Source organism: Flavobacterium sp. ZB4R12, assembly GCF_048276375.1.
Taxonomy (GTDB): Bacteria; Bacteroidota; Bacteroidia; order Flavobacteriales; family Flavobacteriaceae; genus Flavobacterium; species Flavobacterium gawalongense.
Map to the genome: position 1 here is coordinate 230,686 of NZ_JBLNKS010000001.1, position 115,343 is coordinate 346,028.

At 34.4% G+C, this 115,343-nt stretch carries 99 protein-coding genes, 1 tRNA gene and 1 pseudogene (2 of these 101 only partly in view); 53 read left to right on the plus strand and 48 right to left on the minus strand.

Annotated elements, in window-relative coordinates; all coding sequences use genetic code 11:
- Nucleotides 1-263 carry the 5' end (the start) of a PKD domain-containing protein gene (locus ACNO7W_RS00935; protein WP_417936669.1) on the minus strand. The gene continues 1,687 nt to the left of window position 1, outside the view, so the window shows 263 of its 1,950 coding nt (coding positions 1-263); its start codon is at nucleotides 261-263; its stop codon lies beyond the left edge, outside the window.
- Between the two features lie 209 nt (nucleotides 264-472).
- A complete protein-coding gene (locus ACNO7W_RS00940; RefSeq protein ID WP_143387453.1) occupies nucleotides 473-1,453 on the minus strand; it encodes a hypothetical protein in 981 nt (326 codons plus the stop codon).
- Nucleotides 1,454-1,800: 347 nt separating this feature from the next.
- Here ACNO7W_RS00940 and ACNO7W_RS00945 point away from each other — a divergent pair, with 347 nt between their 5' ends.
- The 6 genes from ACNO7W_RS00945 to ACNO7W_RS00970 all read left to right on the plus strand — a co-directional run bounded on the left by ACNO7W_RS00945 (nucleotide 1,801) and on the right by ACNO7W_RS00970 (nucleotide 6,404).
- Nucleotides 1,801-2,385 (plus strand): RNA polymerase sigma factor, encoded by a 585-nt coding sequence (locus tag ACNO7W_RS00945; protein ID WP_417936670.1) that lies wholly within the window; start codon nucleotides 1,801-1,803, stop codon nucleotides 2,383-2,385.
- Between the two features lie 2 nt (nucleotides 2,386-2,387).
- On the plus strand, nucleotides 2,388-3,107 hold the full coding sequence (locus tag ACNO7W_RS00950) for a tetratricopeptide repeat protein (RefSeq protein WP_417936671.1): 720 nt from the start codon (nucleotides 2,388-2,390) through the stop codon (nucleotides 3,105-3,107).
- Nucleotides 3,108-3,257: 150 nt separating this feature from the next.
- Nucleotides 3,258-4,037 (plus strand): TatD family hydrolase, encoded by a 780-nt coding sequence (locus ACNO7W_RS00955; RefSeq protein WP_143387456.1) that lies wholly within the window; start codon nucleotides 3,258-3,260, stop codon nucleotides 4,035-4,037.
- A gap of 65 nt (nucleotides 4,038-4,102) precedes the next feature.
- Nucleotides 4,103-5,239 (plus strand): 1-acyl-sn-glycerol-3-phosphate acyltransferase, encoded by a 1,137-nt coding sequence (locus tag ACNO7W_RS00960; RefSeq protein ID WP_417936672.1) that lies wholly within the window; start codon nucleotides 4,103-4,105, stop codon nucleotides 5,237-5,239.
- On the plus strand, nucleotides 5,229-6,257 hold the full coding sequence (locus ACNO7W_RS00965) for an asparaginase (RefSeq protein WP_417936673.1): 1,029 nt from the start codon (nucleotides 5,229-5,231) through the stop codon (nucleotides 6,255-6,257). The genes ACNO7W_RS00960 and ACNO7W_RS00965 overlap by 11 nt, the downstream gene beginning before the upstream one ends.
- Nucleotides 6,258-6,319: 62 nt before the next feature.
- Nucleotides 6,320-6,404, plus strand: a tRNA-Ser gene (locus tag ACNO7W_RS00970).
- 236 nt (nucleotides 6,405-6,640) lie between these two features.
- Here ACNO7W_RS00970 and ACNO7W_RS00975 read toward each other — a convergent pair.
- The 3 genes from ACNO7W_RS00975 to gnd all read right to left on the minus strand — a co-directional run bounded on the left by ACNO7W_RS00975 (nucleotide 6,641) and on the right by gnd (nucleotide 10,945).
- On the minus strand, nucleotides 6,641-8,059 hold the full coding sequence (locus tag ACNO7W_RS00975; RefSeq protein ID WP_417936674.1) for a gluconokinase: 1,419 nt from the start codon (nucleotides 8,057-8,059) through the stop codon (nucleotides 6,641-6,643).
- A 314-nt stretch (nucleotides 8,060-8,373) separates the two neighbouring features.
- Entirely contained in the window at nucleotides 8,374-9,693 is a 1,320-nt protein-coding gene (locus tag ACNO7W_RS00980; protein ID WP_417936675.1) for a gluconate:H+ symporter, read from the minus strand.
- Between the two features lie 352 nt (nucleotides 9,694-10,045).
- Nucleotides 10,046-10,945: a phosphogluconate dehydrogenase (NAD(+)-dependent, decarboxylating) gene (gene gnd, locus ACNO7W_RS00985; RefSeq protein ID WP_417936676.1), complete on the minus strand. Its 900-nt coding sequence runs from the start codon at nucleotides 10,943-10,945 to the stop codon at nucleotides 10,046-10,048.
- Nucleotides 10,946-12,511: 1,566 nt separating this feature from the next.
- Between gnd and ACNO7W_RS00990 the strand changes: the two genes are divergently transcribed.
- Nucleotides 12,512-13,213, plus strand: a complete 702-nt coding sequence (locus ACNO7W_RS00990; protein ID WP_417936677.1) for a porin family protein — start codon at nucleotides 12,512-12,514, stop codon at nucleotides 13,211-13,213.
- On the opposite strand, the gene ACNO7W_RS00995 is transcribed toward ACNO7W_RS00990, so the two are convergent.
- The gene (locus ACNO7W_RS00995; RefSeq protein ID WP_417936678.1) at nucleotides 13,208-13,813 is read right to left on the minus strand and encodes a hypothetical protein; all 606 of its coding nucleotides are present in this window, start codon (nucleotides 13,811-13,813) and stop codon (nucleotides 13,208-13,210) included. The two genes, ACNO7W_RS00990 and ACNO7W_RS00995, sit on opposite strands and share 6 nt — an antisense overlap.
- A 302-nt stretch (nucleotides 13,814-14,115) precedes the next feature.
- Here ACNO7W_RS00995 and ACNO7W_RS01000 point away from each other — a divergent pair, with 302 nt between their 5' ends.
- The 6 genes from ACNO7W_RS01000 to ACNO7W_RS01025 all read left to right on the plus strand — a co-directional run bounded on the left by ACNO7W_RS01000 (nucleotide 14,116) and on the right by ACNO7W_RS01025 (nucleotide 23,697).
- The gene (locus ACNO7W_RS01000) at nucleotides 14,116-16,563 is read left to right on the plus strand and encodes a bifunctional UDP-N-acetylmuramoyl-tripeptide:D-alanyl-D-alanine ligase/alanine racemase (protein WP_417936679.1); all 2,448 of its coding nucleotides are present in this window, start codon (nucleotides 14,116-14,118) and stop codon (nucleotides 16,561-16,563) included.
- Nucleotides 16,564-16,652: 89 nt separating this feature from the next.
- On the plus strand, nucleotides 16,653-17,069 hold the full coding sequence (gene mscL / locus ACNO7W_RS01005; RefSeq protein WP_143387594.1) for a large conductance mechanosensitive channel protein MscL: 417 nt from the start codon (nucleotides 16,653-16,655) through the stop codon (nucleotides 17,067-17,069).
- A gap of 294 nt (nucleotides 17,070-17,363) precedes the next feature.
- Nucleotides 17,364-18,353, plus strand: coding sequence for an aspartate-semialdehyde dehydrogenase (locus ACNO7W_RS01010; protein WP_417936680.1), 990 nt, complete (start codon nucleotides 17,364-17,366; stop codon nucleotides 18,351-18,353).
- A gap of 135 nt (nucleotides 18,354-18,488) precedes the next feature.
- The gene (locus ACNO7W_RS01015; RefSeq protein ID WP_314896232.1) at nucleotides 18,489-18,836 is read left to right on the plus strand and encodes a hypothetical protein; all 348 of its coding nucleotides are present in this window, start codon (nucleotides 18,489-18,491) and stop codon (nucleotides 18,834-18,836) included.
- Nucleotides 18,837-18,979: 143 nt separating this feature from the next.
- On the plus strand, nucleotides 18,980-21,187 hold the full coding sequence (locus tag ACNO7W_RS01020; protein WP_417936681.1) for a TonB-dependent receptor: 2,208 nt from the start codon (nucleotides 18,980-18,982) through the stop codon (nucleotides 21,185-21,187).
- 389 nt (nucleotides 21,188-21,576) lie between these two features.
- Entirely contained in the window at nucleotides 21,577-23,697 is a 2,121-nt protein-coding gene (locus ACNO7W_RS01025; protein WP_417936682.1) for a prolyl oligopeptidase family serine peptidase, read from the plus strand.
- 610 nt (nucleotides 23,698-24,307) lie between these two features.
- Here ACNO7W_RS01025 and ACNO7W_RS01030 read toward each other — a convergent pair.
- Complete coding sequence (locus tag ACNO7W_RS01030; protein WP_417936683.1) at nucleotides 24,308-26,722, minus strand: efflux RND transporter permease subunit; 2,415 nt, start codon at nucleotides 26,720-26,722, stop codon at nucleotides 24,308-24,310.
- 198 nt (nucleotides 26,723-26,920) lie between these two features.
- On the opposite strand from ACNO7W_RS01030, the gene ACNO7W_RS01035 reads away from it, so the two are divergent.
- From ACNO7W_RS01035 to ACNO7W_RS01055, 5 genes are all read left to right on the plus strand, one after another.
- Nucleotides 26,921-29,191 (plus strand): cation:proton antiporter, encoded by a 2,271-nt coding sequence (locus tag ACNO7W_RS01035; protein ID WP_417936684.1) that lies wholly within the window; start codon nucleotides 26,921-26,923, stop codon nucleotides 29,189-29,191.
- A 1-nt stretch (nucleotide 29,192) separates the two neighbouring features.
- Nucleotides 29,193-29,522 carry a DMT family transporter gene (locus ACNO7W_RS01040; protein ID WP_417936685.1) on the plus strand — a complete coding sequence of 110 codons (330 nt, stop codon included), beginning with the start codon at nucleotides 29,193-29,195 and terminating at the stop codon, nucleotides 29,520-29,522.
- Nucleotides 29,523-29,563: 41 nt separating this feature from the next.
- Nucleotides 29,564-30,334, plus strand: a complete 771-nt coding sequence (locus tag ACNO7W_RS01045) for a sensor histidine kinase (RefSeq protein WP_417936686.1) — start codon at nucleotides 29,564-29,566, stop codon at nucleotides 30,332-30,334.
- Nucleotides 30,297-31,016, plus strand: a complete 720-nt coding sequence (locus tag ACNO7W_RS01050) for a LytR/AlgR family response regulator transcription factor (RefSeq protein ID WP_143387586.1) — start codon at nucleotides 30,297-30,299, stop codon at nucleotides 31,014-31,016. Before ACNO7W_RS01045 ends, ACNO7W_RS01050 begins: the two co-directional genes overlap by 38 nt.
- A 123-nt stretch (nucleotides 31,017-31,139) precedes the next feature.
- The gene (locus ACNO7W_RS01055) at nucleotides 31,140-33,410 is read left to right on the plus strand and encodes a cation:proton antiporter (RefSeq protein ID WP_417936687.1); all 2,271 of its coding nucleotides are present in this window, start codon (nucleotides 31,140-31,142) and stop codon (nucleotides 33,408-33,410) included.
- A gap of 66 nt (nucleotides 33,411-33,476) precedes the next feature.
- Here the strand turns inward: ACNO7W_RS01055 and ACNO7W_RS01060 are convergent, their stop codons facing one another.
- The 4 genes from ACNO7W_RS01060 to ACNO7W_RS01075 form a co-directional block, all read right to left on the minus strand.
- Nucleotides 33,477-35,975 carry a DUF5686 family protein gene (locus tag ACNO7W_RS01060; RefSeq protein ID WP_417936688.1) on the minus strand — a complete coding sequence of 833 codons (2,499 nt, stop codon included), beginning with the start codon at nucleotides 35,973-35,975 and terminating at the stop codon, nucleotides 33,477-33,479.
- Between the two features lie 111 nt (nucleotides 35,976-36,086).
- Nucleotides 36,087-36,650 carry a ribosome recycling factor gene (frr, locus tag ACNO7W_RS01065; RefSeq protein ID WP_143387583.1) on the minus strand — a complete coding sequence of 188 codons (564 nt, stop codon included), beginning with the start codon at nucleotides 36,648-36,650 and terminating at the stop codon, nucleotides 36,087-36,089.
- A gap of 63 nt (nucleotides 36,651-36,713) precedes the next feature.
- Entirely contained in the window at nucleotides 36,714-37,421 is a 708-nt protein-coding gene (gene pyrH / locus ACNO7W_RS01070) for a UMP kinase (RefSeq protein ID WP_143387582.1), read from the minus strand.
- Nucleotides 37,422-37,489: 68 nt separating this feature from the next.
- Nucleotides 37,490-38,269 (minus strand): patatin-like phospholipase family protein, encoded by a 780-nt coding sequence (locus ACNO7W_RS01075; RefSeq protein WP_143387581.1) that lies wholly within the window; start codon nucleotides 38,267-38,269, stop codon nucleotides 37,490-37,492.
- A gap of 105 nt (nucleotides 38,270-38,374) precedes the next feature.
- On the opposite strand from ACNO7W_RS01075, the gene ACNO7W_RS01080 reads away from it, so the two are divergent.
- Nucleotides 38,375-38,977: a thioredoxin family protein gene (locus ACNO7W_RS01080; RefSeq protein WP_417936689.1), complete on the plus strand. Its 603-nt coding sequence runs from the start codon at nucleotides 38,375-38,377 to the stop codon at nucleotides 38,975-38,977.
- 368 nt (nucleotides 38,978-39,345) lie between these two features.
- Here ACNO7W_RS01080 and truB read toward each other — a convergent pair whose 3' ends face one another.
- From truB to modA, 10 genes are all read right to left on the minus strand, one after another.
- Complete coding sequence (gene truB / locus ACNO7W_RS01085; RefSeq protein WP_417936690.1) at nucleotides 39,346-40,044, minus strand: tRNA pseudouridine(55) synthase TruB; 699 nt, start codon at nucleotides 40,042-40,044, stop codon at nucleotides 39,346-39,348.
- 6 nt (nucleotides 40,045-40,050) lie between these two features.
- On the minus strand, nucleotides 40,051-40,872 hold the full coding sequence (locus tag ACNO7W_RS01090; RefSeq protein ID WP_143387578.1) for an undecaprenyl-diphosphate phosphatase: 822 nt from the start codon (nucleotides 40,870-40,872) through the stop codon (nucleotides 40,051-40,053).
- Entirely contained in the window at nucleotides 40,873-41,115 is a 243-nt protein-coding gene (locus tag ACNO7W_RS01095; RefSeq protein ID WP_417936691.1) for a DUF3098 domain-containing protein, read from the minus strand. It abuts the gene before it with no gap.
- Between the two features lie 91 nt (nucleotides 41,116-41,206).
- A complete protein-coding gene (locus tag ACNO7W_RS01100) occupies nucleotides 41,207-42,082 on the minus strand; it encodes a cell division protein FtsX (protein ID WP_143387576.1) in 876 nt (291 codons plus the stop codon).
- A 130-nt stretch (nucleotides 42,083-42,212) separates the two neighbouring features.
- Nucleotides 42,213-44,780 carry a TonB-dependent receptor gene (locus tag ACNO7W_RS01105; protein ID WP_417936692.1) on the minus strand — a complete coding sequence of 856 codons (2,568 nt, stop codon included), beginning with the start codon at nucleotides 44,778-44,780 and terminating at the stop codon, nucleotides 42,213-42,215.
- A gap of 133 nt (nucleotides 44,781-44,913) precedes the next feature.
- Complete coding sequence (locus ACNO7W_RS01110; protein ID WP_417936693.1) at nucleotides 44,914-45,261, minus strand: winged helix-turn-helix domain-containing protein; 348 nt, start codon at nucleotides 45,259-45,261, stop codon at nucleotides 44,914-44,916.
- A 226-nt stretch (nucleotides 45,262-45,487) separates the two neighbouring features.
- Nucleotides 45,488-46,363, minus strand: coding sequence for an ABC transporter ATP-binding protein (locus ACNO7W_RS01115; protein ID WP_143387573.1), 876 nt, complete (start codon nucleotides 46,361-46,363; stop codon nucleotides 45,488-45,490).
- Nucleotides 46,356-47,036, minus strand: coding sequence for a molybdate ABC transporter permease subunit (gene modB / locus ACNO7W_RS01120; RefSeq protein WP_185963438.1), 681 nt, complete (start codon nucleotides 47,034-47,036; stop codon nucleotides 46,356-46,358). Before modB ends, ACNO7W_RS01115 begins: the two co-directional genes overlap by 8 nt.
- On the minus strand, nucleotides 47,029-47,433 hold the full coding sequence (locus ACNO7W_RS01125; protein ID WP_143387572.1) for a TOBE domain-containing protein: 405 nt from the start codon (nucleotides 47,431-47,433) through the stop codon (nucleotides 47,029-47,031). The genes modB and ACNO7W_RS01125 overlap by 8 nt, the downstream gene beginning before the upstream one ends.
- Nucleotides 47,430-48,203 carry a molybdate ABC transporter substrate-binding protein gene (gene modA / locus ACNO7W_RS01130; protein ID WP_417936694.1) on the minus strand — a complete coding sequence of 258 codons (774 nt, stop codon included), beginning with the start codon at nucleotides 48,201-48,203 and terminating at the stop codon, nucleotides 47,430-47,432. Before modA ends, ACNO7W_RS01125 begins: the two co-directional genes overlap by 4 nt.
- Before the next feature lie 258 nt (nucleotides 48,204-48,461).
- Here modA and ACNO7W_RS01135 point away from each other — a divergent pair, with 258 nt between their 5' ends.
- Nucleotides 48,462-51,443 carry a leucine--tRNA ligase gene (locus tag ACNO7W_RS01135; RefSeq protein WP_417936695.1) on the plus strand — a complete coding sequence of 994 codons (2,982 nt, stop codon included), beginning with the start codon at nucleotides 48,462-48,464 and terminating at the stop codon, nucleotides 51,441-51,443.
- Nucleotides 51,444-51,644: 201 nt separating this feature from the next.
- On the plus strand, nucleotides 51,645-52,334 hold the full coding sequence (locus ACNO7W_RS01140) for a zinc metallopeptidase (protein WP_417936696.1): 690 nt from the start codon (nucleotides 51,645-51,647) through the stop codon (nucleotides 52,332-52,334).
- A gap of 96 nt (nucleotides 52,335-52,430) precedes the next feature.
- On the opposite strand, the gene ACNO7W_RS01145 is transcribed toward ACNO7W_RS01140, so the two are convergent.
- The 3 genes from ACNO7W_RS01145 to ACNO7W_RS01155 all read right to left on the minus strand — a co-directional run bounded on the left by ACNO7W_RS01145 (nucleotide 52,431) and on the right by ACNO7W_RS01155 (nucleotide 54,506).
- Nucleotides 52,431-52,901, minus strand: a complete 471-nt coding sequence (locus tag ACNO7W_RS01145) for an Lrp/AsnC ligand binding domain-containing protein (RefSeq protein WP_143387568.1) — start codon at nucleotides 52,899-52,901, stop codon at nucleotides 52,431-52,433.
- A gap of 170 nt (nucleotides 52,902-53,071) precedes the next feature.
- Nucleotides 53,072-53,821 (minus strand): uroporphyrinogen-III synthase, encoded by a 750-nt coding sequence (locus ACNO7W_RS01150; RefSeq protein ID WP_143387567.1) that lies wholly within the window; start codon nucleotides 53,819-53,821, stop codon nucleotides 53,072-53,074.
- 13 nt (nucleotides 53,822-53,834) lie between these two features.
- The gene (locus ACNO7W_RS01155) at nucleotides 53,835-54,506 is read right to left on the minus strand and encodes a DUF4271 domain-containing protein (RefSeq protein ID WP_417936697.1); all 672 of its coding nucleotides are present in this window, start codon (nucleotides 54,504-54,506) and stop codon (nucleotides 53,835-53,837) included.
- A 105-nt stretch (nucleotides 54,507-54,611) separates the two neighbouring features.
- Here ACNO7W_RS01155 and ACNO7W_RS01160 point away from each other — a divergent pair, with 105 nt between their 5' ends.
- Genes ACNO7W_RS01160 through ACNO7W_RS01170 form a run of 3 tightly spaced genes read left to right on the plus strand, consistent with a single transcriptional unit; the run spans nucleotide 54,612 to nucleotide 57,150 of the window.
- Nucleotides 54,612-55,337, plus strand: coding sequence for a polyprenol monophosphomannose synthase (locus ACNO7W_RS01160; protein WP_417936698.1), 726 nt, complete (start codon nucleotides 54,612-54,614; stop codon nucleotides 55,335-55,337).
- A gap of 12 nt (nucleotides 55,338-55,349) precedes the next feature.
- Nucleotides 55,350-56,690, plus strand: a complete 1,341-nt coding sequence (locus tag ACNO7W_RS01165; RefSeq protein ID WP_144064824.1) for a dihydroorotase — start codon at nucleotides 55,350-55,352, stop codon at nucleotides 56,688-56,690.
- A gap of 10 nt (nucleotides 56,691-56,700) precedes the next feature.
- Nucleotides 56,701-57,150, plus strand: a complete 450-nt coding sequence (locus ACNO7W_RS01170; RefSeq protein WP_144064823.1) for a DUF4296 domain-containing protein — start codon at nucleotides 56,701-56,703, stop codon at nucleotides 57,148-57,150.
- Here ACNO7W_RS01170 and ACNO7W_RS01175 read toward each other — a convergent pair whose 3' ends face one another.
- On the minus strand, nucleotides 57,151-58,140 hold the full coding sequence (locus ACNO7W_RS01175; protein ID WP_417936699.1) for an NAD-dependent epimerase/dehydratase family protein: 990 nt from the start codon (nucleotides 58,138-58,140) through the stop codon (nucleotides 57,151-57,153). It abuts the gene before it with no gap.
- 95 nt (nucleotides 58,141-58,235) lie between these two features.
- On the opposite strand from ACNO7W_RS01175, the gene tyrS reads away from it, so the two are divergent.
- Nucleotides 58,236-59,528, plus strand: a complete 1,293-nt coding sequence (gene tyrS, locus ACNO7W_RS01180; RefSeq protein ID WP_417936700.1) for a tyrosine--tRNA ligase — start codon at nucleotides 58,236-58,238, stop codon at nucleotides 59,526-59,528.
- A gap of 280 nt (nucleotides 59,529-59,808) precedes the next feature.
- On the opposite strand, the gene ACNO7W_RS01185 is transcribed toward tyrS, so the two are convergent.
- The 4 genes from ACNO7W_RS01185 to ACNO7W_RS01200 form a co-directional block, all read right to left on the minus strand.
- A complete protein-coding gene (locus tag ACNO7W_RS01185; protein ID WP_417936701.1) occupies nucleotides 59,809-60,873 on the minus strand; it encodes an acyl transferase in 1,065 nt (354 codons plus the stop codon).
- Between the two features lie 155 nt (nucleotides 60,874-61,028).
- The gene (locus ACNO7W_RS01190; protein ID WP_144064819.1) at nucleotides 61,029-61,367 is read right to left on the minus strand and encodes a T9SS type A sorting domain-containing protein; all 339 of its coding nucleotides are present in this window, start codon (nucleotides 61,365-61,367) and stop codon (nucleotides 61,029-61,031) included.
- A gap of 117 nt (nucleotides 61,368-61,484) precedes the next feature.
- Nucleotides 61,485-62,675, minus strand: a complete 1,191-nt coding sequence (locus ACNO7W_RS01195; protein ID WP_417936702.1) for a hypothetical protein — start codon at nucleotides 62,673-62,675, stop codon at nucleotides 61,485-61,487.
- Between the two features lie 195 nt (nucleotides 62,676-62,870).
- Nucleotides 62,871-65,672 (minus strand): TonB-dependent receptor domain-containing protein, encoded by a 2,802-nt coding sequence (locus ACNO7W_RS01200; protein WP_417936703.1) that lies wholly within the window; start codon nucleotides 65,670-65,672, stop codon nucleotides 62,871-62,873.
- A 176-nt stretch (nucleotides 65,673-65,848) separates the two neighbouring features.
- Here ACNO7W_RS01200 and ACNO7W_RS01205 point away from each other — a divergent pair, with 176 nt between their 5' ends.
- From ACNO7W_RS01205 to phoU, 8 genes are all read left to right on the plus strand, one after another.
- Nucleotides 65,849-66,532, plus strand: coding sequence for a response regulator transcription factor (locus ACNO7W_RS01205; protein ID WP_143387556.1), 684 nt, complete (start codon nucleotides 65,849-65,851; stop codon nucleotides 66,530-66,532).
- A 56-nt stretch (nucleotides 66,533-66,588) separates the two neighbouring features.
- Nucleotides 66,589-67,659 carry a sensor histidine kinase gene (locus ACNO7W_RS01210; protein ID WP_417936704.1) on the plus strand — a complete coding sequence of 357 codons (1,071 nt, stop codon included), beginning with the start codon at nucleotides 66,589-66,591 and terminating at the stop codon, nucleotides 67,657-67,659.
- A gap of 299 nt (nucleotides 67,660-67,958) precedes the next feature.
- Nucleotides 67,959-69,251 (plus strand): porin, encoded by a 1,293-nt coding sequence (locus tag ACNO7W_RS01215; protein WP_417936705.1) that lies wholly within the window; start codon nucleotides 67,959-67,961, stop codon nucleotides 69,249-69,251.
- 40 nt (nucleotides 69,252-69,291) lie between these two features.
- A complete protein-coding gene (locus tag ACNO7W_RS01220; RefSeq protein ID WP_417936706.1) occupies nucleotides 69,292-70,125 on the plus strand; it encodes a phosphate ABC transporter substrate-binding protein in 834 nt (277 codons plus the stop codon).
- 74 nt (nucleotides 70,126-70,199) lie between these two features.
- Nucleotides 70,200-71,411 carry a phosphate ABC transporter permease subunit PstC gene (gene pstC / locus ACNO7W_RS01225; RefSeq protein WP_417936707.1) on the plus strand — a complete coding sequence of 404 codons (1,212 nt, stop codon included), beginning with the start codon at nucleotides 70,200-70,202 and terminating at the stop codon, nucleotides 71,409-71,411.
- Nucleotides 71,412-71,413: 2 nt separating this feature from the next.
- Entirely contained in the window at nucleotides 71,414-72,358 is a 945-nt protein-coding gene (gene pstA, locus ACNO7W_RS01230) for a phosphate ABC transporter permease PstA (protein WP_417936708.1), read from the plus strand.
- Between the two features lie 42 nt (nucleotides 72,359-72,400).
- The gene (gene pstB, locus ACNO7W_RS01235; protein WP_143387550.1) at nucleotides 72,401-73,159 is read left to right on the plus strand and encodes a phosphate ABC transporter ATP-binding protein PstB; all 759 of its coding nucleotides are present in this window, start codon (nucleotides 72,401-72,403) and stop codon (nucleotides 73,157-73,159) included.
- A 78-nt stretch (nucleotides 73,160-73,237) separates the two neighbouring features.
- Entirely contained in the window at nucleotides 73,238-73,915 is a 678-nt protein-coding gene (gene phoU, locus ACNO7W_RS01240) for a phosphate signaling complex protein PhoU (RefSeq protein WP_417936709.1), read from the plus strand.
- 146 nt (nucleotides 73,916-74,061) lie between these two features.
- Here phoU and ACNO7W_RS01245 read toward each other — a convergent pair whose 3' ends face one another.
- The 4 genes and pseudogenes from ACNO7W_RS01245 to ACNO7W_RS01260 all read right to left on the minus strand — a co-directional run bounded on the left by ACNO7W_RS01245 (nucleotide 74,062) and on the right by ACNO7W_RS01260 (nucleotide 80,585).
- On the minus strand, nucleotides 74,062-75,132 hold the full coding sequence (locus ACNO7W_RS01245; RefSeq protein WP_143387548.1) for a glycosyltransferase: 1,071 nt from the start codon (nucleotides 75,130-75,132) through the stop codon (nucleotides 74,062-74,064).
- 174 nt (nucleotides 75,133-75,306) lie between these two features.
- Nucleotides 75,307-78,736, minus strand: a pseudogene (locus tag ACNO7W_RS01250) (hypothetical protein).
- A gap of 84 nt (nucleotides 78,737-78,820) precedes the next feature.
- Nucleotides 78,821-80,077 (minus strand): aspartate kinase, encoded by a 1,257-nt coding sequence (locus tag ACNO7W_RS01255; protein WP_143387546.1) that lies wholly within the window; start codon nucleotides 80,075-80,077, stop codon nucleotides 78,821-78,823.
- Between the two features lie 28 nt (nucleotides 80,078-80,105).
- Nucleotides 80,106-80,585 carry a GNAT family N-acetyltransferase gene (locus tag ACNO7W_RS01260; RefSeq protein WP_417936710.1) on the minus strand — a complete coding sequence of 160 codons (480 nt, stop codon included), beginning with the start codon at nucleotides 80,583-80,585 and terminating at the stop codon, nucleotides 80,106-80,108.
- A gap of 256 nt (nucleotides 80,586-80,841) precedes the next feature.
- Here ACNO7W_RS01260 and fbp point away from each other — a divergent pair, with 256 nt between their 5' ends.
- Nucleotides 80,842-81,861, plus strand: a complete 1,020-nt coding sequence (gene fbp / locus ACNO7W_RS01265) for a class 1 fructose-bisphosphatase (RefSeq protein WP_143387544.1) — start codon at nucleotides 80,842-80,844, stop codon at nucleotides 81,859-81,861.
- Between the two features lie 50 nt (nucleotides 81,862-81,911).
- On the opposite strand, the gene ACNO7W_RS01270 is transcribed toward fbp, so the two are convergent.
- Nucleotides 81,912-82,343 (minus strand): TerB family tellurite resistance protein, encoded by a 432-nt coding sequence (locus ACNO7W_RS01270; RefSeq protein WP_143387543.1) that lies wholly within the window; start codon nucleotides 82,341-82,343, stop codon nucleotides 81,912-81,914.
- Between the two features lie 186 nt (nucleotides 82,344-82,529).
- Here ACNO7W_RS01270 and ACNO7W_RS01275 point away from each other — a divergent pair, with 186 nt between their 5' ends.
- The 3 genes from ACNO7W_RS01275 to ACNO7W_RS01285 all read left to right on the plus strand — a co-directional run bounded on the left by ACNO7W_RS01275 (nucleotide 82,530) and on the right by ACNO7W_RS01285 (nucleotide 85,340).
- A complete protein-coding gene (locus tag ACNO7W_RS01275) occupies nucleotides 82,530-83,123 on the plus strand; it encodes a HupE/UreJ family protein (protein WP_417936711.1) in 594 nt (197 codons plus the stop codon).
- 4 nt (nucleotides 83,124-83,127) lie between these two features.
- On the plus strand, nucleotides 83,128-83,559 hold the full coding sequence (locus ACNO7W_RS01280) for a deoxycytidylate deaminase (RefSeq protein WP_143387541.1): 432 nt from the start codon (nucleotides 83,128-83,130) through the stop codon (nucleotides 83,557-83,559).
- A 209-nt stretch (nucleotides 83,560-83,768) separates the two neighbouring features.
- Complete coding sequence (locus ACNO7W_RS01285; RefSeq protein ID WP_417936712.1) at nucleotides 83,769-85,340, plus strand: S41 family peptidase; 1,572 nt, start codon at nucleotides 83,769-83,771, stop codon at nucleotides 85,338-85,340.
- 36 nt (nucleotides 85,341-85,376) lie between these two features.
- On the opposite strand, the gene ACNO7W_RS01290 is transcribed toward ACNO7W_RS01285, so the two are convergent.
- From ACNO7W_RS01290 to ACNO7W_RS01305, 4 genes are all read right to left on the minus strand, one after another.
- On the minus strand, nucleotides 85,377-86,126 hold the full coding sequence (locus tag ACNO7W_RS01290) for a lysophospholipid acyltransferase family protein (RefSeq protein WP_417936713.1): 750 nt from the start codon (nucleotides 86,124-86,126) through the stop codon (nucleotides 85,377-85,379).
- 68 nt (nucleotides 86,127-86,194) lie between these two features.
- A complete protein-coding gene (locus ACNO7W_RS01295) occupies nucleotides 86,195-86,800 on the minus strand; it encodes an FAD-dependent oxidoreductase (protein ID WP_417936732.1) in 606 nt (201 codons plus the stop codon).
- A 1-nt stretch (nucleotide 86,801) separates the two neighbouring features.
- Nucleotides 86,802-87,005: a hypothetical protein gene (locus ACNO7W_RS01300; RefSeq protein ID WP_143387538.1), complete on the minus strand. Its 204-nt coding sequence runs from the start codon at nucleotides 87,003-87,005 to the stop codon at nucleotides 86,802-86,804.
- A gap of 124 nt (nucleotides 87,006-87,129) precedes the next feature.
- Complete coding sequence (locus ACNO7W_RS01305) at nucleotides 87,130-87,708, minus strand: MarC family protein (protein ID WP_143387537.1); 579 nt, start codon at nucleotides 87,706-87,708, stop codon at nucleotides 87,130-87,132.
- A 270-nt stretch (nucleotides 87,709-87,978) separates the two neighbouring features.
- Between ACNO7W_RS01305 and ACNO7W_RS01310 the strand changes: the two genes are divergently transcribed.
- The 6 genes from ACNO7W_RS01310 to ACNO7W_RS01335 all read left to right on the plus strand — a co-directional run bounded on the left by ACNO7W_RS01310 (nucleotide 87,979) and on the right by ACNO7W_RS01335 (nucleotide 93,966).
- The gene (locus tag ACNO7W_RS01310) at nucleotides 87,979-88,545 is read left to right on the plus strand and encodes a DUF3109 family protein (protein ID WP_143387536.1); all 567 of its coding nucleotides are present in this window, start codon (nucleotides 87,979-87,981) and stop codon (nucleotides 88,543-88,545) included.
- Between the two features lie 264 nt (nucleotides 88,546-88,809).
- The gene (locus ACNO7W_RS01315; RefSeq protein WP_143387535.1) at nucleotides 88,810-89,787 is read left to right on the plus strand and encodes a ribonucleotide-diphosphate reductase subunit beta; all 978 of its coding nucleotides are present in this window, start codon (nucleotides 88,810-88,812) and stop codon (nucleotides 89,785-89,787) included.
- A gap of 198 nt (nucleotides 89,788-89,985) precedes the next feature.
- Nucleotides 89,986-92,397, plus strand: coding sequence for a ribonucleoside-diphosphate reductase subunit alpha (locus ACNO7W_RS01320; RefSeq protein ID WP_417936714.1), 2,412 nt, complete (start codon nucleotides 89,986-89,988; stop codon nucleotides 92,395-92,397).
- 327 nt (nucleotides 92,398-92,724) lie between these two features.
- Nucleotides 92,725-93,219, plus strand: a complete 495-nt coding sequence (locus ACNO7W_RS01325; protein ID WP_417936715.1) for an RDD family protein — start codon at nucleotides 92,725-92,727, stop codon at nucleotides 93,217-93,219.
- Nucleotides 93,220-93,270: 51 nt separating this feature from the next.
- Nucleotides 93,271-93,738, plus strand: a complete 468-nt coding sequence (locus ACNO7W_RS01330; protein ID WP_417936716.1) for a type 1 glutamine amidotransferase — start codon at nucleotides 93,271-93,273, stop codon at nucleotides 93,736-93,738.
- A gap of 84 nt (nucleotides 93,739-93,822) precedes the next feature.
- Complete coding sequence (locus tag ACNO7W_RS01335; protein ID WP_417936717.1) at nucleotides 93,823-93,966, plus strand: hypothetical protein; 144 nt, start codon at nucleotides 93,823-93,825, stop codon at nucleotides 93,964-93,966.
- 235 nt (nucleotides 93,967-94,201) lie between these two features.
- Here the strand turns inward: ACNO7W_RS01335 and metE are convergent, their stop codons facing one another.
- Nucleotides 94,202-96,526 (minus strand): 5-methyltetrahydropteroyltriglutamate--homocysteine S-methyltransferase, encoded by a 2,325-nt coding sequence (gene metE, locus ACNO7W_RS01340; protein WP_417936718.1) that lies wholly within the window; start codon nucleotides 96,524-96,526, stop codon nucleotides 94,202-94,204.
- A 155-nt stretch (nucleotides 96,527-96,681) separates the two neighbouring features.
- On the opposite strand from metE, the gene ACNO7W_RS01345 reads away from it, so the two are divergent.
- Together ACNO7W_RS01345 and dgt are read left to right on the plus strand one after the other, a co-directional pair.
- The gene (locus ACNO7W_RS01345) at nucleotides 96,682-97,143 is read left to right on the plus strand and encodes an Lrp/AsnC family transcriptional regulator (protein WP_143387530.1); all 462 of its coding nucleotides are present in this window, start codon (nucleotides 96,682-96,684) and stop codon (nucleotides 97,141-97,143) included.
- A gap of 325 nt (nucleotides 97,144-97,468) precedes the next feature.
- The gene (gene dgt / locus ACNO7W_RS01350) at nucleotides 97,469-98,815 is read left to right on the plus strand and encodes a dGTP triphosphohydrolase (protein ID WP_417936719.1); all 1,347 of its coding nucleotides are present in this window, start codon (nucleotides 97,469-97,471) and stop codon (nucleotides 98,813-98,815) included.
- 4 nt (nucleotides 98,816-98,819) lie between these two features.
- Here dgt and ACNO7W_RS01355 read toward each other — a convergent pair whose 3' ends face one another.
- Both ACNO7W_RS01355 and ACNO7W_RS01360 read right to left on the minus strand, forming a co-directional pair.
- Nucleotides 98,820-99,860: a DUF3078 domain-containing protein gene (locus ACNO7W_RS01355; protein ID WP_417936720.1), complete on the minus strand. Its 1,041-nt coding sequence runs from the start codon at nucleotides 99,858-99,860 to the stop codon at nucleotides 98,820-98,822.
- A gap of 37 nt (nucleotides 99,861-99,897) precedes the next feature.
- Nucleotides 99,898-101,679 (minus strand): 1-deoxy-D-xylulose-5-phosphate synthase, encoded by a 1,782-nt coding sequence (locus ACNO7W_RS01360; RefSeq protein WP_417936721.1) that lies wholly within the window; start codon nucleotides 101,677-101,679, stop codon nucleotides 99,898-99,900.
- Nucleotides 101,680-101,717: 38 nt separating this feature from the next.
- Here ACNO7W_RS01360 and ACNO7W_RS01365 point away from each other — a divergent pair, with 38 nt between their 5' ends.
- Nucleotides 101,718-102,161: a nucleoside deaminase gene (locus ACNO7W_RS01365; protein ID WP_417936722.1), complete on the plus strand. Its 444-nt coding sequence runs from the start codon at nucleotides 101,718-101,720 to the stop codon at nucleotides 102,159-102,161.
- Nucleotides 102,162-102,403: 242 nt separating this feature from the next.
- Here the strand turns inward: ACNO7W_RS01365 and ACNO7W_RS01370 are convergent, their stop codons facing one another.
- The 4 genes from ACNO7W_RS01370 to ACNO7W_RS01385 form a co-directional block, all read right to left on the minus strand.
- Nucleotides 102,404-103,627 (minus strand): type II toxin-antitoxin system HipA family toxin, encoded by a 1,224-nt coding sequence (locus ACNO7W_RS01370; RefSeq protein ID WP_417936723.1) that lies wholly within the window; start codon nucleotides 103,625-103,627, stop codon nucleotides 102,404-102,406.
- A 2-nt stretch (nucleotides 103,628-103,629) separates the two neighbouring features.
- Complete coding sequence (locus ACNO7W_RS01375) at nucleotides 103,630-103,908, minus strand: helix-turn-helix domain-containing protein (RefSeq protein ID WP_143387521.1); 279 nt, start codon at nucleotides 103,906-103,908, stop codon at nucleotides 103,630-103,632.
- 283 nt (nucleotides 103,909-104,191) lie between these two features.
- Nucleotides 104,192-105,736: an Rne/Rng family ribonuclease gene (locus ACNO7W_RS01380; protein ID WP_417936724.1), complete on the minus strand. Its 1,545-nt coding sequence runs from the start codon at nucleotides 105,734-105,736 to the stop codon at nucleotides 104,192-104,194.
- A 314-nt stretch (nucleotides 105,737-106,050) separates the two neighbouring features.
- A complete protein-coding gene (locus ACNO7W_RS01385) occupies nucleotides 106,051-106,341 on the minus strand; it encodes an HU family DNA-binding protein (RefSeq protein ID WP_016989051.1) in 291 nt (96 codons plus the stop codon).
- A 133-nt stretch (nucleotides 106,342-106,474) separates the two neighbouring features.
- On the opposite strand from ACNO7W_RS01385, the gene mutY reads away from it, so the two are divergent.
- From mutY to gldD, 4 genes are all read left to right on the plus strand, one after another.
- On the plus strand, nucleotides 106,475-107,512 hold the full coding sequence (gene mutY, locus ACNO7W_RS01390) for an A/G-specific adenine glycosylase (RefSeq protein ID WP_417936725.1): 1,038 nt from the start codon (nucleotides 106,475-106,477) through the stop codon (nucleotides 107,510-107,512).
- 48 nt (nucleotides 107,513-107,560) lie between these two features.
- Nucleotides 107,561-108,001 carry a single-stranded DNA-binding protein gene (locus tag ACNO7W_RS01395; RefSeq protein WP_143386061.1) on the plus strand — a complete coding sequence of 147 codons (441 nt, stop codon included), beginning with the start codon at nucleotides 107,561-107,563 and terminating at the stop codon, nucleotides 107,999-108,001.
- Between the two features lie 23 nt (nucleotides 108,002-108,024).
- Nucleotides 108,025-109,320 (plus strand): gliding motility-associated protein GldE, encoded by a 1,296-nt coding sequence (locus ACNO7W_RS01400; RefSeq protein ID WP_417936726.1) that lies wholly within the window; start codon nucleotides 108,025-108,027, stop codon nucleotides 109,318-109,320.
- Nucleotides 109,321-109,411: 91 nt separating this feature from the next.
- Entirely contained in the window at nucleotides 109,412-109,975 is a 564-nt protein-coding gene (gene gldD / locus ACNO7W_RS01405) for a gliding motility lipoprotein GldD (protein WP_143385902.1), read from the plus strand.
- 64 nt (nucleotides 109,976-110,039) lie between these two features.
- Here gldD and ACNO7W_RS01410 read toward each other — a convergent pair whose 3' ends face one another.
- Nucleotides 110,040-110,423 (minus strand): heavy-metal-associated domain-containing protein, encoded by a 384-nt coding sequence (locus ACNO7W_RS01410; protein WP_143385903.1) that lies wholly within the window; start codon nucleotides 110,421-110,423, stop codon nucleotides 110,040-110,042.
- 105 nt (nucleotides 110,424-110,528) lie between these two features.
- Here ACNO7W_RS01410 and ACNO7W_RS01415 point away from each other — a divergent pair, with 105 nt between their 5' ends.
- On the plus strand, nucleotides 110,529-111,395 hold the full coding sequence (locus tag ACNO7W_RS01415) for a DMT family transporter (protein WP_143385904.1): 867 nt from the start codon (nucleotides 110,529-110,531) through the stop codon (nucleotides 111,393-111,395).
- Between the two features lie 229 nt (nucleotides 111,396-111,624).
- Here the strand turns inward: ACNO7W_RS01415 and ACNO7W_RS01420 are convergent, their stop codons facing one another.
- Nucleotides 111,625-113,040, minus strand: coding sequence for a M16 family metallopeptidase (locus ACNO7W_RS01420; protein ID WP_417936727.1), 1,416 nt, complete (start codon nucleotides 113,038-113,040; stop codon nucleotides 111,625-111,627).
- Between the two features lie 13 nt (nucleotides 113,041-113,053).
- Nucleotides 113,054-114,379, minus strand: a complete 1,326-nt coding sequence (locus ACNO7W_RS01425) for a M16 family metallopeptidase (RefSeq protein WP_417936728.1) — start codon at nucleotides 114,377-114,379, stop codon at nucleotides 113,054-113,056.
- Nucleotides 114,380-114,644: 265 nt separating this feature from the next.
- Between ACNO7W_RS01425 and rplU the strand changes: the two genes are divergently transcribed.
- Nucleotides 114,645-115,067 (plus strand): 50S ribosomal protein L21, encoded by a 423-nt coding sequence (gene rplU / locus ACNO7W_RS01430; RefSeq protein ID WP_417936729.1) that lies wholly within the window; start codon nucleotides 114,645-114,647, stop codon nucleotides 115,065-115,067.
- 23 nt (nucleotides 115,068-115,090) lie between these two features.
- Nucleotides 115,091-115,343, plus strand: partial view of a 50S ribosomal protein L27 gene (rpmA, locus tag ACNO7W_RS01435; RefSeq protein WP_026709571.1) — the 5' portion only. 14 nt of this gene lie beyond the right edge of the window; 253 of the gene's 267 nt are visible here — the first part of the coding sequence; its start codon is at nucleotides 115,091-115,093; the stop codon falls past the right edge of the window.

Genomic DNA, 115,343 nt, shown 5'->3' on the forward strand with positions numbered 1-115,343 from the left:
TAGGTGCCTTTGGTTTTGTAAACGTGTTTAGGTTCGACTTGTTTGCTGTAATGACCATCGCCCATTTCCCATAAGTAGGAATAACTGGGTTTTGGTGCGCCGGCGATTGGAATGAGTGGGGGCGTTTCTGGCTTGAAGGTGACTAGATTTCCTTTTTGATCGTATCCAATATTAGCTCTTCGGGTGATGGTGTCTTTTACTTTGGTTTGGGAATAAAGTAGAAAAGAAGTTAGAAATAAGAGGAAAAATAAAGTTGGTTTCATAATCGGGGACGGTTTTAGCCCTGATAGCAGAGTAAATCCTTTTTGTTCGCTTTTTTGGCGGGCAAAAAGATTGCAACGGATAGCAGGATTAGCTCCAAATTACTAACTCGTTTGTTCTCAAAATGACTCAGGATAAATTGAAATTATTTTTTAAAAGTAAAAAAAAGTGGTGAGCAAATCACCACTTTTTTAAAAATTTATTTTGGAAGTTATTGTATTGCATTGATTGCGGCTACTAATTGGGCTTCGGTACCTAAAGTTGTTTCGGCTAAAGTGAAAGTGTACACATCGTTTGCCTGAACGGTAACGGCTTTGATGGCGTATCTCCATTGTCCGTTATCTTCGGTTGCAAAAATCACGTGACATGCTAAACCTATTGGAATTTGACCGTAGTGTTCGCTGAATAATCCGGCTGCCGTGTAGGTGTCTAATTTTGCAAGTGCATTTTGTCCTTCGCCATCGTAAGATAAATAAATCGCGCTATTGTTGTTATCGTAACCGTCAGGAGCGTCAGCAAGAATGGTGGTTCTAGGCCTTGGGTCGCTGTAAAATTTATCAACATTTGTCCAGCCAAAATTTCCAAAGGACACATAATAGTTATTTCCTTCTGCTTGTACACCGCCTTTACCGCCATTTGTTCCAGCTGCATCTCTGGCATCTTTCCAGGCTAAGTCTCCATTAGCATCTATAATTCCAGTCCAGAATGTCATTGCAGCATCTACACCGTCTGTCAAACTTGCGGGAACCATTAGATTGATGTTACAGGTAGTTGCAAGTGCAACACCACCTTGTGTTGCCTTGATAAAGAATTCTCCGCCGGAAATCAATAAATTTCTATTTCCATCTGCCATTATACCCATAGTTGGTTTATTAGTTACCAGCATATTTCCTTTGTCGAATAGTTCAACGAATTCTACGTCAACGGTTCCTGTTACTGGGTTTCCTGCTTTGGTCAAACAGTCACCGTTTATGTTTATTTTCACTCCTTTTGCGGAGGTTAAAGTGATTACTCCAGTTCCTGCAGTCATCGTAAATTTTTGGGTTTGTGCTTCTAGAGCTTCTTTTCTGACGGCTGCAAATTCTGCGGCCGATGGAGGTAAAATAGTTGCGTCGTCGTCATCGTTGTTACAGCTAACTAAAGCGATTGTTGCTAAGAATAATAATCCGATGTTTTTTAAATTTGATTTCATGGTTTCTAATTTTTTAAATTGTTGTTTAATAGTTTTTAGTAATAGATGCTTTTGGTTTTGTAATTGTTACCCCAGTTTTCAAAATATTTTTTTGTTGTTTACTTGGGTTTCATTGTTATATCAACTTCCGGTTTAAATTGTTACCCTTTATTTTTGAATTTTTTATTATCGAGTAATTAATGCCCAAAGTTTATTAATGAAGAGGCGTCCGATTTTTTTTAAGTGTCTTTTCATATATTGATTCTTATTGTTTTATATGGTTATATCAAATTGGTTTTATAATTGTTACCCCTTTAATCTGAATTTATTTCAGATTCTTTTTTACATTAGCTAATAAAAAGTTTTTTATGGCTAACAATGCGATTCATCCCGATCAAATTTATATAGAGGGTCTTGCTAATAATAACTCGGCAATCATCCAATCGATTTATAAGAAGTTTGTTCCCAAAGTGGTTTCTTATATAAGGAATAATTCAGGCGATGAAGATCAGGCCCAAGATGTGGTTCAGGAAATCATGATTTTGCTTTTTAATCAGGCTAAAGCCAATAAATTGCAACTTACTTGCCCGTTTGATGCGTACTTTTTTTTGTTATGCAAAAGAAAATGGTTGAATGAATTGAAAAAGTCTTCGAATAAAGGGGTAACAATTGACGAGGATTTCGCATCTAATAATGAACCCACTGAGGAAATGGTCACGCAAACCGAAGCATTCGAGGAGAAACAACAGCTTTTTGATGCGATGTTTCAAAAACTGGGAGACAAATGTCAAGAGTTGTTGAAATTGAGTTTTACCATTAAATCTATGGAGGAGGTGGCGGAGAAACTAAATGTGACTTACGGTTATGTCCGCAAGAAAAAATCATTGTGTACAGGGCAGTTAACCCAGTGGATTCAGGAAAACAATCGTTTTAAATCTTTAAAAATAACTTAGCCATGAACGAGGAACGCTACATCGTATTCGATCAATATCTTCAAGACGAATTGTCCGCCGAAGAAAAAGTAAAGTTCGAGAACCAATTGTCTGAAGACCCGGAACTGGCTTCAGCATTTGACACTTTCAAGGAATTGAATCTTCACTTGGAAAATAAATTTGGTAATGCCGATGAGTTTGACAGTTTCAAAGAAAATTTAAAATCGATTTCTGATGCGCATTTTAAAGCTTCGAAACCAAAAGTAATCGGATTCAAGCCTTGGATTTATTTAGTTGCCGCATCAGTTGCTGTTTTGATTGGCTTATTTCTTTTTAATCCAAATCCAAATTTTGAAGATTTTAATCAATATGAGAATGCTTATTTTACCGAAAGAGGGGATGTTGATAAAAATTTGAAACAAGCAGGAGAAACTTTCAATGCAAAAAATTATAAAGCAGCCATTCCGTTTTTTGAAGCGGTTTTGAAAGAGAAAAAAACACCTGAAATTCAATATTTTTATGGAATTTCATTGTTGGAAGTCAATCAAATTCAAGAAGCTGAAGCTGTTTTTAATGAACTGAAAGCAGGAACTTCCATTTATAAAAATAAAGCGATTTGGAGTCTTGCCTTGTCTAAACTAAAACAGAAAGACTATAAATCATGTAAGGAAATCCTGTTGACGATTCCTTCGGATTACGAGGATTATGATCAAGTCCAGGAATTATTAAAGGAATTGGATTAGATTTTTTTAACACAAAAGTCACAAAAGAAGCACTTTTATTAGTACAACAAAAAGATACAAAAGAATTTTCTTGAGTATCTTTTTTTCTTTTGTGACTTTTGTGGTTAAATTTTAAAAAACTTCGCAACTTTGTAACCTTAAACTTTAGACTTGGAAACAAAAACAATAATCACCGATACGCATACTCATTTATATTCTGAGGAATTCAATCAAGACCGAAACGAAATGATTCAAAGAGCCATCGATGCCGGAGTTTCCCGTTTTTTCATTCCTGCAATCGATTCTACTTGCACGGATTCAATGTACGAATTGGAAAAAAAATATCCTGATAATGTGTTCTTGATGATGGGTTTGCATCCTACTTATGTAAAAGACAATTATCTGGAAGAGTTGCAACATGTGGAAGAGGAATTGGCGAAAAGAAAATTCTATGCCGTTGGCGAAATTGGAATTGATTTGTATTGGGATAAAACGCATTTGCCACAGCAACAAATTGCTTTCAGAAGACAAATTCAACTGGCAAAACAATATAAGTTGCCTATCGTGATTCATTGCCGCGAAGCTTTTGACGCCATATTCGAAATTCTGGAAGCCGAAAAATCAGCTGACTTATTCGGAATTTTTCATTGTTTCTCTGGAACTTATGAGCAAGCATTACAGGCAATTTCGTATAATATGAAGCTTGGAATAGGTGGTGTAGTTACTTTCAAAAACGGAAAAATTGATCAATTTTTGAATCAAATAGATTTGAAACACATCGTTTTAGAAACGGATTCCCCTTATTTAGCGCCCATTCCTTATAGAGGAAAAAGAAATGAAAGCAGCTATCTTGTAAATGTTGTAAACAAGTTATCCGAAATTTATGGTCTAACGCCAAATGAAATTGCGGCAATAACAACGGAGAATTCTAAAGCAATTTTTGGGATTTAAAACAAATTTACTTTATTTTAACTTTTTTTTTGTTCATTTGTCCACACAAACATAGAAAACTAACAATGCAGAAATTTGACGCTATTCGGCCATTTTATGACTCCGAAATAAACGAGGCTCTTCAAGATGTGATTCATCATCCGATGATGAAGGCATTAATGAATTTTTCTTTTCCAGATGTTGCTGACGAAGTTTGGAAAGAACAACTCAGAAAAACGCATTCTATTCGTGATTTTCAATGCAATTTTATCTATCAATCAGTTCAAAAGGTACTGGAAAAAAGTTCCGAAGGATTGACAACTTCAGGCTTCGAAAATTTAGAACCGAATACCTCTTATTTATTTATTTCGAACCATCGTGACATTCTTTTAGATACCACTTTATTGAATGCTGCTTTATTTGAGCACGGATTAGTGATGACGGCTTCGGCAATTGGAGATAATTTAGTAAAAAAATCTTTTTTAAAGATATTGGCAAAACTGAACCGTAATTTTCTTGTTCAACGGGGCTTAACGCCAAGGGATATGTTACAAAGTTCAAAGCTCTTGTCAGAATATATTGGTCATTTGTTGCTTCATGAAAACCGTTCGGTTTGGATTGCACAACGTGAAGGAAGGACTAAAGATGGGAATGATGCTACAAATCCAGGTGTTTTGAAAATGCTGGGTATGGCTTCTGATGAAAAGAATTTGATGGATTATTTCAAGAAAATCAAAATTGTGCCCGTTTCTATTTCGTATGAATATGATCCGACTGATGCTTTGAAAATGCCTCAATTAATGGCTGAAGCCAATAATGAAGTTTACATTAAAGAAAAAAATGAAGATTTCATGACAATTCTTAGTGGTGCTTTGGGACAGAAGAAAAGAATTCATATTCACGTAGGGAAAGTTTTAGATACAGAAATAGATGCAATTATTGCTGAAAATGACAATTCGAACAAGCAGATAGTAGCATTAGCACAAGTTATTGATGATGCGATATTAAGCAATTATAAGTTGTGGCCAACGAATTATATCGCGTATGATATCGTTAATAAAACCAATACCTATTCGCATTTATACACAGAAAACGAAAAATCACTTTTTGGGCGTAGGTTAGAAATGCGTATTGACCATGATAATCCAGTAGCTTTGGAAGGGTTTCTTGCGATGTATGCCAATCCTGTAGTGAATAAATTAAAATACCACAATGTTATCTAAAGCCAAAATACTTCTAATCTATACTGGTGGAACCATTGGTATGAGGAAAGATTTTGAAACGGGTGCGCTCAAGGCTTTTAATTTTAGTAAATTATTGCAGAGAATTCCCGAATTGAAACAATTGGACTGCGAGATAGAGACTATTTCTTTTGAAAACCCCATCGATTCCTCGAATATGAATCCTCAAGAGTGGGCTAAAATTGCTTCGATTATCGAAGACAATTATGCTGAATTTGATGGATTTGTAGTGCTCCACGGTTCGGATACGATGTCGTATTCGGCATCGGCGTTGAGTTTTATGCTCGAAAATTTATCAAAACCAGTCATTTTTACCGGATCACAATTGCCTATTGGGGATTTACGTACGGATGCCAAAGAGAATCTGATTACTGCAATTCAAATTGCTTCTTTACGTGAAAATGGAAAACCGGTTATAAGAGAAGTTTGTCTTTATTTTGAATACAAATTATATCGTGGTAACAGAACGACAAAAATAAATGCAGAACATTTCAAAGCATTTACATCCCCGAATTACCCTTCTTTGGTAGAATCTGGCGTACATCTAAATATGAATCCCGAATTATTTTTACCAATACCAAGGGTTAGAAAATTAAAGGTTCATAAAATTTTAGACAATCATGTGGCCATTATAAAAATGTTTCCCGGAATAAGTGAAACTGTTTTATCAGCTATTTTTAATATTCAAAATCTTAAAGGAATTATTTTAGAAACCTATGGAGCCGGAAATGCTCCTACTGAAGATTGGTTTATAGGCCTTTTAAGAAAAGCGATTGAGAAAGGATTATACATCATCAATGTTACCCAATGTTCTGGAGGAAGCGTTAGTATGGGACATTATGAAACTAGTACTGGAATGAAAAAAATAGGAGTGATTTCAGGTAAAGACATCACTACCGAAGCGGCAATCACAAAATTAATGTATTTATTGAGCCAAAAAATTGCTCCAAAAGACTTCAAAACTATCTTTGAAACAGCTTTACGAGGCGAAATGGTATAATATTCAGTTTTTACTTTTCTAAGTCAGTTTTTTTTGTGTTCTTTGCAACCTTAAATAAAAATAGAGAGGTGGCCGAGTGGCTGAAGGCGCACGCTTGGAAAGCGTGTTTATGGTAACATAACGTGGGTTCGAATCCCATTCTCTCTGCAAAGAAATAATGCTTCCTGAAAGGGGAGCATTTTTTGTTTTATAGCGTGACAAACTTTTTTGTTTGTCTAAGCGTATAAAAGAAAAAAGGATCAGGCATGAAATGCCAAGCATTGATTTCTTTGTGAGACGCCCCTCTTGGGATCAACGAAGTTAATCCCTAATTGAAAAGGTTTATAGCGTGACAAATTTTTTTGTTATAGCAGACATTTAGGATTAATTTAAAAGGTTCGTTTTTAAATATCTTTCAACAAAGGATAAACCCGTTTAAATTTCTCAAAATTCTGTTCGTAGATTTCTTTATACTCTTTATTTGGCAAAAAGGTTTTTCCAATTCTGTTATGATTTGGAATAGTAATGCCGGTAGCTTTAAACCCAATTAAAACAGCTCCCCAAGCAGAAGCTTCAATTGTTTCGGCCACGATTACTTTCATTTGAAAAATATCAGCGACCATTTGCAACCAAAGTTCACTTTTTCCAAAACCACCGCTAGCCATTATTGTCGTTTCGTGTCTTTTTTCGAAATCAGGAAGTAAGATTTCAGTAATGCTCAACAATCCAAATAAAATGCCTTCCAATGTGGCTCGAATCAAATGGGCTTTGGTATGGATAATTAGGATGCCCAAAAGTGTTCCCTGAGCGGAAGCATCCCAAATAGGAGCTCTTTCGCCTAATAAATAAGGAACAAAAAGTAAACCTTCGGATCCCGCAGGAATTGTTTTAGCTTGTTCAAAAAGTTCTTCAAAAGATTCGTCCGTTTTTAAGATAGATTCTTTTAGCCATTGTAAAACAATCGCACCATTATTAACCGCTCCTAATTTCAAGTATTGATTGTCCATCAAATGATAACATTGCGTTCGCATTTGGGAATCAATAAAAGGTTTGTCAATTGGTAAACGCACTGCACCGCTGGTTCCAATGGATAAAGCCATACGCCCTGTTTCCATTGCTCCGGTTCCTAAATTTGCCAATACCCCATCGCCGCCACCAAGAATGTAATTAAAGCTATCTGAAAGCCCTTTGCTTTGATGCGTTGAACTAATAATAGTGGAAAGTTGAGATTCTTCTATTTTTAAATAATCCAAAATATTCGATTCCCATTGTAGCTTATGAATGTTCATCAAGCCAGTACCCGATGCCATGGAGGAATCAATTACATATTCGCCAGTAAGATGATGCCAAATGTATTCTTTGATACTGATAAATTTGAAAGCTTTTGAAAAATTTATTGCATCATGCTCTTTTAGCCAAGCAATTTTGGTCATTGGTGAAAAAGTGTGAATTGGGATTCCTGTTTTTTGATAAAAACTTTTCCCTTGCTCTGATTCTTTTAGTGCTTCGGCTAATGAATGCGCCCTATTGTCGGCCCACAGAATCGCATCGGTAAGAGGATTTCCAGTATTGTCTATAGCCATGATGCTTTGCATAGCCGAACTAAAACTGATGAATTGAGGTTGAATATCTTTTGTAATTTCCTGAATGCATTCTAAAACAGCCGTTAAAATTCCATTCGGTTTTTGTATGCTCCAATCTGGTTTTGGATGATACATAGAGTAGGACTGGGTAAATTGACGAATCACTTTCCCTGTCTTGTCAAAACACACCGCTTTAGTTGCCGTGGTGCCAATGTCTATTCCTATGTAAAACTGCTCCATTTTTATTTTAGATAAATTTAATTATTTATAGACATCTTAAAACGTATAAGTAACAGGAACGATATATTGTCGTATTTTATAGGGTCAAACCCTCAATGACTATGTAGTTTGCCTCTAAAAACATATACGACATTATTTTAATCAAATTACTTATTTTCTTAAACAACAGGCTAAATTTTTCAAACATATAAAAAAATAAGGGTATGTAAGGTAAAAAAATAGAGATAAATATTGTGGAATCAAGGAATTGTCTTGTGTCCAAAACAGAACGTAATTTATATGTTCTTATATTTCTTATATGGTTTAATTATTTTTTATCCCACAAATAAATTCAGTAACAGTACGCCTGCTAATCCCATAACTCCAATGATGGTTTCCATGACGGTCCATGTTTTGAAAGTATCCGAAATACTGATTCCAAAATACTCTTTAAACATCCAGAAGCCCGTGTCATTCACATGCGAACACATTAAACTTCCTGCTCCTATAGACAATACCATCAATTCCGGACTTATTCCGGAACTAACGACCAAAGGCTGAACAATTCCTGCTGCAGTTAATCCAGCTACGGTTGCTGAACCCAACGCAATGCGAATAATAGTTGCGATTAACCAACCTAAAAGTAAAGGAGAAAGTGTCGATTGTTTGAAAAAAACAGCTAAATCAGTACCAATGCCGCTGTCAATTAATAATTGTTTGAAAGCACCACCGGCTGCAATAATCATAATAATCATTGTGGCGGAACTCAGCGCCGAACTGGATTTATCCATAATGTCCTGCATTTTTCTACCCCGATTGATGCCTAAAAAAATAATTGCAAACAATACCGCAATAAGCATTGAAGTTGTTGGATTTCCAATGAATCCAAGTATATGACGCAAAGAAGATGTTTCAGCTAAGGTTAATTCGCTTATTGTGGCTAATCCCATTAAGATTACAGGAGTTAAAGCGGCTAGAAAACTGATGCCGGATGTGGGCATTTCGTTTTCAGTGAATGTCTTGCTTTCAAATAATCCTTTAGGTGGATTGGAGACGATTTTTTTAATGAATTCCGGAAAAATAATTCCGGAAATCAGTAAAGTAGGAATCGCGATTACCAATCCGTATAATAAAGTTTGACCAATGTCAGCTTTAAAAATAACGGCAATGGCCGTTGGTCCTGGATGAGGCGGCAAAAAACCGTGTGTCACCGAAAGTGCTGAAGCCATGGCAATTCCAAGATAAATTATAGGCTGTTTAGTACTTTTTGCGACAGCGAAAACCATTGGAATCAAAATTACAAATCCGGCATTGTAGAACATCGAAATTCCTACCGCAAAGCCAGTAAGCAACATCGCCCATTTAATATGTTTGATTCCAAAAGCATCAATCATTGCCGAGCTTATTCGTTGTGCCGCACCACTGTCCGAAAGGATATTTCCCAATATAACTCCTAAAGCAATAATCAAAACCAAAGAACCTAATGTACTCCCAATCCCTTGTTGTAGTGAGTTAATAATGTCAGGAAAGAGCATGCCTTTGGTAATTCCCACAAAAAAAGAAGCAATTATCAATGAAATAAAAGCATTGAGTTTTACTGCGGATATCAAAACAAGTAATAAAAGGATACTTACAATTAAGATCAATATGGACATAGACTGGAATGTGATAAATTAGAAATCATATAATGGCTGTCAAATCGAGGTTTAATTTTTTACAAAAAAAGCAATATAAAATGACGTATTATACCTATCGTCTGGACATAAGTCTAAAAATAAACACGTCCCGACGCTTCGGGATCACGAATTGCCACGAATTCATTCGTGAAATTAATTACACGAACTGTATTAGCCGCATAGATTTGTGAAAATTAGTGGAATTCGTGTTCAAATTTAACCTTTACTATTTGTGTCCATACGATAGGTTTTATATTAGTTTTGAAAAAACGTCAATGGTAGCGCAGTCGAGATTGTTTTTTAAACGTTAAATAAAGTAAAAAGATTTCTATCATTCGTTTTTCTCGACTGCATGACCGCCAAATTCATTTCGAAGTGCAGCAACAACTTTTCCGGAGAAGGTATCCTGCATTTGGGAACGGTAGCGCATCATGATCGAAAGAGCAATAACTGGAGTAGGAACGCCTAAATCCAATGCGGTTTCAAGTGTCCATTTTCCTTCACCAGACGAATGCATGATTCCTTTAATACTGTCTAAATGTGGGTCTTTCGAAAAGGCATTTTCTGTTAATTCCATTAACCAACTGCGAACCACGGAACCATGATTGAATAGTTTGGCCGTTTTTTCGAAATCAATATCAAATTCGGAATGTTCAAAAACCTCAAAACCTTCAGCGATGGATTGCATCATACCATATTCGATACCGTTATGAACCATTTTGGTAAAATGACCACTTCCCGCTGCACCAGTATATAAATGTCCATTTTCAACAGAAATATCCTTGAAAACTTGTGCTACATATTCAAATACTGCTGCGTCTCCGCCAATCATCGTACAAGCACCATTCAAAGCACCCGAAGTTCCTCCCGAAGTTCCACAGTCCAAAAAGTCAATGCCAAGTTCCTTCAGTTGGGAATAGCGATGTTTGGAATCTTTATAGTTTGAATTTCCACCGTCAATGATAATGTCCTTTTTTTCTAAAAAAGGAATCAGGGAAGTGATAACTGCATCCACAATTTCGCCGGCGGGTACCATCAGCCAAATGACTTTTCGATCGTTCAGTTTTTGACATAATTCCTGTACCGAATGTGCGGTGCTAATTCCTTCCTGACCTATTTTCACTACGAAGTCTGTATTGACATCTTGAGCTACTACTTCGTAACCATTTCGTTGTAAGTTAAGGGCAAGGTTGAAGCCCATTTTTCCTAATCCTATAATTCCAATTTGCATTGTTTTTAGTTTTAAATGTAATTTGAAGATGTTTTTGAGTAATCGATCAAAATCTTTTTCAAGTAAAAATATTGGTTTTAATTTTTTAACAAGCGATTTTTTATAAAAATATTTAATCTTTGAAAATACTGTGACTTTATAATGTCAAATCGAGCCCTTCGTCAAAAGCTCAGGACAGGCTATAGTCGAGATTTTTTTTGATATTTTATAGTATAAATAGGGTTTCGACTATAGCCTGTCCTGAGCGAAGTCGAATGGGCTCAACCTGACAATAATCAACAACAAATTTATTCCAGTAAATTAATAGATAAAATGGTATTATACAAATCAATATGTTAATTTAAATTTGTTTCACACATTTATCTATAGTTGAACTTTACCATTAACCAAATATTCTCGATTGTTTGAATCTCCTTTTTTTTAAGTTCTCCCATTATTGAGTGCATTAAGAGTGTTTTCTTATCGAAAGCATAAAGAAATTCCTGTTTTTTGGTTTTGAAACATTGAAAATCAATCTGTTTCAATTTTTGTCATGTACTTGGATTAATTTTTTAATTTAAAGAATTCCATATTCTAGGGAAAATCATCTTTAAAAGATAAATATTTAAAACATAAAAGTAAGAAAAATATTATATATATAATTTTATCATGTATTTAGTCGATGATATTTGTAGTTTAAGATAAAAAAATGTAATTTAGAGTAACGAATTAAAACTCATAACGCTCTTAAATAAATTTTCAGAAATTACTTTAAACGCTTGGTTGAAAAAGTTGAGGGCACAAAAAATATTTAGGGTATTTAATGCGTAGTTAAAAGAAACAGTTAAAAAAAGTGTATTAAAAAAATAATTAAAAGATGGAAATAGACAATAAGCAAAACGATGTATTCTTGTTCATAGGTGGATTTTTTGTTGCTGCTGCGAGTTTATCGGTGGCTATTTTAATGTTAATTTTTTTTTGCGAAATTTATGATTTTTCATAATAAGTCGCAAAGAATAAATAAAAACTAATAAACGATACCAACAGGGACTATACATATAGCTGCTTTAAATATTATTTGTAGATCAAAAAATACTTAAATTCAGATTTTGAGATTTTAAAGTAAAATAAATTTAAAATCAGAAGGGGAATATTATAATTACCTTCTCTGTTTTTAAAGAAGAAGTTATTTTGCCTTATTACATGACTAAAAAAGTTTATACACACGAGAACAGATAGTCGAATAATAACAATTATTAATGATTATAAATCCCATGTTGTACGTTCCCACAAAGTATAATATACATTTTCAATCTTTGCCAGCACATAAGAAATTAATTTTAGTACTATAAATAAACGCTCTTTCGGTTCGAGTTCAGAAAGTAAGGTTTGAATATGCAAATAAAACCCCCGCTAAATCTTTTTTAGTGGGGGTTTTTTTGTCCTGTTTGTGAATTGAAGTTGTTTTTTGAAAGTAATACGTATCAGGAACCTTCCAAAAATCCTATATTTGTATAGCTAGAATAACTGAATCGAAGAATGTATTTAAGACGAACTATGAAGCAACCATTAAACAAAAATAACAATATGCGATTATTTCTTAGTTGTTTTCTTTTCTTATCCGTTTTCAATATTTTTTCACAAGAAAAAGTGACTCCTGAAAATGCACCAAAAGTAAAAATTGATTCACTATATAGAGAAGATCAGTTTTATTTTGGATTAACTTTTAACACATTGCAAAACAAACCTGCGGGTTTATCTCAGAGTAAATTATCAACTGGTTTTTCGGCTGGTTTTCTTAGGGATATGCCTATAAATAAAAATAGAACCATTGCAATAGCATCCGGAATTGGTTTTACTTATAATAATTACAATCAAAATCTTTCGATTTATAAAACGGATCAAACGCCGGTTTATTCGATTATTGATGCCAATACAAGTTTTAGTAAAAACAAATTTTCACAACTATTAGTAGATGTGCCTATTGAGTTCAGATGGAGATCATCAACCTATGAGAGTTATAAGTTTTGGAGAATTTACGGAGGAGTTAAATTGAGTTATTTAATCTATGACAGATCTATTTTCAATGACGCTCAAGGTAAAATAGTTGTTTCGAGCAATAAGGATTTTAATAAATTGCTATACGGTGTTTATATTTCATCAGGTTATAATACAATAAATGTATATGCCTATTATGGTTTGAATTCCCTATTCAAATCCGCAAAAATTGATGGACAGCCCATCGATATGAAATCATTGAATATTGGAATTATTTTCTACATTTTATAGCCATAAATACAACAAAAGCAGCTGCGGCACACTTCCTAAAAGAAAACCAAGAATCAATTCAGAAGGGGTATGGGCTTTCATTTCTAAACGGGATGAAGCCACAAAACCATTCATTAGTATTAGAAGCGTAATCATAAAGCTATTCTGGATTTGATAATGTATACTTAATCCCATAACAAAAACGGTTAAGGAACTTATGCCCATCATATGAAGACTGGCTTTTGTCTTAAAAAACGACAATACTAATGCTTGTAAAGTGCTCATCAATGCTCCCAAAAAGAAAAAATGCAATTCGGGATATCGATCCAAAGTGATGCTTTTTCGAACCAATAGAATAAGGAGAAAACAGTGAATTATCAGTGGGATTTTACGTTGTGAGACTTCGGTAACCATGATAGAATCAATTTTTCCCGTTGCACGTAATAGTAAAAAAAGCAGAATGGGAATGATTACTGTAACAATTAAGATTTGGAATAATACGAAAAGTTTTTCCTGATTCACAAAAAAAGAAATGTTGAAAAAAAGGTAAACCAAGGTCGCCATTACCGGTATGAATATCGGATGAAAAATATAAGAGAATATCGGCAGGATTTTTTTCAAGATTTCTAGTGTTGTTTGGACTAACAAATATAACGATTCTGATAAAATAGTTAGCGTAAGTTTATGGTGTTTTTAACTTTTACAATGCTTTAGAATGAGATTTCGTTCGAGTTTTAATAAACAGAAATAGCTATAAATTGTAACGTTTAGAAGTCTTCATTTTGAAAAGAAGTGTTATTTTTGAAGAAGTTTTAGAAAGAGACCAATTAATTGCTGCGCTTACGCAAAAGTGACGCTTCTTTCTTTTCGATTTAAAAATTCGTGTCAATCAGTAAAATCGCCGTCATTCGCGTTGCAAACCAATGAGTCTAAAAATCCAAAATATTATTCCTCAAATTCAGGCTGAATTTGTAGGCAACAACAGTACCATTTCAATTGATACTATTTCTATCGACAGTCGCTCATTGCAAAATGGTTCGCAAACCTTGTTTTTTGCATTGGTTGGAAGTAATAATGATGCGCACGTTTACATTAAAGATTTAATTGAAAAAGGCGTTCAAAACTTCGTAGTTACCCATATTCCTGAAGGCTGTGAAGCCAAAGCCAATTTTCTGGTTGTCAGAAATACATTGGAAGCCTTGCAGGAATTCGCAGCGTATTATCGCAGTCTTTTTCATTTTCCTATTATCGGATTGACTGGAAGTAACGGTAAAACGATAGTAAAGGAATGGTTGAACTTTCTCCTGAGTCCGGATTATAATATTATTCGAAGTCCAAAGAGTTATAACTCACAGGTTGGAGTTCCTTTATCAGTGCTGGGAATTAATGAGCAACACAATCTTGGGATTTTTGAAGCAGGGATTTCTACCGGTTCAGAAATGGAAAAACTGAAACCCATTATCAAACCAACGATTGGGATTTTAACGAATATTGGTTCCGCACACGATGAAGGTTTTACGAGTTTAGAAGAAAAAATAAAAGAGAAAATGCTGCTTTTTGAAGATTCAGAAGTGATCATTTATCAAAAAAATGATAGTGTTGATTCCTTTATTTCTAAAAAAGCAAAAGCATTTACATGGAGTTTTGATTCTAAAGATGCGGATGTTTTTGTTTTTAATGTGGCAATTAAAAACGAGAGCACAACCATTCAGTACCGATACAAAGGAGATTCATTCGAATTGACAATTCCGTTTCAGGATAAAGCTTCCATTGAAAATGCAATTTCGTGTTTGATGGTTTTGTTGTATTTTAAATATGAAGGGAAGACGATTCAAAACCGAATGGAATTGTTGTATCCCGTTGAAATGCGCCTGAAAGTTAAAAACGGAATCAATAATTGCAGTATTATTGATGATAGTTACAGTTCCGATTTTCAATCGCTGAAAATCGCCTTGGATTTTCTGGAAAGTCAAAATAAACGTCAAAAGAAGACGCTAATATTATCGGATATTTTTCAAAGCGGTTTGTCCAATGGAGAATTGTATTCCAAAGTTTCCCAATTGATTGTATCGAACAAAATTACCAGAGTTATCGGGATTGGTGAAACCATTTCGTCATTCGAAAATAAATTTACCAACTGTGTTACTTTCAAAAACACGGAAGCATTTATTTCTAGTTTCGACGATTTGAATTTTAGTAATGAAACGATTTTGATTAAAGGAGCACGTACCTTTCATTTTGAAGAAATCGTAGCTTTATTAGAAGAGAAAACACATGAAACCGTTCTTGAAATTAACCTGAATGCCATCAGTCATAACTTAAATTTCTTCAAATCAAAGCTGAAACCTAAAACTAAAATAATGGTGATGGTAAAGGCTTTTGGTTATGGAAGCGGTGGTCTTGAAATAGCCAAGTTGCTGGAACATCACAAAGTGGATTATTTGGGCGTGGCTTTCGCCGATGAAGGAATCTCGTTAAAAAATAGCGGAATTCATTTACCAATTATGGTATTGAATCCGGAAACAACCAGTTTTGCTGCGATAATTCAACATCAATTAGAGCCTGAAATTTATAGCTTGAAAGGATTGCGTGCGTTTCTGAAAATCGCAGAGCAAAAAAAACTGAAGCATTTTCCTATTCATATTAAGTTCGACACCGGAATGCATCGTTTGGGTTTTGAGAACAATACGATTGATGATCTGATTGCTACTTTAAAAGGAAATCAAACGGTTCAAGTAAAAAGTATTTTGTCTCACATGGCCACGAGCGACGATTTAGAACACAAAGATTTTGCACATTCACAAATTGATTTGTTTGAGAATTTATCTTTAAAATTAATGACCGAATTGCAAATAAAACCCATTCGGCATATTTTAAATACTTCGGGAATCAGTAATTATCCGGATTCACAATACGATATGGTTCGCCTAGGAATTGGTCTTTACGGGGTTTCAAATGATCATGAGGAACAGAAATACTTAGAAAACGTTGGGACACTTAAATCCGTGATTTCTCAAATCAGAACCATTCCTGCTGGTGAAAGCGTGGGGTATGGCAGACGGTTTATGGCGGAGAAACCCACAAAAATTGCCACAATTCCTATAGGTTATGCAGATGGTATTTCGAGAGGGTGGGGAAATGGAGTCGGATTTGTAACCATTAAAAATGAAAAAGCAACTATCCTTGGTAGTATTTGCATGGATATGTTAATGGTAGATGTCACTGGAATTGATTGCAAGGAAGGTGATGCGGCAATTATTTTTGGCGAAAGCCCATCGGTGAATTATATTGCCCAAAAGTTAAACACGATACCGTATGAAATTCTTACGAGTATATCGCAACGAGTGAAACGGGTGTTTTATAGAGAGTAATTGATTTTGGATAAACGACTGTTGATTGTATTAAAATTTTGATTAAATTCGTTTAACAAAAATATATTTTTAACCTAAAAAAATTAATTATGGGATTTTTCGGTGATTTTAAAGCCTCTTTAATGAAAGGTGATGTGTTGAGTTTGGCAACTGCAGTAGTTATTGGTGCTGCGTTTGGTAAAATTGTTGGCTCTGCTGTAGATGACGTTATAATGCCAATTGTAGGTTTGCTTACAGGTGGAATTGATTTTACACAAAAATTCATCACGTTAGATGGGAATAGTTATGAAACTTTAGCTGCTGCAAAAGCTGCCGGAGCTGCAGTAATTACTTATGGAAATTTAGTTCAAGCGATTATCAATTTCGTTATTATTGCCTTCTTTATTTTTGTTATTTTAAGAGCTGCTGAAAAAGCCAGAAAGAAAGAAGAAGTTGCACCTGCTGCTCCAGCTGGACCTACACAGGAAGAATTGCTTACTCAAATTAGAGATTTATTAAAAAAATAATACCGCTATACTATAATATTCTAATTTATCCTGAATTAATTTCAGGACTAAACCGTTTCTTAATTGAGGCGGTTTTTCTTTTTGTTTAAAATAAACAGAACAATGGATTATATAGTTTAAATAAATTAAGCGCAGATTCAAATATTTTAAAATTAATTTGATTGCTTGAAAGCTTTTAATAATTCGTTTGTTAAATTTATAACATTTTGTTATTTTTTGTGAACACGCTTGTTTTGATTTGAATATTACTTACTTTTGCCATTCAAATTTAGTACTCAATAATAAAAATATACTATGAGAATAGCAGTTGTAGGCGCTACTGGAATGGTTGGCGAAGTAATGTTAAAAGTATTGGCAGAAAGAAATTTCCCTGTAACAGAATTAATCCCGGTTGCTTCTGAAAGATCAGTGGGAAAAGAAATAGAATATAAAGGTAAAAAATATAAAGTGGTTGGTATGCAAACTGCTGTGGACATGAAAGCGGATATAGCTTTGTTTTCTGCAGGAGGAGATACTTCACTGGAATGGGCTCCAAAATTTGCAGCAGCAGGAACAACGGTTATCGATAATTCATCGGCTTGGAGAATGGATCCAACCAAAAAATTAATCGTTCCTGAAATCAATGCTGAGGAATTGACCGCAGCAGATAAAATTATTGCAAATCCAAACTGTTCTACCATTCAAATGGTATTGGTTTTGGCACCATTGCATAGAAAATACAACATCAAACGTGTTATTGTTTCTACTTACCAATCGATTACCGGAACAGGTGTAAAAGCAGTTCAGCAATTAGAAAATGAATACGCAGGAGTTCAAGGTGAAATGGCTTACAAATATCCAATTCACAGAAATGCGATTCCACAATGCGATTCTTTTGAAGATAATGGCTATACCAAAGAAGAAATGAAATTGGTTCGTGAAACCAAAAAAATATTAAGTGATAATTCTATTGCAGTTACGGCTACTGCTGTTCGTGTGCCAATTGTTGGCGGACATAGCGAAGCGGTGAATGTGGAATTCACCAATGATTTTGATTTAAGTGAAGTACGAAATATTTTGCGTCATACCGATGGTGTGGTGGTTCAGGATAATAACGACACTTATACATACCCAATGCCAATGTATGCGCAAGGAAAAGATGATGTTTTTGTAGGTAGAATTCGTCGTGACGAAAGCCAGGAAAATACATTGAATATGTGGATTGTTGCTGATAATCTTAGAAAAGGAGCAGCGACAAACACGATACAAATTGCCGAATATTTGATTGCAGCTAAATTGGTGTAACCTAAAATTAGATTTTGATGTAGAAAGGCACTGCAGTGCCTCTCTACCTATTTATAAAAAACTACAACGCTAAAAGTTGTAGTTTTTTGTTTTAAATAGGGGTTACATTTTTATGTTTTCTTACCTTTGTGGCGAATGAAAAAGAAACAGCTCATAATTAATCTTTTCTTTGCGATTGCACTGTTGTTCTCCATAGTGTTTCAATCGTTTCACGGGTATGAGCATCTGGAAAAGAAACTTTCAGAAAAGGTCTGTTATCACAAACACGATTCTAATAAGGCAGAATTAACCCATCAACATAGAGGTTTTGACCATTGTTTGCTTTGTGAATTCACTTCCAGCAGTTACATTTCTCCAAAAAATTTCTCGTATCAATTATACTCCAGTCACAAAGAAATTCCTTATTTTCTTACTGACAAGGAAACGATTATTTCGTTTTCAGGAAGTTTATATTCTCATCGCGGACCACCGGTAAATAGTTAGGTTGAATTTATTTCAGCACTTATCATTTCTATTTTATTTACTAAATAATTCCAGTCTCGACTCCCTCTCCTTCTTACTCCCCTCCTTCGGAGGTGCGGGGGGAGGAAAGAGGGTTCAGGTGAGGAACAATACAATCATTTTCAATGAAAAAATTTATTATAGCCCTATTTTTGGGATTTTCGGCGATGCTTCATGCGCAAAATTCAATATCGGGAACCGTAACCGATATGAAAAGTCAGCCTATAAAAGGCGTTTCGGTATATGCATCAGAATTGCATAAAGGAACAACAACGGATGAGAACGGAAAATATGCATTGACCAATCTCCCTAATGGAAAACTAAAACTCACCTTTACATTCATAGGATTTGGAACACAGAATAAAACCATAACCAGTTTACAAAAAGAAAATACACTAGATGTAATCCTCGAAGAAACAATATTTGAGATGGATGAAGTGATTGTTTCTACCGCTTTCAATAAAATACAATCGCAAAATGTGATGAAAGTAGAACACGAAAGCATCAAAAATATGCAACGAAAAGGAACCGCAACTTTGATAGAAGGACTGGCCACCATCCCAGGTGTTTCGCAGGTTTCTACAGGAACTTCCATTGGGAAACCAGTAATTCGTGGACTGAGCGGGAATCGTGTTTTGGTGTATTCACAAGGTGTTCGCATAGAAAATCAGCAGTTTGGAGACGAACACGGTTTGGGATTAAATGACTCGGGAATAGAAAGTGTTGAGGTGATTAAAGGACCGGCTTCTTTGTTGTATGGTTCGGATGCTTTGGGTGGCGTTTTGTATTTTAATCCCGAAAAATTTGCTGACGCCAGTACATTCAAAACTAATTTCAGCCAAAAATATTTCTCGAATACGCTGGGAAGTAATTCCTCTTTGGGATTGAAAACATCTACTGATAACTGGAAATTTCTCGCTCGTGGAAGTTACAATATCCATTCCGATTATAAAATTGCCGATGGCGAACGAGTAACCAATACGCGTTACAATGAAACTGATTTCAAAACTGGAATTGGGTACAGCAATGCCAAATTTTCAAGTGTATTGCGTTACAATTACAATGACTTGGATTTAGGAATTCCGGAAGATGGCGTTGCGGAACAAACCACTAGTAAGAAAACAGGATTTCCAAAACAAGGCGTTTTTAATCATCTGTTGAGTTTGAACAACGTTTTCTTTTTCCAGAAATCAAAACTGGATGTCGATTTGGGTTATGTTGCCAATGATCGAAGTGAATTTGAAGATAGTGATGTTGCGGTTTTGCACATGAAACTAAAAACATTCAATTATGATGCAAAATACCATTTGCCAATAATAGGGGAAGTGGAAACTATTTTTGGAATTCAGGGAATGCACCAAACCAACACCAACTCAGGTGAAGAATATTTAATTCCGGATGCGACTACAAATGATTTTGGTTTTTTTGGAACCGCTAATTACGAGTGGAAAACGAATGTACTCCAAGCCGGTTTGCGTTTTGATAATAGAAAAATCACTACTGAAGCCTATGGTATTCCCGGTGAAGAAGGTTCGTTTGAAGCTATCGACAAATCATATGACAGTTTTAATGCTTCGTTAGGATACAAAACGAATCTGGCCGATGATTTGACTTTGCGACTGAATCTCGCTTCCGGTTTTAGAGCGCCAAACCTGGCCGAATTAACGTCCAATGGTGTTCACGAAGGAACAAATCGCTATGAAGTAGGAAACAGTGATTTGGAAACCGAGCAAAACGTACAAACTGATTTGAATTTAGAATACAGAACTGATCATTTTGAGTTTTTTGTCAATGGATTTTACAATCACGTCAACAATTATATTTATACATCGCCAACGGGTATTGTGATTGATGAAAATGCTGTGTTTGATTACATTCAGAACGATGCCAAATTGTACGGGGGCGAAATAGGACTGCATTTACATCCACATCCTTTGGATTGGTTGCATTATGAAACCAGTTTTGAAAACGTAACCGGTAAGAAACAAAACGGAGATTATTTGCCGTTAATTCCGGCTAACAATTGGAATAACACCATTAGAACGGAGTTCAAAATCAAAAATTGGCTTGAAGATGGTTTTGCCACTTTGAATGTTTCCACGACTTTCAATCAGAATAATGTGAGTGGTTTTGAAACGGAATCCAATGGGTATTCGTTAGTGAATCTGGGTTTTGGAGGAAAGGTAAAACTGGGGAAAATCGCTTTTGATGTCAACCTGAACGGGAATAATGTTTTAGACAAAAGATACATCGCGCACCTTTCTCGCTTGAAAACTGATAGAATTCCTAACATAGGAAGAAACGTGGTTTTGGGTGTGAATTTTAATTTGTAATTCATTTGCTTCAGCAAAAAAACAAAAAGGCTATTCGAAAAGAGTAGCGTTTTTTGGATTTAACTTAAATGGACTTATATTTCTTACATGGTTTGTGTTTCTCAACATATAAGAGATATAAGTCCATTTAAGGATTGATTTTATTATTTGAATTATGTCTACAATGCGGACATAATTGGCTTTTACTTAGATGAACTTATATTTCTTACATGGTTTGTGTTTTTCAACATATAAGGGATATAAGTCCATTTAAGAATTGATTTTTAATTTGCGACATTCACAGAACTGTAATAAAAAAGGCATTCGTGCGACTAACTCTTTTTAAGAATTCCTTTCATAAGGAAAACTAACTATTTGTCTATTTTTGTAACAACCTAAATCAGAATTTAATGAAAAAAACCTTTTTAATAATGGCAGTTTCAACTACAATAGCATCTTTTGGTCAAAACCAAAATCCCATAAAATATCCAACTACGAATAAAGGAGAAACAGTTGATGTGTATTTCGATACTAAACTTGCCGATCCGTACCGCTGGCTCGAAGACGACAAATCTGCTGAAACCGGTGCTTGGGTAAAAGCCCAAAACAAAGTGACCTATGATTATTTATCCCAAATTCCGTTTCGTGATGTGTTAAAAGCAAGAATGGAAAAACTGTGGAATTATGAGAAAATAGGTGCGCCTTTCAAAGAAGGAAATTATACGTATTACTACAAAAATAATGGATTGCAAAACCAATCCGTGTTGTACAGAAAAGACGTGAAAGGAACAGAAACTGTTTTCTTGGATCCCAATACTTTTTCTAAAGACGGAACTACTTCCCTTGGCGGATTGGATTTCTCTAAAGACGGTTCTACAGTGGCCTATGCCATTTCAGAAGGCGGCAGCGACTGGAGAAAAGTCATTATCATGGATGCCATCACCCAAAAAATTATAGAAGGCACCCTTGTTGATGTGAAATTCAGCGGTGTATCTTGGAGAGGAAACGAAGGATTCTATTATTCCAGTTATGACAAACCAAAAGGAAGCGAATTATCGGCAAAGACAGACCAACATAAATTGTATTATCACACGTTAGGAACCCCACAAAAGCAAGATAAAATTATCTTTGGCGCAGACCAAAAACGGCGCTATGTAGGCGGACATGTTACTGAGGACAATCATTATTTGGTCATTACAGCATCGACTTCTACTTATGGAAATGAATTGTACATCAAAGATTTGACAAAATCCAACAGTCCTATTGTGACCATTGTAGATAATTTCAAGAGTGATAGCAATATTATTGATAACGAAGGCGGAAAATTATTCATAGAAACCGACTTAAATGCGCCCAACAAACGCATCGTTACTGTGGACGTCAACAATCCGAAACCGGAAAACTGGAAAGATTTTATTCCCGAAACTGAGAATGTTTTGTCTCCATCCACAGGCGGCGGATATTTCTTTGCGAATTACATGAAAGATGCCGTTTCGGTGGTGAAACAATACGATTATTCTGGAAAATTGGTTCGTGAAATTCAATTGCCGGGTGTAGGAACTGCAGGCGGTTTTAGCGGAAAGAAAAAAGAAAAAATACTCTATTATTCGTTCACTAATTACATCACTCCGGGTTCTATCTACTCGTTTGAACCAAAATCGGGAACTTCAGCCGTATATGAAAAACCAAAAGTAGATTTCAACAGCGAAGAATATGAGTCGAAACAAGTGTTTTACACTTCCAAAGACGGAACCAAAATCCCAATGATTATCACCCATAAAAAAGGATTAAAACTCGACGGTACAAACCCAACGATGCTCTATGGTTATGGTGGATTTAATGTGAGTTTGACACCAAGTTTCAGTATTGCCAATGCCGTTTGGATGGAAAACGGAGGCGTTTTTGCCGTGCCCAACTTACGTGGCGGTGGCGAATACGGGAAAAAATGGCACGATGCGGGAACCAAAATGCAAAAACAAAATGTATTTGATGATTTCATCGCAGCGGCAGAATATCTGATTGCTCAAAAATATACTTCCTCTGAATTTCTTGCCATCCGTGGCGGGTCAAACGGTGGATTGTTGGTGGGTGCCACTATGAACCAACGTCCGGAGTTGATGAAAGTTGCTCTGCCGGCCGTAGGCGTGATGGACATGTTGCGCTACCATACTTTTACCTCAGGTGCAGGTTGGGCGTATGATTACGGAACGGCACAAGACAGTAAGGAAATGTTTGACTATATTAAAGGCTATTCTCCTGTACACAACATAAAAAAAGGAATACAATATCCGGCTACGATGATTACCACTGGCGATCACGACGATAGAGTAGTGCCGGCGCATAGTTTCAAATTTGCTGCCGAATTGCAAGAAAAACAAACTGGAATAAACCCAACCCTAATCCGAATTGACATCAATGCAGGTCACGGTGCAGGAAAATCCGTGGCGGCAACCATTCAGGAAAATGTAGATATCCAAGCATTTACTTTGTACAATATGGGTGTAAACGTATTGCAAAAGTTAAATAATTAAGACCTATTCTAATTTTTTTTTAGGAGCTATTCCCGCTTTCCGGCTTTATCTTTTTTGAGGCGAAGAAAAATCGCCTCAAAAAAGGATATCGCCTGTAATCGGGGCTAACCCAATGGAAAGATTTGGTGTTTTCTGAAAAATTTTGACGTTTGTCCAGCAATAGTTTTTTTAAACCTCTAGGATAAAAAAATTATATGACTATCCGTAATGCGGACTAAAATCATTTCGAATACAATTTTCGTCGTTTGTACATTTATAAAGCATAAATATTAGCCCACAGATTGTACAGATTATGCCGATTTACACGGATTTTTTTACTTGGTGAATCAAACTGTTATTTAAATCTGTGCAAAATCCGTTCAATCCGTGTTATCTGTGTGTCCTATTTTATCCTTTGGAACATATTGCGGACTGTCATATTATTTTTTAGCCACGAATTTCACGAATTTGCGGCTAAATTTTTCTTTAGTATTATTTACGGATAGTCATAAAAAATTAAATAATTTATCTAATTCCTTAGCCCTGATAGTAGTGAAAATCCTTTATGTTTTTTCTTTAAAAACATAAAGATTGTAACGGATAGCGGGAAATGGCTCCAAAAAACAAAATGCTATTTTTTCTTCAAAGCATCAATCTCCTCATCGGTATGTTCGATAATATCAATTTTTGGTTCGATGAATTCCTGTTCGTTCGCCAATGTTTTATTTAAGGTTAAAACCAAAGCTGGCAATAACATTAAATTCGACAGCATTCCGAACAATAAAGTCAATGAAATTAGTCCGCCAAGCGCTATTGTTCCGCCAAAACTGGACAGCATAAACACCGAAAATCCGAAGAATAACACGATGGAAGTGTAGAACATGCTCAAACCGGCATCCGTAAATGTAGCGTAAACAGATTTGCGTATTTTCCAGTTGTTTTTCTTTAATTCCTCGCGGTATTGTGCTAAAAACCGAATCGTATCATCCACCGAAAGTCCAAATGCAATTCCGAAAACCAATATCGTTGACGGTTTCAAAGGAATGTCCAGATAACCCATAATTCCTGCAGTTAGCAATAACGGCAATAAATTTGGGATGATGGAAACTAATACCATTTTGAACGAGCGAAACATAAACGCCACCAAAAGCGAGGTCAGGAAAAAGGCAAAAACCAAAGACGAAAGTAAATTGTCCAGAAGATAACCAGTTCCTTTTTGGAAAACTAATGCTTTTCCGGTAATCGTAACATGATAGCGGTCTGGCGGGAAAAGGGTATTGGCTTTTTTACGAATTTCTGCTTCAATCTTCGCTATGTTATCGCCGTTTTCATCACGCATAAAAGTCGTGATTCGGGCAAATTGCCCTGTTGAATCGACATAGCTTTTCATCAAATTGTCTTTGGAATTTTTAGTGGCATTTTTGGCATACGACAAAATAAACGACTGTTCCTGTGAGGTTGGCAATTCGTAATAATCCGGATTTCCGTTATAATAGGCTTGCTTGGAATATTTAACCAAATTGACAATTGAAATGGGTTTTGACAGTTCCGGAATTTCGTCAATGGTTTCCTCGAGTTCTTCCATTCGCTTCAGTGTAGACAATTTCATGACCCCTTTTTTGTGTTTGGTGTCAATCATGATTTCCAGTGGCATAACGCCGTCAAATTCTTTTTCGAAGAAAACAATATCTTCAAAAAAGGCTTCTTTTTTGGGCATGTCTTCAATTAAACTACCTGAAATACGCATTTTGTAAATTCCTATAATGCTAATTACCAATAGAATAACGGCAACCACGTAAATTGAAAAACGATTGTATTTTACGTTTCTCAGAATCCAGTCCATAAAAACCTTAACATAATTTCGATCTAAATGCTCAATATGTCTGTCTTTTGGCGGTGGAATATAACTGTGAAAAATAGGGATGACAATAATGCACAAAAAGAAAAGCGCCATAATATTAATGGAAGTCACTACTCCAAATTCTAATAGCAATTGATTATTGGAGGCAACAAACGTGGCAAAACCAATCGCTGTAGTAAGATTTGTCATTAGCGTTGCCATTCCCACTTTGGTGGTGACACGTTGTAAAGCTTTGACTTTATTTCTATGAACTTTGTATTCCTGATGGTACTTATTGGTCAGGAAAATACAATTTGGAATCCCGATAACAATAATCAAAGAAGGAACCAAAGCAGTTAAAACCGTGATTTCGTAATTTAATAATCCTAAAAAGCCAAACGACCACATCACACCAATGATTACAATAATCATTGAAATTAAGGTGGCTCTAAAACTTCTGAAAAAGAAAAAGAAAAGCAATGAGGTTACCAATAATGAGGCTCCAATGAAGATGCTTATTTCGTCGACAATAGTTTTTGCATTTAATGTTCTGATGTAGGGCATTCCTGAAACACGAAGGTCGATTCCGGTTTCTTTTTCGAATGTTTCTACTGCGGGAACTAACTTCTCTAAAATAAAATCTTTTCGCGCTGCAGTGTTTACAATTTTTTTATCCATGTAAACGGCAGAGCGAATGCTTCCCGATCTTTTGTTAAAAAGTAATCCTTCGTAAAAAGGCAAATCATTGAAAAGTTCTTTTTTTATTTTTTGAAGATAGGCTTTGTCAACAGTTTTGCTTTGGTCAACAAAAGGAACCAATTCGAAGGTTTCGAGCGAATCGTTTTTCTGTAATTTCTTTAGGTCGTTTAAGGAAATAACCAAATCAACGGCTTTGTCTCCTTTAAGACCGTTCATCAGTTTACTCCAAGAAGCATAGGCTTTTGGGGTAAAAATGGTATTATCCTTTACGCCTATGATGACTAAATTTCCTTCTTCGCCGAATTTATTCAAAAAGGCATTGTATTCTAGATTTACAATATTGTCGTCCGGTAATAAGTTAGCTTCGGTGAAAGTGAAATGGATATTCTTCCATTGCATTGCTAAAAGGACTGTTATCGCTATAATAATGGATAACATTAAAATTCTATTTCTAAGGACAACTCGAGCTATTAATTCCCAAAATCCTAAACTAAACCACTTAATCATAATTCATATTTAACGGCGGTAAAGGTAGTCAAAACCGCTATAAATCATTTGTTTTAAATAAAACTTTTTGGTGTGTTATGGGGTTAATTCCGGAGTTTTTTTATTTTACAATATATTAATTTTATGAGATATAAATTATACATTTGAATTTCTCATCTTTGTTTCTTTAAAGTTGGGAAAGTCCACATAAAAATACATATGAAGAATTATAAAAACGCATTATTTTATTTAGGTGTAACAGGTGGTTTCACTGCATTAATATATTGGATTATAAGTAAAGGAAAGCATTTAGAAGCTAATAAAACGATCATAAAATCGGAAAGTGAAAATGGTTCTTGGAATGATTTTTTAACTTCGATGCAACATAATTTTCAGGATCCACTGGCCATTCTTTTGGCACAAATTATTACAATAATCCTTGTGGCTCGTTTTTTTGGTTGGGTTTTCAAAAAAATCGGACAACCATCAGTTATAGGAGAAATCATTGCAGGAATTGTTCTAGGGCCCTCTTTGTTAGGAATGTATTTCCCGGAATTTTCAAGTGCTTTGTTTCCAGTTGAATCGTTAGGAAACTTAAAATTTTTAAGTCAAATAGGATTGATCCTTTTTATGTTCGTCATAGGAATGGAACTCGATATGAAAGTGTTGAAAAACAAAGCCAATGAAGCGGTTGTGATAAGCCATGCCAGTATTGTCATTCCATTTGCACTGGGGATTGGTCTGGCCTATTTTGTTTACAATAGATTTGCTCCCGAAGGAGTGAAATTCCTTGCTTTCAGTTTGTTTATGGGGATTGCCCTGAGCATAACTGCATTTCCTGTTTTGGCAAGAATCGTCCAGGAAAGAGGGGTACATAAAACGAAATTAGGAGCTATTGTGATTACTTGTGCCGCTGCCGATGATATTACCGCCTGGTGTATTTTGGCTGTAGTAATTGCGATTGTAAAAGCGGGAACTTTCGTTAGTTCGTTATACATTATTATGCTGGCCATAATTTATGTTGCTGCCATGATTTTTATTGTAAAACCATTTTTGAAAAGAATTGGGGACTTATATGGTTCTAAAGACAGTATAGTAAAACCTGTAGTGGCAATCTTTTTTCTTGTACTTATTCTTTCGTCTTATGCTACTGAAGTGATTGGTATTCATGCCCTTTTTGGTGCTTTTATGGCGGGAGCGATTATGCCGGATGTTCCAAAATTCAGAACGATATTCATAGAAAAAGTGGAGGATGTTGCGTTGATCCTTTTATTGCCTTTGTTTTTTGTGTTTACCGGTTTGAAAACCGAAATTGGACTTATCAATGATCCCTATTTATGGAAAGTTACCGGGTTTATTATTTTTGTAGCCGTGGTGGGGAAATTTTTAGGAAGCGCTTTAGCAGCCAAATTTGTAGGTCAGAGTTGGCGTGACAGTTTAACTATCGGTGCCTTGATGAATACGCGCGGTTTAATGGAATTAATTGTTTTAAATATCGGATTAGAGCTTAAAGTTTTGACTCCCGAAGTTTTTACAATGATGGTTATCATGGCATTAGTCACTACTTTTATGACTGGACCAGCTTTAGATTTAATCAATTATATATTCAAAACTAAAGATGGTGTTGAAATTGTAGAACAAACAAACCATAATAAATACCGAATTTTAATTTCGTTTGGAAACAATGAAAAAGGGAAATCCTTATTGCGATTGGCTAACAGTTTTATAAAGAAACAAAAAGCAAAATCCAGCATTACGGTGATGCATTTGTCATTAAGTGATGAGGTACATACGTTTAATATGGAAGATAAAGAAAAAAATAGTTTTTATCCTATTGTCGAAGAATCGCAACTATTAAACCAGGATATCACTACTATTTTTAAAGCGACCCTTGATATTGAAACCGAAATTGCAGATGTAGCGAATCAAGGCGATTATGATTTGTTGCTGATAGGTTTAGGAAAATCTATTTTCGAAGGTACAATTCTCGGAAAAGTAATTGGTTTTACCACAAGGATAATTAACCCGGATCGATTGATTGATAAATTCACGGGAAAAGAAGGTTTGTTCGAAAATTCCCCTTTTGATGAAAGAACCAGACAAATTATTTCTAAAACTAAGATGCCTATAGGGATTTTGATTGATAAAGAACTGCAAAATGTAGATCAGGTTTTTATTCCAATTTTCAGTCCTGAAGATTCATTTTTGATTGATTATATCCAAAAATTAATTTACAATAACAATTCTAAAATTATCATTCTGGATGTAAACGGACATGTTGATACTAATTTTGTCATGAAGAGCGCCATTGATTCTCTAGAACAAAAATATCCTAATAACATTGGTTTAGTGGGAGATAAAACAATTAAAAAAGAATTTTTAGCCAATCAGGATTTAATGTTAATTAGTCTCGAAAGTTGGAAAGAACTTGTGGATTCCAGAAGTATTTGGTTGAGTGGAGTTCCTTCGGTATTGATTTTAAAACATTAATATGAATTGGATTTTATTGATTATAGGTGGACTTTTTGAAGTCGGTTTTGCGACTTGTTTGGGCAAAGCCAAAGAAAGTGCAGGTGCTACAGCAACATTGTGGTTGGGCGGATTTTTAATTTGTTTGACAATAAGTATGGTGTTGCTTTACAAAGCCACACAAACCTTGCCCATTGGGACTGCTTATGCAGTTTGGACAGGAATTGGCGCGGTGGGAACAGTTTTGGTTGGGATTTTTGTGTTTAAAGAACCCGCTGATTTTCGGAGAATTTTCTTTATCACTACTTTAATCAGTTCGATTATTGGACTCAAATTTGTGTCGAGTCATTAAATATCAAATGGGCTTTTTTAAAGTATTTTTAAACATAAAAGATGAATAGGATTCCAGAAAATAATGGTGTGATTTATATGTTTCTCACGATTATTATGTTATTGATAATCGTGCTTTGCTATCTTGTTTATCGATTAATTCAATCAGGAAAAGCGAAAGAAAGAGCAGAAGAAAAGTTTCATTTTCTTGAAATGAAAGTAAATAATTTACAGTTGGAAACATTGGAATCCAAACTCAATCCCCACCTTTTTAAAAATATTCTCAATTCAATTCAGTCACATGCGTATCAAACCTATTTTGCGTTAGATAAATTGGCGAATGTGCTGGATTATATTTTATATGAAAGTCAAAAAAAATTAGTTTCCCCAAAAGAAGAAATCGAGTTTGCATTGAATCTTATAGAAATCAATAAAATTAAAGTTAGTCCGCTTTTTGAATTGAAAGTAAAAACTAAAATCAATGAAGGTGAAATGCTCTACGAACAACGTCTTTTAGCACCTTTAATTTCGATTGATTTAATAGAAAATGCTTTTAAGCATGCTGATTTGCAAAGTGCAGATGCCTTTATTTCGGTTTTATTTGAATTCAAAGACAATTGTTTTTATTTGACCGTTTCAAATAAAATATCAGATAAAAAGACATTGAAAAAAGAACGAAGCGGTATTGGAGCCGCTACGTTGGAGCAAAGGTTAAAAATTATATACAAAAATCAGTTTAAACTCGATAAATTTGTAGAAAATGACATTTATATTGCACACCTAAAAATCAATCTTCTTGAATACAAAACTCAAATGCTTGCTGCTGGACGATGAATTACCGGGATTGACCTATCTGAAAATGCTTTGTGAGCAAATTCCAGAATTAGAAATTGTAAAAGCATTCAATAATCCAGAAAAATTACTGGCAGAAATTCCGAAACTCGATTTTGATTTGTGTATTTCAGATATCGAAATGCCAGGAATTGATGGTTTGACTCTTGCGGGTTTACTACAGAATAAATTAGTCATTTTTACCACTGCTTACAAAAACTATGCTGCCGAAGCATTTGATATTGATGCGGTTGATTATATCCTAAAACCGGTTACAAAGGAGCGTTTGCAAAAAGCAGTTGCAAAGGCTTTGGAACGATTTGATAAACCTTCGAATGTTAAAAAATTTATTCATTTGAATACTGATAAAGGGAAGGCATTGTTGTATTTTCATCAGATTGTATACATCAAGACTGCTGCGACTGACAGTAGAGATAAAGAAGTGTTTCTTGTTGGTGGTAGCCCCCTGATTTTAAAAAACATTAATTTTGATTCGCTTTTAAGTCAGCTTCCTCAGGCTGATTTTTGCAGAGTGAATAAAAAAGAAATCATTTCAATGAGAGCTGTGAAATTTTTCAATCACAATGAAATTACGCTCAGCCATCAGGAAGAAAACGGAAAATTCATCACATTAGTTCTGAGCGAAACCTATCGTTCTGACTTTTTAATAAAAGTAAAAATCTGATTTGTTACAAAGTTTTCCAATCTTGTTACATCCGACGGGAATTAACTTGTCGTTCTCTTTATTTCTCAAAAATCACTTCCCATATTTGCATAAAAATATACTAAATTAAAAAGCGGAAGGTGTATGAGAAATATTAAAAATTCTTTTTTTTATTTGATAACTATTGGTGGGTTTTCTGCCTTGATGTATTGGATTATTATAAAAGGGAAAATGCTGGAAATAGGACGAAACATTGTTTCTCACCAAATAGAAAACGGACATTGGAATGATTTTACAATGTCGATGAACCACAATTTACAACACCCTCTAGCCATTCTTCTGGCGCAAATTGTCACAATTATTTTGGTAGCTCGATTTTTTGGATGGGTTTGCAGAAGAATTGGGCAGCCAACAGTAATAGGGGAGATGATAGCAGGGATTGTTTTGGGGCCCTCTTTAATCGGGATGTATTTTCCCGGATTTTCGGCAATGCTATTTCCTAAGGATTCGTTAGGCAACTTGCAGTTTCTGAGCCAAATTGGGTTAATCCTTTTCATGTTTGTTATTGGGATGGAATTGGATTTAAAAGTGCTTAAAAATAAAGCGCATGATGCTGTTGTTATCAGTCATGCCAGTATTATTATTCCGTTTACTTTAGGTTTAGGGCTTGCTTATTTTATTTATCAGTCTTTTGCTCCTCCAGGTGTTGAATTTCTTTCTTTTGGATTGTTCTTAGGAATTGCCATGAGCATTACTGCGTTTCCGGTTTTGGCAGGAATTGTTCGGGAACGTGGGATTCATAAAACTAAATTAGGGGCAATTGTAATTACCTGCGCCGCTGCCGATGATATCACGGCGTGGTGCATTCTGGCAGCAGTAATTGCCATTGTAAAAGCAGGTTCGTTTACTAGTTCTTTATATGTTATTGGCTTGGCCATAATTTATGTAATGGTGATGCTAAAAGTGGTTAGGCCTTTCCTAAAAAGAGTCGGTGATTTGAATTCTACCAGAGAAAGTCTGAACAAACCCGTTGTGGCTATTTTCTTTTTGACATTATTATTGTCTTCTTATGCATCTGAGTTGATAGGGATTCACGCTTTGTTCGGAGCATTTTTGGCTGGGGCAATCATGCCGGAAAACAATAAATTCCGAACTATTTTTATCGAAAAAGTAGAAGATGTTTCAGTTGTAATCTTACTTCCTTTATTCTTTGTTTTTACGGGTTTAAGGACCCAAATAGGATTAATCGACGACCCTTCTTTATGGAAAATTACCGGTTTGATTATTTTGGTTGCAGTAGTCGGTAAGTTTTTTGGAAGTGCGTTTGCGGCAAAGTTCGTAGGCCATAGCTGGAAAGACAGCCTGTCTATTGGGACATTAATGAATACAAGAGGTTTGATGGAATTGGTGGTGCTGAATATTGGGTATGATTTAGGTGTTTTGTCCACTCAAATTTTCACTATGATGGTTATTATGGCATTGGCAACCACCTTTATGACCGGTCCGGCTTTGGATTTAATTAATTATATATTCAAAACTAAAAGCAGCATTATCCCGGAAGAAATTAGCAATAAAAGTAAATACAAAGTTCTGATTTCTTTTGCCACAGCCGAAAAAGGGAAAACACTGTTGAACGTTGCCAATAGTTTGGTCAAAAAACAAAGTGGGAATACGGTTGTTACTGCAATGCATTTGTCATTAAGTTCAGAGTTGCATTCCTTTGATGTGAAAGATTATGAACGAGAAATGTTTTTACCGGTTATTTCTGAATCGGAAAATCTAAATCAAAAAATCATTACTCTTTTCAAAGCGTCAAATGATATTGATTCGGATATAATTGATACGGCTAATCATGGTGAATATGACTTGTTATTGGTAGGTTTAGGACAATCTATTTTTGAAGGAACACTACTGGGTAAAGTACTTGGTTTTACGACAAGAATCATCAATCCGGATCGCTTGATTGATAAATTTACAGGAAAAGAAGGGCTGTTTGAAAACTCTCCTTTCGACGAACGAACAAGACAAATTATTGCCAAAAGCAAAATGTCAGTCGGAATTCTTGTCGACAAAGAATTAAAGGAAATAAATCAGGTTTTCATGCCTATTTTTAGTGATGAAGATGCCTTTTTGATTGAATTTGCACAAAAATTGATTCACAATAACGGTTCTCAAATTACGGTTTTGGATGCGGTTGGGCACATTAGAAACAATCGAAAAATCCAAGAAGGAATTCGTTCCATAGAACAAATAGCGCCCAATCATATTATGATGATGCAGGAAAGAACGATTAAAAAAGAGTTTTTAGAGCATCAGGATTTGATGATCATTAGTTTAGAAAGTTGGAAAATACTGTTGGATTCCCACAGTATTTGGCTCAATAATACGCCATCGGTATTGATTATTAAACCATAAAATATTTTAAATGGAAACAAACAAAGTCCTGCATTTATATAAAACTTGCAGGACTTTGTTTTTAGTTTAAAGCCCTAAATTAAGTACATAACTTATTTTTACTGCTATATTATCTTCAAATTTAGGAAGTTGATTGGGTCCGTAACGGTAAAACCCACTTAATCCCAATCCTTTGAAAATTTGATTGAGTTCTATTCCGGATTCAAAATAACCTTCATTCAGCGTTTTATAATCCAGTCCGATGTGTTGTTCCGGTTTTTGCAAATTTCCCCAGGCCATTCGGGATACAAGAACCAAGGACGGTTTTATTTTTTTAAATAATGTCACCCGACTAAAACCATGTTTGAATTGAAAGAATGCATATTCACTGGAAAAAAACTCATTGAAAAACATCGTTTCAAAACTGTTTTTTCCTGAAAAAGTCATTCTTTGAATAATGGTTTCTTTAGTAATATTATTTGGAGAAGTATTGTACAAATGGGTTAATGGAACATCGCCAAAAGCATATCCCGCTTCAAAAAGTAAACTTGTTTTTTGACCGTTCAAATATTTTTTTTCATACTCCGTTTTGAAATCTATTTTGCTAAAATCGAAATCATTTTCCCAAATTTTAGGTATCGATTGGGTGTATTGAAAAGTAAATTTTGGAAAACGTTTTTCTACTTCAATTCTTCCGGTTGGGGTTTGCATATAATCGCTAAATGGATTCCAGCGTAAAGAAACCATGGCTGTTGTCATAATGTAATTGGAATACAGTTTTCCGTTCGCATTATATATGTAATTGAATTTGGGTTCGACAGCAGTACGGGAAAGTTCCCAGATACTTTCGGTTTTTGGAATGATTTTCGTTTCTATAAATGTTTTCCAGCTGACGTAATTGTAAAACGTACTGATGTTTATGGGTCTTGGGTCATAGATTTTAAAAGCTTTTTTATCAATCGCAAATACGGTGCTTGCAATTTCTCGAACATCATCAGTATAAGAAATGCCAATCCAGGAATTGGAAAATTTGCCTACTCGAGTCGCCATTCCCAAATTATATTTGAAATTCCCATCTTTTGTGCCATAAGCACAGTAGCCTTCGATTCTGTATTTCTTTGAAAATTGTTCGTTTGTGACTCCGCCAATTCCCAATCGGAACCCTTCATAATTGTTATAACTAAACAATTTGCGTAAGTCTAAATCAAATTTCCCCACGGGTAAATACCCATTGATGATTTTTCTGCCAAAACGGATGCGGCTTTCAATTCGTTTTTTGGAAGAAATACTATCGAGAGCCAAATATGTTTTTTGACTTCGATTGTCTAAACTGTCTTTTCTGTAAGTGTTCCAAAAACTTTCAGGTTTGTTGATCGCATCGTCTTTGATTTCGATTGCAATAGATGATTTTTTAATTTGAATAGGGGTGTTGTAATGAACATCAAAGTTGTTGCTTTGTGATAGCAGATAGGTATAATCGGAGGCTTCTTTTTTTCTTCTTTTAAAATCCTTCTCTATATCACCATCAAATTGAACGGTTCCGCCAAGAATTTTTATGTCATCATCGTTTTTGCCTTTTACAATTTTAAAAGTCTTATCTGATGGAAACCATAAATCGTCATTTGGAATGTATTTAAAATCATGTATTCCGCTAATGTCAAGAACTCCTTTTATTCGCATGACCGCTCTGGCTACAGCAAAATTATTTTGGTCAATATAAAGCACTCCTTCTAATCCGGATGCTTTTCTTTTCTTTTTGTTTTTAAAATAAATCATATAGGTATTTCTACCCTCTATGATTAAAGAATCCAGTAGTTTATAATTGTAATCTTTTAGCGCATCATTGGCAATGGGGCTGTTGTATTTAGTTTCAAAAAGCTCGTAACTGGAATCATAAATCGAAAATGACTGTAAGTTAAAAGCAATGATTTCATAAACGGGTTGTTTGAAACCAGCCATTTTTGTACCTAATATCGTTTCTTTTAATTTAGCATTACTGAATTGATATTGGGATACCTTTTCGGTTTGAAACAGATGTTGTTGGCGTATGATTTCTTTAAATTTATAATCAGAAGAGTCAATTTTAGAGAATGTTGCCCCAGCAGATTTTTTAACAAAAACAGAATCTATTCTTCCATCAATAGAATCAGGATTAGCGGTTAAAATGAGTTTGTTGTAGGATTTAAACTCAAAACGGCCGAGTTTTTTTTGTGGATTATTGTTGTCTTTGTTTTCAATTGCTTTTTTTATAATGGACAAAGCGGGGTTTTCGCTTGGAACAACCACTTCATTCAAATCATTTGTTCTTTGGGAAAGAACTACTGCGTAATATTTTTTATTTTTTTCGACAGTAACAGTAGATTTGGTGAAACCAATATACGAAAGATCAAAAGTTGAAATGACGATTGTAGATAAAATACTAAACTTTCCATCAACATCAGATATGGTATTTATTCCATTATTTGTGGTAATTGTTGCAAAAGGAAGGGGTTTATTCGTTGTGGATTCTTTTACAATTCCATTTACCTGAAATTGCGCCTGAAGCGAAAGCGTTAAAAAAAAGAAAAACAAACACAATTGCTTCATAAATAGGGTTTAATGCAAAACGGGTATAATCTCATTTTGGTATCGCAAAAATAACAATAAAAAAATCCGTTCACCTAAGCGAACGGATTTTTAATATGGTTTGAAGAGGAATTATACCTTCATGATTTCGGCTTCTTTCGAAACTAAAAGCTCATCTATTTTTCTGATATAACTATTAGTTAAGTTTTGAACTTCTTCTTCGGCACTTTTACAAATATCTTCTGATGTGCCTTCTTTTTCCAGTTTTTTAATATCCGTATTGGCATCTTTTCTGGCATTTCGAATACCAACTTTAGCATCTTCGGCTTCTACTTTGGCCTGTTTGGCAAGTTCACGTCTTCTTTCCTCAGTTAATGCAGGAACACTTATGATAATTACATCACCGTTATTCATTGGATTAAAACCAATGTTGGCAACCATAATTGCTTTTTCAATTACTTGCAGCATATTCTTTTCAAAAGGCTGTAGTGTAATCGTTCTCGCATCAGGAACACTAATTTTTGACACTTGTGAAAGCGGTGTTGCTGAGCCATAATAATCTACAAAAACACTTCCTAGCATTGCTGGAGAAGCTTTTCCGGCACGAATATTTAAAAATTCTTTTTCTAAATGCGCAATAGAACCTGTCATAGATTCTTTGGTACTATCTAATATAAATTCAATTTCTTCGGTCATTTTTTTAGGTGTTGGGTTTTGGGTTTTAGATGTTTGGAGAAACCTAAAACCCAGAACCATTAACTATATATTTACTACTGTTCCTATATTTTCTCCTTCACAAATTTTCAATAAGTTGCCTACTTTATTCATATCAAAAACCACGATTGGAAGTTTGTTTTCCTGACTTAGCGTGAATGCTGTAGTGTCCATTACATTCAATCCTTTTTTAAGAACATCACCAAAGGAGATAAAATCAAATTTTACTGCTGATGCATTTTTCTCCGGATCACAATCATACACACCGTCAACGCGAGTTCCTTTTAGAATTACATCGGCATTGATTTCCACACCACGTAAAACGGCAGCGGTATCCGTTGTAAAATAAGGATTTCCTGTACCTGCACCAAAAATCACGATTCTGCCTTTTTCAAGATGACGAACCGCTCTTCTCTTAATATATGGTTCTGCAATCGCCTCAATTTTTAAAGCTGTTTGTAAACGGGTAAGCATTCCTTTATCTTCTAATGCACCTTGTAAAGCCATTCCATTAATAATAGTGGCTAACATTCCCATATAATCGCCTTGTACTCTGTCCATACCTGCACTTGCTCCGGCAACTCCTCTAAAAATATTTCCACCACCAATCACGATGGCAATTTCTACTCCTTTTGCATGAATTTGCTTGATTTCATCGGCATATTCAGCTAATCTTTTTGGGTCAATTCCATATTGCAAGTCGCCCATTAAAGCTTCGCCACTTAGTTTTAGAAGAATTCTTTTGTATTTCATTTTTGTGTTGAGTTGATTGGTGCAAATATAGACATATTCTGTTTTTTAAAAAAAGTGTTACTTAAAATTTATAAATTAAGTTTTTTATAAGATTTTTTTGCGGCTTCATAGCCAATGTTGAAGATCGCATCCATTTTAATCTTATTCGTTTCAAAAGTACTATAGAGGCACAAATCCTTAGGTTCAATAACCCAATCACAGACGTTGAATTTGTGCATATTTGAATTTGCCGAAAGGATATCAAAAGCGCGGGTAGTTACGGCTTTTATGGAACTCAAGTCTTTAGCTTCAATTTTTTGAATAGGACTTACATAAACTCCAATTACAGTGTCACATTGTCCCTGTAAAATATCTGTGGGAAAATGATTTAATATACCACCATCACTATATAATTTTCCTTTAATTTCGTACGGAGACAAAATTCCGGGAAATGCTGAAGAAGCTAAAATAGCATCAATAATGGTTGTTTCAGGGCCAAATATTTTTAGCCTTCCTCTAACCATATCAGTCGCTGTAATATGAATTGGAATCTTCAGTTCCTCTAGTAAGGCATCCTTGAAAATAGCATGAAAATAATTTTTGAAAGATTCAGAATCAATTAGACCTGCTTTTGTGAAGGTAAAATGTTTCCAATGAAAAAGGTAGATTGACTTAAAAAACTCTAGGATTTCGTCAGGTGTTTTTCCCCAGGAATACAAGGCGCCAACAATTGAGCCAGCGCTCGTCCCGGCAATACGAGAAGGATAGATGTTTTTCTCTTCCAAGAATTTAATTGCGCCAGCATGCGCTATTCCTTTAGAGCCTCCGCCGGAAAGCACTAATCCTATCGATTTTGTTTTTAAATCCATTCTAAATATTTGATATAAAATTACTCTTTTTGTGGAACTGAAACTGATATAAGTCATATTTAAAACCCAATTTTATGGTAACTTTGTGTAAATAAAGATTTTATCATGAAAACAACAGTAGCTAAAGCATTATTTCACAGTCATTCGTATTCAGAATATAGAAAATTAGTTTCTGATTTATTATTTGAAGGAAAATCAACAGGTAATGAACAATCCGAAGATTTGACACATTACAGTTCCTTGAATGAAACGCGTATGGATCGTTTGGATAAAACGATGAGAATTCCAGAGGAAAATATTTTAAAATTAAAAAATTTAAAAAGAGAATACATTTGGTTAGTTATTTCCGAAGGCTGGTGTGGAGATGCAGCGCAAATATTGCCTATTTTCAATAAAATGACTATTGCCTCCGAGGATAAAATAGAAATGAAAATTGTTTTGCGGGATGAAAATGAGGAATTGATGAAGTTGTTTTTAACAAATAAAAAGAAAGCAATTCCTAAACTAATTGTAATTAATAGAGAAACGGGAAGTGTTCTTGGAAGCTGGGGCCCAAGACCCAAAGGTGCTGCCAATTTAATTAATGATTATAAAAAAGAATTCGGAGTAATTGATGAAACAGTAAAAACCAACTTGCAATTGTGGTATTTAAAAGATAAAGGATTGAGCACTCAGGAAGAAATAATTAATTTAATGCAAAATCTCTAATGCAAAAACTATATATATAGTTGTGAGTTTTTTTTTATATCAAATAATTGAGTTTATTTTTTTGTGTATCAAAAAAAAAATTGTAAATTAGTGACTCCCAATCAGGTCTACTATATTGATTTACTTTTTTTATTGGTGTTTAAATATTGTTTCACAATTAAAAAAAAACATCGTTATGAAAAAGCTGTTTGAAAGGGTTTATGATTATTTATCGCGTTTACTATTTGGAGGTAAAAACGTAACTCATTATTAAACCAATGGCGTAGCTAAGTAGACAAAAAGAGTATGGATTAAAACTACTTTAAATTTTAGAAAAAACACATCGCAAATTCAATTTTTGTATTTGTCATGTGTTTTTGCTTTTTTGATTACAATTGAGGGGCTAGACTTTGTTCGAATAAAGTCACATCCATAGCATCGGTCACATCATAATCGCCAATTTTTGTTCGGCGTAAAGCGGTTAAATGGGAACCTGAATTCATGGCTTTTCCAAAATCGTAAGCTAAAGAACGAATATAGGTTCCTTTGCTGCAAACTACTTTGAAATCGACTTCAGGAAGTGCGATTCGGGTGATTTCAAATTCGTGAATGGTCGTTTTCCTTGTTGCAATTTCAATTGTTTCTCCAGCGCGTGCATGTTCGTATAAGCGAACGCCGTCTTTTTTTATAGCCGAAAAAATAGGTGGTTTCTGGTCTATTTCACCTAAAAACTGTTTTACGGTTTCCTCAATTAAAGCTTCGTCAATATGTTCTGTTGGGAAAGTTTGGTCGATTTCAGTTTCTAAATCATACGAAGGCGTTGTGGCTCCAATATAGAAAGTTCCAGTATATTCTTTGGCTTGACCCTGAAGTTCTGTAATTCTTTTGGTAAATTTCCCCGTGCAAACTAATAGCAATCCGGTTGCCAATGGATCCAAAGTACCGGCATGGCCAATTTTTATTTTCTTTAAGCCTAGTTTACTTTTCAAAGCCCACTTCATTTTGTTTACCGCCTGAAAGGAAGTCCAATGCAATGGTTTGTCAATGAGTAAAATTTGTCCGTTTTGGAAATCTTCGGCTGTCTTCAAAAGAAATTATTTTAAGTATGAAAAGTAAATCAATAAAAAGATACCCGCTATTATTCGGTACCAACCCCAAGGTTTGAAACCGTATTTTTTAATGATTTCAATGAAGAATTTAATAGCTATAATGGCAACAATAAAAGCCACAACGTTTCCTATTAGGAATAGTTGTATGTTTTCGTTAGACTTTAGAATCAATTCATAGCCTTTCATTTGTGAAGACACGTAGGTTTTCAAGAAAACGGAGTAACATGTTACTGCCATCATGGTTGGAACGGCTAAAAAGAAAGAGAATTCCGCAGCGGCATGACGTGTCAATCCTTGTTGCATTCCGCCAATTATAGAAGCGGCCGAACGGCTTGTTCCCGGCATCATCGCTAAACATTGCCAAAAGCCAATAGTTACTGCTTTTTTAACCGTGATATCTTCTTCTTTAATAACTGTTGGGCTTTGGAAACGACTGTCAATAAAAAGCAAAATAATTCCACCCAAAATTAATACAATCGCAATTGGAATAGGATCTCCTAGAACTGCTTCAATTTTATCATCGAATAATTTCCCTAAAACCAAGGCTGGAATTACGGCATAAATAAGTTTGAGGTAAAAGCTGATGGCGACACTTCGGGAAGAGAAATCGAAAAATTTCTTCCAATACAAAGCGACAACCGCTAGAATGGCTCCAAACTGAATGGAAACTTGAAAAAGCTTGACGAAATCGTCCTCTTGAATTCCAAAATACGAACTGACAAAAACCATGTGCGCCGTTGAAGAAACCGGAAGATATTCTGTTAATCCTTCAATGACAGCAATTAAAAATGCTTGTAATGTATTCATTTATGCTTTCTTTGGATTTTTAAGAATGGCATAAACGGTAATTCCAAACCCGATTAAAACGGTAGTGGGCGCTAATCGAATTCTTCTAAAATTAAAGATGTCTTCGCTAAACACATTTGGATCATCGCTTCCTCCGCCAGACATTAGTATAAATCCCAAGCCAATTACTCCAATTCCGATTAATAGAATTTTATAATTTATTTTGTCAAAAAGGAATTCATGTTTTTGGTCGTTATTTTTCATTTATGCTTGATTTATTTCAGCGTCTAAAAATGCTGAATTATGATGGTGTAATTAAATCTGAATTCTAAAATCGTTAATCTATAATCTGAAATTAATAAAGATCGTCTGTTCTCAAATTCAAAAAGCGTTGTGTGGCAAAATAGGTGCTTAACCAAGTAATTAAAACACCAATTCCCAAAACAGCCAGTAATACCAATCCAATTAAAGCTTTGTCTTCCAATATGCCAAGATTAGGAAAGTTTGTTTCAACGTAAATCAAAACCCCAATCAATGCGAGAACTGCCAGTCCTGCGCCAATCATTCCCAGTTTTATGCTTCGCATTACAAATGGTTTTCTGATAAAGGCTTTAGTGGCACCTACCATTTGCATGGTTTTAATGATAAATCGGTTGGAATGGATTGATAAACGCAACGAGCTATTAATCAGTAATACGGCAATAAAGGCTAAGAATCCGCTGATTATTAGAATCCACATACTTACTTTCTTGATGTTGTCGTTGACTAAATTCACTAATTGTTTGTCATATACAATATCCGAAATCATAGGATTTTTGCGTAAACCAGCTTCGATTTTTGCAATACTATCTTTAATTACATAATCGGCTTTTAAGTGAATATCGTAAGAGTTTTGCAATGGATTTTCACCCAAAAATTCCATAAAATCCTCTCCGATAATGTCGGTATGTTGTTTGGCAGCAGCTTCTTTCGTAACGTAATCGTATGATTTTGTAAAACGGCTTGATTTTAATTCGGTTCCAAAAGCCTTCAATATGCTGTCATTGGCTTCGTTCTTAAAAAAGACCGTCATGGCAATGTTTTCTCTGAAATCGTCAGCTAATTTTTTAGAATTTATAATAAAAAGACCCAGTATTCCAAGTAGAAATAAAACCAAGAATACACTTAGTACTACTGAAAAATAAGAGGAAATTAATCTGCGTTTTTGAAATTTATCAAAGGAAGAACTCATAGTTTACTTAAATTATGGGGTAAAAATAATAAAGAATTTCTTTATTTAAAGTTAATAACGCTCAAAGTTTTAACTTTCGTACAATAAACGTAAATTTCAAAAGCAAACCAATCTTTTAAAGACTCTTTTTTTAAATTTTACCAACATTCCAAGTCAATGATAAATAATACAATCCTCCAATTGAAGGCCCGCCTAACATAGAATAATAGGTTTTGTTGAGGAAATTAGTTCCTCCCAGTTTAGCAGTTACGCCTGGTTTTTTAAAATTATAATTTACTTGCGCATCCATTGACCAATAGGCAGGTACTTCGCCGCTAACCAGGAAAGAAACATAATCATATTTATTTTGATAGCGATACGTAACACTTGCGCCAAGGTTTCTCCATAAATTTTCTGTAATGACTGTTCCATTCACAATAAATTTAGGCGTGTTAAAACCATCTTCCAGTCCATCTTTATCATCTGTTCGGTCTAATTTAGTGTAGGTTAAATTCCCTAAAAATGAAAACACATTGTTGTATTTGTATTTTAATCCTAAACTACCACCATAATTGTAGATTTTACTTTTAGAATTGGTCCATAAACGATAGCGACTTTGAGAAGCTTTAGAATATAGTGAAGTTGGTATAAGTGCTGCATCCTTTGTATTGGGAATACTTGCTTCAACTTGTGCAATAAAATTCTCATACGAGTTGTAATAAAAATCGGCATCAATAAACAAGCTCTTTTTTAGGACAACTCCTCTAAATCCAAATTCAAAAGAACGAACAAATTCAGGTTGTAAATAGGTATATGGATTTTTCTGGATTATAGCTTTGTTTTTGTCAATTGCTTGTGCCTGCGTTAGACCAAGTGTATTAATGTCGCTGTTAACTTGGGCTTGAAATTTGTCTATGGATGCTTTTGTATAAGAATTTTCAAAAATCCCATCTGACATTATTCGTAATCCACCCACTCGTTTTACGCCTCCGCTGTTTACATTTGAAAAACCTTCAAAAATACTTGGGAATCTATAGCCACTTTGGTAAGAAGCTCTGAAATTAATTTCTTCTTTGGGCGAATATACTGCGGTAATTCGGGGTGTAAATTTCAAATCGAAATAGTCCGCTTTGTCCAAACGCATGGTTGCGCTCAATCGTAGTTTTTTATCAAATAAATCTTTGCTTAATTGGGTAAATCCACCCGTTTTTCCATAGGTTAGATTTTTTGAACTATTGACAGGATTAATAAAGTAGTTTCCGTCCGGAACAATAATGTAAGTTCTGTAATCAAAACCACTTAAGAGTTGTGCGTCAATTTTTTTGAAAAAAGAAGAAAAAAGCTTGTCCCAATTCAATACCCCTTCGGAATGAAATAGGCTTGATTTTACTCGAAGCGCAGCACCATAATCCCAATTATTGATGTTGACTAATTCGTCTTTTTTCTGATTATAGGCATCAGTTCCGGGTTGAAATCTTCCCAGGTCTGATAGTTCTCTTGCTGTTTTATGAGCATTTGCAACGTTTGACCCTCCATTTATTGCGTTTTTATAAGCGGTGGTGTAATCCGAAAACCATTGGTCATCTGATTTGAAGGCCCTGTCCATATTTTCAGCAAGGGAACGCATATTGTATGATTTTCCTGTGTTCTCTTGAGTTAAATACGTTCGTATTTGAAAAATATCCGACTGATAATCGATCGCGTATTGATTTAGCGTGTAATCCTCTAATCTGAAACGATTGGAGCGCTGATAGACGGTATTAATTAAAGCTCCCTTATAAGTAACAGCTAATTGGTGTCCTTTTTTTGGTCGGAAATACAAACCAACATCTCCTTTGTAATTTTGGATGTTATAATCTGCAATGTCGGTTTCTCTGTAACCCGTTCTGGAAACAACATATTTTTTTCCATTTAAGGTCAATGTTTTTCTATTTGCCGATTCGTTTCCATAACTATTTACTTCATCAAAAGCGGGATTGTCAGCACCATATAAATTAGTTGAGGAATTGATAGTTGGAGCCAAATCGGTTCTGTTGTCTGCCACCCAATCCGTGCCTCCAGTTGTGGAACCGTTTATTTTGAAAGCAATTTTTGAATTTAATGCTTTTGCATAACGAAAATTAGCTTGGGTATAAAGCTGAGGTGAAAAGCGGTCTATATTCCCAACATGATTGACTCCGGTTAATTGTTGAATGCTCAACCCTTGATATTCAAATGGATTTTTGGTTTGAATATTCGCCAATCCATTGATGGCGTTCATCCCGTATAATGCAGAAGCTGCTCCTGGAATTATTTCGATTTTATCGATGTCAAGGTCGTTTGCTCCAAGTGCATTTGCAATGGGTGTACCTAAATGTGGTGCTTGGTTGTCTATACCATCTACCAATTGGGCAAACCGTACATTGGTTGTGTTGGCAAATCCTCTCGTGTTTATGACTTTAAAACCTAAACTGGGTGTGATAATTTGTACTCCTTTTAAGTTTTCAAACGCATCAAAACAGGATGGGGAACCCATGTTTTTTACATCAGCCGATTTTAATTGTTCAATACTTATGGGGGAACGCAAAAATGTTTCGGAGATTCTAGAAGCAGTAATAACTACTTCTTTTAGCATTTCTTTTTTTATACTGTCTTGGCTTGTTTTTGAATTTTCTTTTTGTGACTGGGCAAAGCTTTTTAAACTTAGTAATACTAGGATCAGATATGATTTTGATTTCATAATGGGTTGTTTTTTTTCAGTATGTTTTAAAAGGAATACTGATTATTAAATTTTTTGGTTTGTATAGTTAATTTTCTTTAAAATCTCGGTTTATATCAGTATGTTTTTAAAAGAACACTGCTGTTCAAATTTTTTAAAATTTCAAATTCAAAGTTTCTTTTTTAGCAAAATCTTGAATTTTCTTTTCTAATTCATAAAAAGTCTGAATGGCTTTTTCTCCGGCTCCGGTCAATCTGGCGCCACCACCACCTTTGCCACCAAGTAATTTTTCTACCAGTGGTTTTTCGGCACGTTTGTTCATTTCTTCAACTAATTGCCAAGCTTGCCGATACGCCATTTTCATTTCTTTGGCCGCATTAGTGATTGAGCCGGTTTTGGCAATATTCTCAAGCAACCATATCTTGCCAATGCCTAAAAAAGGGCCATCAGCTTCTTCAATCCAGATTCTGACTGCTATGGTGTATTTTTTATTTTCTCCCATCAGTATGTTTTAAAAAATATAGTGAAAAGCAATTGAGTTCTTACGATTTAATTTTTAATCGATTTGAAATACTTAGAAGTACTTCACAAACATAAGTATTTTTACTTAGAATAAAAATATTTTTATAAAATATATCAAACATAATAATGCTTTTATTTATCGACTTACTTCTTTTGCTATATAAGTATTTTGTTAATCAATGTTCTAAAGGTTTAAAATATTGGATTTATGAAATAACCTGTATCAATGGATTAAATGCTTTGGAAGCCACTAATACTTTTTGTCCTATTCTAAAGTCTTTTATTTCGTCTTCGGTAGCGATTACTTTTACAATAGTATTTCCTGAAAGTACCTGTATCACATAAACGATGTCACTTTTGTTAATGCTAATTATTTCTCCTGTTAATTTGAATTTACTGCTTATTTTTTCTTCAGAAAACACGCTGCTTGGGCTGCCTTCTTTCACTATTTTTCCTTTATCAAGAATGATAACTTTATCTGATAGCTTAAATATTTCAGAGATAGTATGACTGATCATTAGCGTTGTCAATTGATAGTGCTGATGTATTTTGAGAATATAATCCTGGAGTTTAAATCGCATTTCATCATCTAAAGCCGAGAGTGGTTCGTCTAATAAAAGAATTTTTGGTTTCCGAACAATTGCCCTTGCCAATGCCACGCGCTGTTTTTGCCCGCCAGATAAATTTTGTGGTTTGCTGTTTTGTAAGGATTGTAATTCCATAAGTTCTATTAATTCGGCTACAATTTCGGGAGTATCGTTTTTTTGCAAGGCGAACATTAAATTTTCCTTTACCGTTAAGTTAGGGAATAGCGCAAAATCTTGAAAAACAAAACCAATGGATCGTTTTTGAACAGGTAGATGGTGCTTTTTTTGAGAATCATCCCAAACTTCATTTTCTACTTCAATGTGTACTTTTTCAGCCTCAGTTAGTCCAGCCAATATTCTGAGGATGGTTGTTTTTCCAGCTCCTGAATTTCCATAAATGGATAGAAACTGGCCTTTTTCAACGGTCAAGGAAACATCCAAAGGCAATTCGCCATCTGCCGTTTGCAGCATTTTATGTATATAAAAATTAATCATTTAATGGATTGGTTTTACTAAATGAATTATTGAGGAGGTAAACTCCCAAAAGTATTAAAAAGGTGAAACTAAAAAGTATTGCTGCGTATACGTTGGCAGTATAGTAGTTCATAGATTGTACTTCATCATAAATAGCAATAGATATTACTTTTGTTTCGCCAGGAATACTACCGCCAACCATTAAAACGACTCCAAATTCGCCAACTGTATGTGCAAAGGTTAGTACTATTCCAGTTAAAATGGATGATTTAATGTTGGGTAATAAAATTTTTGTAAGGGTGGTAAGTTTAGATTTTCCTAAAGTAAAAGCTGCTTCTTTTAAGGAAATAGGCAGATTTTTTAGTCCCGATTGGATAGGATGAACCATAAAAGGGAGGCTATAAAGTACCGATGCGATAATTAACCCTTCAAAGGTAAAAACTAAGTGAGCATCAAAATACTGATCTAAAAATTTTCCAAATATATTTTCCGGACTAAATGCTAACAATAAATAAAATCCTAAAACGGAAGGTGGTAAAACTAGGGGCAGGCTAACAATAGCTTCTATTGCTGCTTTAAATTTAAATTTGCTGTAGGCTAACCAATAGCAAAGCGGAATGGATACCGCTAATAAAATGATAGTGGTAATCAATGCCAATTTTGCTGTCAGCCATAATGGTTCTAAATCAATCATTGGGTGATAAGCTTACTTCGTTGGTTTTTATTAATGCCAATACGGTATCCTTTTCTTTTAATTCGAGTTGGTCGCAGGCATTGGTTGTGATAATGGATTTAATAATTAGTTCACCAAATAATAAATCGATCTGGCTGAGTATAGCACCTTTTTTTATGGATTGAATGCTGCAAAGTACACGATTTTGGATGCTGATATTCGGGTTTAAATCTTTGGCAACAATGACTTCCGTTTCCTTAAAAAGAATTTTTACCGGATAGTCTGTTTTCAGATAACTGACTGTTTCCGGCGAGTCAAGTACAATTGAAGTAAAAATGGTATTGCCTGATTTTACTTTAACTAATGATATCCCTTCGTGCGACTGAATGGTTGTGATGGTTCCGTTTAGTGTGTTCATTTCTTTTTTTGTGTAAATCCGAAGTGTGTTAAAATTGCTATAGCCGTTGGTGTCGCCATAAAATTATAGAATTTTACTGCGCTTGAATTGCCAGCAGCCTTTTTTAAAATTACATACCCTTGTTCTAAAGGTTTGTGGCTTTTCTCGGGAATAATGTAATATTTGCCTCCTTCTTTTTTCATGTTGGGAGATAAAGCTAAAGATAAAGCTATAATGCCAATATCAGCAGTGCCTAACTGTACAAATTGAGCGGTTTGCGCAATATTTTCGCCGAAAACTAATTTGTTTTTAACTTTTTCATACACTTTATAGTACTTCATGCTTTCTACAGCCTTTTCGCCATAAGGAGCATGGTCGGGGTTGGCAATTGCGATTTTATTTAATTGAGGAAGTGACAAACTGTTTATTTTGAATGTATTCGGATCAATTTTTTTACTCCAGATTACAATTTTACCAATGCCGTAAATTTTTACATCAGAGCTAGTAAATCCTTTTTCTTTTAATTTTTGTGGATAACTTTTATCAGCGGAGAAAAAAACATCAAAGGGAGCTCCGTTTTGTATTTGTTCAAAAAATTTGCCCGATGAACCGTAGGTAACTTGTACTTCTTTATCAGGGTTTCGTTGTTGATATACATTTATAATAGAATCTAATGCGAATTTTAGGTCAGAAGCCGCAACAACGGTAATTTTTTGTTGCGCTCTGATGCTATTGAATGTAAATAGTAAAAGAACTAAGGCCGTTAAAAAAAGTAGTTTATTTATTTTCATTGCTTCTGGTTTTAGTTTTTATTACTTGATCATTGTGTTTTTAAAAACATAATGAAAAACAAAATAGATAAGAAAAATATTTTTTCAAACACAAATATAAGTATTTTTACGTAGTCAAGATTGAATTATTTATTTATTTTCCTTCTTTGTCAAAGAAATAGCTTTGGTACAATGTACAATAAACGTAAATTTGCCACTCAATTTTTTTTGCAACCCTTTCAGGGTTCAAACCCTGAAAGGGTTAAATAAATACCTATTATGAAATACAATCCGAACGAAATAGAGGCCAAATGGCAGAAATATTGGTTAGACAACGCGACGTTTAAAGCCGAAAATAACTCAACAAAACCTAAATATTACGTACTTGATATGTTTCCTTATCCATCTGGAGCGGGATTACACGTAGGACATCCGCTGGGATATATTGCCTCTGATGTGTATTCAAGATACAAAGGACATCAAGGTTTTAATGTGTTGCACCCAATGGGTTACGACAGTTTTGGATTGCCTGCGGAACAATATGCTATTCAAACGGGTCAACGTCCGGAAGATACTACTTCGGTAAATATTGACGGAGGAACGGATAAAGAAGGAAATAAAATTGCCGGATACAGAAAGCAATTGGACAAAATTGGGTTCTCCTTCGATTGGAGCAGAGAAGTGCGCACTTCAAATCCGGATTACTACAAACACACGCAATGGATTTTCATCCAATTATTCAATTCTTGGTACAATAAAAACAGCGATAAAGCAGAAGATATTTCGACCTTAATTTCGATTTTTTCAACTGAAGGAAACGCAACTGTTAATGCAGTTTGTGATGATAATATTGAAGGTTTTTCAGCAAATGAATGGAACGCTTTCGCAAAAGAACAACAGGAGAGAATTTTGTTGCAATACAGATTGACCTATTTGGCCGAGACTGAAGTAAACTGGTGTCCGGGATTAGGAACCGTTTTGGCGAATGATGAAATCGTAAATGGTGTTTCAGAACGTGGTGGTTTTGCAGTGGTTCGCAAGAAAATGACTCAATGGAGCATGCGAATTTCTGCTTATGCGGAACGTTTGTTGCAAGGATTAAATGATATTGATTGGAGCGAAAGCATCAAAGAAAGTCAAAGAAACTGGATTGGAAAATCCGTTGGAGCGATGGTAACGTTCCCCCTCCTAACCTCCCCCGAAGGGGGAGGAACCAGAGTCGATAACTTTGGGGATAGTAAAGGTAATAATGGACATCAATTAAATGAAAGTCTTATTGACACAGTAAACGTGCCGTCTCCCTCCCCTTCGGGGAGGGTTGGGGTGGGGATTTTCACCACGCGTCCTGACACCATCTTCGGAGTTACGTTTATGACACTGGCACCAGAGCATCCTTTGGTTCAAGAAATAACAACTCCCGAATATTTAGATAAAGTAAACGATTATATTTTAGCCTCATCCAAACGTTCCGAAAGAGAACGCATGGCCGATGTAAAAACCATTTCAGGTGTGTTTACAGGAGCGTATGCGGAACATCCATTTACCAAAGAACCAATTCCAGTTTGGATTGGGGATTATGTTTTGGCGGGTTATGGAACAGGCGCTGTTATGGCGGTTCCTTGTGGTGACGAAAGAGATTATGCTTTTGCGAATTTCTTCAAAGGTCAAAACGGAATGCTCGAAATCAAAAACATTTTTGCAAATGTGGATATTTCTGAAGTGGCGTATGGTTCTAAAGACAATGTAATTATCGCCAATTCTGATTTCCTAAACGGATTGAATTACAAAGAGGCGACCAAAAAAGTTATCGAGGAATTAGAAAAATTAAACCAAGGAAAAGGAAAAACGAATTACCGTTTGCGTGATGCCGTTTTTTCTCGTCAGCGTTATTGGGGAGAACCGTTTCCTGTATATTATGTGAATGGCTTGCCGCAAATGATTGATGCGAAACATTTGCCAATCATCTTGCCGGAAGTAGAGAAATACTTGCCAACCGAAGAAGGTTTACCGCCTTTAGGAAACGCTTTGGTTTGGGCTTGGAATACGGAAACGAATCAAGTTGTTAATACTGATTTAGTCGACAATAAAACAATTCATCCCCTTGAATTGAACACGATGCCAGGTTGGGCGGGAAGCTCCTGGTATTGGATGCGTTATATGGATGCTGGAAATCCTAATGAGTTTGCCAGCAAGGAAGCCTTGGCATACTGGGAAAGCGTTGATTTGTATATTGGCGGAAGCGAGCATGCAACAGGCCATTTATTATATTCCCGTTTTTGGAACAAATTCTTGAAAGATAAAGGTTTTGCACCTACCGAAGAACCATTCAAAAAACTGATTAATCAGGGAATGATTTTGGGAATGAGTGCGTTTGTGTATCGATTAGACGGAACAAATACGTATGTTTCTAAAAATAAAATCGATGGACAAAAAGTGCAACCTATTCATGTTGATGTTTCTATGGTGAATACTTCGGATGAATTAGATGTTGAAAGATTCAAAAACTGGAGAGAAGATTATACTAATGCTGAATTCATCGCCGAAGAAAACGGAAAATACATTGTAGGTCGCGAAATCGAAAAAATGTCGAAATCCAAATACAATGTCGTAACGCCAGATGATATTTGTAACGAATATGGAGCAGATACATTGCGTTTGTATGAAATGTTTTTAGGGCCATTGGAACAAGCGAAACCTTGGAATACGGCAGGAATTTCGGGAGTTTTTGGTTTCTTGAAAAAATTGTGTCGTTTGTATTTTGATGATAATGGTTTGATTGTTAACAATGACGAACCAACCAAAGACAACTTAAAATCATTACACAAAACCATCAAAAAAGTGGCGGAAGATATTGAGAGTTTCTCTTTCAACACATCGGTGAGCCAGTTTATGATTTGTGTAAACGAATTATCAACTCAAAATTGTCATTCTCGTGCTATTCTGGAACCATTGGCGATTTTGATTTCGCCTTATGCGCCACACATTGCGGAGGAATTATGGTCATTATTAGGAAATACAGGTTCGATTGCCACGGTAGATTTTCCAATATTTGACGCGCAACATCTGATAGAAAGTAGCAAGGAATATCCGGTTTCTTTCAACGGAAAAATGCGTTTCACTATGGTTTTACCTTTGGATTTAACCAAAGAGCAAATCGAGGAAATTGTAATGAAAGACGAAAGAACCATCAAACAATTAGAAGGAAGAACACCAAACAAGGTGATTATTGTTCCGGGGAAAATTATCAATTTGGTGGGGTAATTCGGTCATCACCATGAATATATTTAAATCCAAATTCTAATAATAGAATTTGGATTTTTTTTTAAATTTAAGCAAATCCGTGTAAATCCGTTTAATCTGTGTTATCCGTGTTCCATTTCATGAATGCCAAATTGACATTGTAAAAAAATGGTTCAAAATTTGATGTTTTATTTTAAACATTAAAAAAAAATAAACAAAAATATGGGAATGAGTTATTTGATTCTTGCTGGAGCAATTATGTTGTTTAGCTGGTTAGTTAGTTCAAGACTGAAAAGCAAATTTGAACATTATTCTAAATTACAATTACAAAACGGAATGTCTGGCGCTGAGATTGCCGAAAAAATGCTTGCCGATAACGGAATTCGTGACGTGCGAGTAATCTCGGTTGCGGGACAGTTAACGGATCATTACAATCCAGTTGATAAAACGGTGAATCTAAGCGAGGCGGTTTATAACCAACGAAATGCGGCTGCAGCTGCTGTTGCAGCACATGAATGCGGACACGCCGTACAACACGCTGTGGGATACCAGTGGTTGGCTATGCGATCTAAATTAGTGCCGGTGGTTAATGTGGCATCAACCTATATGCAGTGGATTTTACTGGCTGGGATTTTGATGATTAAAACTTTTCCTCAGTTGTTATTAATTGGAATCGTAATTTTTGCGGCAACAACCTTGTTTTCGATTATTACTTTACCGGTAGAATATGATGCGAGTCATCGTGCTTTGGCTTGGTTGGAAAATAAAAGAATGCTGACGCAACAAGAGCAGGCTGGAGCGAAAGATTCTCTAAAATGGGCTGCAAGAACCTATGTAGTAGCTGCTTTGGGATCAATTGCAACGTTGTTGTATTACATTTCGATTTATATGGGCGGCAGTAGAAGAAATTAAATCCTTTAAAATATAGTAATCCGTCTTGTTTTTTAAACGAGACGGATTTTTTTGTCAAATAACCAAATTGACGATTAACCGATTAAACCAAAAAAACTAAAGCTGAATCTGTCTGTCAATTTGTTGGTCTAAGGAAATAAAGGTTTCTGTTCTGGAAACACCTTCAATAGCCTGAATTTTTGTGTTGAGTAGGTGCATTAAATGTTCGTTATCCCGACAAATAATTTTTATCAAAATCGACCAGTTTCCCGTAGTATAATGACATTCCAATACTTCGGGGATTTTTTTTAAATCTCTCACGGCTTCTGGGTTTCGAGCAGCTTTGTCTAAGTAAATTCCAACAAATGCCATCGTATTATAACCTAGAATCTTATGATTTACCGTAAATTTTGAACCCGAAATCACACCGGATTGTTCCAGTTTTCGCAATCGCTGGTGAATGGCAGCTCCTGAGATTCCTATTTTATTCGCGATTTGAAGAATTGGTTTCCGAGCATCTTCCATCAGGTCGCGTAAAATTTCTTTATCGATACCGTCTATTTCTACTATCAGGGAGTTGATTTTCATAAGTTGCTGTCTTAAACTAAAAAATGGAATTTAGTTTGAATTGAGAATCAAATTTAAGTAAAAAACAGTAAATAAACAGAAGTTGAGGATTTTAATTAAAAATCGGGGCATTAAAAAAGCCACGATTGTGATCGTGGCTTTTTGTAATTTTATCTCGAAAAGTAATTTTTCTATTTTCCTTTATTTGCTTCTGCAATGTATTTTTCTAAAGCCATTGTCATAGAAGGTGTTCCAGGAGTTGGAGCCATAATGTCTATACGTAATCCATGCTCTAAAGCTTCTTTTTGAGTTGTGCTTCCAAAAACTGCAATTCTGGTATTGTTTTGCTCAAAGTCTGGGAAGTTCATAAATAATGATTTTATTCCGGTTGGGCTAAAGAAAGCCAAAACATCATAATATACATCGGCCAAATCAGATAAGTCACTCATTACTGTTTTGTAAAAAACGGCTGGAGTCCAGTCAACTTTCAATGCATTTAGCGTTATTGGCGCATCGGCATTCAATTGGTCTGAAGCAGGTAATAAGAATTTTTCGTCCTTGTATTTTTTTATCAGCGGAGATAAATCGGCAAAATCTTTAGGACCTACGTAAATTTTACGTTTTCGATACACTACATATTTTTGCAGGTAAAAAGCAATGGCTTCTGATTGGCAGAAATATTTTAATCCTTCAGGAACTTTAAAACGCATTTCGTCAGCAACTCTGAAGAAATGATCAACAGCATTCTTGCTTGTTAAAATAATTGCCGTGTAATGATTAAGATCAATTTTTTGAAGTCTAATCTCTTTTGCATTAACGCCTTCTACATGAATAAAAGGTCTGAAATCAATTTTAACTTTATGCTTTTGTTGAAGCTCAAAGTAAGGGGAATTTTCCACTTTAGGTTCGGGCTGTGACACCAAAATTGTTTTCACTTTCATATTTTAACATTTTCTACGCGCTCCCTTTTGTAAACCAATAATACATAAAATAATAGGGGGCTATTTCAAGTGCGCAAAGATATAAAATAAAATAAAACAACTTACCGAATATTAAATTTTGATAGTTTTTTATTGAAATTAAATATGTTATTATGTTCATTATCAATATTATATAAATAATAAATAATGGAATATTTCTTGTTATTGTGTCGTAATAGAACAAAATGATATTGATTGGAAGTATAAATAATCCAATATAGGTCCTGTAAGTTACTTTTTGAAGGTTAAATTGTTCCACAAATTCCTCTATATTGAATGCTGTGCCAATAATTTTTTCTATTAAATATTTTGATAAAACAAAAAATATAAGGAAAGTAATTATTTGAATATATAGAATCCAATCTGTTTTTGAAGCATAGCCAAAATGACTCAAAGCCAGTTGAATAAAAAATGCAAAGGAAATAACCTGAACAAAAAACAAGGAAACGGTAAAGCCACTTTTAAGGTGACTGCTGTCTCTGTATATTTTGGTGTATTTATTTGAAAAAATTAAATTTGCAAAATCACCAAAACGATTTTCAAAAACGGATTTGGTAATAGCAATAATAGCAAAAGACAACACAAATAAAAGTGTAGCCCAGTCTTTATTTTCGGTTATTCTTGGATGAAGTACATGTTCAATCATAGCGATACAAAATTACTAATTTTTTACATCATTCTTTTTTATTATAAATTTATTATGAATCAAGTGGCATAAAAAGTTTACTTTTGCGTTGAAATTACTCAAAATATGAACGATTGTATTGTTATAATTCCTACCTATAACGAAATTGAAAATATCGAAAGCATTATCAGAACAGTGCTTTCTCAACACAAGCCTTTTCATGTTCTTATTATTGATGATAATTCGCCTGATGGTACTGCGGATAAAGTAGTTATGCTTCAGTCTGAATTTGAAAACAGATTGTTTTTAGAAAAAAGAGCTAAGAAATCGGGGTTAGGAACCGCTTACGTGCATGGTTTTAAATGGGCTTTGGAACGTAAATATGATTTTATTTTCGAAATGGATGCTGATTTTTCGCACAACCCAAATGATTTAGAAAAATTGTATGATGCTTGTCATTTAGGAGATGCCGATTTAGCAATTGGTTCCCGATATGTAACCGGTGTAAATGTGGTTAACTGGCCTTTAAGTCGTGTGTTAATGTCATATTTTGCATCCGTTTACGTTAAGTTAATAACCGGAATGAAAATTCATGATGCCACGGCAGGTTTTGTTTGTTACAAAAGACAAGTGCTGGAAAGTATCAATTTAAATAAGATAAAATTTGTTGGATATGCCTTTCAAATTGAAATGAAATACAGGACCTACTGTAAGAAATTCCAAATTGTTGAGGTTCCCATCATTTTTACGGATAGAACAAAAGGACAATCCAAAATGAGTAACTCTATAATTGTTGAAGCAGTTTTTGGGGTTATTTCACTTAGATTAAAAAAATTAGTCAACACATTATAAGAAGAAGATACGATGAACAGGATTTTAATTAAGAATGCCAAAATAGTAAATGAAGGAACGATTTTTGAAGGCGATGTATTAATTGAAGATGATTTAATTGTTGAAATTGCAGAAAGCATTAGCGCAAAATCTTCTCAATGTAAAATCATCGATGCCGAAGGGAATTACCTAATTCCGGGTGCTATAGACGATCAGGTTCATTTTAGGGAGCCGGGTCTTACGTACAAAGGCGATATAGAATCAGAATCTAAAGCTGCGATTGCCGGTGGAATTACTTCTTATATAGAGCAGCCCAATACGGTTCCTAATGCGGTAACTCAAGAAATTTTAGAAGAAAAATATCAAATTGCTGCGGAGAAATCCTATGCCAATTATTCTTTTATGATGGGTGCAACAAACGATAATTTAGAAGAAGTTCTAAAAACAAATCCGAAGAATGTTGCGGGAATAAAAATATTTTTAGGATCTTCAACGGGAAATATGTTGGTGGATAATGAAGCTACTTTAGAAAAAATATTCTCTAGTACGCCTATGCTTATTGCGGTTCATTGTGAGGATGAAACCACCATCAAAAATAATTTAGAAAAATACAAAGAAGAGTTTGGAGAAGATGTTCCGGTAACGGTTCATCATCTAATTAGAAGTGAAGAAGCCTGTTATATATCTTCTTCAAAAGCGATTGCTCTTGCTAAAAAAACAGGTGCGCGTTTGCATATTTTCCATCTTTCTACAGCAAAAGAAATGGATTTGTTTACCAATAAAATTCCATTGGAAGACAAGAAAATTACTGCCGAAGTTTGTATTCATCATTTATGGTTTACCAATGATGATTATGCAACCAAAGGCAATTTAATAAAATGGAATCCTGCAGTAAAAACTGCTAATGACCGAAAAGTATTATGGGAAGCGTTACTTGATGACAGAATTGATGTGATTGCCACCGATCACGCACCACATACACTGGAAGAAAAGAAACTACCGTATCTTAAAGCTCCTTCTGGTGGGCCATTAGTGCAACATGCTGTCGTGGCTATGTTTGAAGCACATCATCAAGGTAAAATCAGTATTGAAAAAATTGTTGAAAAAATGTGCCATAATCCGGCTAAGATTTTCAAAATAGAGAAGCGTGGTTTTATAAAAGAAGGGTATTATGCCGATTTGGTTATTATAAATTCAGGTTTGCCATGGAGCGTTAAAAAAGAGAATATTCTTTCTAAATGCGGGTGGTCACCATTTGAAGGATTTACTTTTAAATCCAGAATAACGCATACTTTTGTAAACGGACAATTAGTGTATACGGCCTTTAAAGTAAAAGAAATTCGTGCTGGAAAACGATTGTTATTTGATAGATAAAAGGCAAAAGATGAAGAAAATAATATCACTTTTAGCGATTATTTCAGTACTTGTTAGCTGTAAGGAGGAAGTTGTAAAAAAACCGGATCGTCTTATAGAAAAAGAAGTGATGGTTAATATTATGTATGATTTATCGTTGCTGGAAGCTATTAAATACCAAAATCCAGCTTCTTTGGATACATTTAAAATAAATCCGAAAAAATATATTTATAAAAAATATAAAATTGATAGTTTGCAATTTGCGCAAAACAATACGTATTACGCTTCTAATTATGAAGAATATGCGAATATTATTGTTCAAGTAGAAGATAGGTTAACTAAAAAGAAAGCAGAGATAGCCGCCTTGATTAAGGCTGAAGCAAAAAAGAATAAGAATAAGAAAAAAACTGTTGTAAAACCAGTTTCACCAACAACCAAACTGATAGATTCATTGGAAATCAATCAAAGAAAAAGGCTTTAGTTACAAAGCTGAAATTTCTTTAATGTATTGATGAATGTTTGAAAATTCAGTATTCAAAACGGTTGTAATTTTTTCATTGGAATACTCATTTTTAGAATAAGATGCTTTTGCAGTAGCGCTAGTTAGTTGCCTCTTTTGCATAAAAACATTCGATAGTATCCAGTCAATCCTCCAGCTAATCTCCATAAACAACGGCTTAGCATGGATGGTAGGTCTTTTTGCAAGGAGAGAATCGGCAATGCTGTTCAAGATATCTCGGAAAACGATATTTTTTGCAATTAATGTGAATCGTTCATTATGAATTTCACTTTTCATTAATTGAGCTGCAATTCGGACTACATCAGGTACAGCAACAAATCCAGTACTTCCTAAGGTATAAAATAACAATCCTTTTTTAACTTTTGCAAAAAGTTGCCCGCTTCCCTGTTCCCAAAAACCGGGACCAATAATAACACCAGGATTTAAAATTATCACTTCCAATCCTTCCTGTTGCCCACGCCATATTTCCATTTCGGCACCGTATTTAGAAATAGCATAATCGCTGTGTGGTTTTTCTGGATTCCATTCGGTTTCCTCGGTAACCACTTTCTCGTGAGAAGCTAAATCGCCAAGTGCGGCAGTTGAACTGACAAAGCACAGTTTTTTTATAGTATTGGCAATACAAAAATTGACAATATTTGCGGTTCCTTCAATATTGATTTTTCGAATTAAATCTTCGTCTTTTGGATCGAAAGAAATCAAAGCGGCGCAATGATAAACATAATTGATTCCCTCAAAAGCATTTTCTAACGCAGGAATGTCAGTGATATCAGCTTGAATCCATTCGATAGTATCAAATAAATCCAATTTCCGGTATAGACTAAACAGGTTTTTTGTCTTTTCGATGCTTTTTGTATTGCGATAAATGGCACGGACATTTTCTCCACTTTCAATTAAATGAAGCAATACATGCGCACCTACTAAACCTGTTCCTCCTGTGACTAAAATCATGCTACGAAAATACGAATAATTTTTTTCGAATAACCTAATAAACAAATAACCGAATCCACAATAAATTTTATCTTTGTGCAAATTGATTAAAAAAGATGAAGAATTTTATTGAAGAAGTGACTTGGAGAGGAATGCTCCACGATGTTATGCCCGGTACAGAAGAACATTTGATGGAACAAATGCGTGTGGCGTATGTGGGAATTGACCCAACTGCCGATTCATTGCATATTGGACATTTAGTTGGAGTAATGTTATTGAAACATTTTCAACTATCCGGACACAAACCATTAGCGTTAGTGGGTGGTGCAACAGGAATGATAGGCGATCCATCAGGAAAATCGAATGAAAGAAATTTACTTGACGAAGCGACTTTGCGTCACAATCAAGAAGCTATAAAAGGTCAATTGGCTCGTTTTTTAGATTTTACTTCCAATGCACCAAATGCAGCAGAGTTAGTGAATAATTACGACTGGATGAAGAATTTTTCATTTCTTGATTTCATTCGGGATATTGGAAAGCACATTACGGTAAATTATATGATGTCGAAAGATTCAGTAAAGAAACGTTTGTCTTCTGAAGCTGCCGAAGGAATGTCATTTACGGAGTTTACGTACCAATTGGTTCAAGGATATGACTTTTTACATTTGTACAAAAATAAAAATTGTACACTACAAATGGGTGGAAGTGACCAGTGGGGAAATATCACCACAGGTACGGAATTAGTGCGTAGAATTGCAAGTGGAAAAGCATATGCATTGACTTGTCCGTTGATTACAAAAGCGGATGGAACAAAATTTGGAAAATCAGAAGGGGGAAATATTTGGTTGGATTCAGCCAGAACTTCTCCTTATAAATTTTACCAATATTGGTTGAACACATCGGATGTTGATGGGGAGAAATATATTAAGATTTTTACTTTCTTATCGAATTCAGCAATTGAGGTTTTAACTGAAAAACATAGAGAAGCGCCGCATTTACGTTTGTTACAAAAACGTTTGGCAGAAGAAATTACGGTAATGGTGCATTCTAAGGAAGACTTAGAAAATGCTATTAAAGCTTCGAATATTTTGTTCGGGAATTCTACTTCAGATGATTTGAAACAATTGGACGAAGCGACTTTCTTAGATGTTTTTGAAGGTGTTCCTCAAGCAGAAATTACAAGAAACGAAATTGAAGCGGGAATTGATATCATTGCTGTTTTGAACGAAAAAACAGGTTTTATGAAATCTAATGGAGAAGCAAGACGTGCTTTGACTGCTAATTCTATATCCGTAAATAAAGAAAAAATAAAAGAAGATTTTGTGCTTTCTGCCAAAGATTTAATCAACAATCAATTTGTGTTGTTACAAAGTGGCAAGAAAAATTATTTTGTCGTTAGAGTGGTTTAATAGCTTATTCGTTTAATCGTTGATTTGGTTAACCGATTAACCGAATAAACAAATTACCAAATAAACTTTTCGACTTATTTACTTAACAAACAACTAAAGGTTAAATGTTAGCAGAGGCGAATTCCCCTCTTGAGAGGGGTTAGGGGTGTGTTTTTCTTTAAAATGCAAATATTTCATTTTGTTAATGATGCTCTAAAGTATTTACAGTCGTTAAAAACAACAATAAAGTTTGAGTTCATTAGACTTAATATTAGTCTTTAAGTAAGTAACTCGATAAACTTTAAAGAACCATTAGGTTACAACCTCGAATATCAGAATTATCAAAACGTCCCAATACCTCGAAAGAGTTGTTGGGATTTTTTTTACCCAAATCCTGCGTGGCGATAAAAGAACAGGAATTGATATTAGCCAAATCGATTACGTTAATTCCGCCTGTTTTTCCGTCTTGAATGTAGGTCAAAGCATCTTCGGTATCGCGAATGAGGATTTGCATCCACGAAGGGCATTCAAATACGCCATTTCCTAAAGAATACGCTTGGGATAATAATTCGGTCATCCCATATTCAGAATGAATCGCCGAAACGCCAAATCCTTTACACAGTTGTTCGTGTAATTCTTCCCGAATCATTTCTTTTCGTTTGCCTTTCATTCCACCCGTTTCCATGATTATGGTGTTTTGCAGTTGGAATTGGTGTTTTTTTTCTGAAAGTTCAGTTGTTTGCCTAAGGTCATCAAGAACCCTCTTTTTTTTATCTGAAAAAGAACTTTTTCCATTGAGGGTTTCAATCAAATCTAATAAAGCATAAGTGACACCAATTAAAATGACATTTTGTCCTGCCTGATCTAAAGCAATTAGTTTCGCTATAAGTTCATCATGATTGTGAAGGTAAAAACCGCTTTCCGGATGATTGGAAAGTGCAATCAAATCTTCAACCATGTAAATCAATGACGAGCCTTCTCTTTCAAGATAAGAAGGGAGCAATGCCAAGACAACATAATCTTCGATGTTTCCATAAAACTGAGAAAATCCTTTTCGATAACTTTCTTCATATACGGAAGCGTCAGTGACTAAATGCTTACTGGTGATCATTCCGGTTGTTCCGCTACTCGTAAATGTTTCTTCAATCGCGTTTGCATTAGAAACTACTTGATGACTTTTGAAAAACTGAATAGGTAAAAAGGGAATTTGATGTAATGATTTTACTTTTTGTACATCGACTTTTAGAAAATCGCAAAATTCCTGATACACCAAGTTGTTTTCGTATTGAAAACGAAACACTTTTAAGGCTATTTTTTCAAATTGCTTTTGGCTTGAAATGGCAAATATATCGGTAGTTGTAATCAAGAATTTTTTTTACAAAAGTAAGTAAAAAATTTGTAGGCACTTTACCACTCAAAGTCTTTGCAAGCGCTTTACTCCATTTGGTAAAAACCAGCCGCGTTTTATTATAAAAAAAGCCCCAACAGAATTGGAGCTTTTGAATTTGTCAGTGATAATTATTATCGCACAATTAATTTTCTCGTAGCAGATGCATCATTTTCATTTATTTTGATGATATAAACACCTGGAGTAAGATTTGAGACATTTAGTTCTCTTGAACTAATCATTGTTTGGAGTACTTTTTTTCCTAAAACATCAAAGATAATTATTTCTTTGTCTAAGTCGTTTTTTGAAGAAATGTAGACTTTACCATTGCTTACGGGGTTTGGGTACAAGCTTAGACCCTCTATCGAAGCAGTTTCTTGTGTTCTTGGCTGTTGCTTATTTTCTTGAGCGGTGAGGCTCATAGAAAAGAAAAAAACCAATAAGATAATAATATAAAAGTAGTTTTTTGCCATGATAAATATTTGTTATGTAAATATATAAAAAATATTTCAAATACTGTACCACAAAAAAAACACCTCTCAGAAAAAGAGGTGTTTAGGTAATATATTTTATTCTTTTTTAGTTTTAAACTATTTAATCAAGCTAGTGCCACCAACTGTTGCCCATGTACCAGCAGTTAATGAAGCACCTGTTGCAGATGTACTTGATGTAAAATTACCAACTGGGAAATTAACTACAATTGCAGAAGTTGCTCCTACAGGTACAACTTGAGTAGTTGAAGAGATAGTCACATTAGTTAATTTTAATTTTGATCCATTAACTTGATTTGTATTTGTAGTGGCATCTTGGATTTTTACTGCTGCACCATTGTAAACAGTTGTTCCTTCAGTATAATTTCCGTATCCTGAGATAATGATGTTACTATAATCTCCATTTCCTTCTTTTTTGAATTGGAAAGCATCAACTTGAACATCACCAGCAACTTCTGGTACACATCCTGCTTCTCTTTTTAAAGTGATGTTAGTTATTTTTGGCCAGAATGCATTGTTATTATTTGAACATTCAATCTCCATTCCGAAATTCCCTTTACCAGTTTGGTATGCATACCAGTTAGAGTTGTTTTGACCTTGCCATCCATCTTGCCAGTCAAAAGCATCATCGTAGTTCCCATAGGAAATAGCGTTTGTCATACTTACAGTTCCTCCAAAAAATTCATATCCATCATCAGCACCTTTGTAAGAAACTAAGTGATCTAATGTTGTTCCTGAACCTACTGAATAAAATGTAAATCCATTATTTTCTTTTGTTCCATCAGCTAATTTTGCTCCAGCATATTCAACTCTGGCATAATTTAATGAACCTCCGTTGTGAGTAGCATTTGTTCCTCCGTATGGTAAAGCGTTTCCATCTTCTGAAGTTGAAGTAGTCACACCACCAATTGCTTTGATTGGAGCGTCACCGTACATGATGATTCCTCCCCAAGAACCTGGAGTTGCAGATGCTTCTGTAAATACAACTGGTTTGTCAGCAGTACCGCTAATGTTTAATTTTCCACCGTTTAAAACAACTAATGCGTTGTCTCCAGTAGTTTTGTTTGCAGTAATTGTAGAACCTGCTTCGAAAGTTACTGTTACTCCTGAAGCAACTTTAACAATACCTTTTAAAGTGTAATTTCCGTATGCAAAAGTTTTATTTGCGGTTATTGTACCTGTGATTTCGCCTGTTGCCGGTGGTGTAACAGGAGTTGGATCATCACTACTTGAGCAAGAATTTAGAAATAACCCTGTAGCAAGTGCTAAAGCAAAAAATTTAGTTTTCATAGTTTATTGTATTATTTATTGTTTTTTATTTTTGTCAAAATTATAGGATAACTTCATAAAGGGTGTTAGCTGAATATTACAATACGGTTACTAAAAAAATACCAAAATGTGAAGAGAATGTTAAGTGTGTTATGTGAGTTTTAAGCATAAAAAAAGCTCTAAATAAATTAGAGCTTTTTGGTTTTAAGCATTATGTTAAAAAGTGTATCCTAAGTTTATTGAGAAGCCTCTTCCTTTTTTATAACTGTTTGTTATGTTTGATTGTTCTACAATGGAAGAGGTTCCATTATTTCCTTGTTCAGATTTGCGAATAGGATCAAGTAAATTATCAGCACTAAATTTTAAATCGAAATGATCTGATAATTTGCTACTCCAAATAAAATCTAATTGTTGAACCGGTAGTTCATAAATATGGTCTAATCCTCCTGTTCCCACTGCATAAATTCTCTTTCCAAATACAGAATAAACTAATGAAACCGTGTTGTTCCAGGATTCCCTTAAATTAAATTGGTATTTTAAATCGGAGTTGATTAACCATTTTGAAGCTCCTTGAAGTTCTCTGCTTCTAAAAGTTTCGATTGATGTTGTCACATTACCGTCACTATCAGTAGTGGTTGGCTTCACATCTACTTTTGTGTGCATCAAAGAAGTGTTAAACCCAAAAGAGAAATCAGATAAACTTTCGTTAATTCTTGCAAAATCTAATATGAATTCAATTTCTGCTCCATATAAAACGGCATTGTCAGAATTTAAATAGGTCGTGATGGTTGAATTCGCAGCATTAGAGATGAATGTTCTTTCAATAGGTTGATCAATTTTTTTACCAAACAATCCTAATACAACAACTTCTTTTGATGTTGGGAACAATTCGTATTTTAAATCAACATTGTAGTTGTTGCTATTTTCTAAAAATGGATTTCCTTTTGTCGAAGTTCCATCAGCATTGATATATTCAATAGGATAAGATTCCATTACAACTGGTCTTGTATATGTTTTTCCAGTGGCAAAACGAAGATTCGAATTTTCATTCAAACCATATTTTACATTCAAAGCAGGTAAAACATACAAGTTGTCATATTTTAAAGTTTTAAATGGATCTGAGAAAGAACCTTGAGTTCTGTATTTGGTTTCTCGCATGGTGCTTTCTAAACGAATTCCTCCGTTTACTTCCCATTTTTCTCCAAATTTGTAAAGTAAGTTAGCATAAACGGCATTAGCGGATTCCTTTAATTTTGCCTGATACGTTGCATTAGAACTTTCTCTAAAACTAACAGCATTTGAAGCGATGTAGTTATTCAATTGAGTGTCTACAGTATTCAATGGTGTGGTGAAGCTATTTGGAGCGCTGTTATTTATTGGTGTGATAAAACGATAGGATGAGGTCATGTCAGACATGTTGCCATTATATCCAGCTGTGAAAATATTATTTTTTTCAGTTTTGCCAAATTTCAAAGTGTACTCTGCTAATCCTGAAAAATAAGAATCACCAGAAATATCTAAGTATTGTTTGATGAAATTATTTCCAGCAACAGAAACTAAAATATCTTCTGTTCCTGATCTTGTTCCTGAAAAGAATTTTCTGTCCGGTTGCGCATATTTAGTAATCGCATACGAAACTGCTGCTTTTACGTTTTGAGTTTTATCTTCATTCAATGCATATTCACCCAATAACTGGTTGTTTAAATAATTAGATTCGTCTAATTGATTGGTTCTAATTAAAGTGTTATTGTTGCTTGAGTTTGAATCAGCTACTCCAAATTGATCTTTAACTAGATTTTCAGTAGTTCTGATGAAAAGAGTATTATAAGAAAGTTTCAGTCTGTCTGTAGTGTAATTTAATCCTACCAAAGAAGATAACGATGTTTTATATCGGTATTCCGTATTGTCGAAGTCGTTTCTATAAGTAAATCCGGAAGGATTGTTAGTGAACGTTCTTTCTACTCCGTTTCTAATAGAATAATTGTTATCAAAATTGATGGAAAGTAAGTAAGAAAAAGTCTTATCGTCTTTCAGGTTAAATTTTTCGGAATGAAGCAAGCCAATGCTTGAATTTAAAGGACTATTGATTTTTGAAACATCAAATCCACTTTTAAAAGATCTCAAAGATTGATCTGCAGTAAGCGTGTAACTTGAAGGTGTGTTTCCCAATAATCCTGGAAGTTTTCTGTCGTTTCCGGTCAAGCCAAATAATCCTTTGGTAGAATTAGCATCTTTAGAAATTAAAAACTTTTCTAAATTGTTATTTACAGTGTAGCCAATTCCAATATTTAATTTAGTTACGCTTTTCGAACCTTTAGATGTCTGTATATTAAAAGTTCCTCCGGCAAAATCTCCATAAATGTTTGGGTTAAAAGTTTTGTATACTTCAATAACACCTACAATATCGGTAGAAAATAAGTCTAATGGAATAATTTTTTTGAAAGGATTGTTAGTTGGCGCAGCTAGATCATTTATCAGTAAGTTGTTGTATCGGTCTTCCAGTCCGCGTACAAATAAACCTCTTGAGCCTACTTTTGTAATTCCGGTTATTTTTGTCAAACCTTCCTCTACATCGCTAACTCCTTTACGAGCCATTTCTTGGGCTCCAATACTTTGTTTGATAACAACTGCTTTCTTTTGGTCTAGCAATAATGCTGTTTCTTTTTCTCTACTTGCCGTATTTTTTATAATAACGTCTTCCAGTTTGTAACTTCCGGAACCAATTGCTTGATTCAAAGTTACTGTTTCATTTGCTGTTACCGTTACAGGGATTTCTACAGATTCATAACCAACAAAGCTGAATTGAACAGTATAATTTCCAGGTGCAATAGCGATGGCGTATTTGCCATCAATGTCAGTATTGGTTCCTATATTGGTTCCTTTTATAAGTACGTTTGCAAATGGCAATGATTGATTGTTTGAGTCTTTATCTGTTAGGATTCCAGAAACCGTACCTTTATTCTGTGAAAAAGAAATAGCTGTTATTAATAACGTAAAAAATATTAATTTGAATTTCATTGTGTTTTAATTTTTTGCAAAGTAATGGACTAAATGTAAAACGTAAGTTACTTGTTTGTTATGGTTGTGTTTTGTTTTGCACTGCAAGATGAACAGAACATTAAATTATCGTTAACTCCTTTTCAGTAGCTCATTTATTGTTACATTTACAATTCAAAAATAATTTTTTGGGCTTTATGAAGAAAAAAAATACGAAGATTCTATTAGTAGATGATGAGCCGGATATTCTAGAAATTGTAGGGTATAATCTCGCTCAAGAGGGGTATCAAATCGTTACGGCGGCTAATGGGAAAGAAGCAATAGCAAAAGCTAAAAAGGAATTGCCTGACCTTATTATCATGGATGTAATGATGCCGGAAATGGATGGTATGGAAGCTTGTGAAAATATTAGAAAAATTCCGGAACTGAATAATGTGATTATTACTTTCTTGACGGCAAGAAGTGAAGATTACTCGCAAGTGGCCGGTTTTGATGCTGGTGCAGATGATTATATTACAAAACCAATTAAACCAAAATTATTGGTCAGTAAAGTGAAAGCTTTGTTGCGCCGCTTGAAAGAGCAAGAGCAAAATAGTGAAACACTTAATGTAGGAGGAATCGAGATCAATCGGGAAGAATATAAAATAAGAAAAGACAATGTTGAAATAGCTTTGCCTCGGAAAGAGTTTGAATTATTTTACTTGTTGGCTTCAAAACCAGGAAAAGTATTCAAACGCGATGAGATTCTAGATAAAGTTTGGGGGAATGAAGTCGTAGTTGGCGGAAGAACCATAGATGTGCATATTAGAAAATTGCGTGAAAAAATTGGAGAAGATTTTTTCAAAACGATTAAAGGAGTGGGTTATAAATTTGAAGTGTAATTAGATATGCTTTTTACAAGAATAACAAATTGCTTTAAAAGCGAGGCATAAATGTAATGAAAATAAATTTTAAGAAAACCTATAAATTTGCCATAAAATCTGCTTTGTTCATTAGCCTTTTTGCTACTGGATTTGTCGTATTAATGGTCTTACTATTCTTTGGGTCCAAAGTCAATAATTTACTGTTGTTTGGAATCGTTTCTCTTGTCATCATTTATTTATTCTCTTTTGTGGTTTTACAATATCGTGTCGAACGGTTTATTTACAGGCGTGTCAAAAAAATATACGATGATGTCTCCTTGCTGGAATCCAGTTCGTTTATCAATCAGCCTATTACTACCGATATGGAAACGCTGACGCGAGAAGTTAAGAAATTTGCCACCGATAAAAAATTGGAGATAGAAATGTTGCAGGTTCGAGAAGAATATCGAAGAGAATTCCTTGGCAATGTTTCTCATGAATTAAAAACGCCTTTATTCACTGTGCAAGGTTATTTATCTACGCTTATCGATGGAGCGATGGATGATAAAACAGTTCGAAAAAAATATTTAAAACGTGCCGAGAAAGGAGTAGAGCGATTAATCTACATTGTCGAAGATTTAGATATGATTACAAAATTGGAATCGGGTGATTTGAATCTGGATTTTTCTGAATTTGATATCGTGGAATTAGTGCAAAATGTTTTCGATTTACTGGAAATGAAAGCAGATAAAAAGAAAATTACACTGGCTTTTGAAAATGATCGGATACAGCCTATTCTAGTGCATGGAGATGAAGATAAGATACAGCAAGTTGTCGAAAACTTAATTGTGAACTCAATAAAATACGGTAAAGAAGGCGGACTTACAGAAGTCGCTATCGTCAATTTGACAAAGAAAAAGGTCTTGGTTCGAATAACAGACAATGGTGAAGGAATCGAGAAACAAAATATCTCAAGGCTTTTTGAACGCTTTTACAGAGTAAATAAAAGTGGTTCACGTTCAGAAGGAGGATCTGGTTTAGGATTAGCGATTGTGAAACATATCATAGAAGCACATAAAGAAAAAATATATGTGGAGAGCGAGTTTGGAATTGGATCGGAATTTTCCTTTACAATTGAGAAGGCCAGATTGAAAAAATCAGAATAGGACAAAAATTAAAATAAATCACTTAAAATCAATAATTAAGTAATAGGAACGATATATTGTCGCATATTATAATGTCAAACCCTCAATAAAGACTGAGGTTGAGTTAAAAAACAAATATGACATTATTTCAATCTCATTACTTAAAATCAATAATTAAGTTTAAAAAATTTAAAAAAAATCCTGTAAAATAGGATTGGAAACCTTTACGAAACGATAATTTATCACCAACATAATAATTTGTTAACATTAGCTTAACATACTAGCGTGACCTTTGCAAAAAATTAAATCATATAACAAAGATGAAAAAAATTTTATTTGCAGGTTTGGTTGTTCTATCATGTATAGCCAATGCACAAGAGGTGAAGAAGGATGAAGTCACAAAAGAAGTGGTTCGTGTTTTGGACTCTATAAATAAAGTTAGGGTAGCAGAAGAAAAAACGAAGGTTAAGAAGGAACATTGGTACGATAATATAGGAATCAGGGGTTACGTGCAGGTAAGATACAACGGATTGTTTTCTTCTAATGATAAAGTTTCGTGTGATCAATGTGACAAATCTTGGGGAACTACATCAACGGCAATCGATGCAAAATCGAATAATGGTCTTTTTATAAGACGAGCCCGTATCATATTTTCAGGACAAATTCATCCTAATGTGTATTTTTATATTCAACCGGACTTTGCAAGTTCTCCGACATCCGGGGTGAATAATTTTGCTCAAATTAGAGATGCGTATTTTGATTTGTCATTTGATACCAAGAAAGAGTTTCGTTTAAGAATTGGACAAAGTAAAGTGCCTTTTGGATTTGAAAATTTACAATCCAGTCAAAACCGTTTGACTTTAGATCGTAATGATGCCATGAATAGTGCCGTTGCCAATGAAAGAGATTTAGGAGTGTTTTTTTACTGGGCTCCTAGTAAAATCAGGGATCGTTTTGCAATGCTGGTAAAAGATGGATACAAAGGTTCCGGGGATTATGGAGTATTTGCGTTTGGGGCATATAATGGGCAAACGGCAAACAAGTCTGAAGCAAATAGAAACTTACATGTAGTGACAAGAGTAAGTTATCCATTTGAGGTAGGAGGTCAAATTATAGAGCCGGGCATACAAGCTTACACTGGGAAATGGGCTTTTACTAATGAGCTTTCTACAGGAGTGACTACGCCAGATAAGTTGTATACAATAGACCAAAGGGTTGCGGCTTCATTTATTCTTTACCCTAAGCCATTTGGAGTTCAGGCGGAATATAATATCGGGAAAGGACCTCGCTATGATAAATTGACTAATACGGTAGAATCTTCTGATTTAGAAGGAGGATATGTGACTTTAAATTACAAATGGGACTTGCCTAAACATCAATATATTTATCCTTTTGCTAAATTCCAATATTATGATGGAGGAAAGAAATTTGAGAAAGATGCCAGAAGTTATGTGGTAAGAGATTACGAATTAGGAATAGAATGGCAGCCTTATAAAGCATTTGAATTGGTAGCAGAATGGGTAATTGCTGATAGAACGTTTGAAGATAGCGCGCTACCTAATAACAGACAACGAGGAAATTTATTGAGATTACAAGCTCAGTTCAACTTTTAATTAAAAAACAATAAAAACATATTATTTAAATTAAAAAAAAATGAAAACAACAAAATTAAAAATTGCAGCAATCTTATTGGTCATAATGGCTATTGGGTATTCGTTTACTTCATTGAGTAAAATAACAATTAAAGGTTCAGACACGATGGTAATTTTATCACAACAATGGGCTGAAGCATATATGAAAAAACATCCAGAGACAATAATTCAAGTAACTGGTGGCGGATCAGGAGTAGGTCTTGCGGCATTAATCAATGGTTCTACTGATATCGCAAATTCAAGTCGTCCTATAAAACCGTCTGAATTAGAAAAAATAAAAGCGAAATACAAAAAAAATGCTGTTGAAATTCCATGTGCCAAAGATGGTTTGTCAGTTTTCCTTAACAAAGGAAACACGGTTTCGGAATTGACAATACAACAGTTAGGAGATATTTTCTCCGGAAAGATTACAAACTGGAAACAAGTAGGCGGTGCTGATGCCAAAATACAATTGTATGGTAGAGAGAGTAGTTCAGGTACTTTTGAATTTTTTAAAGAGCATGTAGTCAAAACTGATTTTTCTCCTACCTGTCAAACCTTACCAGGAACAGCAGCTATCGTGAATGCAGTAAAAAAAGACAAATATAGTATTGGATATGGTGGTGCTGCTTATGCTGAAGGTGTGAAAGATTGTAAAGTTAAGAAAGACGCTAAAAGTAAAGGGTATTTGCCAACTGCTGCAACCATAAAAAACAAAACTTATCCAATTTCAAGATACTTGTACATGTATTTGAAATCTAAGCCAACAGGTGATACTAAAGCTTTTATAGATTGGATTTTGGGTCCAGAAGGTCAAAAGATGATTACAACAGTAGGATATTTTCCCGTAAAATAAAAACTATAAAATATCCCTCTCTTTAATTATGGAGGGATTTTTTTTAAAAATTTATGAATTCTTAAATTAATTAAATGAATTCTCCACTTCCAAGTAAACAAATTTTCACCAAAGAGAGTTTGAAAAAACAATTTAGACTTTCAGAGTTCCTAGCCGAGAAAGTTATTTCTTTTGTAGCTTTTTTGTCGATAGCCATTATCTTTTTGATATTTATTTTTGTTTTCAAAGAATCAATGCCGTTATTTAGTTTTGGTAAAAAAGACAAAGTAAAAACCGAAATACAAACTACTTCGGATGTAAAAGTAGAAAGCTATGAGGGAGCGGAAACTTCAACAGAAGAAATTCAGCCAGAGACATACGGAGCACCTACTGAAGATTTAAATCCAGTAACTCAAGAAACACAAACTTCGGAAGAACTAGAGCCTGATACCTATGGGACTCCAACCGAAGATTTGAACCCAGAAACAGCAACGGGTAAGGAAGTTATCATTGATGAAAAAGCCACAGAAAACAAAGAAGGAGCCGATAGAACCTGGAGTACTTTTTTCTCTACAGAATGGGTTCCGGTTTCCGATAATCCACGTTTTGGTTTGTTGGCATTACTTGTTGGAACTTTAAAAGTTACTATAATTGCCATATTGATTGCAGGTCCTTTGGCAATATTAGCAGCGGTTTACACTTCATGTTTTGCTTCTAATAGAAGAAAGGAAATCATAAAACCTATTATCGAAATGTTAGCGGCATTTCCATCAGTGGTAATTGGTTTTTTTGCGATGATGGTTTTGGCCACTTTTTTTCAGGATATTTTTGGATATGATTCGCGATTGAATGCTTTTATAGGAGGTGTTGCTATGGCATTAGCGGCTATTCCAATTATTTATACTATTTCAGAAGATGCCTTATCGGCAGTCCCTAAAACATTTACCGAGGCCAGTTTAGCGCTGGGAGCGAGTAAGGCACAAACTGCATTTTTTGTGATTCTTCCCGCTGCAACTCCAGGTATTTTTGCTGCTATATTGTTAGGTATAGGTAGAGTTTTTGGCGAAACTATGATTGCATTAATGGCAACAGGGAATGCAGCACTTTTGTCTGCAAATCCTTTTGAAAGTGTACGTACTTTTGCTGCGACAATTGGTTCAGAAATGGCGGAGACTGTTTTTGGGGAAACCCATTATAGTGTGTTGTTTTTTATTGGGTCTTTGCTTTTCATTTTTTCATTTATATTAAATGCAGTGGCAGAATTTTATGTTAAAGGAAAATTAATTAAAAAATTCCAAGGTAAATAAACATGGAAAAAGCAATCAGTGTATCAGAAAACCCGTTTTATAAGACTAAAAAAACGGGTGGAAATATAAAAGAAAACGCAGTTGTCGGATTGACACAAATCGCAGTTCTTTTAATTATTGCCATCTTGTTTATAATTTTAGGTATTATTATTTACCAAGGGCGTGAAAAATTTTCATGGGAATTTATAAGTTCCTTTCCAACCGATGGAATGACCAAAGGAGGTATTTTTCCTGCTTTGATAGGGACTTTTATATTGGTTATTGTCATGTCGATAGCGGCAGTTCCTTTTGGAACTATAACAGCCATTTATTTAACGGAATATGCCAAAGAAAATTCAAAATTTGCTGCAGCAGTACGATTTTCAATTAGAACATTGGCAGTAGTGCCTTCTATTATTTTTGGTCTTTTCGGACTTGGATTTTTTGTCCAATTTGTTGGAACAGGAATGGATTCTGCTTTCAATGATGGTGAATTGCATTGGGGACAGCCTAATATTCTTTGGGCAAGTTTGACTATGGCATTATTGACGCTTCCTGTGATTATCGTTTCTGTGGAAGAATCCTTAAAAACGATCCCCCGAGAATTAAGGGAGGCCAGTTTGGCTTTGGGAGCTACAAAATGGCAAACCATTAAAAAAGTAGTTTTTCCAGGTTCTATCTCTGGAATTATGACAGGAACTATTCTTGCCGTGAGTAGAGGCGCAGGAGAGGTTGCTCCTATTTTATTTACAGGAGCGGCCTATTATTTAGCCACTTTGCCGGAATCTTTGAGCGATCAATTTATGAATCTGGGATATCATGTTTATATTATGTCCACACAATCTTCGGATGTAGAGAAAACAATGCCTATTCAGTTCGCAACCACATTGGTATTATTAATTCTTACTTTATCATTAAATCTGGTTGCGGTAATCATCAGATCAAGAATTAGAAGAAGAGCAAAATAATTCCAAAGACAACCTAATTATTTTAGATTTAATAAAGAAAACATGAGAGATATAAAAATAGAGGTTAAAGATTTATCGTTATATTATGGTGATAAAAAGGCCTTAAAGGAAATTTCAATGCAAATCCCGGCGAATAAAGTGACTGCATTAATAGGACCTTCGGGTTGTGGTAAATCTACTTTTTTGAGATGCATCAATAGAATGAATGATCTTATTCCGAGTGTGAAAATTACTGGTGAAATGCTGGTTGAAGGGGTGGATATTTACAATAAAGACGTAGATGTTGTAAATATTAGAAAAAAAATTGGAATGGTTTTTCAAAAGTCAAATCCTTTCCCAAAATCTATTTATGAAAATATTGCCTATGGTCCTAAAATTAATGGGATAAAAGACAAAGCACAGTTAAACGAAATCGTTGAAACTTCATTGCGCCAGGCTGCTATTTGGGATGAATTGAAAGATCGTTTGGATGATTCCGCAATGGGTCTTTCAGGTGGACAACAACAGCGTTTGTGTATCGCCAGAACTTTGGCGGTAAGCCCGGATATTATTCTTATGGATGAACCTGCGAGTGCATTGGATCCTATTTCTACTTCAAAAATAGAGGAATTAGTTCATGAGTTGAAAGAACAGTACACAATAATAATTGTTACCCATAACATGCAACAAGCTGCAAGAACCAGTGATTATACTGCGTTCTTTTACTTGGGAGAATTGATTGAAATTGGTAAAACTAATACTATATTTACCAAACCAGAACAAAAGCAGACTGAAGATTATATCACAGGAAGATTTGGATAAAAGGTATATAAATAGAAATAGACTTTCTAAAAAGCGTATTTTGATTTTTTAATCTTTTAAATTTTTAAATAAAAAAACATGGCATCACACTTTGAAATAGAATTAGAAAAACTAAAAAATGTAATTGTAAAAATAGGTAAGCTTGCAGAAATTCAAGTGAGTGGATCCGTAAACGCTTTGCTGTCAGAACCTGTTGCTGAAGGTAAAGAAGTAAAAAAAACAGAAAATAAGATTGATAAATTAGATGTGAAGATTGATGAAATTTGTCAAAGTATTTTTGCTTTGCAACAGCCTGTCGCTTCTGATTTACGTTTTATTATGTCAGCCATGCAAATTAGCAATGAGATAGAAAGAATTGGTGATTTGGCGATAAGCATCATAAAAAAAGCTAAGAATATTAAAGATAAGCATGACTTAATTGTTAAGTTTAATATTACTGATATAGCCAGACAAGTTGAGGTTATTACCATAAAAACGAATGAATGTTTTTTAACTCGTAATGAAAACTCCATTGGTGAGATCTTTATTTTGAACAATACCATAAAAAATGAATCCGATGATGCAATACATAATATCATCAATGAAATGAAGTCAAATTCTAAGACCGTAGTTTCTGGAACAAATCTTGTGATTGTTTTAAAACATTTAGAGCGTATTTCTGAGCATTGTACGAATATTGCAGAATATGTTTATTTTATGATTAATGCCAAAATTATCAAACACGAAAAATTTGGTGATAAGAAATCAGATAATTAATTTGATGTAGACAATCTGCAATTAATTTGTAGATTTATATAAAAACACACTAATTAGATACTTTGAAAGTATGGTAATTAGTGTGTTTTTTGATTGTAAAAGAGATATAAATCAGTAATCTTTCAAAGTACATCTCTAAAAAAACATTAATTCTTTTCAAAAACCTGAAACAATGTTTTCCAGTCTAATGCCGTATCTAATCGTGGCAGACCTTTATATAAGTCAATTTCTTCGAGGTTTTCTATTCTAAAATCGTTTTGCTCTGCATAAGGAACCAATCCTTCTTTTTTTAATTTTTTTGCCAGATATTCCTGTTCATATTGACCGGGAGTAGGAATGAAAAAAGCCTTCTTGTTCAGTTTTGCCAAGTCCATAATGGTGGTATATCCGGACCTGCACAATACTTTATCACTTCCGTTAAAAGTTTGTTCGAGTTGGCGCGTATTCATAAAGTTATAATACGTGACATTATTAATTTGCTCCTTTATCTGGTCTTTTTCTATAATACCTTTTATAAAAACAACCTTCCCATTATATTTTAAGATTTCAGTCCTTAATTTATCTTCAAGCAAACCTCGTTGAGGTTCAGGTCCTGATAAAATAATCATCAAATCGTATTGTTTTGGAGTCTCACGTTTTTGCATTCGGCTTAATGGCCCAATGTATCTAGTTTCAAAATCTGCCTTTTTTATATGTCCTAATTTACCGGTCAAATTTGGGGTTTCTTCTAAATCCGGAATCCAGCATTCTTTGTATTTTTTTATAATATGCTGATGGAGCATACTGGTAATCCAGGTTGTATTCCCGGTCATCACATTCAATTGATGTGTCATAAATACCGAAGGCACTTTTTGGCTAAATACCCCAAGCCTGTTATCAGATATCACACCGTCAATGGAATATTTTTTAATCCATTTCTTTACTAATTTTTTTTCATTCCAAACGGCTTCAATCATTTTTGGACAATTCTTCAATAATTTCCATTTAAAATTTTTACCATTTTTGGAATATTCTATTTCGTATGAAGGTAATTCCAGTGTTTGTAAATAAGGAAATTCTTTTCGCAGTAATTCCAGTGCAATGCCATCTGAAGCGATTATTGGGATGTAATCATTTTCTTGTAAAGCCTTAATAATAGGGATGCAGCGGGTAGCGTGTCCCAGACCCCAATTCAATGGAGCAATCAAAATAGTCTTGTTGTTAGCATTCAAATCCATTTGGCAATATATATGTTCGTTATTTAAATTTGAAAGTTACTCAATGAAGTGGTTTTTTATATTTCTAAGGCATTACCAAAGTATTAATTTATTCCGGTAAATGTACTTTGCTATTTCTGTTTTTTGTCTAGTTCTAAAAAAACGATACGTCATAAAATAATATCAAATAGTAAATTAAAAATAAGCTCTCAATTGTACATTTCCTGTATGAATGGCTTGGCTGGATTTACTTTTTCGGCCTTGATAATTTAAGTTTATGTCCAGAAATTGGGTCAGATTTTTTTGTAACAGTAATCTCCAAGTCAAGTTTTGGTCTGTTTGTAATCCTTCGAGCATTTGAAATCCTACGGAAGAGAATTCATTTCCCGTGAACTTATTCTGATAAAAGGAAACCTCTCCATTGATGGTTATTTTTTTATCACCCGCGTAAGAAAAGGAAGTCCCTAATCGGTTTTGAAGTAGCCTTTCCAAGCTTCCAATTTGATTTTCCTTATTTTGTAATTCATAGAATAAATCCCAACTGGTATTTTTTGAAAAAAGGTAACTGATTTTTGGAGCCAATAAATAGCCATCAATAGCGTAGTTTTTTTCAGGATAATTTTCGGATTTTATGGTCGTCTGTATTGTTTTGGCAAAAAAGCCAAACAGCCAACTTTTCTTGCATAAATGAGCATATTGTAATTGATGGGAATCGTTTGCGGCTTCTTGAGATCCTATGGATAGCAAGTTTTTTGTTTTGCAAATAGGAATACGTAATGGAATGGTTTTGTTTTCCTCGGTTATAAAACAAACTATTTCTGAAGCTGGAATTCAATCCCAACACATTTTCCTTATTGGATTTAAAAGGATTTAATTCGAAATTATCGCCTTCACTTTTTATTTTTCGATCAATTATAAATGAAGTTTGGTTATAGAAATAAGAAAGCAGTTTTTTTATTCCAAGTTCATTTTGCCATTGATTTGGATTTATAGTTACGGATTGGGAGAACTTATTTTGATGTGTTTTTATATAAATTCGATTCGGTAAAAATATCCGAATGTATTTAGCTTGGTCAATAAATGGTGCAACTTCAAACTCTTGTATTTCCTGAATTTCATTAGCATTGTAATCATTCCAGGTATAAACTCCTTGTCCTGCCGGAACTTCAAGATAGGTGAATTCCTGCTGTGGAATACTTCCTGAATTGGTTTCATAAACTGTTGTACTTTTTTGAATCAATTGATTGAAAAAACGGTCAGAATAAACTATTCTGGAATTTAATGAAGGCTCCTTTTTCTTTGTTACATCAGGAAAATCAAGGACTCTATAATTCATAGAAGCTGTTAAATCACTTTTTTTTGTTTGAATCAATTTCGATTTTAAAAAATAAGTTTGGGATGCATTTACGCATTGTATCAATCCATTTTGCAAGCTGTCATTTTTTCGTCTCAAATACCCCAATTCTACAAAAACTTTGGTGCTGTCGCCTCGTCCCGCAAAAAAACCATGTTCAGTAAATCTTTGGCTTAAAGCCGAAAATTGATTTGTAGCTTTAATTTTTTCCTGATTATTTTCCAATCGTAGGCCAGTGCCAACCCAGTTCTTACTAAAATGAAAACGGGTTTGGGTTTGATTTCTATAAAATTTAGAAGACGATTCGATTCCATCGCTTTTTAAGAAACTTCCATGGTTTTGAATTGTCCAATTTTTCAGGTGAAATTCCCCGTCAATACTATGTCTGTTACCAGAAAAACTTTCTGAGAAATCCAGTTTTTCAAATTGATAGTTTAGCAGTCCTTTGTTCTGGGGATTTTCTTTTGGATTTAATTCGAAATGCAATCCTGAAACTAACAAACTTTGATTTCCGATGGCAGTAATTCCTAAATTCCAATCTCGGTCAAATTCAATGCTGTAAAGACGTTCTACAGATTTGAAATTTTTTTGGATAAATTGATAACTGGCAAAAGCGTCAACATTCCATTTTTTTTGAAAATAAGCGTTGCTTTGCATTTATTTTGGCTGCTAAGCCACGGTTATCAGAATCATCTGTTGAGGAGAAAAGATTTTTATCATTGTTACTGATTCCTATTTCATAACCAAAGACTGTTTTTTCTGTTGGTTTATATTTTCCTAAAAATGTTGCCACTTGAATTTTCGTTGGAGAAACTAATTGTATTATAGGCTCATAATTTCCTTGCGGAATAGCATTAATTGGTTGGATGTATTCATAAATTCGACCATTGGCTGATGAGTTTTTCAAGATATAATTTCCCTTATTTGCCCCCACAAAAGTAAATCGAACATTGAAGAGTTCGTCTTCGGGATTGTTCGAATATTCGAAAACTTCAATAGAATTAATTGTTGTTTTTTGGTACAATACTTTATTATCCGAATACGCATCTGCATAAGCGGAAGGCGCCGTCATCAAATCCGGATTGTCACCGGCATTCACTAAAATCTGGGCTTGTTCTTGAGAAAGATTTTGTTGTAAAGGTTGGGTTTTTAAATCACTTTCGGAGTATAAATAACTGCCAAAACTCCATTTCTCGTTTTCGTGCGAAGCTCCGGCATAGGTTGCAAATCGAGAGTAATTCCTATCCGAATATTGGTATTCTATAGCGATTCGCATTTCGGAAGTAATAGTGAAAAGTGGCGTAAATACTATTTCTCCGGCATTATAATCAATGGTATAATCATTATTTTCTCCTCGTTTCAATAAAATGCCGTTTACATAAACCCGTTCTGAACCTGAAATAACGAGAACATATAATTCACCATTTTGACCTTTTAATTTATACGGTCCCTGATTGCCTTCCTGACCCACAAAATTACTTTTGGCATATTGTCCTTTCACTAAAGCTACCGATGCAAAAATAGTGGTTTTACTGTCTTCGGTTCCAAAATCGAAATTAGTGGCAAGTCCCTGTACTTTTTTATTGAAATTAAGAAATTGCGTTTTTTTGTTTTCAAGAAAGATATCACCGGCTCTAATGTTCCATTTATCACTAAAAAGTTCCATGAAAATATTGTCAAACTGATCTAGTTTTTGGGAATAGCCGCCATCTTGTAACGGAATATTGCTGTCTTGTAATGAAGCCCTCAGACTTACTTTTTCGGATAATTTTCCGGTTATTTGTAAATCCAGATTCGAATTTAAAACCGTATTTTGATTGTTGCCAATAGTTACTCCACGCATGATACTTCCGGAAGTGTTTAATCCGTCAAAAGGGATGTTCTTTTTGCTGGGATTTGTTTCGATTTTATATAATTTTCCTGAAGTGGCTTCGTTACTTACTACTCGGCTCGAATCGTAAATGCGATATTCTTTGGTTAGAATTTCAGGAAGTTTGAGATAATGAACCGTTATGGATCTGAATATGGAGCGAAATTTTCATTGAAAATTAAGAGTGCTTTTTGGAAATCTATTTTATAAAAAACAGAATCAATAGATTTTTCATTGGCGTCAAGCACTTTGAAGTAATTGGAATTGAGACTTTTATTTTCAAGATGAATAGTATCGCGGGTAGCTGGGATTTTTTTGGTTTTGTATAACGAATTAGTTTCCTGGGCTTGTAGTCCGGAAAAACACATCATTAGAACCAAAAACACTACTTTTTTCAACATAGATAGTATAACGTCTATGCATCAAAAGTAGTGTATTCTGTAAAACAATAAGTACAAGTCGAAACTTTAGATAGAAAAGAATTTCTAACTTTCTTTCGTTATAATTTGCATCGTTTCGCGGCTGACTTGTTTTAATAAAACAACTTTGTTTTCTTCGACAGTTTGTGCCGCTTTATCGTTGAAATGTCTAATGGTGTATAAAGTAACATTTTCATCAAAATCAACTTTAAACTTTTTGGACAGAATGGCGTTCAAAGCTTTAAAATTTTCAAATTTATCTTCCACGCATACTGAAAAACTAATGGCTGAATTTTGAATTAGATTCACTTTTATTTTGAATTGGTGAAACAAAGCAAAAATTTCGCTGATGTGTTCTTCCATAATAAAGGAAAAATCTATTGACGAAAGCGAAATTAAAAGTTGGTTTCTTTTGACAATAAAACAAGGTAAATAAGGCTCTAAATCGGCACCTTTGGCAACGCGGGTTCCTGGTAATAATGGATTTATAAAGGATTTTACAAACAAAGGAATTTCCTTTTTTTGTAAAGGTTGTAAGGTTTTCGGGTGAATAACTGTTGCGCCGTAAAAGGCCAATTCAATCGCTTCACGGTACGAAATTTGGTTTAGCAAACTTGCATTTTCAAAATACCTGGGGTCAGCATTCATAACTCCAGGAACATCTTTCCAGATGGTTACACTTTCCGCATTCAGGCAATAGGCAAAAATTGCAGCAGTATAATCTGAACCTTCACGACCTAAAGTAGTAGTAAAGTTATTTTCGTCAGAACCCAAGAAACCTTGAGTAATATTTAATATTTTTCTTTTTACGTTTTTGGCAATATTCTTTTGTGTCAATTCCCAATCCACTTCTGCATCTCTGTAATTTGCATCGGTTTTTATAAAATTTCGCACATCTAGCCACTGTGTTTTTATTCCCATAAAGCTCATAAAATGGCTCAGGATAGTGGTAGAAATTAATTCGCCATAACTAACGATTTGATCGTAAACGAAATTATAATTTGGAGATTTATTATGAGCCAAAAAATATTCTAAGTCAGAAAATTGAGCATTTACAGCAGTAAAAACCTCGTTTTTCTCTTCTTCAAACAAATCCATCAGAATCTGATTGTGGTATTTTTTTACTTCCTGAACAGATGAATTTAATTCAGGCGACTTATCGAAATAGTTTTTTATTACTATTTCAAGAGCATTCGTGGTTTTCCCCATTGCAGAAACGACCAATAATACATCCTCATAACCTACTTTTTGTAAAACGTCATATACGTTTTTTATTCCTGCTGCATCTTTTACAGAAGCACCACCAAATTTGAATACTCTCATACTTTTTTAAACAAAAAAATTTGTAATTCTATTTCAATCTATTATCTACAAAATAGTTAATTCCTGCTTCGTCCATTTGTGCCACATACCAATCTTTTAACACTTTTGCTCCTGATTTTTCATAAAATTCTATAGCAGGAGTGTTCCAGTCAAGAACATGCCAGTCAATTCTTCGAACATTGTCTTTCTTGCCTTGTTTGATGATTTCAGAATACAAAGCATAGCCCAATCCGGTACCTCTCATCTTGTCTTTTACCACTAAATCTTCTAAATGAATTATTTTTCCTTTCCAAGTAGAATAACGATAATAATACAAAGCAATACCCACAATTTCCGATTCCACTTCGGCAACAAAAACATGGAATAAAGGAGTTGGGCCAAAACCATCACGCACTAAATCAGCTACCGTTACAAGAACGGCGTCAGGCTCTTTTTCAAAGTCTGCTAATTCTTGTATAAGTACTAGAACTGCTTGCATGTCTTCGGGATTTCCTTTTCTGATATTCATACGTAGTTTGTGTTTATTTTTTTTTGAATATGGAATTCGCATATCTTTATTGGTGTTTGCATCAAACTCCCGTAATGCTCATTTCATAAATTCTTATTTTAAATGTTGAATTGCTCAAAATAAAGCATTTTACATTCATTATTCAACTATTTTATAAGCAAATATACAATACTGCCAAACTAAGTAAATATTATTCAATTCATTTTCACAAAAAATCCGATATTTGTGACTTCAAATTAACTACAACGATTTCGTAATGGAAGAACGCAACACAACACTAGGTGAATTTATCATCGAAAACCAAAATGCTTTTCAATATTCATCAGGCGAATTATCCCGGATTATCAATTCAATTCGGCTGGCTGCAAAAGTGGTCAATTACAAAGTAAACAAAGCTGGACTGGTAGATATAATTGGTGCCGCCGGGGAACAAAATATACAAGGGGAAGACCAGCAAAAACTGGATGTATATGCCAATGATATTTTTATTCAAACTTTAATCAATCGTGAAATTGTATGTGGAATCGCTTCCGAAGAAAATGATGACTTTATTACAGTGGAAGGAAGTGATAAAAGCCACAACAATAAATATGTAGTTTTGATGGATCCTCTTGATGGCTCGTCAAATATTGATGTAAATGTTTCGGTAGGAACAATATTTTCAGTGTACAGACGCGTTACTCCAATTGGTACTCCGGTTACAATCGAAGATTTTTTACAGCCTGGAATCAATCAAGTTGCAGCAGGTTATGTGATTTATGGTACGTCAACAATGCTGGTTTATACTACAGGTCATGGCGTAAATGGATTTACATTAAATCCGGCAATTGGAACCTTTTATTTATCACATCCAAACATGCAGTTTTCCAAAGATGGAAATATTTATTCCATTAATGAAGGAAATTATGTTCATTTTCCGCAAGGTGTAAAAGATTATATTAAATATTGTCAGCTAGAAGAAGGGGATAGACCTTATACCTCACGGTATATAGGAAGTTTGGTTTCTGACATTCATAGAAATATGATAAAAGGCGGAATTTATATTTATCCGACAAGTTCCAAAGCTCCAAAAGGAAAATTACGTTTGTTATATGAATGCAATCCTATGGCGTTTATTGTAGAACAGGCAGGAGGTAAAGCATCTGATGGTTTTGCAAGTATAATGGAAATTGTGCCTACGGAATTACATCAACGTGTTCCTTTTTTCTGTGGAAGCTATAATATGGTAGAGAAAGCGGAAGATTTTATGCACAAAGCTAAATTAAGCAAGTACTAAAAGTAAGTATAAAAAAAGCTTCCGCCACGGCGGAAGCTTTTTTATGATTTTTATTTATGCATGTTTTGCATTTCGAAAATGAAAGTATCTAAGTCTACTTTTTTATCTACCAATGATAACGCTTTGGCTACGATATAATTTACGTTTTCAGGAGTAAAACCTAATGCTAAACCAATTTTTCTTAATAATAACTCTTGTTTGTCTCCTAACTGATGATCAACATGAACCATTCTGGCTAAATCATACAAACGCTCCAATCTTTGCTCATGTAAATACGGAGGATTGATAGGGTATTTTAATGGGTTTTCTAAAATTTCTACATATTCTGCTTGAGAAATTTCTAGTTTAACGGCCAGTTTGTCCAAAAACATTTTTTCTTCCGGAACAAACTTCTCGTCGGCAAGTGCTACACGAACTATGGCTGAAAAATGACCTTTATTTCTTTGTTTGAATTCGCTATCAAATAAATCTGAAAATGACATAATTATTAATTTTTTATCTTACAAAGATAAGTCTATTTTTAAATTATTAATTTTTTATTTTAAATTTTGTTCGTGAATTAGGGCGTTTTTAAATCATTTTTTAAGTAATGATTTATATTTTCAAATCAATCGTTTTCAAAATTAATCGTAAGTTTACAGCCCCAATATCAATTTAATAAATTACCTATGTCAGAATTTTGGATTTACTTTCAAATAGGATTAAAACACGTTTTGGATATTCATGCGTATGACCACGTTTTGTTTTTAATAGCATTAGCCGTTCCTTTCTCTTTCAAGGATTGGAAACGAATAGTGCTGCTGGTAACCCTTTTTACAATAGGACATACAATGGCTTTATTGCTTTCCGTTTTTGACATAATTGCCATTAAAGTAAATGTGGTTGAGTTGTTAATTCCGATAACGATATTAATAACGGCGCTGTTCAATCTTTTTACAGCTGGAAAATCAGGTAAAAAAGAAAGTATAAATTTGGTATTCTTTATTACACTTTTCTTTGGGATTATTCATGGTTTGGGTTTTTCAAACTATTTTAAGTCAATTTTGGGAGGAAGCGCAACTTCTAAATTATTGCCTTTGGGAGAATTTGCATTAGGTATAGAAGCTGCTCAAATTGTTGTGGTTTTCGTTGTGTTGGTTTTATCTTACATTGTTCAAACTGTTTTTAGGTTTTCAAAACGGGATTGGACTTTGGTGATGTCAGCATTTATAATAGGAGTAGTTTTGCCAATGATTATTGAAAGTGAAATCTGGATTAGATAAAAAAATGAATACAAAAAAATTAAATAAATACGATAAAGCGTATCTTAGAATTGCAACTGAATGGGGACTTTTGTCTTATTGTAAAAGAAAGCAAGTGGGGGCCATCATAGTAAGAGATAGAATGATAATTTCTGATGGGTATAACGGAACACCATCGGGATTTGAAAATTGTTGTGAAGACGAGGAAGGTTTAACGCGTTGGGATGTATTGCACGCAGAAGCCAATGCAATCCTAAAAGTAGCACGATCCACGCAATCTTGTGAGGGTGCGACGTTATACATTACGCTTTCGCCTTGCAAAGAATGTAGTAAATTAATCCATCAATCTGGGATAAAAAGAGTGGTATATCACAATGGGTACCGCGATGATTCCGGAATTCAGTTTTTGATAAAAGCGGGAGTTGAAGTAGAGCATATTCCGGTATTAGAAGAATAAAATGAAATTGGCTATGTTCTATAGTTTAAAGCTTTTTTAAACTTATATTTTTTTAAAGGTCTAATTTCGTAAAAGCATATTAAACTTGGTTAACCATATAAGAAATATAAGGACAGATAATACCAATCATTGACAATTCAACTTAGATGATCTTATATTCCTCATAGGGTTTAAATTTTATTTTTTGTTGTTAATATTAGAAGAATAAAATGAAAATCGATAATAAATACTTGCCTATACTTATTAGTGTAGCTCTTGCTATAGGAATTGTTCTTGGGGGGGTATTAAATACTCCAAATCAAAATCATTTTTTCACTAAAAATAGTTCGAAAAATAAGCTGAATGAGCTCATTGATTTTATTGATAACGAATATGTAGATGATGTGAATACGGATTCTATTGTAAATCTTACTGTTGACAATATTCTGGCCAAATTAGATCCGCATTCTGTATATGTTCCTCCGAGTGAGCAAACCGAAGTTGTTGAAAGTATGAGGGGAGATTTTGTGGGTATAGGCGTAAATTTCTATATGTATAAGGATTCAGTTGCCATAATAAAACCTGTCGAAAATGGCCCTTCGGCAAAAGCAGGAATAAAAGCGGGTGATAGGATTTTGTATGCCGATAAAACCAAATTGTTTGGACGAAAATTACCGAATGACAGTCTGTTTTCCAAACTAAAAGGTACAGTGGGCTCCGAAATTGAGCTTACAATTTATAGAAAATCAGAGCGTAAAAAAATTAAATTAACAGTAAAGCGAGATGTTATTCCTTTAAAAAGTGTAGATGTGTCCATGCTTTTGAAAAATAATACCGGTTATATAAAAATAAATCGATTTGCCGAAACCACTTATGGCGAGTTTAAAAAGGGATTGGCGACTTTGAAAAAACAAGGGGCACAATCATTAATTATTGACCTTCGCGATAATGGCGGCGGTTATATGGAGGAAGCTATCGCAATTGCTGATGAATTATTGAAAGACAGTCAATTAATTGTTTTTACTAAAAACAAAAAAGGGAATGTAGATAAAACTTTTGCAACGGAAAGAGGAAGTTTCGAAAGCGGAAATGTGTTTGTGTTAATTAATGAAAATAGTGCGTCAGCAAGCGAGATCCTTGCGGGAGCGATACAAGATAATGACAGGGGAACGATCGTAGGACGACGTTCTTTTGGAAAAGGATTGGTGCAACGCGAAATGGATTTTGATGATGGTTCAGCCGTTCGATTGACAATTGCCAGATATTACACGCCAACCGGCCGCTCCATTCAAAAACCATATTCTAAAGGAAATGAAGCGTACTTTAAAGAATCGAATACTCGTTTTGAAAACGGGGAATTGTTTGAAAAGGATAGTATAAAGGTTTCCGACAGTTTAAAATTTAAAACCAAAAAAGGTAAAATTGTTTATGGCGGCGGCGGAATTGTTCCTGATGTTTTTGTGCCACTTGAAGTAGAGCATGGAAATGAAAGTACCGCTTATTTAATGCAATCGGGAATCGTAGGCCATTTTGTATTCGAAGAATTAGACAAAAATAGAAATGTTTTTAAAGGATTGTCTTTTCAACAATTCATGACTAAAATGGATGGAACGGATTTGTATTTTAATTCTTTTCAAAAGTATATTTTCCAAAACGGATTGGATTTGAAATTCGGAAAAAGCAAGTCATTAGTAAAACGATACCTTGCCGCAGAATTTGCCCGACAGGTATATGGGGAAAAATATTATTATGAAATTGTTCTGAAAGAAGATGCGATGATTAAAGCGGTTTTCAAGAATTAAAATGAATAAAAGAGTAACTGTTTTAAAGGACAGAATCTAATTTTCACTGTCCCAATCTTTCCTATAGCGAATGAGTTCTTTGTCTATCATGTTTTTAGAAGTATTTAATAAATAGGTTGCATCTTCAGAATAAATAGGCAAAAAAAAAGTTATTTTAATCTCGGTGGTAAGTTTTCCAAAACATTTTAAAAAATGCGGAATAAAAGTGTCGTTTCCGATGAAGGCATCCGTTTTTTCTTTATAATCGATCGCTATAGGAATAACTGCTGATTTTATCTTAGTGGCCATGACAAATGAACCGTAATTGAAATCGACAGTCGTTGGTAAATCATGTGTTGTTCCTTCAGGAAAATTAATGATAGAATATCCTTTGCTAAGAACTTCTCGAATTTTTTCAGCAGTTTCTTGTCTGCTTTTTGAGCACTTTCTGTCTACAAATAACACACCCGATATTTTACAGATGTATCCAATAAGTGGCCATGATGCAACCTCTTTCTTTCCTACAGGAAAGGCATGGATTAGATTTACAATAACGATTGGGTCAAAATATGACCGATGATTGGCTACAATTAGCCCCTGTACAATGGGTTTTTCGCCATAGACAATTGTGCGTATCCCTAAAATGATATTAGATACTCTTATTAAAAAATCGCGCAATACGAGCGCTTTGTTGGAATTAGTTTCTTCACTCCAAAAGAAACTCATGAAATAGAAAATAATCGAGAAAAAGGAAACAAATACTATAAAAATGATGAGTCTTGTGAAGCTCAATAATAGTGATAACATAAAAATAATTTAATGAAAGTGTAAACCTACCATTATTTTTCTAGAGATTTTTCAGAATGAAATTCTATTTATCTTATACTATCGTGACAATGCGTTTGTACGCCACCATTCCATAAAGTAAGAATGTCGGTAGCAACGGCAGCACCACTTCCGGCAGCAATGGCCAGTTGGCTTCTCCAGCCTGCTAAAGTTCCTATGACATAAATCCCATCGGCAACTTTGTGGTCACTATTTTTTAATTGGATTCGTTGTTTTTCAGGTAGCGATTTTTGATGCGGTTCTACGTATTGTATTAATCCATCTATTGCAAAAGTATTTGCGGATCCAATGCCTATGACGATGATTTTAGTTTTATAGGTTTTCCTATTTGTCGTAACCATAAATTCAGGGAATTCCCCTTTAATTTTCAGCACTTTTTCATCCGGAATTTGTGTAATGTGAGCATAGGTTTGGGAAAGATGTTGGACGCTTTCAGTCAATAATTCGGAACCTAATTTGCCTGCTGCTATTCCGTAAGCATTATTAAACAATGCTTCCTGAAGAGCAGATGTCTTTTGATGAGTAAAAATGCCAATTTTTTTATCAGTGGCAAAGGATTTGTTTTTTGCTGAACCCAAAACAAGGGCGCAAGACATTCCGGAAACACCACCGCCAAAAATCAGAGTGTCAAACATGTTAAAGTTTGTCATTCGAGTTTTCTTCAATTTTTTTAGACATTCTAAAAATTAGAAGAATCAAAACAGCGCAAAAAGAAGCTGCAATTCCAATAAAAGCAACAACACTGTCTCCTTGAAATGGATTTCTGAAATCAAGCAAAGTAACATTAAATATGATTAAAGCTAAGGCTAAAAACACTAATATGTTAGTAAAGATTTTCATGATATGTTTTTGTTTTTAATATAAAATAGATGGTTAGGAATATTTCTTTTGGAAATTTAAGTCCAAATAAAATCAAATTATTTTACATTTATTACGTTATGGGGTAAATTTATGAAAATTTATTTTAGACAAACAAACCTTTAACATTAGCGGCGAATAATTTAACAGCAATTGCAAGAAGTACCACTCCAAAAGTCTTGCGAATGACTCCAAGACCATTTTCTCCTAATATTTTTTCGATTTTGGAGGATGATTTCAAAACAATATATACCAGAATAATATTCAAAATTATCGCAAGTACTATATTTACAGTATGAAATTGGGAACGCAAGGATAGTAAAGTTGTCATAGTTCCTGCTCCGGCAATTAAAGGAAAAGCAAGAGGGACTATTGAGGCGGAACTTGCTTCTTCGTCACGATAAATACGAATTCCTAAAATCATTTCTAATGCTAAAAAGAATAATACAAACGAACCTGCAACGGCAAAAGAATTCACATCAATCCCAATTAAATTCAATAATTCTTCTCCCACAAAAAGAAAAACAATCATAATTATACCGGCTACTATTGATGCCTTTTCAGATTCTATATGTCCGTGTTTTGATCTTAAATCAACAATAATAGGAATGGTTCCCACGATGTCAATTACGGCAAAAAGTACCATTCCAACCGTAATTATTTCTCTAAAATCGATTTCAAACATAATTTTTTTGTTTGCAAAGTTAAACTTTTCGATAGATTTTTGATTAAAATCGAATTTTATTACAATACGTTTGAGCCTTTTTTTATGGATTACTATTTGATTGCTTTTTTGATATTTTAGATTGTATACGGCTTACTATTAGTTTGTTAATGACTTTAAAAAGTCAATTGATAAGTTGGTTTGCAAAGAAAGTTAAAGTTGGTTTTTATCTAAAAATATACAATTTACTTTGACTACCTTTGCGCTTTATAATCACAGTACCCCAAAATAATGTTTCAATTAGGAAAAACCATCGTTTCAGAAGACATACTCGAAAAAGATTTTGTTTGCAATTTATCAGCCTGTAAAGGGGCTTGTTGTGTAGATGGTGACGCAGGAGCTCCGTTGAGCGTTGAGGAAACGAAGATATTAGAAGAAATTTATCCTAAGGTAAAACCGTTTCTTCGTAAACAAGGAATTGCGGCTATTGAAGCGCAAGGAACTTGGGTAAAAGGAACTGATGGTGATCTTGAAACACCACTGATTGACAATAAAGATTGTGCTTATGTGATTTTTGACGGTAAAACAGCACTTTGCGGTATCGAACAAGCGTACAATCAAGGAATAATTGATTGGAAAAAACCAGTTTCTTGTCATTTATATCCTATCCGTGTGAAAGATTTTACAGAGTTTGCCGCTGTCAATTATGACAAGTGGGATATTTGTGATGCGGCCTGTTCTTTAGGTCAGGAACTTGAAGTTCCTGTTTACAAATTTGTTAAAGAAGCATTGATTAGAAAGTTTGGAGAAGACTGGTATGCAGAGCTTGAAAAAGTGGCTCTGGACATGAAAAAATAAATCCAAAAAAAAATTAAATTTTTCTTGTTTCCTGTTTTTAAAATCCTATATTTTACGGTGCTTTACGCTCTTTTTTAAATTTTAAATTACTGATATACAGTTTTTTATGGTTTGTATGAAAAGTGTCCTGATTTTTTCCATTTGTTAAAAACTAGGTCCGATTGTGAATAAGTTTGGCTTTTAATTTCGGCAATATTTCACAATCTTTGTAATCCACGGAATGCATAAAATTTCGTTAAAATCTCAAAAAAATAAACAATTATAATGGCGCAAGTTGAACCAATTTTACAAGAAAATAAAAATCGTTTCGTAATTTTTCCTATCAAACACCATGATATTTGGGAATGGTACAAGAAAATGGAAGCCAGTTTCTGGACTGCTGAAGAAATCGATTTGTCGCAAGATTTAAACGACTGGAATAATAAACTTTCTGATGAGGAGCGTTATTTTGTAAAACATATTCTTGCTTTTTTTGCTGCTTCTGACGGAATTGTAAACGAGAATCTTGCTGAAAATTTTGTGAACGAAGTGCAATATGCTGAAGCGAAATTCTTTTATGGTTTTCAAATCATGATGGAAAACATTCACAGTGAAACGTATTCGTTATTGATTGATACCTATGTAAAAGATGAAGCGGAGAAAGATGAATTATTCAATGCTTTAGAGGTTTTTCCGGCGATTAAGAAAAAAGCGGACTGGGCTTTGAAATGGATCGAATCGGATTCGTTTGCTGAAAGATTGATAGCTTTTGCAGCTGTGGAAGGAATCTTCTTTTCGGGAGCATTTTGTTCTATTTATTGGTTGAAAAAACGTGGATTAATGCCGGGATTGACATTTTCTAACGAATTAATTTCTCGTGATGAAGGTGTTCATTGTGATTTTGCGGTGCACTTACACAACCACCATTTGGTTAATAAAGTGCCAAAAGAAAGAATCAGAAGTATTATTGTAGATGCTTTAAATATAGAAAGAGAATTTATCACTGAGTCTCTTCCTGTGAGTTTAATAGGAATGAATGCGGTGTTAATGACACAATATTTAGAATTTGTTGCTGATAGATTATTAGTAGAATTAGGTTGCGACAGAGAATACAACACTTCAAATCCTTTTGATTTTATGGATATGATTTCGCTTCAAGGGAAAACAAATTTCTTTGAAAAGAAAGTTGCCGAATATCAAAAGTCAGGAGTAATGAATACTGATGAAGATGCTCAGAAAATTAGTTTTGACGCTGATTTTTAGAAAGTAGTTATCGCATCAACGGGTATTTTAGCCCCGATGGAAGGGAATATCCTTTCTAGTCCTGAACTTGTTTCAGGATCCTGAAACAAGTTCAGGACTAGAAAGATTGGAATGACAGCGGGATTAGCTTCCCAAAAAAATAAAACAAATACTCAAAAATGGGAAAGGGATTTTCTGTTTTTTTAAACAATTAAGCGTATGTATGTAGTTAAAAGAGATGGCCATAAAGAGCCGGTAATGTTCGACAAAATCACAGATAGAATTAAAAAACTATGTTATGGTTTGAATGATTTGGTTGATGCTGTGAAAGTGGCAATGCGAGTAATTGAAGGACTTTACGATGGTGTTTCAACATCTGAGTTGGATAATCTTGCTGCCGAAACTGCTGCGTCAATGACTATTGCGCATCCTGATTATGCTCAATTAGCAGCTCGTATTGCAATCTCAAATTTACATTCGAATACAAAAAAATCATTCTCGGAAACGATGAATGATATGTTCAATTATGTAAACCCGAGAAACGGTCAATATGCTCCGTTACTTTCTGAGGAAGTACATAAAGTAATTATGGATAATGCAGAGTTTCTAGACTCACATATTATATATAATAGAGATTTTAACTACGATTATTTTGGTTTTAAAACCTTGGAAAGATCGTATTTGCTAAAAATAAACGGTAAAATCGTGGAACGTCCGCAACACATGTTAATGCGTGTGTCTGTTGGAATTCACTTAGACGATTTGAAATCGGTAATAGAAACGTACGACTTAATGTCGAAAAAATTCTTTACGCATGCAACGCCAACATTATTTAACGCTGGAACTCCAAAACCTCAAATGTCTTCTTGTTTCCTTTTGGCGATGCAAGACGATAGTATTGACGGGATTTATGATACGTTGAAACAAACGGCAAAAATCTCCCAATCAGCAGGTGGAATTGGACTTTCTATTCACAATGTGAGAGCAACTGGTTCTTACATTCGTGGAACAAACGGAACTTCAAACGGAATTGTTCCAATGTTGCGTGTTTTCAATGATACGGCGCGTTATGTAGATCAAGGTGGAGGAAAACGTAAAGGAAGTTTTGCTATTTATATCGAAACTTGGCATGCGGATATCTTTGAATTCCTGGACTTGAAAAAGAATACCGGAAAAGAAGAAATGCGTGCAAGAGATTTATTCTTCGCGATGTGGACTTCGGATTTGTTCATGAAAAGAGTGCAGGAAGACAGCTATTGGACCTTAATGTGTCCTAATGAATGTCCGGGATTGTATGATGTGTATGGCGAAGAATTTGAAGCGATGTACATTGATTACGAGAAACGAGGAAAAGGTAGAAAAACCATCAAAGCGCATGAATTGTGGGAGAAAATCCTGGAATCGCAAATCGAAACTGGAACGCCTTACATGTTGTATAAAGATGCAGCCAACAGAAAATCAAACCAAAAAAATCTAGGTACAATTCGTTCTTCGAATTTGTGTACGGAGATTATGGAATATACATCTACAGATGAAATTGCGGTTTGTAACCTGGCTTCACTTTCGTTGCCAATGTTTGTGGAAAACAAAAAATTCAATCATGACTTGTTATTCACCGTTACCAAACGCGTAACCAGAAACTTGAATAAAGTTATAGACAGAAATTATTATCCGGTAAAAGAGGCCGAAAACTCGAATATGCGTCACAGACCAGTTGGTCTTGGAGTGCAGGGATTAGCCGATGCTTTCATTATGTTGCGTTTGCCATTTACGAGCGACGAAGCTAAAAAACTGAACCAAGAAATTTTCGAAACTTTATATTTTGCAGCCGTTACCGCTTCAATGGAAATGGCTAAAGAAGAAGGTCCTTATTCTACTTTCAAAGGTTCACCAATGTCTGAAGGAGAATTTCAGTTCAATTTATGGGGAATGAAAGATGAAGAATTATCAGGACGTTGGGATTGGGCTTCTTTGAGAAAAGAAGTGATGGAACACGGGGTGAGAAACTCATTATTAGTAGCGCCAATGCCAACTGCTTCGACTTCTCAAATTTTGGGTAACAACGAAGCATTCGAGCCATACACTTCTAATATTTACACCAGAAGAGTGCTTTCGGGAGAATTTATTGTGGTAAACAAACACTTATTACACGATTTAGTGGAGCGTGGTTTGTGGAACGAAACATTGAAACAAGAATTAATGCGTAATAACGGTTCGGTTCAAGACCTAAATATTCCGCAAGACTTGAAAGAATTGTACAAAACCGTTTGGGAAATGTCAATGAAAGACATTATTGATATGTCACGTCAACGTGGTTATTTTGTCGATCAATCTCAATCATTGAACTTATTCATGCAAAATGCCAATTATTCTAAATTGACATCGATGCATTTCTACGCTTGGCAATCGGGATTGAAAACCGGAATGTATTATTTGAGAACAAAAGCCGCGGTGGATGCGATTAAATTTACATTGAACAATGATAAAAAAGCAGAACCAATTGAAGTAGTCAAAACGCAAGCTGTTGCAATAGAAGTTGAAGCGGTAGAAATGACTTCCGAGGAATATAAAGCAATGATTGAACTGGCAAAAAATGCAGGGCCGGACGATTGTGAAATGTGTGGGTCATAAGTCATTGCGAGGAACGAAGCAATCTCATAATCAAATCCTATTGTTGATGTCAACAAAAAGGTTTTAATACAAATAGCAGTTATTGTAATGATGACTGCTTTTTTTTTGGAGCTATTTCTCGCTTTTCGTTGCAAATGAAATTCACTGAACTCCTATGAAAATAAAAGTATAGTGAAGTAATCTTTTTTCTCGTAAAAGAAACGATAAAAAAGGATTTTCACTGCAATCGGGGCTAAAATACCAAGAGCTAACAGTTTAAATTTGTAAATAATTCACTATATTTGAGATAGTTATCATTATAAGTAATCGTTTTTTATACTAACTACTATGGAAAATAAAAACTTTACAGTTACAGATGATTTATTAGCTTCCAAAGGACAGCGCTTCCTGAATTTTATTATCGATTTAGTAATCATTTATGTTATTGAAATCAGTATTGGGACCACATTAATCCTAATTGCTGATATCACTAATAGTCCGGGCTTATCGGAAAGTGTTGAATCTTTGGGGATTATTGAACAAATCTTGTTTGGAGTTATCATTCTGATTTTATACTACAGCTTTTCAGAAATTTATTTTTCCAGAACCTTTGCCAAATATTTTACAAAAACAATGGTGGTACTGAATGACGGCTCAAAACCCGATAATAGAACTGTTTTTGCGAGAACCTTTTGCCGATTAATTCCAATTGATCCTTTTACTTTTTTAGGAAGTAATCCAAGAGGTTGGCATGATACTATTTCAAGTACTTATGTTGTTAGTAAACATGAGTTTGTCGAAAAAAGAAAATTATTTTTTGAAGAAATTGGAGGTGAATTGTAACTCTAAAGCGAATGATTCAGTAGTTTTGTACGGAATATCACAGAATAAATTATGCCAAAAAAATTAAATATCCATTGCTTGCAACACGTGTCTTTTGAAGGTTTGGGTTGTATTGAAAATTGGATTCTGGACAATGGTCATTCATTGACTTATACCAAACTTTACGACAATCCCACATTTCCTGATTTAGATTCCATTGACGCATTAATTATAATGGGCGGGCCAATGAGTATCCACGATGAAGCGGAGTTTTCTTGGCTAAAAACAGAAAAGGAATTCATCAAATCGGCAATTGAACAGCATAAAAAGGCAATAGGAATTTGCTTGGGATCACAACTTATTTCGAGTGTTTTGGGAGGAAGTGTTTATCCAAATAATCAAAAAGAAATTGGTTGGTTTCCTGTTGCAGTTTTGGATACAAATACCGAAATACTTAAAGATTTTCCAAAGTCATTTCCAGTATTCCATTGGCATGGCGAAACCTTTACTATTCCTGAAAATGCGATTCAATTAATGTAATCTACAGCATGTAAAAATCAAGCTTTTTTATACCAAGACAATGTTCTGGGACTTCAGTTTCATCTTGAAGTAACTGATGAGACTATGGCAGCAATGGCGTTGCACGGACAATCAGAATTAATCGAAAACAGCTATGTTCAGGCCTATGATGAGATCGTCAATAACACAGCATTTATTCAAGAAAATAATCAATTGATGTTTGCGCTTTTGGATAATTTGTTTAAATAAATCTAAATTACCCTTTAAAACAAAACCTAGTAAATCTAAAATCTACTAGGCTTTTTATTTTAACTATTAAACTGAATTCGATAATTAACTAATTGATTTTTAATTAAAATTATCCAGTAGGGATTATACCTGCAGATTAATGTATAGTTCCTAACGGAACAAAAATCATCGGGTTGCAATTTTTACTACCAATATAAAGTTCCTACGGAACAAAATAATAATCGAATTCAGGTAATTAAACAGTTGCAATGTTTTCTACGGCAATTCTCATCTCTTGAGCTGCGGCTACCATTTCAATCAAAGCCTTTTTGGTCTCGTCCCAATGACGGGTTTTTAAACCACAATCCGGATTTACCCAAAGTTGGTCTACAGGAATAACTGCCGAAGCTTTTTCTAATAATTTCACCATTTCGGAACTGGAAGGTACACGAGGCGAGTGAATGTCATACACGCCAGGTCCTATTTCGTTTGGATAATTGAAATCGGCAAAAGCATCCAGTAATTCCATTTGCGAACGCGAACATTCTATGGTGATTACATCGGCATCCATGTCAGCAATATTTTGAATGATGTCATTGAATTCGCTATAACACATGTGGGTATGAATCTGAGTGTCATCTTTTACGCCACTTGCCGAAATTCTAAACGCTTTTACAGCCCAATCCAAATAGGTTGCCCATTCTTCTTTTCGTAAAGGCAATCCTTCTCGAATGGCAGGTTCATCAATTTGGATAATCTTAATTCCCGCATTTTCTAAGTCAACCACTTCATCTCTAATTGCCAGTGCAATTTGTGTACAGGTTTCGGAACGCGGTTGGTCGTTACGGACAAAGGACCATTGCAAAATAGTAACGGGACCGGTAAGCATTCCTTTTACCCATTTTGGCGTAAGCGATTGTGCAAATTCAGCCCATTTCACAGTCATCGGATTTGGACGGGAAACATCACCATAAATAACGGGAGGTTTTACACAACGGCTACCATAACTTTGTACCCAACCGTTTTTGGTAAACGTAAATCCGTCTAATTGTTCTCCAAAATATTCGACCATGTCGTTGCGTTCAAATTCTCCGTGAACCAATACATCAATTCCTGTTTCTTCTTGAAAGCGAATCGTTTCTTCGGTTTCTTTTTGGAGCAAATCATCATATTGTTGTTGATTTAATTCTCCTTTTTTGAACTTCGCTCTCCAGCTGCGCACTTCGGTAGTTTGCGGGAAAGAACCAATAGTTGTAGTAGGAAATAAAGGAAGATTTAATACGTCTATTTGTTTTTTTCTACGAATGGAAAATGGATTTTGTCTTTGATCATCGCCGGTTGTAATGCTGGCAACACGATTTTTTACAGCATCATCATGGATTAATTTTGATGTTTTTCGGTTTTCATTGGCAATCGTATTTTCTTCAAAACGGATAGAATTACTGATGTCTATTACATTTGAGGCAAAATATTTAAGCAGCACTATTTCTTCTGTTTTTTGTTTGGCGAAAGCCAACCATTGCTTGATTTCAGGAGTTAGTGTTGCGTTGTTAGTTTCTAATTCCAAATCACATGGCGAGTGAATAAGGGAACACGATGGCGCAATCAGGATTCTGTTTTCGCCGAGTGCATTTGTCGCTTTCTTAATAAGGGCTAAAGATTTTTTGAAATCATTTTTCCAAATATTTCTTCCATCTACAACACCAAGTGATAGGTTTACATTACTGGACAATTGCCCTGATTCCAGAATATCATCCAATTGGGAATGACAACGAACCAAATCTAAATGCAAAGTATGAACGGGTAAAGCAAGAACAGTATCAAGATTCTCTCCAAAGCAATCAAAATAATTAGCAAGAATTAGTTTGATTTTTGGGAAACGTTTATTGATTTCATTATATACATAAGTGATTGCATTTCTTTCTTTATCGGTTAAATTCAAGGCTAAAAACGGTTCGTCAAATTGAATCCATTCTACTTTTTGATCCTCCAGTTTTTGCAAAATTTCAAAATACACCGGAAGCAATTTGTCGATAAGGTCTATTCTGTGGAAACCTTCTTCCTTTTCCTTTCCAAGAAGCAAATAAGTAACGGGTCCTATAAGTACCGGTTTAGTTGCAATCCCTAAATCATTGGCTTCTTTGAATTCGTCGATTATTTTTTCGGAGAATAATTTGAATTCTTGATCTTTGGTAAATTCCGGTACGATGTAATGGTAATTGGTGTCAAACCATTTTGTCATTTCCATGGCAACCACATCTTGTCCGTCTTTTTGCGAACCTCTGGCCATTGCAAAATACAAATCGATAGTGGAGTTTGTTTTGGCTAATCCTTGATAACGTTTGGGAATAACTCCCAAAGTAAGCGATAAATCGAGTACTTGATCGTAAAACGAAAAGTCGTTTGAAGGGATTAAATCGATTCCGGCTTCGGCTTGTAACTGCCAGTTTTGCTTGCGGATAGTTGCGCCTGCAGTTAAAAGTTCTTCTACGGAAATTTTTCCTGCCCAATACGATTCACAGGCTTTTTTTAATTCTCTGTTGCTACCAATTCTTGGATAACCTAGATTGTTTGTTTTCATTATATACAGTGTTTTTTACTAGGCAAAGTTATTGTATTGGATATTTAAACTTAACTTAGTCTATTATTTCAGTGAATAAAAGTATTATATAGGTATATGATAGGTTTTAGTTCTGAATGAAACTTTGAAAATGATTTTTAACAGTAAAAAATACTATGGAAAATATTGACAACATTGATTTGCAAATCTTAAAACACCTGCAAGAAAACTCGAATATCAATACTAAAGAGCTTGCCGGTAAATTATTTCTGACGGTTACACCAGTCTATGAACGTATAAAGAGATTGGAACGAGATGGCTATATTATGAAATATGTTGCCTTGTTAGATAAGAAAAAATTAAATCTTGGAATGACTGTTTTTTGTAATGTTCGGCTAAAGGAACATGCCAAAAATGTGGGAAGTAATTTTGTAAAAGATATTGTAGCCCTTCCTGAAATTATAGAATGTTACAATATAGCAGGGGATTATGATTTTATGCTGAAAATTTTGGTTGAAGATATGTCCAGTTACCAGGATTTTGTAATGAATAAATTATCGACTATTGAGAATATAGGCAATACTCAAAGTGTTTTTGTGATGGGAGAAATCAAGCACAGTACGGCATTAGCTATTTAACAGCGCGAAATTATTTTATTAATTTGGGGTTAAGAGATTTTTAATTGCTTAAGCAAGGCATTCGCTTTTAGAATTAACAGCTTTTAATCTGTAAGATGAATTAATTTTTTAAGTGGTTTTTATTTTAGAATCTACGTAAATCTGCGTGAAAATATAGGCACGCAGATTTAGCAGATCCAGCAGATTTTATAAAATTTGAATAATTGAAATAACAAATTTTTTAAAAGCGAATGCCCTGTTGCTTAAGAAAATCTTAAAATAAAATGTATTTTTGGTTCTTTTAAATCTGAAATCAAAATTCGTTAATCTGAAATCATAAATCATAATGAACTGGGAACAACTTTTATCACTAAGACGACAAGGCGACAAAGGCAAAAGATTGCGTGTAGAACAAGACGATACCCGTTTGGGTTTTGAAGTTGATTATGATCGTATTATCTTCTCGTCCGCTTTTAGAAGTTTACAGGATAAAACACAAGTTATTCCGTTGTCGAAAACTGATTTTGTACATACCAGATTAACACATAGTTTGGAAGTTTCAGTTGTGGGACGTTCATTAGGACGATTAGTTGGTAAAAAAATCATAGAAAAATACCCGCATTTGAAAGAGGTTCATGGGTATCATATGAATGATTTTGGGGCTATTGTTGCTGCAGCATCTTTAGCTCATGATATTGGTAATCCACCTTTTGGGCATTCTGGTGAAAAAGCGATTGGAGAATATTTTTCCATTGGGAAAGGACTGCAATACAAAGACCGGCTTACTGCAAAAGAATGGCAAGATCTAATTGATTTTGAAGGAAATGCCAATGGATTTTCAGTACTGACTGCAAGTCGTCCCGGAATCGAAGGCGGACTCCGAATTTCGTATGCGACTCTTGGTGCTTTTATGAAATATCCAAAAGAAAGTCTGCCGAAAAAACCAACCAAAGACATTGCCGATAAAAAATACGGTTTCTTTCAAACCGACAAAGCCTTTTTTCAAGATGTGGCTAATGATATGGGTTTAATTCCGAATAAATCAGGAGATAATATAGGTTTTGAAAGACATCCTTTAGCCTATTTAGTTGAAGCGGCAGATGATATTTGTTATACTATTATTGATTTTGAAGACGGTATCAATTTAGGTTTGGTTTCTGAGGATTTTGCCTTGGAATATTTGATAAAATTGGTAAAAGACAGCATTGATACTTCCAAATATAAGACTTTAGAAACCAAAGAAGACAGGATTAGCTATTTGCGAGCTTTGGCAATTGGGAGTTTAATAAATGATGCGGTTAAAGTTTTTATCGAAAATGAAGCATTAATTTTGGCTGGAAAATTTCCTTACGCTATAATGGACAAGAGTAAGTATAAAGCACAAATGGATGATATTATCAAAATCAGCGTTAAAAATATCTATCAAAGTCGGGAAGTAATAGAGAAAGAAATTGTGGGTTATCAGATTATTCAAACTTTGTTGGATAAATTTATAACAGCTTTTAACAATAAATTCAATGGAAATGCTTCCAATTATGATGCGCTAATTTTAAAAATGTTGCCGGAGAAGCATCATTTGGAAAAAGAAAATCTTTATGGGAGATTACTCCATATTTGTCATTATGTGTCTCTTTTGACTGATGGAAATGCACTCGAATTGTTCGAAACCATTAATGGCAGAAAAAAATCGTAACGGTTTAAAAAGCATACACTATTCCTACGCCTAACAGTTGTTTCAGTTGTATTTTTGCACCTTCGGTAACTTGTTTACCGTCAATTTCCTTTTTGGATTTTATATCATCATCATAAACTATTCGCGTGCCAATATTTGCTTTTACATATTGGTTTACGACTAAGTCCAATAATAAATCATAATCGACATCAACATTGCCAAAATTATTAATGTAATCAGAGTAAATACTTATGCGGTTTTCTATATTGACGTTTTTTAAAATTTCTTTTTTGTAAAGACTGGTCATTAAAAAACCAAGTTCTGTTTTTGATCTTTTACCTTCAGAAATTAAAATCCCGTTACTATCATAAATGGCTTTTGCTACACCAAAAGCACCTTGGTCGGCTAATCTTTGATCCAAAACTAAGGTTGTTTTAAAAGTAAACGGTGAGATATAGAATATTCTTTTTTTATCTTTATTTGCATTTTCAGCACCTACACCCATAAATGCGTATGCTGGGGCTAAAGGTTTTGAAATGGCAATTTCCTTGTTTGGGTAGGAATATCCATTTGTGAACTGTGTATTAAAATTGAATTTTGCGCTGTGATACCAATTGGTTATGGTGTCTTTTCTATAACCAAATGTGGAGTTAAATTGTAATGCATCATCGGATTTCCGTACTTCAATTCCGTCTTGTTTATTTAAACCATATCGAATAATAAGTTCGTTTACCCATTTGCGATTTTTTTTGGCATAAACTCTTGAAAAATCACCTTTAATCAATCCGGATATGGAACTTGTTCCCCCGGCACTCCAATTAACAAAAGCAATTTCAGAGAGGTAGAAACCTAAACTATTTTTTTTTGTCCAAGGAGATACAGTAATTATAGGGATTGGCGGGTGTATTTTTAATGCAACTGCTAAAGGTGTGAATGTAGTTACTTTTACAAGTGCTGTTGTAGGTGTAAGCCCAGCTATTATGGGTGTTGTTGATGTCTCTTGAGAAAAACTATTTATAGAAATTGTTAGTGAAAAGAAGAGTAAGGCGTGGGACAGTAATTTCATAAAAGCGTATTAAATTTAAGGGTGCAAAATAATTGTTTTAATAACTTGAAAAAAGTATTTCAAGACTTTTAACGTCAATTTTGCAATATTGTTGTAATTCGGTAACAGTTCCCTGTTCAATAAATTCATCAGGAATACCAAGAACGGTTATTTTTGAGGTATAATTATTCTCCGATGCAAACTCGAGAAAGGCACTTCCAAAACCGCCTTTGATAACGCCATCTTCTATTGTGATTATAGTTGCAAATTCAGTAAAAATGGAATGTAATGCGTTTTTATCTAATGGTTTAACAAAAGGAAAATCGTAATGTGCAATTGTTATTGGATGGGGCATTTTGGCTATAGCCAAAGTAACATTATTACCAATTGTTCCGTTGGATAAAACGGCTACTTTCGAACCTTCTTTAATACAAATACTTTTTCCAATTTCTATTTTTTCATACTTCCCAAGATGTTGAGTTTGCCAATCTGCAATAACACCACGACCACGTGGATAGCGAATGGCAATAGGGTGATTTAATCCCAATTGTGCTGTATATAGAATATTTTGTAAGGCTATTTCGTTCATCGGAGCATAAACAATCATATTGGGAATGCAACGTAAATAAGCCAAATCGAAAACACCGTGATGTGTTGCGCCATCTTCTCCTACTAATCCGGCTCTGTCTAAGCAAAAAATAACCGGTAGATTTTGTAAAGCCACATCATGAATCACCTGATCATAACCTCTTTGTAAAAAAGTAGAGTAAATATTGCAAAAAACAATCATGCCTTGTGTTGCCATTCCTGCTGCTAATGTAACTGCATGCTGTTCGGCAATTCCCACATCAATCGCCCGTTTTGGAAATGCATCCATCATAAATTTCAAGGAGCTTCCTGACGGCATTGCAGGCGTGATTCCAATAATTTTTTCGTTCTTTTTAGCTAAATCTAGTAGGGTCAAGCCAAATACATCTTGGTATTTTGGAGGTAAATTTTCTTCGGATTTTATATGGATTTCACCTGTGTTTGCGTCAAATTTCCCTGGGGCATGGTATTTTACCTGGTTGTCCTCGGCTTGTTGCAATCCTTTTCCTTTGGTAGTAATAATGTGAAGGAACTTAGGGCCTTTAATTTTTTGTAAACGCTTTAATTCCTTTATAACAGCAAAAATATCATGCCCGTCTATTGGTCCTGAATAATTAAAATTCAGGGACCTAATCATATTATTTTGCCTCGGGTTTTTTCCTTCTTTTACAGCAGTCAGGTATTTTTTCAATGCGCCTACGCTTGGATCAATACCGATGGCGTTATCATTGAGAATTACCAATAAATTAGCGTCAGTAACTCCAGCGTGATTTAGTCCTTCAAAAGCCATTCCTGAGGCGATAGAGGCATCTCCAATCACTGCTATGTGTTGTTTGTTATGATCGCCTTTTAAATTAGAAGCAATTGCCATTCCTAAAGCTGCCGAAATAGAAGTAGAGGAGTGGCCTACGCCAAAAGCATCGTAAATACTCTCACTTCTTTTTGGGAAACCGGAAATACCGCCCAATTGCCGATTGGTATGAAAATTTTCTCTTCTGCCCGTCAGTATTTTATGTCCATAGGCTTGATGGCCTACGTCCCAGATCAATAAATCGTTTGGTGTTTCAAAAACATAATGCAAAGCAATGGTCAATTCTACAACTCCAAGACTTGCGCCAAGATGTCCTTCTTTTACAGAGACGATATCGATAATGAAATCACGTAACTCTTGAGCGACTTGAGGAAGTTGGGCTTCGTCGAGCAGGCGTAAATCGGCTGGGTTATTTATGTTTGAAAGTAAATTATCTGACATAAAGCAAATGTACGAATTGAATTCTTATTTTTGTAACTATGATAAATCCTTTCACTGATGAATATTTTATGAAAAAAGCTTTGCAGGAAGCTGAAATGGCTTTTGAAAAAGATGAAATTCCTGTTGGAGCTATTATTGTCATTGATAATAAAGTGATTGCACGAGGTCATAATCTTACCGAAATGCTTGTTGACGTAACGGCTCATGCCGAAATGCAGGCTATTACTGCTGCTGCGAATTTTCTGGGAGGCAAATACTTAATCGGTTGTACACTTTATGTGACCTTAGAACCTTGTCAAATGTGCGCTGGCGCTTTGTATTGGAGTCAGATTTCTAAAATTGTTTTTGGTGCAACCGATGAAAATCGTGGTTTTACAAAAATGGGAACGCAATTGCATCCTAAAACTACTGTTGTAAAAGGAGTTTTGGCTGAGGAAGCTTCGGAGTTGATGAAGCGATTTTTTGTGGAGAGAAGAAAATAATTCTATTTATCCAAATTCCCTAGCCCAGATTACTTCGCTTAATTTCTATTTTTATTGGAGTTCAGCGGACTTTTTTTGAAGTAAAACACTTGTTTTCAGTCGTTTGGTATATAAGATTGCAACGTGTAGCTGGACACGAGCAAAGCGAACTGACGAAGTAAATAGCTCCTTATTTTTATTAGGATAAATTCTAAAAAAAGGCATAAAAAAACCGCCAATCTCACGAAAGGCGGTTTTTAGTTTTATTTGAATCTCAAACTGCCACTTATCAATTTCATAGAATCCTTACTAATTCCATTATTTGTTCCTAATATACCAAATTGAGAAATAGCTCCTTTTACTTCTTCAAAAATGGGGTTAGGATTTTTAATTCCGAAATGTTTGGCTAATACTGTCAAATGTTCCAAAGTTGGATTTTTACTTTCACCTGCAACGGTTGTACTGTGAAAACCATAAGACGAGTTGGAAAAAGTTAAATCATAAGCAGGTGCCAATTTCCAATGACCGTTTTTATCCATTAAAAAAGAAAAGTTTTTACTGTGGTCATCTCGGTTATGAGCTAAAACATTGAAAGTGGCTAATCGTAGGACTTTAATAAAAACATTAAAGTCTTTTTCTAATGTGAAAGCGCAATCCATAATATGTCCGTAATCTAAAGTGCTCATTCTGAAATTGTCATGCAATAATCCAGCTACAGAATGCAAATGAAGTTTTTCATTATGAATTCGGTCAAACCGTTTGCTTCCAAAGAAATACCTGCCTTTTTTACTTTTAAACAATCGAAATTCATTGACTTCGATTCCAGCAGCTTGCGCCATTTGATTGTAAGTATATTCAATTAAAGCAATGTCAGCTAAATCATTAGAAGATGGAAATTTTACTATCCAATGTTCAAAACCTTCCGGTAAATCAGATTTTCCATAAAGCAATTCTTTGGTATTTGGATTAAATCCAACCAATATTTTTGGCCTTGCACCGCCCGATGAACCGCCAAGTTTAAATAGTTCTTCAATTACATCTTCTGAAGTTCCGCTCAGAACGGTTTCAATTTCATTGGAAATCTGATCTAAATCTACCGCATTAAAATTAGTGTAGCTGTTTACATATTCAGGCTCGTAAGAAATCGCTCCAACACTGTTTTTATCTATGTAAGCCAATCGGTCTAACGGAGTAATATCGTCTAAATTGACTCCCATGGAGAGTAATTTTCTATCTAACAATAATCTGCCCCAACCATCAGGAATAGAATCTGAAAAAACACCAAAGAGCCCCTCAAAATGAGTTTCTTTTGGTGCTAAAATGGCATTGGACAATTTCATTTTAAAAGGGGAAATTTCTAATCCGCATAAAATAAAATCCGGATGGTATTTGAAATAGATTTTGCCTTGGTTTTCTGCCATAGTTCCAATTTCGGTTTTAGCATCATCCAGATTTAGAAATGCTTTTATTTTCTGGATTCTTTCCATAATTATCGGTTAAATAATTTTTCTATTTCTTTCAAATCCTCGTTGGTTTTAAAAACGGCATCAAAATCATCTAATCTGTCAAAAAGATGTGCCAGTCTAAGTAACGATGCTAAAGATATTTCTCCTGTGTGCTCAAATCTCTTAATACTTCCCAACGAAACTCCTGATTTATCTGCCAATTCTGATTGTGATACCTTTTTATCTTTCCTAATTTCCCGCAACCTTTCAGCTAGTTCCAATTGAACTTGCGAAGGTGTTTTGTTTATGGAATAATTTTTCATTTATAGCTAATATATTAGTCAAATATATAGTTTTTATGTATAAATAGCTAATATAATATCTAAAAATATTAGTCATAAAACCATGTACTAAGCCAGATTGCTTCACTATACTTTTATTTTTATAGGAGTTCAGTGAATTTTATTTGAAACGAATAATTGGACACGAGCGAAGCGAACTGACGAAGTAAATTGCTTCTGATTGCCTCGCTTCTTTCGCAATAATGCATAAAAAAACCGCCAATCTCACGAAAGGCGGTTTTTTATTCTGAATTTATTTCAGAATCTATTCTATAATAACATTTTCTTTTTTATCGTAGAAATGATATTCTAAATACGTGTAAGCGTCACGAGGTATGATTTTCACCCACTTTTTATGTTCAAGAAACCATTTTGAACGTAATGATGGAAAACCTTTGGTAAGGTATGCGGCCACAAATGGATGTACATTAAGTACCACTTCTTTGTGGTTTTTTAAAACTCTTTCTAAATCGGAAGCAATTTTATCAATGATTAATATCGGAGCTTCAATCTCCGCATTTTCATTGTTTGGATCTTCTTCTCTAGTTTTAATGTTTACTTCTGGTCTTACTCTTTGTCTTGTAATTTGAACTAATCCAAATTTGCTCGGAGGTAAGATTTTATGTTTTGCTTTATCATCGCTCATTTCTTCCCTTAGGAATTCGAACAAAACTTTACGATTTTCAGGATTTGACATATCGATAAAATCAACTACAATGATACCACCCATATCACGAAGACGCAATTGTCTTGCAATTTCAGCAGCGGCAATCATATTCACTTCCATGGCCGTATCTTCCTGGTTGGTAGCCTTATTAGAACGGTTTCCGCTATTGACGTCTATAACGTGCAAAGCTTCAGTGTGTTCGATAATAAGATAAGCCCCTTTACTCATGGATACTGTTTTTCCAAAAGAAGTTTTGATTTGTCTCTCTATGTTATATTTCTCAAAAATAGGCGTGTCATTTGATTGATAAAACTTAACAATTGATTGTTTTGAAGGTGCAATTTCTTGCAAATAATCCTTCGTTTGGTTGAACAACTCTTCATCATCAATTTGAATACCACTAAAGGTATCATTAAATACGTCTCTTAATATAGAAGAAGCTCTGTTGAGTTCTCCTAATACCTTGGACGGATGATGAGCAGTTGGTAATTTTTTACACATTGCAGTCCATCTGCTTAGCAGGTTCTGCAAATCTTTTTCTAATTCGGCTGTATTTTTGCCTTCGGCTACTGTGCGAACAATAACACCAAATCCTTTTGGTTTGATGGATTGTACCAATCGTTTCAATCGTTCTTTTTCCTTTTTGTCTTCTATTTTTTGAGAAATAGAAACGCGGTCAGAAAACGGAACTAAAACTATAAATCTTCCGGCAAGAGAAAGCTCAGCGCTTATTCTTGGACCTTTGGTAGATATAGGTTCTTTGACGACTTGTACTAAAATAGATTGATTAGCACTTATTACATCAGTAATAGTACCATCTTTATCTATCTCTTTTTCAAACTGAAAGGTTTTTAGGGAGAAATCTTTTAATTTACCTGCGCTTACAAGTTTTATGAATTTCAGTTGGGAAGATAAATTAGGGCCTAAATCGTGATAATGTAAAAAAGCATCTTTTTCGAAGCCTACATTTACAAAAGCAGCATTAAGTCCAGCAACGGGTTTCCTAATTTTGGCAATAAAAATATCACCTACTTGGAAGTTGCTTTTTTCTTCTTCTTTGTGTAATTCAATTAGTTTTCCATCTTTTAATAAGGCAAAATCTACTGCTTCAGAACTAGATCTAATGATTAATTCTTTATTCACGCTGTAAATTTTTTATCTATTCGCCGAGGCGAACAAATGGATTAAACAATATTTTAACAGGTATTGAACCCGGGGAAAATTAGCTGGCAGTTTGCAGTGTTAAGTACGCAGTTAACTGAATACTAAAAACGGAATACTGATTACTAACTTTCGATTTCAATGAACGTTTAAAAAGAAAAAGTAGTTTTAAAACTACTTTTTCTTTTTGTGACGGTTAGCTCTCGCTCTTTTTTTACGTTTGTGAGTCGCTACCTTATGTCTCTTTCTTTTTTTACCGCTTGGCATATCTTGAAGATTTATGATTAATTAATATATTATTTTGCTTCGTTGTTTATTTTCACTCCTTCAACAAAAACCTTTGCAGGCTTGAAGGCTGGAATGTTGTGTGCAGGAATTTTTATTGTTGTATTTTTAGAGATATTTCTACCTGTTTTCTCCGCTCTAGTTTTTACGATAAAACTTCCAAAACCTCTTAAATAAACATTGTCTCCAGTTTCTAATGAATTTTTTACTTCATTCATAAAAGTCTCTACAGTTGCTTGCACATCTCCTTTTTCAAGACCTAATTTTTCTGAAATTTTTGCTACGATATCTGCTTTCGTCATTTTCTTTCCTATTTATTATGTTGTACTATTTTTTTGAGTTTGCAAATATAGGAATTTAAAAAACAATTATTCAAGCTAATTCATTAAATTTTAATAACATAAACTTTTACTTTTGCCAACAAATAATTAAAACATGACTTTTTCTAACTTGTTAATACAATGGTATTTACGTAACAAGCGCGATTTGCCTTGGCGAAATACTACCAATCCTTATTCTATTTGGCTCTCGGAAATCATGTTGCAACAGACACGGGTTGCTCAAGGAATGCCTTATTTCCTGTCTTTTACAGCTGCGTTTCCTACTGTTTTTGATTTGGCGAAAGCCAATGAAGAACAAGTTTTGAAACTTTGGCAAGGCTTGGGATATTATTCTCGTGCCCGAAATTTGCACAAAACGGCTCAACATGTAGCGGATGAATTATCGGGAGTTTTCCCTACTACTTATAAGGACTTATTGAAATTAAAAGGAATTGGAGAATATACCGCAGCTGCAATTGCTTCTTTTTCTTACAATGAAGTGGTTCCTGTTGTTGATGGGAATGTATTTCGGGTTTTATCACGCTATTTTGATATAGAAACTAATATTGCTGCGGCTTCCGCCAAAAAGGAATTTGCTGCTCTGGCTTTTGAATTAATGCCGAAAGATAATCCAGCCATTTTTAATCAAGCCATCATGGAGTTTGGGGCTTTGCAATGTGTTCCTAAAAGTCCTAATTGCAGTATTTGTGTTTTTAACGGAAGTTGTGTCGCTTTGCAAAAAAACAAAGTTGATCAATTGCCTGTAAAGTCTAAGAAACTCAAAGTAAGGAATCGCTTTTTTAATTATTTAGTTCTTAATGATGAAAATAATAATACAATAATTCAAAAGCGAACTGACAAAGGAATTTGGCACAATTTGTATGAATTTCCTTTGATTGAAACCGAAAAGGAAGAAGACTTCGATTTTATTTCAACACAAATACAAAAAGATTTTGGGACTAATTATGAAATTATAAGTGTTGCTGAATGTAACGAAAAAAGCATCATTCATAAATTATCACACCAACATTTATATATCAAGTTTTGGAAAGTGAATATAAAAGGAGCCATCAAAAACGGAATAAACAGTACCGATTTGAAAATGTTTCCATTCCCAATTGTGATTCATAATTTTATTGAAAAGGATTTATAAAGTTTCTAAAAAAATGTATCTTTGGTAGAAATACAATTCTACTATATTATGAACGGAACGTTGAATAAAGTTATGCTGATAGGTCATCTTGGGGATGATGTCAAAATGCATTATTTTGATGGAGGAAATTGTATCGGTAGATTTCAATTGGCAACAAATGAGGTTTACATTAATAAAACAACCAACGAAAAAATCACTTCTACAGAGTGGCATAATTTGGTTGTGCGCAATAAAGCGGCCGAACTTTGTGAAAAGTACCTTTCAAAGGGAGATAAAATATATGTTGAAGGGCGATTAAAATCACGTCAGTGGCAAGCGGAAGACGGATCAACTAAATATACAACCGAAATTCAAGTGACCGAATTTACTTTTTTATCCACTAAGAAGGATAACGAGAATAACAAACAAAACCAAAATTCAGAATCCGTAAAAAACGCTAACTTTGACCCTCAAAACAACGGTTTGCCGGTCAATGATTTGCCGTTTTGATTGTTTAACTAATCTTTTTTAATTTGGATCCAGAGCCCAGTTTATTTTTTGCTTACGCCATAGACACTGACTTAGTGTTTGGTTTTGTCGGGATATTTGCCTTACTTTTTTGTTCTGCAATAGTTTCAGGAGCAGAAGTAGCATTATTTTCGTTGTCACAAAAAGACATTGACGAAACTTTGGAAGGAAATGCTTCAAAAGGAAAAATCATTTCTGAACTTTTAGAAAAACCAAAAAAGCTATTAGCGACACTTCTTGTTGCTAATAATTTCATCAACATTGGAGTTGTAATCTTATTTTCATTTGTTGGAAGAAATTTATTTGTCGCTATAACTTCACCTATTTTAAAATTCATTCTCGAAGTAATTGTAGTGACTTTTCTATTGTTGCTATTTGGAGAGGTTTTGCCAAAAGTGTATGCCAGCAGAAACAACATTAAGTTTGTTAAGTTGATTGCCTATCCCGTTGCGGGACTTGATAAATTACTTTCTCCAATAAGTTTGCCCATGCGCGCTGCCATTATCTATTTGCATAATAAATTAGGGAAACAAAAAACAAACTTCTCCGTCAATCAATTGTCTCAGGCGCTGGAACTGACAGCCTCAGATGAAACTTCTTCAGAAGAGCAAAAAATATTAGAAGGAATTGTGAGTTTTGGGAATACAGATACGAAGCAAGTTATGAGTCCCAGAATTGATATTTTTGCTTTAGAAATAGATGAAATTTTCTCAGTTATTTGCCCAAAAATTATAGAAAAAGGATATTCCAGAATTCCAGTTTATCGGGATAATATTGATCAAATAGAAGGCGTTTTGTTTGTGAAAGATTTATTGCCTCATATAAATACGAGTGAATTTGATTGGAAGTCATTATTGAGAGAACCGTTTTTTGTTCCTGAAAATAAAAAACTGGACAACTTGCTGAAAGATTTTCAAAGTATGAAAAGTCATTTGGCTATTGTTGTTGATGAATACGGCGGAACTTCCGGTTTGGTTTCTTTAGAAGATGTAATCGAAGAAATCGTTGGTGATATCAGTGATGAATTTGATGATGAAAATATTAATTTTTCTCAAATTGACGATAAAAATTATCTTTTTGAAGGGAAAATAAATCTCAAAGATTTCTACAGAATTATTGATGTAGATGAAGATTTATTCGAAATTAAAAAAGGGGAAGCCGAGACATTAGCCGGATTTATTCTTGAAATTTTAGGGAATTTTCCAAAAAAAGATCAAAAAATCTCATTTAAAAACTGTCTGTTCACGATAGAAGCGGTAGATAAAAAACGAATTAAACAAATAAAAGTAACGATTGATTAATTCCTCCCCCTAACCCCCTCCGAAGGAAGGGGAATCATTGCGGAATGTGTTTCTTTTGAAAAATAAAAGATTAAATAAATTTAGAATAAAAATGTTAAAAAAAATAATCACTTTTTCGATAATGGTATTGGTGTCATTCTTGAGTTTTAGTTGTAAAGACGATGTTGTGCCCAAACCATCAAGCTATTTGCGGTTGGATTATCCGGAAGCAAAATATGTAAATTTCGAAAACGAATGCCCATTTGCTTTCGAAATGAATTCGGATGCTGTTATTAAAGGGGAGAAAAATTGTGGGTTTACTATTTCGTATCCAAAAATGAAAGCCACTATTTATCTGACGTATAAACCGGTGAATAATGATATCGATAAATTATTGCGTGATGCTCAAAAGTTAACCTATGAGCATGTTATAAAAGCGGATGATATTCTGGAACAGCCGTATTTGAATCCCGGCAAAAAGGTGTACGGCATGTTTTATCAGGTTGATGGGAATGCGGCAACCAACTCACAATTTTATGCAACGGACAGTACCAAACATTTTGTAACGGGTTCCGTTTATTTCTATACAAAACCTAATTTTGACTCCATTATGCCGGCTGCAAGTTATATCAAAAACGATATGCAACGGTTGATGGAAACTTTGAAGTGGAAGTAATTTCATAAAAAAAGCATTCGCCACCAGACGAATGCTTTTTTTATGAAAATGTAAAAGTCGTATTTTACGACTTCATATTCGAAACAGTATATGTTTTACCATCTGCGGCGGCTTCTACAACTTTAGTTAATTTTTCTGGAGTTTGAATCGTTTTGTCAAAAGTTACGGTAGCTAATTTTGTATCAAAATCTACCGTTGCTTTTTGAACTCCTTCAAGTCCGGTCAAATCTTCTTGAATTGTTTTGGCACAACCTATAGCACACGACATTCCTTCTACTTTGAAACTCGCGGTTTGCAGATTGGCGGTTGCAATTTCTTTTTTAACTTTCGGTACAGTTGTTTCTGTTGAAGCCGTTGTCGTCGAAGTAGTTTCTACAGTGTTTTTTTTGCAACTTACAAACAAAAGACTGGCAAGTACTATAACTGCTATTGATTTTGTGAAATTCATTTTCATGGAGTTTAAATTAATTATCTAATAATCAGCCACAAAATTAATAAAAAAAAGGTACGGTATTTCATAAAATAATTACAATTTTGGGGCAAAATTATGTTTATGGATTCGAAACAATTGAAGTGGGTTTACTTGATGATTCTTGCCTTGGTTTGGGGAAGTTCATTTATATTGATAAAAAAAGGATTGGTCGGCTTAACTGCTTTACAATTAGGATCCTTGCGAATCATTTTTGCTGCGGTTTTTCTTTTGTTGATAGGTTTTAAAAGTTTAGCAAAAATCCCAAAAGAAAAATGGAAATATATTGCCTTAACTTCTATGTTTGGGACATTTATTCCAGCCTATCTTTTTGCAATTGCCCAAACCGAAATCGACAGTTCCGTAAGTTCGATCCTGAATTCCTTAACGCCTTTAAATACTTTAGTTTTGGGAACTTTGGCGTTTGGATTACAGTTTAGGCGAAATCAATTTTTTGGAGTGTTAATTGGCTTAATTGGAAGCGCTTTGTTGATTTTGAATGGCGCTATTCATCATCCGGAACAAAATTACTATTACGCTATTTTAGTTCTAATTGCTTCTGTTTGCTATGCTGTGAATGTCAATTTGTTAAAAAAATATTTGCATGATTTGAGTCCGTTGAGCATTACTACCGGTAATTTTGCTTTTCTGTTGTTACCAACAATAAGTATTTTATTTTTCTCTGGTTTTTTCGATGTAATCCATGTCGGTAAAGTGCAACATTCGGTTTTGTTTATCATGATTTTGGGAGTGGTGGGAACTGGAATTGCCAATATTCTTTTCTTTAAACTGATACAAATGTCTTCACCCGTTTTTGCCACTTCAGTAACGTATTTGATTCCTGTAGTTGCTTTCTTTTGGGGATTATTAGATAATGAAATGCTTACGCCGGTTCAATTTTTTGGTGCTTTTATTATTTTAATTGGAGTTTATTTGTCAGCCAAGAAATAGTGTTCAGTATTCAGATTACAGTATTCAGAAAGTTTGAAGTTGACATTGAAAATTGTTATTCTTTTATATGCTTGTCTGTAATTACACCTGATTTTTTTAGCCACAAATTACACGAATTTTCACTAATTTCTTTTTTACTATCTTCAAAAAATCTGTGTAAATCCGTTTTATCTGTGACATCCGTGTGCTATTTCAAATTTTAGGTGGTCATAAGGATAAGTATTTTCTTTTATTTGTAAACCGGCTTCTCTACTGGATTGCCATAATTATCAAAATAAAATATAGGGATTTTTAGTTTTTCCAATCCAGGAATCACTTCCGATCCTTTTCCTGCGATTATGATTCGGGTATTGTCTATAAGGAAATATTTGTTGGCGGCACGAAGAATATCATCTGGTGTTACGGCATTTATGGTTTTGATGTATTTTTCATAAAAATCAGCAGGGAGATCTTCGGTTTCTATGTTTAAGGCGTATCGTGCTATTGCTTGTGGTTTTTCTACTTGCATTACAAATCGTCCAATGTATCCGGCTTTTACGTTTTTAAGTAATTCTGCTGATACTTTTTCGGTTCTGATTTTTTTAATTTCTTTGATAAACTCTACAACGGCACTATCAGTAACGATACTTTTTACAGCAGAAGCTGCTCTCAATTTAGTTACGTATTTTCCAGTGCCAATGATTGCATTTGCACCATATGTCCAGCCGTGTTTTTCTCTTAAATTCATGTTTAAATAACTACTGTAATCTCCTCCAAGAATATAAGTGGCAATAACTGCGGGAAAAAAATCAGCATCGCTCATTTTTAAATTTACGGTATTCACCAATGAAATCTCCGATTGTACGGCATTGGGAACATCTACAAAATTGATTTGGGTAAACGGCACATTTTGCGGTGTGGCATACGTCAGTTTTGGCGTGCTTCTTTTTCCCCATGGACCAAAAAGTCTTTCAACAATAGGTTTTACATCATCATATTTAATATCTCCAATAATCACTAAATATCCATTTTCGGGCACAAAATAGGTTGAATAATTAGATTCAACATCAGCAAGTGTGACGTTTTTAAGTGTTTCCTCGGTCATGTATTCACCAGAAGGATGGTTTTTTCCAAAGGCAAGCGCATCAACGACTCTGTTAGCAATTGCAGGAACGCTTTTTTTCTGGGCTTTGAGCCCTTCTAATAATTTGGCTTTTTCTTTGTCGAATTCTTCTTGTGTGAATTTTGGATGTAATGCCCCGTAAGCCATAAGTTCTAAAACTCTTCCTGAATATTTGGAAAGAGAACTGGCGTATGCGCCTTGTGAACTAAAGTTGATATTGGCACCTAAAAAATCAATCTCTTCATTGAAGGCGTCCTTTGCGATTTTTACACTTCCGTTTCCTATCAGGTTATTGCATAATTCATCAACACCTTTTTTATTCCCTTCTGCAAATGGCGCATTGTCTAATGCAAGGTTGAAAGTTACTCGGGGTAATTTGTGATTTTCTACAATCATTATTTTCAAACCATTGTCTAAAATAAAGGTTTGTGGTTTTTTTATATTTACGACTGGAGAAACTCCGGGTTTGGGTTGTGGACGATTTTGTGCCTGCATGATTCCTGTTATGAACAAAATGAATAATAGAATAGTTGTTTTTTTCATGGTTGAAAATGTCTTAATTTCGAGCCTCTGCTTTTGAAGGAACATAATTCAAGATAAGTCTTTGATTTGGATTTAAATATTTGTTGGCTACATCTCTAATTTCTTCACGTGTTATGGAATGAAATAGATTAATCTCAGTATTAATTAAGTTGACATCACCATAAAGCAAATAGTAAGTCGCTAGATTTTCGGCGATTCCTTCTAAGGTTGCATTTTTGTTTACAAAGCGATTGTCAAACGTATTTTTTAATTTTTGAAAATTTTTCTCAGAAATCAATTCGGTCTGGATTTTTACAATTTCCTCGTCAATTTCTTTTATTAAATCGGCAGAAGTATGTGTTTCCATTGGTAAACCATACAAAATATACATGCCATAATCTTCCTGATTCAAACCAACAGCGTCTATTTGTAACGCCATTTTTTTATCATCAACGATTTTCTTGTATAATTTTGAGCTTTTTCCATCACTTAAATAGGACGAAATCAAATCCAAGACTCTGGCATCTCTTGTTTTCATCGAAGGAGTCCTATAAGTAGCCACAACCATTGGAATTTGAATATTTGGATCCTCGTATGTTGCTCTTATGGTTTGTGTAATCGGTTCTTCAACAAAAGTTTGTTTTTTTATTTCTTTCCCTTTTTGGATTGATCCAAAATAGTTCTGAATCCATTCTTTAGCTTTTGTTTTTTCGAAATCTCCTGCGACAACCAGTACGGCGTTGTTTGGAATATAAAACTTCTTATTAAAAGCTTGAAATTCTTCTAAAGTGGCAGCGTCTAAATGTTCCATCGAGCCAATAGTGGTCCAGCGATACGGATGGTTCTTGAATATATTTTCTTTTACGGCTCCAATAATGTTTCCATAGGGCTGATTATCAAAGCGACTTCTTTTTTCTTCTTTTATCACCCCGTTTTGAGTATCAACGCCAATTTTATTGATTACGGGATGCATTAGTCTTTCGGATTCCATCCAAAGTGCCAATTCTAAATTGTTAGAAGGAAATACTTCATAATAATAAGTGCGGTCATCAGAGGTGTTGGCATTATTTATTCCGCCATTCGAAGTGACGATTTTAAACCATTCGCCTCGTTTGATATTTTCGGTTCCTTCGAATAAAAGATGTTCGAAAAAATGGGCAAATCCTGTTCTGTCCGGTGTTTCGTCTTTAGAGCCTACATGATACATTACGGAGGTTACCACGACCGGTGCCGATGGATCATTGTGCAATATGACATGCATGCCATTGTCTAAATCATACTCTTCGAAAGCTATTTTTTGAGCCGAAGCTATTCCTCCCAGCATAAGCGCAGTACTTAACATTATTATTAATTTTTTCATACGGATTAATACATTTCTATTTGCAATAGATAAAAACGAAAAATATTTCTACTTCAAAAATACCTTTTTTTAGTCATGATTGTCTGATGATTTAAAATTTCGGTTAATTTTAACAAATTTTGATTGGATTAATGTTGTTTTAAGAGTGGATAAACTGTTGAAAGACAAAGTTTGAAATAGGCAAAGTATTTTTTTACTTAAGGGATTGCAGGATAAATATTTAATCGTATATTTGCAACCTTAAAAATTATTAAAACAATTCAGTATGTATGCAATCGTAGAGATAGCAGGGCAACAGTTCAAAGTAAGCAAAGACTTAAAGGTTTATGTTCACCGTTTGACTAATGAAGAAGGTTCAAAAATTTCTTTTGACAAAGTTCTTTTATTAGACGACAATGGAACAATCACTTTAGGCGCCCCAGCTATAGAAGGTGCTTCAGTAGAAGCTAAAGTGTTACAACACTTAAAAGGAGATAAAGTTATCGTTTTCAAAAAGAAAAGAAGAAAAGGATACAAAAAGAGAAACGGTCACAGACAATATCTTACTCAAATTGTAATTGAAGGTATTACTGGTGTTGGTGCTAAAAAAGCAGCTCCTAAGAAAGCAGCAGTTGAAGCAACTACAGAAGAAGTAGAAGCTCCTAAGAAAAAAGTAGCTAAAGCTAAAAAAGAAGATACACAAGAATAATAACAAAATAAAACTAATACGTCATGGCTCACAAGAAAGGTGTCGGTAGTTCTAAGAATGGTAGAGAATCAGAATCAAAACGTTTAGGTGTTAAGATTTTTGGTGGTCAAGCTGCTATTGCTGGGAACATCATCGTAAGACAAAGAGGTTCAAAACATAATCCAGGTGAAAACGTTTACATCAGTAAAGATCACACGCTACACGCAAGAGTAGATGGAGTTGTTAAGTTCCAAAAGAAAAGAGATAATAAATCATACGTTTCTATCCTTCCATTTG

Excerpts from the sequence above, each read along its gene's own strand:
- ACNO7W_RS00940 (WP_143387453.1), bottom strand. The coding sequence starts at position 1,453 with ATGAAATCAAATTTAAAAAACATCGGATTATTATTCTTAGCAACAATC.
- ACNO7W_RS00945 (WP_417936670.1), top strand. The coding sequence starts at position 1,801 with ATGGCTAACAATGCGATTCATCCCGATCAAATTTATATAGAGGGTCTT.
- ACNO7W_RS00950 (WP_417936671.1), top strand. The coding sequence starts at position 2,388 with ATGAACGAGGAACGCTACATCGTATTCGATCAATATCTTCAAGACGAA.
- ACNO7W_RS00960 (WP_417936672.1), top strand. The coding sequence starts at position 4,103 with ATGCAGAAATTTGACGCTATTCGGCCATTTTATGACTCCGAAATAAAC.
- ACNO7W_RS00965 (WP_417936673.1), top strand. The coding sequence starts at position 5,229 with ATGTTATCTAAAGCCAAAATACTTCTAATCTATACTGGTGGAACCATT.
- ACNO7W_RS00975 (WP_417936674.1), bottom strand. The coding sequence starts at position 8,059 with ATGGAGCAGTTTTACATAGGAATAGACATTGGCACCACGGCAACTAAA.
- ACNO7W_RS00980 (WP_417936675.1), bottom strand. The coding sequence starts at position 9,693 with ATGTCCATATTGATCTTAATTGTAAGTATCCTTTTATTACTTGTTTTG.
- gnd (WP_417936676.1), bottom strand. The coding sequence starts at position 10,945 with ATGCAAATTGGAATTATAGGATTAGGAAAAATGGGCTTCAACCTTGCC.
- ACNO7W_RS00990 (WP_417936677.1), top strand. The coding sequence starts at position 12,512 with ATGCGATTATTTCTTAGTTGTTTTCTTTTCTTATCCGTTTTCAATATT.
- ACNO7W_RS01000 (WP_417936679.1), top strand. The coding sequence starts at position 14,116 with ATGAGTCTAAAAATCCAAAATATTATTCCTCAAATTCAGGCTGAATTT.
- mscL (WP_143387594.1), top strand. The coding sequence starts at position 16,653 with ATGGGATTTTTCGGTGATTTTAAAGCCTCTTTAATGAAAGGTGATGTG.
- ACNO7W_RS01010 (WP_417936680.1), top strand. The coding sequence starts at position 17,364 with ATGAGAATAGCAGTTGTAGGCGCTACTGGAATGGTTGGCGAAGTAATG.
- ACNO7W_RS01015 (WP_314896232.1), top strand. The coding sequence starts at position 18,489 with ATGAAAAAGAAACAGCTCATAATTAATCTTTTCTTTGCGATTGCACTG.
- ACNO7W_RS01020 (WP_417936681.1), top strand. The coding sequence starts at position 18,980 with ATGAAAAAATTTATTATAGCCCTATTTTTGGGATTTTCGGCGATGCTT.
- ACNO7W_RS01025 (WP_417936682.1), top strand. The coding sequence starts at position 21,577 with ATGAAAAAAACCTTTTTAATAATGGCAGTTTCAACTACAATAGCATCT.
- ACNO7W_RS01030 (WP_417936683.1), bottom strand. The coding sequence starts at position 26,722 with ATGATTAAGTGGTTTAGTTTAGGATTTTGGGAATTAATAGCTCGAGTT.
- ACNO7W_RS01035 (WP_417936684.1), top strand. The coding sequence starts at position 26,921 with ATGAAGAATTATAAAAACGCATTATTTTATTTAGGTGTAACAGGTGGT.
- ACNO7W_RS01040 (WP_417936685.1), top strand. The coding sequence starts at position 29,193 with ATGAATTGGATTTTATTGATTATAGGTGGACTTTTTGAAGTCGGTTTT.
- ACNO7W_RS01045 (WP_417936686.1), top strand. The coding sequence starts at position 29,564 with ATGAATAGGATTCCAGAAAATAATGGTGTGATTTATATGTTTCTCACG.
- ACNO7W_RS01055 (WP_417936687.1), top strand. The coding sequence starts at position 31,140 with ATGAGAAATATTAAAAATTCTTTTTTTTATTTGATAACTATTGGTGGG.
- ACNO7W_RS01060 (WP_417936688.1), bottom strand. The coding sequence starts at position 35,975 with ATGAAGCAATTGTGTTTGTTTTTCTTTTTTTTAACGCTTTCGCTTCAG.
- frr (WP_143387583.1), bottom strand. The coding sequence starts at position 36,650 with ATGACCGAAGAAATTGAATTTATATTAGATAGTACCAAAGAATCTATG.
- pyrH (WP_143387582.1), bottom strand. The coding sequence starts at position 37,421 with ATGAAATACAAAAGAATTCTTCTAAAACTAAGTGGCGAAGCTTTAATG.
- ACNO7W_RS01075 (WP_143387581.1), bottom strand. The coding sequence starts at position 38,269 with ATGGATTTAAAAACAAAATCGATAGGATTAGTGCTTTCCGGCGGAGGC.
- ACNO7W_RS01080 (WP_417936689.1), top strand. The coding sequence starts at position 38,375 with ATGAAAACAACAGTAGCTAAAGCATTATTTCACAGTCATTCGTATTCA.
- ACNO7W_RS01090 (WP_143387578.1), bottom strand. The coding sequence starts at position 40,872 with ATGAATACATTACAAGCATTTTTAATTGCTGTCATTGAAGGATTAACA.
- ACNO7W_RS01095 (WP_417936691.1), bottom strand. The coding sequence starts at position 41,115 with ATGAAAAATAACGACCAAAAACATGAATTCCTTTTTGACAAAATAAAT.
- ACNO7W_RS01100 (WP_143387576.1), bottom strand. The coding sequence starts at position 42,082 with ATGAGTTCTTCCTTTGATAAATTTCAAAAACGCAGATTAATTTCCTCT.
- ACNO7W_RS01105 (WP_417936692.1), bottom strand. The coding sequence starts at position 44,780 with ATGAAATCAAAATCATATCTGATCCTAGTATTACTAAGTTTAAAAAGC.
- ACNO7W_RS01110 (WP_417936693.1), bottom strand. The coding sequence starts at position 45,261 with ATGGGAGAAAATAAAAAATACACCATAGCAGTCAGAATCTGGATTGAA.
- ACNO7W_RS01115 (WP_143387573.1), bottom strand. The coding sequence starts at position 46,363 with ATGATTAATTTTTATATACATAAAATGCTGCAAACGGCAGATGGCGAA.
- modB (WP_185963438.1), bottom strand. The coding sequence starts at position 47,036 with ATGATTGATTTAGAACCATTATGGCTGACAGCAAAATTGGCATTGATT.
- ACNO7W_RS01125 (WP_143387572.1), bottom strand. The coding sequence starts at position 47,433 with ATGAACACACTAAACGGAACCATCACAACCATTCAGTCGCACGAAGGG.
- modA (WP_417936694.1), bottom strand. The coding sequence starts at position 48,203 with ATGAAAATAAATAAACTACTTTTTTTAACGGCCTTAGTTCTTTTACTA.
- ACNO7W_RS01135 (WP_417936695.1), top strand. The coding sequence starts at position 48,462 with ATGAAATACAATCCGAACGAAATAGAGGCCAAATGGCAGAAATATTGG.
- ACNO7W_RS01140 (WP_417936696.1), top strand. The coding sequence starts at position 51,645 with ATGGGAATGAGTTATTTGATTCTTGCTGGAGCAATTATGTTGTTTAGC.
- ACNO7W_RS01145 (WP_143387568.1), bottom strand. The coding sequence starts at position 52,901 with ATGAAAATCAACTCCCTGATAGTAGAAATAGACGGTATCGATAAAGAA.
- ACNO7W_RS01150 (WP_143387567.1), bottom strand. The coding sequence starts at position 53,821 with ATGAAAGTGAAAACAATTTTGGTGTCACAGCCCGAACCTAAAGTGGAA.
- ACNO7W_RS01155 (WP_417936697.1), bottom strand. The coding sequence starts at position 54,506 with ATGATTGAACATGTACTTCATCCAAGAATAACCGAAAATAAAGACTGG.
- ACNO7W_RS01160 (WP_417936698.1), top strand. The coding sequence starts at position 54,612 with ATGAACGATTGTATTGTTATAATTCCTACCTATAACGAAATTGAAAAT.
- ACNO7W_RS01165 (WP_144064824.1), top strand. The coding sequence starts at position 55,350 with ATGAACAGGATTTTAATTAAGAATGCCAAAATAGTAAATGAAGGAACG.
- ACNO7W_RS01170 (WP_144064823.1), top strand. The coding sequence starts at position 56,701 with ATGAAGAAAATAATATCACTTTTAGCGATTATTTCAGTACTTGTTAGC.
- ACNO7W_RS01175 (WP_417936699.1), bottom strand. The coding sequence starts at position 58,140 with ATGATTTTAGTCACAGGAGGAACAGGTTTAGTAGGTGCGCATGTATTG.
- tyrS (WP_417936700.1), top strand. The coding sequence starts at position 58,236 with ATGAAGAATTTTATTGAAGAAGTGACTTGGAGAGGAATGCTCCACGAT.
- ACNO7W_RS01190 (WP_144064819.1), bottom strand. The coding sequence starts at position 61,367 with ATGGCAAAAAACTACTTTTATATTATTATCTTATTGGTTTTTTTCTTT.
- ACNO7W_RS01195 (WP_417936702.1), bottom strand. The coding sequence starts at position 62,675 with ATGAAAACTAAATTTTTTGCTTTAGCACTTGCTACAGGGTTATTTCTA.
- ACNO7W_RS01200 (WP_417936703.1), bottom strand. The coding sequence starts at position 65,672 with ATGAAATTCAAATTAATATTTTTTACGTTATTAATAACAGCTATTTCT.
- ACNO7W_RS01205 (WP_143387556.1), top strand. The coding sequence starts at position 65,849 with ATGAAGAAAAAAAATACGAAGATTCTATTAGTAGATGATGAGCCGGAT.
- ACNO7W_RS01210 (WP_417936704.1), top strand. The coding sequence starts at position 66,589 with ATGAAAATAAATTTTAAGAAAACCTATAAATTTGCCATAAAATCTGCT.
- ACNO7W_RS01215 (WP_417936705.1), top strand. The coding sequence starts at position 67,959 with ATGAAAAAAATTTTATTTGCAGGTTTGGTTGTTCTATCATGTATAGCC.
- ACNO7W_RS01220 (WP_417936706.1), top strand. The coding sequence starts at position 69,292 with ATGAAAACAACAAAATTAAAAATTGCAGCAATCTTATTGGTCATAATG.
- pstC (WP_417936707.1), top strand. The coding sequence starts at position 70,200 with ATGAATTCTCCACTTCCAAGTAAACAAATTTTCACCAAAGAGAGTTTG.
- pstA (WP_417936708.1), top strand. The coding sequence starts at position 71,414 with ATGGAAAAAGCAATCAGTGTATCAGAAAACCCGTTTTATAAGACTAAA.
- pstB (WP_143387550.1), top strand. The coding sequence starts at position 72,401 with ATGAGAGATATAAAAATAGAGGTTAAAGATTTATCGTTATATTATGGT.
- phoU (WP_417936709.1), top strand. The coding sequence starts at position 73,238 with ATGGCATCACACTTTGAAATAGAATTAGAAAAACTAAAAAATGTAATT.
- ACNO7W_RS01245 (WP_143387548.1), bottom strand. The coding sequence starts at position 75,132 with ATGGATTTGAATGCTAACAACAAGACTATTTTGATTGCTCCATTGAAT.
- ACNO7W_RS01255 (WP_143387546.1), bottom strand. The coding sequence starts at position 80,077 with ATGAGAGTATTCAAATTTGGTGGTGCTTCTGTAAAAGATGCAGCAGGA.
- ACNO7W_RS01260 (WP_417936710.1), bottom strand. The coding sequence starts at position 80,585 with ATGAATATCAGAAAAGGAAATCCCGAAGACATGCAAGCAGTTCTAGTA.
- fbp (WP_143387544.1), top strand. The coding sequence starts at position 80,842 with ATGGAAGAACGCAACACAACACTAGGTGAATTTATCATCGAAAACCAA.
- ACNO7W_RS01270 (WP_143387543.1), bottom strand. The coding sequence starts at position 82,343 with ATGTCATTTTCAGATTTATTTGATAGCGAATTCAAACAAAGAAATAAA.
- ACNO7W_RS01275 (WP_417936711.1), top strand. The coding sequence starts at position 82,530 with ATGTCAGAATTTTGGATTTACTTTCAAATAGGATTAAAACACGTTTTG.
- ACNO7W_RS01280 (WP_143387541.1), top strand. The coding sequence starts at position 83,128 with ATGAATACAAAAAAATTAAATAAATACGATAAAGCGTATCTTAGAATT.
- ACNO7W_RS01285 (WP_417936712.1), top strand. The coding sequence starts at position 83,769 with ATGAAAATCGATAATAAATACTTGCCTATACTTATTAGTGTAGCTCTT.
- ACNO7W_RS01290 (WP_417936713.1), bottom strand. The coding sequence starts at position 86,126 with ATGTTATCACTATTATTGAGCTTCACAAGACTCATCATTTTTATAGTA.
- ACNO7W_RS01295 (WP_417936732.1), bottom strand. The coding sequence starts at position 86,800 with ATGTTTGACACTCTGATTTTTGGCGGTGGTGTTTCCGGAATGTCTTGC.
- ACNO7W_RS01300 (WP_143387538.1), bottom strand. The coding sequence starts at position 87,005 with ATGAAAATCTTTACTAACATATTAGTGTTTTTAGCCTTAGCTTTAATC.
- ACNO7W_RS01305 (WP_143387537.1), bottom strand. The coding sequence starts at position 87,708 with ATGTTTGAAATCGATTTTAGAGAAATAATTACGGTTGGAATGGTACTT.
- ACNO7W_RS01310 (WP_143387536.1), top strand. The coding sequence starts at position 87,979 with ATGTTTCAATTAGGAAAAACCATCGTTTCAGAAGACATACTCGAAAAA.
- ACNO7W_RS01315 (WP_143387535.1), top strand. The coding sequence starts at position 88,810 with ATGGCGCAAGTTGAACCAATTTTACAAGAAAATAAAAATCGTTTCGTA.
- ACNO7W_RS01320 (WP_417936714.1), top strand. The coding sequence starts at position 89,986 with ATGTATGTAGTTAAAAGAGATGGCCATAAAGAGCCGGTAATGTTCGAC.
- ACNO7W_RS01325 (WP_417936715.1), top strand. The coding sequence starts at position 92,725 with ATGGAAAATAAAAACTTTACAGTTACAGATGATTTATTAGCTTCCAAA.
- ACNO7W_RS01330 (WP_417936716.1), top strand. The coding sequence starts at position 93,271 with ATGCCAAAAAAATTAAATATCCATTGCTTGCAACACGTGTCTTTTGAA.
- ACNO7W_RS01335 (WP_417936717.1), top strand. The coding sequence starts at position 93,823 with ATGGCAGCAATGGCGTTGCACGGACAATCAGAATTAATCGAAAACAGC.
- metE (WP_417936718.1), bottom strand. The coding sequence starts at position 96,526 with ATGAAAACAAACAATCTAGGTTATCCAAGAATTGGTAGCAACAGAGAA.
- ACNO7W_RS01345 (WP_143387530.1), top strand. The coding sequence starts at position 96,682 with ATGGAAAATATTGACAACATTGATTTGCAAATCTTAAAACACCTGCAA.
- dgt (WP_417936719.1), top strand. The coding sequence starts at position 97,469 with ATGAACTGGGAACAACTTTTATCACTAAGACGACAAGGCGACAAAGGC.
- ACNO7W_RS01355 (WP_417936720.1), bottom strand. The coding sequence starts at position 99,860 with ATGAAATTACTGTCCCACGCCTTACTCTTCTTTTCACTAACAATTTCT.
- ACNO7W_RS01360 (WP_417936721.1), bottom strand. The coding sequence starts at position 101,679 with ATGTCAGATAATTTACTTTCAAACATAAATAACCCAGCCGATTTACGC.
- ACNO7W_RS01365 (WP_417936722.1), top strand. The coding sequence starts at position 101,718 with ATGATAAATCCTTTCACTGATGAATATTTTATGAAAAAAGCTTTGCAG.
- ACNO7W_RS01370 (WP_417936723.1), bottom strand. The coding sequence starts at position 103,627 with ATGGAAAGAATCCAGAAAATAAAAGCATTTCTAAATCTGGATGATGCT.
- ACNO7W_RS01375 (WP_143387521.1), bottom strand. The coding sequence starts at position 103,908 with ATGAAAAATTATTCCATAAACAAAACACCTTCGCAAGTTCAATTGGAA.
- ACNO7W_RS01385 (WP_016989051.1), bottom strand. The coding sequence starts at position 106,341 with ATGACGAAAGCAGATATCGTAGCAAAAATTTCAGAAAAATTAGGTCTT.
- mutY (WP_417936725.1), top strand. The coding sequence starts at position 106,475 with ATGACTTTTTCTAACTTGTTAATACAATGGTATTTACGTAACAAGCGC.
- ACNO7W_RS01395 (WP_143386061.1), top strand. The coding sequence starts at position 107,561 with ATGAACGGAACGTTGAATAAAGTTATGCTGATAGGTCATCTTGGGGAT.
- gldD (WP_143385902.1), top strand. The coding sequence starts at position 109,412 with ATGTTAAAAAAAATAATCACTTTTTCGATAATGGTATTGGTGTCATTC.
- ACNO7W_RS01410 (WP_143385903.1), bottom strand. The coding sequence starts at position 110,423 with ATGAATTTCACAAAATCAATAGCAGTTATAGTACTTGCCAGTCTTTTG.
- ACNO7W_RS01415 (WP_143385904.1), top strand. The coding sequence starts at position 110,529 with ATGGATTCGAAACAATTGAAGTGGGTTTACTTGATGATTCTTGCCTTG.
- ACNO7W_RS01420 (WP_417936727.1), bottom strand. The coding sequence starts at position 113,040 with ATGAAAAAAACAACTATTCTATTATTCATTTTGTTCATAACAGGAATC.
- ACNO7W_RS01425 (WP_417936728.1), bottom strand. The coding sequence starts at position 114,379 with ATGAAAAAATTAATAATAATGTTAAGTACTGCGCTTATGCTGGGAGGA.
- rplU (WP_417936729.1), top strand. The coding sequence starts at position 114,645 with ATGTATGCAATCGTAGAGATAGCAGGGCAACAGTTCAAAGTAAGCAAA.